Origin of the sequence: Mesorhizobium sp. (assembly GCF_004963255.1) — a bacterium.
In the GTDB taxonomy this organism is placed as follows: Bacteria; Pseudomonadota; Alphaproteobacteria; order Rhizobiales; family Rhizobiaceae; genus Mesorhizobium.
On record NZ_SUGA01000027.1, the window covers coordinates 1 to 88,572 of the forward strand.

Here is an 88,572-nt window from a genome sequence, read left to right on the forward strand (position 1 = left end):
ATCTCCCCCCTTGTGGGGGAGATGTCCGGCAGGACAGAGGGGGGCGCGAAGGAACACGGCGCTTCTCAGTCGTCCGCTGTGACAACCACTAACTCCACGATCACTTTCGCCCGGCTCAATCCAGAGACAGCGCCGCGACCTCGCCCTCGCCCATGAGCGGCACATAGATGGTCGCCTTGCCATCGGTGCCGATATCGGCGCTGCCCGGTTTGAACTGCACTACCGCTTCCGGCTTGCCGCCGGGCTTGTAGCTGTAAAGCGTGCCGGTCATGTAGGCCGTGGCGTAGATGGTGCCGCCCATGGCGATGACGCCGTCTAGATCGGCGAAGTTTTGCGCGCCGGGCAGCGGCGTGATCGTCTTCGTGGCGACGTCGACCGACAGCAACCCGCCGGGCTCGGCGGTGCTGAAATCGGCCTTGTTGATGCCCTTCCCCCAGGACGCGACGATCAGCCTGCCGCGATCCGCGAATACGCCATTGGGCGAGGCAAGCAGCGCATCCTTGACGAACAACTCCGGCTTGTCGCCGTCGATGCGGTAGATAGTGTCGGCCAGCATGTCGCTGACATAGACCTTGCCCGCGCTGTCCTCAGTCATATCGTTGAGGAAGACAGAACCCGGCACGTCGATCGTCTCGACCAGCCTGCCGCTGGCGAGATCGACGACGCGCACTTTGGTGATATCGGCGGCGTAGAGCCTGCCGCCGGAAATCGCCATGCCCTTGGGCGCGTCCATGCCGTCCACCCAGTGGCGCGCGATGACCTTGCCGTCCATCGACAGCAGCGACAAATAGCCATTGCCGTCCGCCGCGCCGGGATCGCCGACGATGTTGGAGACGACGATGCGGTCGTTGGCGGTATCGACAAGCGCGGATTCCGGCTGCTCGAAGCCGGTGGCGCGCCAGAGCTCTCCGGCCTGCGCAGCCGGAGCCGCCGCGATGCCGGCGACGGCGATGACGGTCGAAGCGATGATAGTCCTCATGGTGCTCTCCTGTGGTGACGAGGGAGAGCTAGATTTTCCGATACTTTTCGGAAAGACGGTTCGAGGCTAGTATCGAGGATAGATACGAAATCGCAAGTAAGAGGCGCATTCCATGAACAGTCCGATCTTCGAGGCGCTGAAACGGACGCTGAAGGCCAAGGGCCTGACCTACCGGACGCTGGCCGAGCGCATGGGCATTTCCGAGCCGACGGTGAAGCGGATCTTCCATGAGCGGAACTGCAAGCTCGACCGGCTGATGGAGATCTGCGCCGCGGCGGACGTCGAGCTGGAGAACGTGCTCGGCGCGATGAATCGCGGACCGGGTCCGGCCAACCGCGTTTCGCCGGAGATCGAACGCAGGCTGGCGGCGCGGCCGGCGCTGCTCTTCGTCTTCATCATGCTGTCGGAGAAATTCACGCCCGAAGCCATCATGCGCTCGCAGGGCCTGAGCGAGGCCTCGATGTTCCTCTATCTGCGCGACCTCGAGGAACTCGGGCTGGTGGCGCTGGGGCGCGGCCTGTCGGCAAGGCTGCTCGTCGACACGCCGATCCAGTGGGATTTCGAGGGACCGCTGAAGCCGCATTTCGAGATGACCAACAAGAATTTTGTCGGCTGGGCGCTCGGCCATATGGAACAGGCCGCGACCTTCATCAGCTTTTCCCGGCGCATGCGGCCGCAAACGGCCGAGATGCTGCGCCGCGAGGCCGACGAGCTCGCCGAACGCGCCCGGCTGCTTGCCCATCACGACCAGCACACCACGCCCGAGGACCAGCTCACCGGCTACAAATGGACCTTCGCCTTCGGCGCCACACCGTTTCCCGCGATCATGCCGATCGGGCCGCATCCTCGTGATGCGGGTGCCCAGGCCGCCCCTCCTGCAAAGGGACGCCGCCCCTTGCCGGCCTGACCAATCATCTTGAGCAGGATTGCATCTGGCGGTCGAGCTTGTCGCGCGCCGCTCCGTCGGCGCGGACTGCCGCCATCTTCGCCATCGCATGCGCCAGCGACGCCGACCGAGCCCGTTGGGCACATCGGGATAGAGTAGAAATCCGGCATCAACATTCATGATAGAATTCGCGCACTGATTTGCCGGACAGTGGTGGGCGGGTTTGCCGAATGCGAAATCGAAGTGATCCAATGCCGACCGCGCCAACACTCGAGCTTCGCCGCCATTCGCGTCTGCAAAAATTGCGCCAGCGCGCAGAACGGCAAGGTGCTGGATTGCAGTTCTGGGCGCGTACCGCATCGCTCGCCGTGATCTCCTGCTTTTTTTCATTGATCAGCCGCTGGGATGCCGCGCTGCTCTTCGTGCTGGCGGGCCTCGTGCTGTTCCAGCTCGTCGGCCTGATCCAGTTTCTCTTTGCGCGCCGCCCCACGGCGCCATGGTGGATCGGTTATCTCGTCGGCACGCTGGACATAATTCTTTTGACCGTTCTGCTGGTAACGCCCAACCCGTTTTCCCCCGAGGTCACGCCGGCTGCGATGCAACTGCGAGAGGGCAGCTTCAAATTCCTGCTGATTTTCGTATGCCTTGGCGCGCTGACCCTTTCGCCACGTTTGGCGCTCTATCTCGGCGCGCTCGCCGCTTTGACGTGGGCGATCGGGGTGGGATGGGTGGTTTTTCATCCGGCAACAGTCATTCCGGCGACGAACCTCTATTCGCTGCCGATGACAGAGCGACTGAACCTCTATCTCAACCCCAACTTCGTCGATACATTCGCGCAGGCAACCAACGTGCTGGTTGTGTTGATCATCGGCGCGATCATGGCGCTGGTGGTCTCTCGTTCCCGACGTCTGTCGGAAGACTATGTCAAGGCGGAGCGCGCCCGCGCCAATCTCGCCCGGCATTTTTCGCCCAACGTCGTCGACCAGCTCGCCGCGGATGACGAGCCCTTCGGCCCGGTCCGCCGGCAGGATATCGCGGTGCTGTTCGCGGACGTCGTCGGCTTCACAAACTATTCCGAGAATAATCCGGCCGAAGCAGTGTTCGAACTTCTGCGTCAGTTCCACCGCCGCATGGAGCAGGTCGTCTTCGACCACAATGGCACCGTCGACAATTATATCGGCGATTGCATCATGGCGACATTCGGGGTTCCGCAAACCAGCCATGACGACGCGACCCGGGCCATCAAGTGCGCTGAAGCGATGGTCACCGCTGTCGAAGCATGGAATGTGCAGCGTGTGTCCAGGGGATACCCGTCGCTGGACATTCGCATCGGTGCACAATATGGCGCAGTCGTCATCGGCGCGGTCGGCAGCGAGCGCAATCTGTCGTTCGCGGTGGTTGGCGACACCGTCAATGTCGCCAGCCGTTTGCAGTCGCTCTGCCGCGAGCTTCGGGCGAATATTTGCTTTGGGTCACGACTGATAGAGGCCGCAAAGGCGGAATCGCCCACGACACAGTTGAATGCGAGCGATCATGGGCCGGTGAGCGTCCGCGGCCGGGACGAACCGGTCCATGTCTGGGTCGAGCACAGAGCCGAGGACCAAGGCGCTGTTGCGGTTTCATCGTGATACAGGCGCCATGCGAAACGCCTGCGCCGGCGGCCGATCTCGGTAGGCCACGCCATAGGCATGTCCTGACCCAGGCCGAAAGCCATCACGTGCATGAGCGCCGCGATCAGGCCGCTTTTGCTTCTTCCTGCGGCGCGGCGAGGTCGTCGCGCGCCTTGCGGGCCAGTCTTTTGGCCGAGCGCTTGGGACTGTCGCCGAACAGCTCGGCGGCAGCGGCGAGGCAGGCCTTGGTCAGGCTCTTCTCGGAGCGCTTCAAGAGCTTGCGCAGAAGCTTCGTTTCGTCGGGGGGGCCGAGCGGCTCGCCCTTGGCGTCGAGCAGAGCGCGGATGACGAAAACGTCGTGCAATTCGCCGAGCTGCTCGCCGAGCCTGTCGACCGCCTTGCGGCGCGCCTTGATCGGCGTCGGCCACAGGCGGCCGAGCAGCGACAGATGCATGGAGTGCGCCTTGGCCGCCTTGCGCAGGTTGTGAAAATCCTCGTCCTCGCCGCGCGCCTCCGCCTTGTCCAGCGCCTTCTTCGCCCGCCGCAAGGTGGCGCGGGCGCCGTCGGCCAGGATATCGGCCGCCTGTTCCGGCTGGTCGGGCAGCGCCAGCCGGTCGATGCGCTCCAGTCCCTCCCGGCACGCGGCTATCGCCGCATTGATGGCGGCGTCGAGGCCGGGACCGGCATGGAGCTCGTGCTGGCGCAGCACCAGCCGTTCGCGCACGGGATCCAGGCCGCCGCCGGCCGATTGCTCCGGAAAGGCATCGGCGAGACGATCGACGGTCTCGATGAGGGCCGTCGCCTCACGCGGGCCGGCGAGCAGCGCCGAGACTTGCTTATAGCATTCGTTCTCGGTCTGGCAGAACGGTTCGTCCCCGGAACGAACCAGGCGCAGCAAGGCGCGCACGCTCTTCAGCCGCTTGCGGCATTTGTGCAGGCCCTGCTCCGGCTTCTCGCGCGCCGTCTCGAGATGGCTGATGGCCCTGCCGATCTCGTCGGCCAATATGCGCCTGACCTCGCCGGTCAGCGGCAAGCGCGGATCGATGCGGAAGCTCATGCGGCGATCTCCGGTATCCCCCCGAGGGCCAGCGACGCGTTGTAGAACCTCGACTCGCCGGTGACCTCGCGACCGAGCCAGTCGGGCAGCATTTCGTCAGATACGTCCTCCGGCGTCTCCAGCTCCGCGATCACCAAACCCGCGAGCTTGCCGCCGAAAACATCGACTTCATAGAGATAGCCACGGTGTCTAACATGGTGGCGTGTCTTCTCGATGACACGTCCGATGGCAAAGGCCATCAATTCCTCGGCCTCGGCAAGCGGGATCGAATATTCGAATTCATCGCGTTCGCGCGCCCTGACGCCGAACTTCAACGTCAGCTCGGCGGAGCGCCCGTCTGAGATGCGCACGCGCACGGTGCGGCCGGGCTGGGCGGCGACATAGAACTGGCGAATGCGGATCTCCGCCTCGACCTCGTCTCGCCAAGCGGAGCTGGAGACCAGGAACTTGCGCTCGACTTCCTTGCCCATGGCCGCGCACTAAAGCCTGTGGGGGACGGGAAGGCAAGCCGACTCCGAAGTCAAATTTGACTTTAATCAATCGATTGATTAAAAGCCGGGACATGGAAAATCAATCTAGCGCGAAAAGGCAGCAGCGCGAGGCCACCACCGCCGAGCAGACGCGTGCGGCACTGGTGCACGCGGCGCTCAAGCTGTTCGGGCGGCAGGGGTTCGACGGCACGTCGACGCGCCAGATCGCGGCGGAAGCCAAGGCCAATATAGGCTCGATCGCCTATCATTTCGGCGGCAAGGAGGGCCTGCGCGCCGCCGCTGCCGACTTCATCGTCGAAACCATCCAGGGCATCGCCGGCCAGGCGCTGGGCGGCGCCCAGGCGACCGTCACGGCAAGCCCGGAAGCCGCCCGGGCACAGCTCTTCGCCGCGCTGGAGCGGATGGTGGGCTTTGTCGTCGTCAGTCCGCAGGCGGGCGAGATCGTACAATTCGTACTTCGCGAGCTGTCGCACCCGACCGCCGCGCTCGACCGCATCTATGCCGGCGTCTTCGAGCCGACGCATCGCCGGCTGTGCCAGATCTGGGAACAGGCGACCGGCGAGCCGGCCGAGAGCGAGGCAACCCGGCTCACCGTTTTCACGTTGATCGGCCAGGTCATCTATTTCCGCATCGGCCGCGAAGCGGTGATGCGCCGGATGGGCTGGCGCGAGATCGGCGAGAAAGAGGCCGCCAAGGTGGTGGCGGTCACGACCGGCAATCTCAGGGCAATGCTGGCGGCGCGCGATGCGCCGGCCGGCAAGAAGGGCAAATCATGAGCTTTCTCTGTTCGTTGCCGCTCGCGGCCCAACTGTTCGGCGCCTGCGCGCCGGCGGCACCCCTCGCCGTCGGCTATGTCGAGGGCGAATATGTGCTGATGGCACCGATCGAAGTGGCCCAGGTGGCGACGGTGACGGTCAGGCGCGGCGACCGCGTCGAGACCGGCGCGGCAGTGGCGACGTTGGAAGACGCCGATGCCAAGATCGAGGTGGCGCAGGCCGAGGCCGCGCTTGCCCAGGCACAGGCGCAGCTTGCCGACCTGCAGGTCGGCAAGCGTTCGGAAGAGATCGCCGTGCTCAAGGCCGAGGTCGACATGGCAAAAGCCCAGGCCGCCGACGCCAAGCGCAAATATGACCGCGCCAGCGACCTCTATAAGCGCGGCACCGGCACGCAGGCCGATTACGACACCGCCTCGGCTTCGCTGGAGACGGCCAATGCCCAGGTCGGCCAGGCGGAAGCCAATCTCGCCGTCGGCAACCTGCCGGCGCGCCCCGAGACGATCAAGGCCGCCGACAACCAGGTCAAGCAGGCGCAGTCGGCCCTGCGGCAGGCTGAGTGGCGGCTGTCGAAGCGGGTGCTGACGGCGCCCTCGCCCGGACGCATCAACGACGTGATCCGCAATCCCGGCGACACGGCCGGGCCGACCGCGCCGGTGATCTCGATGCTGCCGGATGGTGCCGTGAAGCTCAGCGTCTATGTGCCCGAAAGCGCGTTCTCGTCGGTCAAGGTCGGCAGCGAGCTTAATGTCCATTGCGACGGCTGCGCGGCGGGGCTGAAGGCGCGCGTCAGCTATGTCTCGCCCGATCCGGAATTCACGCCGCCGGTGATCTACTCGCCCGAGAACCGGCAGAAGCTGGTCTATCTCGTCGAGGCGCGGCCGGAGGGCGATGCCGGGCCGCTGCAGCCCGGCCAGATCGTCGATGTCGACTTGGCGGATATCGGGACGGATCTCGGGCAATGAACGCCATCGACGTCCGCGGCCTGGTCAAGCGCTTCGGCGACAAGACCGTCGTCGACCATGTGACGATGACGGTCGCCGAAGGCGAGATCGTCGGCTTCCTCGGGCCGAACGGCTCGGGCAAGACGACGACCATCCGCATCATGTGCGGGCTTTTGACGCCGGACGAGGGCGACGGCACGGTGCTGGGCTTCGACATCCGCACCGACGCGCTCAAGATCAAGCGCGAAGTCGGCTACATGACGCAGAAATTCTCGTTCTACGAGGATCTGACGATCGGCGAGAACCTCGAATTCGTGGCGCGGCTCTACCAGCTGAAGCCGGTCGAGCACTATGTGGCCAGGACATTGGAGGAGCTCGGCCTGGCGAGCCGCCGCAACCAGCTGGCCGGCACGCTTTCCGGCGGCTGGAAGCAGCGGCTGGCGCTGGCGGCCTGCATCATGCACAAGCCGAAGCTGCTTCTGCTCGACGAGCCGACGGCCGGGGTCGATCCGAAGGCGCGGCGCGAGTTCTGGGACGAGATCCATCGCCTCGCCGGCGGCGGCCTGACGGTGCTCGTCTCCACCCATTACATGGACGAGGCCGAGCGCTGCCACCGCATCAGCTACATCTCCTACGGCAAGATGCTCGCAACCGGCACGGTCGACGAGGTGGTGAGGAATGCCGGGCTGACCACGTTCGTGCTGCATGGGCCGGGGCTCGACCACGTCGCCCAGGCGCTGCAGGGCAGGCCCGGCGTCGACCAGGTGGCACCGTTCGGCGCGACGCTGCATGTCGTCGGCTCCGACAAGGCGGCGCTGGAAAAGGCGCTCGCCGACGTCGAGAAGGAGCACAAGGACGTGACGGTGACGCCGGGCGAGACCAGCCTCGAGGATGTGTTCATTCAGTTCATGTCCGGCTCGAAGGACAATATGGCATGAACGCTGTCTTCTCCTTCGCCAGGCTGGGCGCGCTGCTCATCAAGGAGTTCATCCAGATGCGGCGCGACCGCATCACCTTCGCCATGATGCTGGGCGTGCCGCTGATGCAGCTCGTGCTGTTCGGCTTTGCGATCAACAACGACCCGAAGAGCCTGCCGGCCGCACTTGTGGCGACCAGCAGCGATCCCTACACGCGGGCGATGGTCTCGGCGCTGCAGACCACCGGCTACTACCGCTTCGACCATGTCGCGCAAAGCGCTGAGGAAGCCGAGTTCCTGATGGCGCGCGGCGACGTCTCCTTCGTCGTCACCATTCCCGCCGATTTCGCGCGCCGTGTCGAGCGCGGCGACAACCCGCAGATCCTGATCGAGGCCGACGCCACCGACCCGTCCGTCGCCAGCGGTGCCATCTCCACGCTCAGCACCGTTGCCGGCCAGGCGCTGCTGAGAGCCCAGGGCACCCAGCACGCGGCCAGGGAAGCGGCGCGCGGCCAGCTCGATGTCGTCGTGCACCGGCGCTACAATCCTGAAGGCGTCTCGCAATACAACATCGTGCCCGGCCTGCTCGGCGTCATCCTGCAGATGACCATGGTGATGATGACGGCGATGGCGCTGACCCGGGAAACCGAGCGCGGCACGATGGAAAACCTTCTGGCCATGCCCTCGAGCCCGCTGGAGATCATGCTGGGCAAGGTGCTGCCTTACCTCGTGGTCGGCGCCGTGCAGGTGGTGGTGGTGCTGGTGGCGGCGAAGCTTTTGTTCGGCATCCCCTTCGTCGGCAGCCTGACGCTGCTGCTGTCCTCGGTGCTGGTCTTCGTGCTTTCGCTGGTGTTGCTCGGCTATACGATCTCGACCATGGCCCGCTCGCAGATGCAGGCCATGCAGCTGACCTTCTTCTTTTTCCTGCCGTCGCTGCTGCTCTCCGGCTTCATGTTCCCCTATCGCGGCATGCCGGGCTGGGCGCAGAGCCTTGGCGAGATCTTTCCGCTGACGCATTTCCTGCGCATCACCCGCGCGGTCATGCTGAAGAGCGCCGAGCTGCCGGCGGTGGCGACGGAAATCGGCTGGCTGGCGGTGTTCGTGGCGCTGTTTGCCGGATTCGCGCTGGTGCGGTTCAGGCGGACTTTGGATTAGGATCGATGTGCATATAACGCACGAAAGAAACTATTCTCATATCGGTTGAATTGGACCTTGCCCCAGGCAGCGATAACAATCTCTTCGTCGGTGACGGCTCGTCTGTACTCCTTTGTTTTCCTCACGCCACCGTCCTCCAGGATCTCGTCAAGCTCGGTCAATTTCGGAGTTCCATCCGAGAAATATATGTACATATAGGCAAAGAGCGTCAGGTATCGCTTACCAATTGATTCTGTGTGACTCTCGATAAACTGAACTGCCGCTTGGACGGCTTCAAAGGATTTTGAGCGTTGTGCTCTCTCCAAGCGGACGAACAGCAGGAATAGACCCTTGTCGGTAAGGGTGAGGTTTCCATCGGGTGTATTTTTTACCCCATGGCTGATTAGTTTCTTCCTCGTGGCAAGGTAGATCGAAAGAGCCATATGTTTGCTCGAACCGCGCTGTTCGTGCTGCACAGGTTTGCGACACTCGCGCCAACCAAATACCCACGTAATCTTAGCTTTTCTAATTGGCGGGTGCTTGGTTACGCCGCCGCCATGATCTCCGCATAGGTGCTGAAATCGACATTGCCGCCGGACAGCACGACCGCCACGCATTTGCCGGCGAGGTCGATCTCGCCGGAGGACAGCGCGGCAAAGGCGACGCAGCCGCCGGGCTCGACGACCAGCTTGAGATGGGCCATGGCGTCGCGCATCGCCTGCGCCGCCGCCTTGTCGGAGACAGCAATGGCGCCGGCGAGATTTTTGCGGTTGATCTCGAAGGTGATGGCGCCGGGCTCGGCGGTGAGCAGCGCGTCGCAGATCGAGCTGTGGCCGGGAGCGTTCGCGACCCGCTCGCCCTTGGCCAGCGAGCGGCGCGTGTCGTCGAAATGCTCCGGCTCGACCGCCCAGACTTGCGTGCTCGGCGAGGCGTCCTTGACCGCGACGGAAATGCCGCTCGACAGGCCGCCGCCACCGCAAGGGATGACGACGGCGTCGAGCGCCACGCCGAGCGCCTTGGCCTGCCGCATCAATTCCAGCCCGATCGTGCCCTGGCCGGCGATGATGGCCGGATCGTCGAAGGGCGGCACCAGCGCCATGCCTTGTTCGATATAGGGACGCACGACCGTCATGCGGTCCTCCTTGAAACGGTCGAACGTCACCACCTCGGCGCCCATCCTGCGCACATTGCCGATTTTCATCGCCGGCGCGTCGGCCGGCATGGCGATCACCGCCTTGACGCCGAACAGGGCGGCCGAGGCCGCCACGCCCTGCGCATGGTTGCCGGACGAGAAGGCGACGACGCCGCGGCCGCGCTCTTCCTCGCTCAGCGTCGACAATTTGTTATAGGCGCCGCGGATCTTGAAGGAGCCGGTGCGCTGCAGCGTCTCCGGCTTGAACAGGATGCGGCCGCCATGGCGCCTGTTGATCTCCGGCGATTCGATCAGCGGCGTTTCGACGATCAGGCCGGAAAGCCGCTCGGCGGCGGCGCGGATGTCGGGGATGCCGGGCAGGGTGGTCATGGCGGGCCTCGTGATCTGAGTGCATCTATGGTGCACGCAAACCGAGGCGGCGCGCCAACGAAAAAATGTGATGGAGACAAGGTTGGTTGCCGGTTTTGGAAGTTGGCGTTCCTTCGCGCCCCCTCTGTCCTGCCGGACATCTCCCCCACGAGGGGGGAGATCAGACGTCACGCCGGCTTTCGCCTATCGCCCGGGTCGCAGACATGAGCGGGGCGCCCCAAGCTGCCAATCTCCCCCCTTGTGCGGGAGATGGCCGGCAGGCCAGAGGGGGGCGCTGTCCCGCCACATTGCGTCCTGTCGGCGCCCCGCTCACCCCAGCAGTGTCGGCGTCCGCTTCTTGCCGCCGAGCTTGCGCCAGGTGTTGAAGCGGTGGGTGGCGGCGGCGAAGGATATCTTCATCTGCTGGGAAACCGTGTAGCGCGACTTGCCTTCGTCGAACATGCGGTAGCAGCACTCGGCGCCCTCCTCGGTCAGCTTGCCGTCCGGCGTCTTGTTGTGCGGGTTGGCGGGATCGAATTTCTCGAGCTGTTCCTCGACCAGGCCCTTAAGGCGCTGCAGGTCGGCCTCGATGCTGGCGATGAGATCGAGCACCGGCTTGGCGTCGAATGCGTGCAGCGGCTTCTTCTCCGTCATGGCATTGGTCTCCTTCGATTTCGGCTGTCGCGTCTATATAGGTTAACATTCGGCAATAATGAAGGGGCCGGTCCGATCACGCTCTGGTCATCCGTTTTCGCGCGCGGCCCGTGGCGTTCGCAATTGACGTTGGACGCTTGAAACCATAGTTTAGAATCATTCTAAACTAGAGTGATCCCATCATGCTTTCCCGTGTTTTCGGCTTCGGCCGCCGTTCCTTCGATTCGCTGTCGGAGCAGGAGATCCTGGCGCTGGCGATCTCCTCCGAGGAGGATGACGGGCGCATCTACCGCGCCTATGCCGATGGCCTGGCGCAGGACTTTCCGCAATCGGCCAAGATGTTCGAGGCGATGGCCGAGGAGGAGGACGGCCATCGCGACTCGCTGATCGAGCTGCACCGCAAGCGCTTTGGCGACCGCATCCCGCTGATCCGGCGCGAGCATGTGAGGGGCTATTACGAGCGCAAGCCGGACTGGCTGGTGCGGCCGCTCGGCATCGAGCATGTGCGCCGGCAGGCCGAGGATATGGAGCGGCAGGCCTATCGCTTCTATGTCGAGGCCGCCAAGCGCACCACCGACGCCTCGACGCGCAAATTGCTCGACGATCTCGCTCTGGCCGAGCAGGGCCATGAGAACTCGGCGCACGAACTGGAACAGCAGCACGTGCCGGGCGCGGTCAAGGAGGAGGAAGCGAGCGCCGAGCAGCGCCAGTTCATCCTCACCTATGTGCAGCCGGGGCTGGCCGGACTGATGGACGGCTCGGTGTCGACGCTGGCGCCGATCTTCGCCGCCGCCTTCGCCACGCATGCGACGTTCCAGACGTTCCTCGTCGGCCTCGCCGCCTCGATCGGCGCCGGCATCTCGATGGGCTTCACCGAGGTCGCCTCCGACGACGGCAAGCTGTCGGGGCGCGGTTCGCCGCTCAAGCGCGGCCTGACCGTCGGCATCATGACGACGCTGGGCGGTCTCGGCCACGCGCTGCCTTACCTCATCCCCTATTTCTGGACGGCCACGATCGTCGCGGCGGTGGTGGTGTTCTTCGAGCTGTGGGCGATCGCCTTCATCCAGAACCGCTACATGCAGACGCCGTTCTGGCGCGCCGCCTTCCAGGTGGTGCTGGGCGGCGCGCTGGTGTTCGGGGCGGGCGTGCTGATCGGGAACGCCTAAAGCATGTCTCCCGAAAGTGAACCGGTTTCGGGATAAAGACATGCGTAAAATCAAAAACCTGAAGCGCATGGAGCGAATCTGAAAGATCGCGATGCGCCTTAGAGCAATTCCAGGAAAAGTGTGAGCGGTTTTCCGTCCGAATTGCGTAAAACAAGGAGGTAGAGCGGTTCGCCGTTTCCGTGAAACGGTGAAACGCGCTACGCCGCGCCCTACTGCGTCAGCACCGTCTCCGACGGGCGCTGGTTGTAGTCGCACTTGCCGGTGGTGGTGTAGAAGAAGTCGGCGTTGCTGACATCGGCGGGCACCGAATTGCCGCCGTCTTCCCAGGCCTGGTACCCGGTTTGGCCGCAGGGCACGGCGGTGAAGATGTTGACGGTCTGGCCGGTCGCCACCTCCGGCATTTTGGTGGCGCTGTCGCCGATATAGAGCCGGTTCGAGGTAGAGGGATCGTTCGACTTCAGCACCTTCGGATTGCCCGAGGGCACGTCCATCTCCAGATAGAGCTGATCCATCTGGCTGACGTCGATCACCGCGCCGGCGCCATTGGCGGGATAGAAGGTGTCGGCGCAAGAATAGTTGGTGCCGTATTGGTCGGTCTGGATCACCGATCCGGCGGGCAGGCTCTTCTGAAGGGACTTCAGTGTGCCGGTCGTGCACACCTGTTTTTGCACCACTGTGCTGGTGGAGCCGTTGATGGTGCTCACCGTGGTCGTGCCGTAGCCCTTCGGATCGCCATAGCCGTTATAGCTATAGCTGATCGTCATCAGCGGCTTGGCCGCCGTGTCGCCGAACTTGGTGCCGTAGAGCGTCATGGTCTTTGCCCAGTAACCCGACACCTTCGTCACCTTGAAGGTGGACTGCACGAGCGCCGGCGTCTTGCGCACCGAGGAGGCGACGCCGACCTGCACCGTGTTGATGCGGGCGATCTGCATGAAATTGGTCGGCATCGGATAGTTGGCCGTGGCGGTGAAGGTCGCCGCGCCGGAAGCGTCGACATTGACACTGGTGAGCGTCGCCGTGCCCTGGCCGCTATTGGCCGCATAGGCCTGCTGCAGCGCCGTCTGGCGGTCGGCGAGCAACGTCGTGGTCGGCAGCGTGGTGATCGAGATGATCGCGGCGTCGAGCGCGTTCTGCATGTCGCTGCGGGTCGTCACCGCCGAGGTGTAATCGACCGAAAAGCCGACTGCCGTCACCAGCGGGATCGTCAGCAGCACCATCATCGGCATCATCGAGCCGTCGCGGCGCGCGAGAAATCGCAGCGCCATTCCGGCCAGCGCGGCCGGGCTGAACTTTCGGGCAGAACTGGGCATGCTTGGGGCCTTCATCGTCACGGCATCGGAGCCGATTTAGCATCCGGGCGCAAAGGATGCCCTAAAGGAGTGGATGAATGTTTAAGCGGTTTTGAATATTCCGGGAGTGGTGTGCGGCGCCTTTCCCTTCCCCCCTTGTGGGGGAAGGTGGATCGGCGCTTTAGCGCCGAGACGGATGAGGGGTGTTCCAGCGGAGTGAGGCGCTGGCAAACTCCGGTTGGATAAGCGCCGCCGCCAAGCTGGAACACCCCTCATCCGTCGCCTTCGGCGACACCACCCGGCCCTTCGCAAGCTCAGGCGTTCGAAGCTCGAAAAGCCAAGCAGTTGGCTTTTCGTCCGCTGACGCGGACCGCTTCTCACCCCACAAGGGGAGAAGGGGGAGAGCGCTTGCCCCTCAACCCCGCCCCTGCTAAAGCGCGCCGCATGACGACGCCGCTCGACCACATCCGCAATTTCTCCATCGTCGCCCATATCGACCATGGCAAATCCACGCTTGCCGACCGGCTGATCCAGCTCACCGGCGCGCTGGAGGAGCGCGACATGAAGGAGCAGGTGCTGGACTCGATGGATATCGAGCGCGAGCGCGGCATCACCATCAAGGCCCAGACCGTGAGGCTCAACTACCGCGCCAAGAATGGCGAGGACTATGTGCTGAACCTCATCGACACGCCCGGACATGTCGACTTCGCCTATGAGGTGTCGCGTTCGCTCGCCGCCTGCGAGGGCTCGCTGCTGGTGGTGGACGCGAGCCAAGGCGTCGAGGCGCAGACGCTCGCCAATGTCTACCAGGCCATCGACAACAACCACGAGATCGTCGTGGTGCTGAACAAGGTCGACCTGCCGGCGGCCGAGCCCGAGCGCATCCGCGAGCAGGTGGAGGAGGTGATCGGCCTCGACGCCTCCAACGCCGTGATGATCTCGGCCAAGACCGGCCAGGGCGTGCCGGACGTGCTGGAGGCGATCGTCCACCAGCTGCCGCCGCCGCGCGAGGGCGACATCGCAGCACCCTTGAAGGCCATGCTGGTCGACTCCTGGTACGACGCCTATCTCGGCGTCATCGTGCTGGTGCGCATCATCGACGGCGTGATGAAGAAGGGCCAGACCATCCGCATGATGGGCACCGGCGCAAAGTATCTCGTCGAGCGCACCGGCGTGTTCAAGCCGGCCCGCGTCAATGTCGACGAGCTCGGCCCGGGCGAGTTCGGCTTCTTCACCGGCTCGATCAAGGAAGTGGCCGACACCCGCGTCGGCGACACCATCACCGAGGACCGCCGCCCGACGCAAAAGGCCCTGCCGGGCTTCAAGCCGGCGCAGCCGGTGGTGTTCTGCGGCCTGTTCCCGGTCGACGCCGCCGATTTCGAGGATCTGCGCGCCGCCGTCGGCAAGCTGCGCCTCAACGACGCCAGCTTCTCCTATGAAATGGAAACCTCAGCCGCGCTCGGCTTCGGGTTCCGCTGCGGCTTCCTCGGCCTGTTGCACCTGGAGATCATCCAGGAGCGGCTGGAGCGCGAGTTCAACCTCGACCTCATCGCCACCGCGCCCTCCGTCGTCTACCGCATGAACCTCATCGACGGCACGGTGAAGGAATTGCACAACCCGGCCGACATGCCCGACGTGGTCAAGATCGCCTCGATCGAGGAGCCGTGGATCCGCGCCACCATCCTGACGCCGGACGACTATCTCGGCGGCATCCTGAAGCTTTGCCAGGACAGGCGCGGCATCCAGGCCGATCTCTCCTATGTCGGCAAGCGCGCCATGCTGACCTACGACCTGCCGCTCAACGAGGTGGTGTTCGACTTCTACGACCGGCTGAAGTCGATCTCCAAGGGCTACGCCTCCTTCGACTATCATCTGACCGACTATCGCGAGGGCGACCTGGTGAAGATGTCGATCCTGGTCAATGACGAGCCTGTCGACGCTTTGTCCATGCTGGTGCATCGGTCAGCGGCCGAAAAGCGCGGCCGCGCCATGTGCGAGAAGCTGAAGGAGCTGATCCCGCAGCATTTGTTCAAGATCCCGATCCAGGCCGCGATCGGCGGCCGCATCATCGCCCGCGAGACCGTCTCGGCGCTGCGCAAGGACGTCACCGCCAAATGCTACGGCGGCGACGTGACCCGCAAGCGCAAGCTGCTCGACAAGCAGAAAGAGGGCAAGAAGCGGATGCGCCAGTTCGGCAAGGTGGATATTCCGCAGGAGGCGTTTATCCAGGCGCTGAAGATGGGGGATTGAAGGCTCGACTCCCCCACCTAAACTAAGATTAAAACAAACGGTTAGCCTCATATTGAGCGTCCCGAAGGGCCACTCTGAACGCTATCGCATATGATCGAATTTCTATCATCTTCGTCGGGTCAGGCGCGCGCCCCTTTACGTCAAAATCGCCACCAGATATTGAGCGCCGAAAGTTTGCATATGCAGGTCCGACACGCAGATCAGTCTTTGCACCTTTGGTCTGCAAAAAAGAGATAATTGTTGATATGTCATATATCTGGCAGATCAAATCTAGTTCTTCTACAGGTTTATCGCCTCCTCTCGCTCCCCAGACGGCATAGGACAGTTCTACGCATTTACTTATTATGCCCTCTACCTCTACGTAGAGGTCGTCAAATATCCTTCGGTTCCTGGAAAGCTTTTCTGAAATAATTGAAAAAAGATGGGAGACTATTGCAGCAGAAAGGCCCCCGATAAAAGATACCAAGAAAATGTGGGCGAATTCGCTCATTTCGCTCGTTTTTGAGATACGTCAATATAATGGTAGATATCGTCCTCGTAAATTTTGTAGGTAGGCGATGCGACGATCTTAATATGCTTAGAAAATTGTGATCGATCCCACTGCCGTTGCCTTGCGAGCCCCGCAAATGCTTCGTCAAGAAAAGACGACGGATATCCCCTGGTCCCATCTAGAACCACGGTGACAGGGGAGCCTTCGTTGAGGGCGGGAATGAGGATCCGCTCACGAAAATCTTCGCCGCTGAAAGGGCCATCGGATAAATACCGACCTCCCGGCGTAGCCGAAAATTCATCTGCTACCCGAATGGTCCGCATTGGTGGCTTCCTGTCAGACTTTGGCTATCTGCCACTGGATTAGTGTTCCGCCGAGGCTAAGGGGGCGACTGATCCGCTGGATTTTGTCCTCGCCGGTATACCTAACTTCACCATGGCCACTCAGGATACGCAAGTGGCCCTTAACGTGGTCAAAGAGACGCATCATAATTGGAAGCCCCTTCCCTCGTTCGACCAGGCCAGTGCGAGTTCGCCCCGCCTGCATGGCAGCTGCGATCATAGAGCTGTCATCATTGGCTCAAAACGTAGCCAAAATGCCTTTGATTTGCTCCCATAATCCGGAGCGGGGTAGAGTTGCAGGAATTCCGACACCCATGTCATAGACAGCTGCGGTTAGAACCTTAACCTCCTCACTATAAGCTCCGCACATCAGCCAGGTTCCCGACGCGACGCCGTGCCAACCTGAATTTTCGGGATATGCATGGTGCTTAACGTTGTTAAGAGCTTCTACCAGCCCATCGAAAATAAACTTCTCAGCTTCAATCGACCCAACGAGCGCTGACAAATGGTCAAGCAAATCACTGCAGGCGGTTGGTGTGACCCCGACCCCGCTGCGGTATTTTATGAACTTGAAGAAGGGTGACTCATTGCCGGAGGGCTCGGGATGTTGATCGGGTGTCTCCAGAAACTCGAATAGACCAAAATCCTTCAGCATTCTAGAAATTAGCGGATCCCACTCATCCTGAAACAGGGGCATTAGCTTTCGGCGGGTAAAAATCTGCCACCGATAGAGCTCAGCTGCCAGGACCAACGCTGCGCCAGGAGTTAACTTTTTGATCGACCGGAAGTCGACACCCAGATAACTCGACGACGTGGGTCGTATATTATAAATACGGTCTCTCAGGTTCTGAAAGAAACTTACTACGCCCTCGTGGTCGGTTCTCAAAGAGAAATCCGCAGGCGGGACTATGAGCTCACGGCGAGAGTTACGATTCCTGCGTATGTAAATAAATTTCGGAGGGATCGCGCTGTGCTCAGGCGGCTCTACCCGTTGAACAACGGCTCGCCTTTCAATCTGAGACGGTTTGGATAAGTCCGCTCTGATGCGCGCAAGTTTTCTTTTCTTCGATCTGGATCGGCGTGCTTCATTTCGCTGTCGAGCGTGAAGCCATCTCGATCGCTCAGGAGTATTTTTCTTCAAATTGATTCCCCCCAATTTGAAAACCCTAGCAATTTTTCCCGTCGCTGGGTACGTTCATCTCGCTAGAGTTGCTAGTGTTCTCGTCATTGCGAATCCCCTTCACCATCCGCCCGCTATGGCATAGCCTCTCTCCCCGGCTTGGGGAGACACCACATGCGCTCCACCTCGGACACCGTCGCCGCGATCGGGCTCGCCATCGGCGGCGCTTTGGGCATGGCGGGGACGTTCATTGCCAGCGATGCGCTGCGCGAGACGCTGTGGACCATCGATGGCGTCGGCATCGTCGTCGCGGCGGCTCTGTTCACCATGAAATACCAGCGGCTCCGCAATGATATCGTTGCGGCCGGCTTCCTCACATTCCTTGCCGGCGAAAGCCTTCTTCTGGCCGGCAATGCGGCTGGCTTGCAGGCGAGCGTGCCTTCCTATGCCGGCGGCATTGCGCTGTGGGCGGCGGGGCTGGTCATGGTCAGCGCGCAAGCGACCTTCGGGCTGTGGATGCGGCTCACGGGGCTCATTGCCGCCGCGCTCTTCACCGTCTCCGTCCTGATGATCCTGTGGGGCGCGCCGCTTTTGCCCACCTCGGCGCCGCTGCCGGCGCTCGGCTATCCGTTCCTGGTGCTAACCTTCATCGGCTGGATCTGGACCCTTCTGAAAGCGGGGCGCTGAGCGCGAAGGCCATGGCGGCGCCGCTCGAACTCCGCAACAGCCCCTCGGGAAAGATCTTTCCGGCGCTCGGGCCGTTCCTGATCGGCGGCGTCTTCGGCTTCGGCGCGCTGCAGGGCGTGGCTTCGGGCGCGGATGGCGGGCATGTGCTGTGGATCGCGCTGCTCGCCGCCGCTTGCCTCGCGCTCGGCGCTTTCATCGCGCGCGGCGCCTTCGACAGTTCGGTCAAGGTGACCCTTGACCAGCGCGGTTTCCGCGATAGCCGCGCCGGCGACGTGCTGGTGCCGTGGAGCAAGGTGAAAAGCGTGCGCCTCGCCGCCGGCGGCAAGGGCGCGGCGATGCTCAATTTCGAGCTCACCGGCGAGCCGCCCGACGCAATCAAATATTCCTCCGCTAACGCCTTCGGCCTGATGCCTTTCGGCCGGAACACCGTGCATATGGAGATCTCCTCGCTCGACGTGCGCGGGCAGGACCTGGTGGATGCGGTGAAGACATTCGCGCCGCATGTGGTGGTGAGGCGCTGACCTCCCCTTCTCCCCTTGTGGGAGAAGGTGGCTCGGCGCGGAGCGCCGAGACGGATGAGGGGTGCTCCAGCTTGGCGGCCTGGTCTGTCATTCGGTGCCGCATCGTGCCAGATCGCCGGCGCCTCATTCCTTCCAACACCCCTCATCCGTCCGAGCTTCGCTCGGCCACCTTCCCCCACAAGGGGGGAAGGGGAGGTCGCGCCGCTTCCCCACCCGTGCTCTACTCCCCCGGGGACCTCGCCATGATTCGCGCTCTGCTCGCTCTCCTTCTCCTCACCACGCCGGCCCTCGCCGCCGACATGTCGGTGTTCGTGCGCAACCAGCGCTCGGACGGCGTCGCGCTGGAGCTGTTCAGCCGCGACAGCAAGAAAGTCTGGCCGGGCGGCGACAAGGTGTTCCTCATCCGGCCGAAGGCGCGCAAGTCTGTGCCGATCTCCTGCGAGCCGGGCGAGCGCATCTGCTGGGGCGCCTGGGTGGACGGCGACGATTCCGTCAGCGCCGGCGTCGGCCCCGACAATGACCAGCCCTGCGACACCTGCTGCTTCATCTGCGTGGAGCATTCGACCGAGACGGTGGATTTGGCGGAGTAGCTCTTCCCCTTCTCCCCTTGTGGGGTAAGAGGCGGTCCGCGCAGCGGACGAAAAGCCAATTGCTTGGCTTTTCGAGCTTCGAACGCCCTGAGCCTGCGAAGGGCCGGGCAGTGGATCGGCGCGCAGCGCCGAGACGGATGAGGGGTGCTCCAGCGGAGTGCAACGCCGGATTTTTGAGCAATAACGAAGGCCGGCTAATCTCGCACCATGCCGCACCGACCCGTAAACCCCGCCAAACGGAATTTCGCCCGTTCTATGCGCCGTGAGCCGACAGAGGCCGAAGATCGCCTGTGGCAAGAACTGCGCGGCCGGCGACTCGACAATATCAAGTTCAAGCGGCAGGTGCCGATGGGCAGGTACGTGGCGGACTTTGTCTGTGCCGAGGCCAGGCTCATCGTCGAAATCGACGGCAGCCAGCATGCGGAATCGCGGCATGACCAGGAACGCGACGCCGAGTTGAAGGCGAGGGGCTTTCGCGTGCTGCGGTTCTGGAACGATGATGTGCTGAAAGAGCTCGACGCGGTGTGCGATACCATCATTGCTTATGTTAGGGATCAAAGTCTGCAGCCTTGGCGGTAGTGGGCACGCACGCGTTCTTGCCAAGCTGGAGCACCCCTCATCCGTCTCGGCGCTGCGCGCCGAGCCACTGCCCGGCCCTTCGCAGGCTCAGGGCGTTCGAAGCTCGAAAAGCCAAGCAATTGGCTTTTCGTCCGCTGTGCGGACCGCCTCTCACCCCACAAGGGGAGAAGGAGAGGTCGGGCCATTTCACCCAGCTATTTTCCTCCCCACCCCTTGGCATCGTCGCGCTTCATGCCATCATCCCGCATCGGCCGTGGGGGCCGATTCTGTCTCGGGGGTTCTCATGTCCATCTCTTTCGCGCGACGGGTTGCCGCCGCGCTTTCGCTTGCCGTCCTCATCGCGCCCGCCGCCCATGCCGGCGACGTCACTTTCCAGATCAGGAACAACCATCCCAACGCCATGCGTGTCGAGCTCTACAGCCAGGACCGCGACTATGTCTGGCCGGGCGACGGCAAGGATTTCTACCTCGACGACGGCGAGACCAAGCAACTACCGATCTCCTGCAACGAGGGCGAGAAGATCTGCTACGGCGCCTGGGTGGACGGCGACGAAAGCACCTATTGGGGCGTCGGGCCCAACAACCAGGAGTCCTGCGAGGATTGCTGCTACACCTGCAGCGGCGGCCAGACCGAGGAGATCGACCTGGAGGAGTAGAGACGCCGAAGCTGCTGACCTCCCCGCTTGTGGGCCGTTTACGGGGAGAAGGAAATCAGGCTTGTGCCGTCCAGAACGCGATCTCCTGCGCCTTGGTGCGGAGCTCGGTCTTCAGCCACTGGTCGTCGTCGTCCAGATAGCTCCATGGCGTCTTGCGCTCAGCGCGCATCTCGCGGATGTAGGAGCGGTAGCGGTAGTGGCTGTAGACCGACATCGCGTAGGTGGCATAGGCGGCGGCAAGCTTGCTGTGGCCGCGCACGATGACCAGGTTCTCGTCGTTCTTCTGGCTCGCCGGCGCCGAGAAATTGTGGCTGCCGGTCACCACCACGCAATCCTTCGAATGCGGGTCGGTCACCAGGATTTTCGAGTGCACGATGGCGTGGCCGATCTGCGACAGGAACTCCCGCCGGTTGACCTCGGCGATCCACGGCCCAAGCGGCGCGTCCAGGCCCTGCGGCTGCGCCACCGCGTAGCGGTCGGGCGTGAATTTGCGGTCGCTGCTCACCAGGTCGATGTCGAGGAAATTCTGCTCGGTGCCGCCCTCGTCGGCGCTCAGCGTCGAGACCACGCCGCGCACATACATGCCTTTCTCCTTGGCCCGCTCTGCGGCAAGCGTGTGCAGCCCCTGCTTGCCCGGCGTGAACATCAAGAACAGCACCGCCTGCCTGGCCGAGCCGATGACCTCGCGCAGCGCATCCATGTCGGCGCCGTTCGAGGTGCGGGTGAACCAGACGGTGGCCCTGGCGCTGCCGATCGTGAAGGTTTTCGGCGCGTCGTTGTCAGCGATCAGCGCCGGCGTGAAATTGGCCGGGTCGGTCTTCGGCGGCGAGGCATCCTTGAGCAGGTCCCAATGCTTGCGGAAATGCGCGGCGACCGCCGCGTCCTCGATCAGCAGGCCGTTGTTGACCTGCGTGCACAGGCCCGTGGTGCTCCAGTTGGTGCTGCCGGTCCACACCTTCTTCGACTCGCCGTCTTCGGAGACGACGACGAATTTGTTGTGGCCGAGCCCTTTCGATTTCAGCATCCGGTCGATGGTCGCGATGCCGTGGTCGTTGAGGTTCTTGCGCGCCGCCTTGTTGCCGTCGCCTTTTCTGTCGGAGCCGTTGGCGAGGATGAGATGCAGCCGCGGGCCGAGCCCGATCAGCGCCGTCTCCAGCGTCGCGTCGCCGAGCTCGTAGAGCGCAGCATGCAGCTCGTCGCCGGCGCCTTGTGTCAGCCCGATCATGCGCAGGCCGAGATCGCCTTCGAGGAAGGCGCGGAATTTTGCGTCGCCATTGGTCTGCAGGCTCTTCTTGAAGGCCGCCGGCGTCAGCCTGTTCTTGGCCATGTAGCGGGCGACGAACTGCGACAGCACCAGCCCGCGGTTGAAGTAGCAGGAAAAGCCGCCTCCTGCGTCGGTGGCAAGCGTCTTCCACTCCGTCCAGTCGCTGGAAACGCCCTTGGTCAGCGGCTTGCCGGGGCCCGTGCTCATCATAGCGGTGACCCGGTAGCGCACGACATTGCCGACATCGGCGGCATGGTCGGTCCAGTTGAAGCGCTGGAACGGCCAGACGTCCGACGGCCTGTGGTCGCCCGATTTCGGCTTGTCCTTGGTGAAGCCGACGCGGTTCTCGACCGGCTCGATCTTCTCGGTCGCGCCGACCTTGCGGCCGCGCTCGAGCAGGAAACCCCGGCATCCGGCGATGAAGTCGCTCGGCGCCCAGGCGACGAAGGCGTCGTCGCCATTGGTGTAGACGGAAACCTTTATCTCGACGGCCATTGTCGGTCCTCCCCGATGCAGCGCCGGCTGGTCCGGCATATCACTGCAGCCAACAAAATCCGCGCCGGAAGCAGGGGGTCCGGATCAATTGAAACAGAGCTTTCGAAAAGGTGGCGGCGATGATTATGTGGCGGCAGAAGATCGACCGTCAATGTTTTGCAGCGTCAAGTATTACTCTATGAACTGCTTCACATTGTGCTCTGTTTGCCTGCAAACGCAAAAGGCCGGGGATTGGCCAAAGCCGCTTGAACCTCGTCATTCCTGGGCGGAGCAGCCGCGAAGCGGCGTCGCGGAGACCCTGGAATCCATTCCGTGACTTTGGCCGGAGGACGCAGCGGAGCAGAATTCTGCACCGTTGCGGCGCTCGGAAATCACGGAATGGATCCTCGGGTCTGCGCGCGTCGCTTCGCTCCTTGCTCCGCCCGTGGATGACGACTTCGCGTAGCTTCGGCCGATCGCCAAGTCATCTGCCACGCAATATCCCTACGTCTGGAAACCGGCCGGCTCTCTCAGCTCTTGCTGGAGGCGAGTACCAGCACCGGCTTCTCGCTGTAGAGCTTAGGGAACAGCGACTTCAAATTTTCGATCTTCGGCAGGTCGTTGTAGACGATGTAGGGGTAGGTCGGGTTCAGCGTCAGGAAGTCCTGATGGTAATCCTCGGCCGGATAGAAGGTCTTGCCGGTTTCCAGCGTGGTGACGATCGGCTTCGGGAACACCTTGGCCTTGTCGAGCTGGGCGATGTAGCTCTCGGCGACCTTCTTCTGCTCGGCATTTTCGGCGAAGATCGTCGAGCGATACTGCGTGCCGGAATCCGGCCCCTGGTAGTTGAGCTGCGTCGGATTGTGCGCGACCGAGAAATAGACCTGTAAGAGTTGGCCGTAGGTGACCTTCGACGGGTCGTAGGTGATCTCTACCGATTCGGCGTGGCCCGTGCGGCCGGTGCCGACCACTTCATAGACGGCGTTCTCGGCGCTGCCGCCTGTATAGCCGGATACCGCCTTGCTGACGCCCTTGACGTGCTGGAACACGCCCTGCACGCCCCAGAAGCAGCCGCCGGCGAAGATCGCCTTCTCGGTGCCGCTCGCCGCCTTCTCGTCCATTGCCGGCGGCGGGATCACCACCGCGTCCTCGGCCGAGCGGGCCGGGCTCTGCCACAGGGCGGTAGCCGCAACGGCCGCAAGGCCGAGCACGGCCAGGGCGCCGCGCGCGAAAAATGGCGATCGCCGCGCGGCCTTTGTCTTTATGCCGTTCATGTCTGATCTCCTTGCTGTTGTCTCAGTATATACGAAGGAAGCCGTCGGGAGGTTCTCACTTTGCCGTGCAGCGGTGTGCAACCGCCAACGGCGCTCCCCCTCTCCGTCTCGGCTTCGCCGAGCCACCTCTCCCCCACCTTTGGCGGGGGCGAGGAACCCAGGCTTGCGAAGGCCTCTCCGTGGCTCATTGGCGTCCTCGCCCTTCGCGGTTAGCGTTTCCTCGCCCCCGCAAAGCGGGGGAGAGGTGGATCGGCGCGCAGCGCCGAGACGGAGCGGGGGCCAGCGCTGACATTCGCGATTGGCTCCGAGCCGGCTGCGCCGCAAGCCTAGCCTCACTGAGCAGTGCTATCCGCCGGCTTCATGGCATCCGCCGGCTTCATGGCGTCGGTTGCAGGCTTCATGGCATCTGTCGCCGGCTTCATGGCATCCGTGGCCGGCTTCATCGCCTCAGTACTCATCGCATCGGGCTTCATGGCATCGGCGGGCTTCATGGCGTCGGCCGGCTTCATGGCATCCGTCGCCGGCTTCATCGCATCGGTCGCCATCGCATTGGCGGGCTTCATCGCGTTGGTCGTGTCATCGGCGCGGGCGCCGGCTACGAAGACCGAAGCGGAAAGCGCGAGGGCCAGAGCCGGCAGCGTGAGGAACTTGGTCATGGTCGTACTCCTTGGGTTTTGGCGCGCGCATGCGGGCCTTGGTGAAGCGTTGCCGCTCATGCGGCCCCGCGCGAAGGAAATGAAAAATCAGTTGGCGGCGGCGGCCAGGATCGGCCCGCCGCGCGGCGCCTGCACCAGCACGGCCGTGCTCAAGCCGCCGCTGGCCGCCGGCAGCGGCAGCGTGGTCGCTTCGCCGTTCCAGCTGCCGAGCTTTGTCAGCGCATGCACGACATTGGCGTGCGGCAGCGTGCGGCCGGTGTTCTCGCCGCGCGCCACCGGCACCTCGACGACGCCTCTGTTGTAACGCACCAGCCAGATGTCGGCGCCGCCGCCCGGCGCCTTGCCGGCGCCGATGCTGACCTTGCCCTGCCCGAGCGAAAGCTCCGGGCCCTGCGGGCGGCCGCCCTTGGCGATCAGCCCCTGGATCTCGCCCGACCGAGCACCGACGCCATCCGCGCGGCCATTCACCACCACCTGTGGCGTGAATGGCCCGTCGCGGCCGAGCGACGGCTCATAGGTCACCTGGCGGTCGGTGAATTCCTTGCGGCCAAAGGTGTCCTTCCAGCCGAGATAGTCCCAATAGGTGACGTTGAACGACAGCGCCAGCACACCCGGCTGGTCCTTGACCTTGATCAGGTTGGCATTGGCTGGCGGGCAGGACGAGCAGCCCTGGCTGGTGAACAGCTCGACCACGGTCAATGGCTGGGCGGCCGCGGCACCGATCGTGGCCGCGAGCATCGCGCCGGCGAGCAGGCCTGTCTTCAATCCGGTCATGGGAAGCAATCTCCGTAGCGGGGTCATGCTCCCATTTCGCCAGCGCGGATCGCTTCGTTACAGGCTTCACCGGTTTGTGATTGCAGGCCGCTTCTTCTCCGATCGCGGAAGAAGGCTCATCCGTTCGCTGCGCGGCTATCTTGCGGCGCTTCGGCCCTTTCCGTCAGCCCGTAATCGCGCACGACCTGGGCGATCCGCAGACGGTAGCCGGCAAAGATGCCGCCGCGGCCGGCTTTTTGCGCCTGGCGGTGCTCCTCGGTGTTGCGCCAGGCTTTCACCGCTTCCTCGTCGCGCCAGAAGGACAGCGACAGCACCCGCTTCGGGTCGGTCAGGCTCTGGAAGCGCTCGACCGAGATGAAGCCGTCGATGCTTTCGAGCAGCGGCTTGAGCTCGGCGGCGATGCCGAGATAGGCATCGCGCTTTCCTTCGGCCGGTTCGACCTCGAAGATGACAGCGATCATGCCTCTATTCCTTCCTTGACGGTCACGTCGGTGCGAAAGAGCTGCCTTGGACCGTGCGGCCCCGACACCAGCTTCAGGAAGACGCGATCTTCCTTCAAGATGAACTTCTCGCGCCTGGCGAACTCGTAATTTGCCTTGCCCGCGGGGTCGGCGGCAAGCCGCGCGCGATAGGCTTCGTAGGCGGCGAGGCTCTCGATGTTGTAGGCGGCATAGGCCGTGGTGGCCGAGCCTTCATGTGGCGCGTAATAGCCGATGAGCTCGGCGCCGCAGCGCGGAATGGCCTGGCCCCAGGCGCGCGCATATTGCTCGAAGGCCGCCTTGCCGAACGGGTCGATCTCATAGCGGATGAAGCAGGTGATGGTCATGTCGGTCTCCTCGTCGGTTTGCTTGCGCACATCGATGCTTCGACCGTGATCGAAACATCGCTGGCGCCCCCTGTGCTAGGCATTCTCCTGTCAGGAGCGTTTGCCGGGGCTGCTTGAGATGGCCGCAGAATAATGCTTCCCTGACGGGAATGCTTCGATGAGGATCGAACCATGCGTGAAGGACCCGATATCGCCCGCATTGCCAGCCTGGTCGGCGACCCGGCCCGCGCCAATATGCTGAACGCGCTGATGGGCGGCACCGCGCTGACGGCGTCGGAGCTGGCGCTGGAAGCCGGCGTGTCGCTGCCCACCGCTTCCTCGCATCTGTCGAAGCTGATGGAGGGCGGGCTGCTGACCTTGGCGAGCCAGGGCCGGCACCGCTATTACGGGCTCGCCAGCGCGCAGGTGGCGGGCATGATCGAGGCGATCATCGGCGTCGCCGAGGCGGTCGGTCCGAAGCGCGTGCGGCCGGGACCGCGCGACGCGGCCATGCGGGTGGCGCGGGTCTGCTACGACCACCTCGCCGGCGAGCAGGCGGTGGCGATGCTCGACCGGCTCTTCGACAAGAAGCTTCTGCTGCGCGACAACGAGATCCGGCTCTCGTCAGCCGGCGCCTCGCATTTTTCCGCGCTCGGCATCGACATCCAGGCCAAGGCGCGGCGGCCGGTGTGCCGCGCCTGCCTCGACTGGAGCGTGCGGCGCTCGCATCTCGCCGGCACGCTCGGCGCCGCCATCCTCGACAAGATCATCGCCGAGAAATGGGCCCGCCGCGAGAAAGACAGCCGCGCCGTGGTGTTCTCGCCCGGAGGAAAGCGGGAGTTCGAGAGGGTGTTTCTGTCCTAGGCGGACAATCTCGCGATGCTGGCGGGACAGCGACGCTTGCTGCGCCAGCTAACTCCGCTTCAACGCCTTCCCCAGCTTGAAGAACTCCTTCCACGGATCGGCCTTCTTCAGTTGCGCCAGCGTCGTCTTACCCCCCAGCGGGAAGGCATTCGGCGGAAGACCCTTCTCGATCTCCGGCCAGGTCACCGGCATCGATATCGTGGCGCCCTTCTTGGCGCGCGAGGAATAGGGCGCGACGGTGGTCGAGCCGCGGCCGTTGCGCAGATAGTCGACGAAGATCTTTCCCGTGCGCGCCTTCTTCGACAGCGTCGCCGTGTAGCGGTCAGGCGCCGCCTGCTCCAGCGCGCGGGCGAAGTCGTGGGCAAAATCCTTGACCTCGTCCCATTCCGCCGAGGGCTTCAGCGGCACCAGCACATGATAGCCCTTTCCGCCGGAGGTCTTGACCAGGTTCAGCAGCGACAGCTCATCGAGTTGCTTGCGGATGTCGAGCGCCGCCTCGCGCACTTTGGAGACATCGACGCCTTCGTCCGGATCGAGGTCGAAGATGATCTGGTCCGGTTTCTCCAGAGCATCGATCGTCGAGCCCCAGATGTGGACTTCGACCACGCCATACTGGACCAGCGCCGCCAGCCCGTCGAAATCCTTGATGTAGAGGATCTCCTCGCCATCGGTCGGATCTTTCATGCGGGCGATCTTGTCGCTCATGCCGGGCGAGGCGTGTTTCTGGAAGAAGCGCTGGCCGTGGACGCCGTCCGGCGCGCGCACGAGGCTCAGCGGCCGGTTGACGACGAATTGCTCCATGCGCGGCCACACCAGCGCGTAGTGTTCGAGCAGGTCCTGTTTCGAAACCTTCTCGTCGGGCCACAGCAGCTTGTCGGGATGCGAGAGTTTAATCGATGTCTTCGCCGTTCCAGCCGAGGGCTTCGACGGCGTCTTTGCGCCCGGCTTTGCCTGGCTCTCGGCCTTTTTCGGCTTTTCTTGCACGACTTCCTCCGCCGGCTTGTCCTCGCGCAGCCCCTGGAACGAGGCGTGGCGGATTATACGGTCGGATGTCCAGCTGCGGAACTCCACCTCGCCGACAAGCTCGGGCTTGACGAAGGTGAGCCCCTTGCCCTTCGGCACGGTCGCCGAGAAGGGCGATGTCTTCGCCTCGAGGCGATCGAGCTTCTTCTTCAAATCCGCCATCACCTTGCCGGAAAAGCCGGTGCCGACACGGCCGGCGTAATTGAGCTTGCCGCCTTCGTAATAGCCGACGAGAAGCGAGCGCACGCCCCGCCCGGTCTTGTCCGAAGGCAGATAGCCGCCGATGACGAATTCCTGCCGGAGCGTGCATTTTGACTTGATCCAGGTGAGCCCCCGCCCGCTGCGATAGGGCGCGTCGGCGCGCTTCGACACCACGCCTTCGAGGCCCATGCGGCAGACATGCTGCAGCATGACCTTGCCGGGCTCGTGGAAATGGTCGCTGAAGCGCAGCGCCGAATCTTCGGGCTGCTCGCCCAGCAGTTCGGCCAGCGCCTGCTTGCGCTCGACCAGCGGCTCGCGGCGCAGATCCTCGCCGTCGAGCCGCATCAGGTCGAAGACATAATAGATGAAGCGGTCGGCGCGACGGGCCGACAGGTCCGCCTGCAGCAGGGGGAAGGACGACACGCCGCTGTCGGCCAGCACCACGACCTCGCCGTCGATGATGGCATCGCGGCATTTCAATCTGGCCACTGCGGCGGTGACCGGCCCCTCGAATTTGCCGGTCCAGTCGAGGCCGGCGCGGGTGAGCAGCCTGACCTCGCTGCCTTCGATCTGCGCCTGCATGCGATAGCCGTCGAATTTCACTTCATGCAGCCAGTCGTCGCCGGTGGGTGCTTCCTTCTCCAGCGTCGCCAGCTGCGGCTCGATGAATTCGAGGCGCCTAGCCTGCCCGGCTTTGGCCTTGCCGGCGGCCGGCCTGTTTGACTGCCAGACCTTCGGTGTCTGCCCCTTGGCCGCCTTGCCTTCGCCGACCTCCTCGATGGTCAGGCCCGATTTCACCGATTGCGGTTCTTCTTCGAGGATATCCTCGCCAGGACGGGCAGCGGCATCGTCGGATTTGATCAGCAGCCAGTTGTCGCGCTTCTCGCCGGGGCGCGGCCTCAGCCTGACCAGATGCCAGCGCCCGTTGAGCTTGTGGCCTTCGAGCTCGAAGTCGATATGGCCCTTCTTCATGCCCTGAGCGGGATCGCCATCCGGTGTCCATCTGCCCTCGTCCCAGACCAGGACCGAGCCGCCGCCATACTGGCCCTTCGGAATGGTGCCTTCGAAGGAGGCGTAGTCGATCGGGTGATCCTCGACATGCACGGCCAGCCGCTTCTCATGCGGGTCGAGGCTCGGGCCGCGCGTCACCGCCCAGCTCCACAGCACGCCGTCGTGCTCCAGCCGGAAATCGTAATGAAGCCGCGTCGCGGCATGCTTCTGGACGACGAAGATGCCGCCGCCCTGCTTGCCGCGCTTCACCTTGCCGGCCGGCTCGGCGGTTTTCTTGAAGTCGCGCTTGGCGTGATATTGTTCGAGGCTGGCCATTGCGGGCTCCTATGCGGACTTGCGCTTCGGCGCGGCCTTGGCCTTCGCTCGTTTGGTCGGCGCTTTGGAGGATGCTTTGCCGGCTTTGCCGTCGTCGGCGTTGAGGCTCTTCTTCAGCGCGTCGAACAGGTTAACGACATTGGACGGTTTCGGCGATGCCTTGGCCTTCGGCGCCTTTCTCCCGGCCTTCCTGGAGCGGACCAGCTCGAGCAGCGATTCCTCGTAGCGATCCCTGAACTTTGCAGGATCGAACTTCGCCTTCTTCTTGTCGATGATGTTCTCGGCGAGCCCGACCATCTCGCCGTCTAGCTTCGCGGACTGGATGTCGGCGAAGATCTGGGATGCCTCGCGAACCGTGTCTCCGTAGCGCAGCGTCGTCAGCAGCATGCCTTTGCCGAACGGCTCGATCATCGCCGGGCGCTCCCGCTGATAAAGCACGATGCGGGCGAGGCCGGCCATTTTCTTCTCGGCAAGCGCATCGCGAATGACGGCGAAGGCCTCCTGCGAGACCTTGTCGGCGGGGGAGACGTAATAGGGCGTGTCGAGATAGACCTGGTCGATCGAGGCCTTGTCGACGAAACCGTCGAGATCGAGCGTGTGCGAGGACTCGATCTGGACCGCCTCGATATCCTCGTCCTCGATGCGGATGAATTCGTCCTTGCCGACCTCGAAACCCCTGACCTCCTCATCCTCTTCCAGCGGCTTGCCGCTTTTCTGGTCGACATAGATGCGCCGGACCCTGTTTCCGGTCTTGCGGTTGAGGATGTGGAAGGACACCTTTTCGGCGTGGGTGACGACGTTGCTCAGTTGGATGGCGCAGGTGACCAGTGAAAGCTTGAGATAACCGCTCCAGGCGGGGCGCGGCGCCATGACGAACACTCCTTGCAACATCGGGGCAGGATCGGACAAACCGAAACGGCTGGAACGCCGCTTCGGTTCCCCGGGGAAGGAAGGCCGACGCCACGCGCCGGCCTTATCGTCAGGCTATTCGGCCGCCTGCAGGTTGATCTTGCTTTCGGCGATCTCGGTGAGCTTGCGGTCGGTCGCCTCTTCTTCCTTGAGGTTCTTGGCCAGAACATTGGCGCAATCGCTGCGGCCGAGCTGCTTGGCCCAGGCGATCAGCGTGCCGTAGCGCGTTATCTCATAGTGTTCGACGGCCTGCGCCGAGGCGATCAGCGCCGCATCGAGGACTTCCTTGTCGTCGACATCGCCGCTCACCTCGTCGGCCTCCGCGAGGATGCCGTCGATGGCCGGGCAGTTGACCGTCTTGGCCTTGACGCCATGCAGCTCGAACACCTGCTCGACCCGCTCGATGTGACCCTTGGTCTGCGTGAGATGCTTCTCGAAGCCGGCCTTCAACTGCGGATCGGTCGCCTTGTCGATCATCTTCGGCAGCGATTTCTCGATCTGCTTCTCGGCATAATAGATGTCGCGCAGCGTGTGGATGAAGAGATCGTCCAGTGTCTTGATGTCCTTCGAAAAGAAGCCCATGGCGGTTGCCTTTCCATGTTTCGCATTATCGGGAAGTTGCGCGGCGGGATAGCCGTCAACATGGCCGGGTTCATCCCGGCCCTTGCGGGATCAACGTCGTCTTCCGGGACAGGTTCCTGCTCGCCCGGTCGCGCGAAAGGAAATTTCCTGCCGCCGGGGGAAGGTGAAACGGAAGCGCGGCCAAGCGACATCGGAACGAAACATATGTGATGCAAAAGTCACACGACGCGGAAAGGCGACGAAAGGCACCGAAACACCGCGAATCAGCCGCAATCCGGCCACGATGCAACGAGTTTCGGACCAGAAATTAACATCACGTTCACCGACTATTCACGCCTCGACGCTATGCTCTCGAACAATTCGGACGGGACATCCGAAAGCGGGACAGGGACAGTTAAAATGAACTTCTGGAACCACATTACAGGCTACGCTGCCGCCATTCGCGAATTCGTCGCGCCGACCTATCGGCCGGAGCGCTATTACATGCGCGGCCCGGGGCCGGCCTGTGCGCGTCGCGGCAATTCGCTGGGCGTCAGCGCGAACTGATCATGACCCGCCAACGCGCCCACCACAGCCGCATCTGCCGGCCGGCCGCCGACCAGCGCGCCACCACCTATCGTGCCGAGCGCCTTGTGCTCGCCGCCAACTGGCGTGCGACAACGCCGCGACTTTGACGCCGCCGCCGGCTGGCTTAGTGTCTCCCTAGTTTGACGCAATTCCGGACGGAAAACCGCTCACACTTTTCCTGGAATTGCTTTTAGGGACACAAGCAGCCGGGGCCGCCATGACCGACCTGCCCGAACCGAACCGTCCCGCCTCTCCAAGCCAGGCCTATGACACCCGCCAGCCGCTGATCGTCTTCGACGGCGTCTGCGTGTTCTGCTCGGGTTTCGTCCAGCTCATCCTCAGGCTCGACCGGGAAAAGCGCTTCCGCTTCGCCACGGCGCAATCGCCGTTCGGCGAGTCGCTGTTTCGCCGGCACGATCTTCAAACCGACGATTATGACAGCAACCTCGCCATCATAGACGGCGCCCCCTTCACCAAGCTCGACAGTTTCGTCGCGGTCATGGCCGCGCTCGGCTGGCCTTGGCGCGCCGCGAAGGCGCTGCTCATCCTGCCGCGTCCGCTGCGCGACTGGCTCTACGACCGCGTCGCCAGGAACCGCTACGCGCTGTTCGGCCGCAAGGACAGTTGCGAGATTCCTTCGGCTGAGTTGCGGGAGCGGCTGATCGGCTAAAGCGCGTCGCGATCTTTCAGATTCGCTCCATGCACTTTAGGTTTTTGATTTTACGCATGTCTTTTTCCCGAAACCGGTTCCCACTTTTGGGAGACATGCTTTAAGATCGGCGGGCTGGCCGGGCTGATAGTGCGCTATCGCGGTTGGCTCGAGCCGGCGCAGGGTTCGAGCACGGTGGCTTCGCCGGCCGCCCCGCCCAGCTCCCGGCAACCCATGACCGTGCACAGCGTCCAGCCTTCCCCGGTGGCGCCGGACGCCGCGAGCACCAGACGCGGCTGGGGCCCGATCCGTGGCGCATAGATCCACCAGCCGTCCCGCAGCACCGAGCCCTCGGGCGGGTCCATGCCGGCGCCGGAGCCTTTGACCCGCGCCTCGACGACCTGCAGTCCGGCGGGCGACACTTTCCAATCCTCCCGCCAGCGCGTCCGTTCCACCGAATGCGTCCAGGACAGGGTGAAGGCGGCGGCGGCGAGCGTCACCGTCTTGCCGGCGGCGAGGATGCACAGGCTCATGCGGCGCCGGCCATGGACAGCCGGCGCGCGCGCCAGCAATGCCAGCCGATCCACGCCAGGGCGAGCGCCCAGCCGGTCTCATCGGTGAGCGGCAGCGCGACCACCAGGAGCAGGCCGGCTGCGAAAGCGACGAGACGCTCCCACAAGGCCATGCGCCGCGCGAGAAAGCTGACGGCGGCGGCGCCCCACAACACAATGCCCATGCAGGCCTTGGCGACGATATAGGCGACCTCGACGGGATAGCCGAACGAGGCCGCGATCGGGCCAGCGTCCTGCAGCATGAGGGCCGGCGTGTAGACGGCCATGAACGGCACGACGAAGCCGGCAATGGCGAGCTTTGTCGCCTGGATGCCGATCTTCAATCCGCTTTCCTTGGCCATCGGCGCGGCGGCGAAGGCGGCGAGCGCCACCGGCGGCGTCAGGTCCGCCATGATGCCGAAATAGAAGACGAACATGTGGCTGACCACCAGCGGCACGCCGAGCGACAGCAGCGCCGGGCCGGCAAGAGAGGAGGTGATGATGTAGTTGGGGATCGTCGGAATGCCCATGCCGAGCACCAGGCAGGTGAGCATGGTCAACACCAGCGACAGGAACAGATTGTTCTCGCCGATGGAGATGATCCAGCCGATGAAGGTGGAGGCGATGCCGGTGAGCGTCAGCGTGCCGATGACGATGCCGACGATAGCGCAGGCGATACCGACGGGCAGCGCGTTCTTGGCCCCTTCGGCAAGCGAATCGACGCAGATGCGCAGCGTCTCGCGCCCACCCTTGAAGGCGAGGCAGGCAATGACGAGCGCCGCGATGACGAGGCTCAGCACATTGACACCGAAGCGCATGAAGGACGCGGCGGCAAGCCCGAGGGCCAGCCAGAAGACGACGCGGAAGGCGAGCGGTCCGATTAACGCCGCCAGCGGTGTGCCGAGGATGAGCACGATGGTCAGCGCCAGGCCCATCGTGCCGGCGAAGATCGGCGTGTAGCCGGCAAACAGCAGGTAGACCAGCACGGCGAGCGGCAGCACGAGCGGCCAGTGCTTTCGCACCGCCTCCCAGGGATCGGGCAACTCGGCCTTGGCCATGCCATGCAGCCCGGCCTTGCCCGCCTCTAGATGCACCTGCCAGAAACAGGCGCCGAAATAGAGCAGCGCCGGGATGATCGCCGCCTTGACGACCTCGGCATAAGGGATGTTCAGCGTCTCGGCCATGATGAAGGCGACGGCCCCCATCACCGGCGGCATGATCTGGCCTCCCATCGAGGAGGTCGCCTCGACCGCGCCGGCAAAGGCCGAGCGGAAGCCGAAGCGCTTCATCAGCGGAATGGTGAACTGGCCGCTGGCGACGACATTGGCGACGCCCGAACCGGAGATGGTGCCCATCAGCGCGGAGGAGAGCACGCAAACCTGCGCCGGGCCGCCGCGCCATGAGCCGACGAGGCCGAGCGCGAAATCGTTGAACAGCGCGATCATGCCGGCCCGCTCGAGGAAGGCGGCAAAGACGACGAAGATGAAGATATAGGCGGCCGACACATAGACCGGCGTGCCGTATATGCCCTCGGTGCCATAGGCGAAGGTGTCGACCAGCTGCGCGAAATCATAGCCGCGATGGATGAAGGGCGGCGGCAGATGATTGCCGACGAAGCAGTAGGCGAGGAAGATGAAGGCGATGACCGCCAGCGGCAGGCCCATCAGCCGTCTGGCGGCTTCGAAGACCAGCACAACCAGCAGCGTGCCGACGACCAGGTCCGGCGTGGTGAGGAAGCCGGAGCGGCGGATGAGGTCGGCATATAAGATCCAGTTGTAGAGGCCTGTCGCGAAAGCCCAGCGCGCCGAGCGTCCAGAACGCGGCCTTCGCCGCCACGCCGGTGGCGCGCAAATTGGCGATCAGGGCGAAACCGAGCAGCAGCAGGAAGCCGACATGCATGGCCCGCACGACTTGGCTGGGCAGGCTGCCATAGGCTGCGATGTAGATCTGAAAGACGGAGAAGGCGACGGCGATGGCAAAGGCGGCCTTGCCGGCGAGGCCGTCGCCGAAGCCCGGCGGCAGGCCTTCGACCTGTTCTTCGACGGCCGGGGAAAGAACGGTCGGGGTCTCGGTCATTGGCGGGTTCCTGGCGGGCAATACCGTTCTCCGTTGAGGGGAGGGAAACCGTGTATGGCGCTCCCCCTCGCCCAGCCTCCGCTTCGCTCGGCTGATCTCTCCCCGAGGGGAGGAGATTGTCGGCGTCGCTGCCAACCTCTTCTCCTCCCCCGGGGAGAAGGTGGCCGCGAAGCGGCCCGATGAAGGGGCGGGCGCTGCGCTATGCGATAGCCATTCCTCGATGGTGAGGGCCTATTTCAGCAGGCCCTTTTCCCTGTAGTATCGTTCCGCGCCGAGATGCAACGCCACGGGCATGCCGTCCAGCGCCTTGGCCGGATCGATCGCCTTGGCGGCGGCATGAGCGGCGGTGAGCTGGTCGAGATGCTCGAACAAGAGCTTGGTCATCTGATAGGCGGTGTCGTCGGAGACGTCGGCGCGGGTGATCAGGAAGTTGCCTACCGCGGCGGTCGGGACATCTTCCGCCTGGCCTTCATAGGTGCCTTTCGGGATGACCACGGAAAGATAGGGCGCCCCGATCTTGGCAACTTCCCCGGCCGGCACGGCGACGACGTTGATCGGCACGGAAGTTGCGAGATCGCGGATGGAGGCGACGCCGAGGCCGGCCGACTGCAAGGTGGCGTCGAGCTGGCGGTTCTTGATCAACTCGACCGACTCGGCGAAGGGCAAGTATTCGACGCGCCCGAGATCCTCGTATTTCAGACCGGCGGCGGCGAAGATGGCGCGCGCGTTGAGCTCGGTGCCGGAGGCGGGCGCGCCGACCGACAGGCTCTTGCCCTTGAGGTCGGCGAGCGTCTTGATGCCGGAGTCCTGGCTGGCGACGATTTGGATGTAGTTGGGATAGATCGCGGCAATGCCGCGCAACTTGTCGAGCTTGCCCGGGAAGCCGGCTTCGGTGTTGCCCTCGGCGGCCATCTTGACCGAATCGCCGAGCGCGAACGCGATCTCGCCCTTGCCCTGCTGCAGGAGATTGAGATTCTCGACCGAAGCTTTGGTCGCCTGAACCTGCGTGCGCGAGCCCTCAATGCCCTTGCCGTAGATTTCGGACAGCGCGACGCCGAGTGGATAATAGACGCCCGACGTGCCGCCGGTGAGCACATTGATGAACTCCTGCGCCCCGGCCGACACGATGCCGAGACCCAGCGACAGCGCCAAAGCGCCGGCGGCAACAAATTTCGTCCTGAAATCGAGCATGGGTTTCTCCTCCTGAAACAGTCGCGTCGCCTCCCCGTCGCGAGGCTCGTGAGTTTAGACAGGAGGAGCCAAATGCCAACCCGCAATTCAACGCATTCTGTTTGATCAGATCCTTTCCAAAAAACCGGAGTCCACTTTTGGGATCATCATCTGGACGAACGGTTGAGTGGCGGCGAAAAATGCGCCGGCTTGCGCTTGGCTGCTTTGGGGACGAAAGATTTTTCCGGCGCCTGTCGAAAACGGTCGATGCCACACGACATAGGTCGGCACGCAACGACGCGGCCTTCAAGAAACGGGAGAAGACCATGCGATACATGCTTTTGATCTACAATGACGAAGCCGCGATGGCGAATGCTCCAAAGGAGCAGACCCAGCAGGTGCTCGCGGCCTATGGCGCCTATACCGAGGCGCTGAAGAAATCCGGCGCTTATATCGCCGGCGAGCGGCTGCGCCCGACCCAGGCGGCCACCTCGGTCCGGCTCGCCGGCGGCAAGACCAATGTGCTCGACGGCCCCTATGCCGACACCAAGGAGCAATTGGCAGGCTTTTACATGATCGAGACGGCCGACATCGACACGGCCATCGAATGGGGCGCGCGCTGTCCCGCGTCCTCCACCGGCACGGTCGAGGTGCGGCCGATCTGGGAAATGGCAGAGTACGTCGCCGCCGCGGAGTGAGCCGCGATGGATGATCGCTCGGAGATCGCGCGGGCGGCGGCGGAAGCGGCCGCCCGGCGCAGCTACGGCAAGCTGGTCGCCTGGCTGGCGGCGCGCACGCGCGACGTCGCCGGCGCCGAGGACGCGCTGGCCGACGCCTTCGCCGCCGCGCTGGAGCGCTGGCCTCGAAGCGGCGTGCCGGCGCAGCCGGAAGCCTGGCTGCTCGCGGTGGCGCGCCGGCGCGACGTCGACGCCGTGCGGCGGCGGCTGACCGGCGAGGCGGCGCGCGATCATCTGCAGCTGATCGCCGAGGAAATGGAGGCGCGCATGAGCGGCGAGGAGCTGCCCGACGACCGGTTGCGGCTGATGTTCGCCTGTGCCCATCCGGCAATCGAGGCCAGCGTGCGCGCGCCGCTGATCCTGCAGACGATCCTCGGCTTCGACGCCGCGACGATCGCCTCGGCCTTCCTGGTCTCGCCGGCGACGATGGGGCAGCGGCTGGTGCGCGCCAAGGCACGCATCCGCGAGACCGGGATTCCGTTCCGCGTGCCAGAACAGGCGGAGCTGGGCGAGCGGCTGAGCACGGTGCTCGAAGCGATCTACGCGACCTTCGCCGAAGGCTGGTCGGATGCGACCGGTACCGATGCCAGCCGGCGCAACCTCGCCGGCGAAGGCATCTGGCTTGGACGGCTGGTCGCTTCGCTGATGCCGGACGAACCGGAGGCGCTGGGACTACTGGCGCTGATGCTGTTCGCGGAGGCGCGCCGCTCGGCACGGCGCGGCCCGGATGGAGACTTCGTGCCTTTGGCCGAACAGGATATCGCGCTTTGGGACGACAGCCTGATCGACGAGGCGGAGGCCTTGCTGGCGGGCGCCGCGCAAAGGGGCATCATCGGCCGCTACCAGCTGGAGGCCGCCGTGCAGTCCGCCCACGCGGCGCGCCGGCGCGGCAGCGGCACCGACTGGCTGGCGATCCGCCAGCTTTACGACGCGCTGCAGGCCGTCGCCAGCTCGCCGGTGGTGGCGATCAACCGCGCGGTGGCGATCGCCGAGACCGAGGGCGCAACGGCAGGATTGGCGGCGCTTTACGTGCTGGGCGAGGACAAGCGGCTGCAGGACTACCAGCCCTATTGGGCCGCCCGCGCCGGGCTGTTGGCCAGACTCGGCAATACGAAGCAGGCGGCGCAGGCCTACGACCAGGCGATCGGCCTTGAGCGCGACCCGGCGCTGCGGCGTTTCCTGCAGGGTGAGAAGGCGAAGCTTGTGGGGGGTTAATGTCGGTTTGCTCAGTGAGCAGGCGTCATCACCCTTCCGGGGGATCGGCGCAAACGCTGGGGATTGGCGGAAGCCTCTCAACTTCGTCATCCCTGGGCGAAGCAGCCGCGAAGCGGCGTCGCGGAGACCCTGGGATCCATGCCGTGACCTCGATCGTAGGATGCAGCGGAGCAGAATTCTGCACCGTTGCGACGCGTCGAAGTCACGGAATGGATCCTCGGGTCTGCGCGCGTCGCTTCGCTCCTTGCTCCGCCCGTGGATGACGAGGTTGGGACATTCTGGGCCGTGGCATTCTTTGGCCACGGTCACAGAATAGATTCCAGGGGCTCCGCGACGAAGCTTCGCTCCTGCTTCGCCCTGGAATGACGACCGCGAGGGGCCGCTGAAGCCCGAGGTATATGCCGCCTACGCCCCCAGACCGTCGAACAGGATGGTCGAGAGATAGCGCTCGGCGAAGGAGGGGATGACGACGACGAGGTTCTTGCCCTTGTTCTCCGGCCGCGAGCCGACGACGATGGCCGCCTGCAACGCCGCGCCCGAGGAGATGCCGACTGGCACACCTTCAAGGCGCGCGACCAGGCGGGCATTGGCGACCGAATCCTCGTTCGAGACCCTGACGATCTCGTCATAGACGGACGTGTCGAGGATCTTCGGCGCGAAGCCGGCGCCGATGCCCTGGATCTTATGCGGACCGGGCTGGCCGCCCGACAGAACCGGGGAGGCCTCCGGCTCGACCGCCACGACATGCACCGAGGGCTTGCGCTTCTTCAGCACCTGGCCGACGCCGGTGATGGTGCCGCCGGTGCCGATGCCGGCGACGAAGATATCGACCTCGCCATTGGTGTCGTTCCAGATTTCCTCGGCCGTGGTGCGGCGGTGGATCTCGGGATTGGCGGGGTTCTCGAATTGCTGCGGGATGATGGCGTTGGGCAGCGTGGCGGCAAGCTCGTCGGCCTTGGCGATGGCGCCCTTCATGCCCTTCGGTCCTTCGGTCAGCACCAGCTCGGCGCCGAGCAGCGCCAGCATCTTGCGGCGCTCGACCGACATCGTCTCCGGCATGGTGAGGATCAGCTTGTAGCCCTTGGCGGCGGCGGCGAAGGCGAGAGCGATGCCGGTGTTGCCGGAGGTCGGCTCGATCAGCGTGGTCTTGCCGGGCGTAATCTTGCCGGCTTCCTCCAGCGCCTCGATCATGGCGACGCCGATGCGGTCCTTGACCGAAGCGATCGGGTTGAAGAATTCGAGCTTGGCCATGAGGTTGGCGACGATGCCCTTCTCCCTGGCGAACTTGTCCAGCCTGACCAGCGGCGTGTCGCCGATCGTCTCCGTGATCGAATTGAAGACGCGGCCGCGGCCGGGCACGCGCGCGGAGGTGACGGGCTTGTTCATTTGGTTCGCTCCCAGGGCAATGGCATAGGCAAAACAGAATAGGGCTTTCAGCCGCGCAAGATAGGCCGGCGACCTAAAATATCCGAGTGGGGCGGTTGCTGAAAAGCGCGCCGCAGCGGAAATGCATTTTCCGTAGTGGCCCGATTTCGGAATGACTTGGCTGAAATCCGGGACGGGTTGAGATTGGAGCCTACTGGCGGGCCGCGATCGCGGCGGCCGCGCCCATCATGAAGCCCGCGGCGGTGCGGTTGAGCACCTTCAGCGCGCGCGGCGATTTCAGGAACCAGCGCGCCTTGGCGGCCAAAGCCAGATAAGGCACCAGCACCACGAACAGCACCACCACGGTGAGCATCGCCAAAATGGCGTAGTCGGCGAGCGTGATCGTCTTCAGATCGACGATGGTCGGCGTGATGGCGAGGTAGAAGATCATCGTCTTGGGATTGCCTAGCGTCACCGTCAGCCCGGCGATGAAGCTCGACAGCAGCCCGCCCCTGGCCTTGCGCGCCTCGACGGTCTCGGGCGTGATGCCGCTGGTCCAGAAGCGCCAGGCGAGAAAGGCGAGATAGGCGACGCCGGCCCATTTGATGGCCAAGAAGACCATGCCGAAGGTCTGGGCGACGAAGGCCAGCCCAAGCACCACGGCGGTGAGATAGGTGAGGTCGCCGAGCATCAGGCCAAATGACATGGCAAGCGAGGAACGGAAGCCGGAGCCGAGCGCGCGGGCAACCAGCGCCGTGACGCCGGGGCCCGGAATGGCGGCGGCGACGCCGAGGGCGGCGCTGTAAGCGAGGAAACCGGTGAGTGTCATGATCCCGAGCCTGATTGTTGATCCCGCAATGCTAACGCCGCGCGGCACGGTGCATGAGTTCGCCATGAGTCATGCCGCAAAACCATGAGCGCGGTCGCCCCTTTGCAAGCGTCTGCTCTTATTCCTCAGTGCTTTCGTCGTGGCCCCGGTACAACGCCTCATAATCCCGGCCGCCGTAAAATACATTGACGATTTCCACGGTCTTGCCGACGCGATAAGCAATTACAGTGCTGCGCTCAAAAGGCACGGTGCGCAACCCTGCTTGAAGGTCGTCACGTCGTCGGCCGCCGTTTGGCGCATCGCCAATCTTGCGGCAGCGGGCACGTATGCGCCGAACAAAGGCCAATGCAACGTTGCGGCTTTGGCCCTGCGTGGCGATGAACCGGTAAACTTCGGCCAGGTCCGCGATGGCGTCGGGTCGGTAGGTGACCCTAAGACGCCGCACGGTCCAGGTCTTTGTCGATTCCGGCGATAGCGGCCTCAAGCGCGGCGTCGGCCTCGTCTTCGCTCAAGGACGGCCTGGGATCCTCGATGGAGCGGCGGACACGGGCTCGGATAGCCTCAAGGCGCTCGGCATCCTCGATGCGTTGCCGCTGCCATACCCGCACGGCGTCACGCATGGCTTCACTGACGGTGGCAAATTCGCCGGCTTCCACTCTCTCGCGGATAGCCTGCATTTGCTCGCGCGCCATGGTAACGCTCACTTTCTCGGCGTTGTTCACGGTTGGACTCCTTCTCGCTACCTACTAGGTAGGATAAATTCCGACCTGGCACCAGAAATTTGTGAAAAGCTGTGGCGTCGGAACCGTCAGGACCGGCCATCTCCATACGTAACGCGCCAGATGGTGCCGTTGCCGTCCTCGGTGAGGATCAGGGCGCCGTCCTTGGCCACGGCGACACCGACCGGGCGGCCCCAGACCGCGTCGTCGGATATGACGAAGCCGGTGGCGAAGTCGTCATATTCGCCGGTCGGCTTGCCGTCCTTGAACCGCAGCCGCACCACCTTGTAGCCGGTGCGGACATTGCGGTTCCACGAGCCATGCAAAGTGACGAAGGCGTCGCCCCTGTACTCAGCCGGGAAATTGCCGCCGTCATAGAAGGCGATGTTGAGCGGCGCCGAATGCGCCTGGATCAGTACGTCGGGCATCGTGACCTTGCCGGCGAGATCGGGCCGCGCGCCCTCGTGGCGCGGATCCTCATAGTCGCCGATATAATACCAGGGCCAGCCATAGAAGGCGCCGTCCTTGACGGCGGTCGCGTATTCGAAGGGGGTGTTGTCGCCAAGCTCGTCGCGCTCGTTGACGACGCACCAGAGCGCGCCAGTCGCCGGCTGCACGGTCATGCCGGAGCAGTTGCGCAGGCCGGTGGCAACGGTGCGGCGGTTGTTGCCGTCGGGGTCGAAGGCGAGCACGTCGGCGCGGCCTTCCTCCGGGCCCCAGGCCTCGCCCAGCGGCTGCGATTTCGCCCACGCCTCGACACCACCCTTCGGCTTCGCTCCCATGTCCTCGGCGATGTTGGAGCCGGAGCCGACCGACAAATAGAGGGTGTTGCCGTCGGGCGCGAAGGCGATGTCGCGCGTCCAATGATGGCTGGCGGGAATTTTCGCGACGATGGTCTCCGGCTTGGCGGAAGCTTCGAGGTCGCCGTCGCGATAGGGGAAGCGCACGACGCTGTTGCTGTTGGCCACATAGACCCATTGCGGCTTGTCGCCCGGCGGATAGAAGGCGATGCCGTAGGGTCGCGTCAGGCCCTTGGCGAAGATCGAGGTCTCGGCAGGCTTCGCGCTGTCCTCGGCCAGGCGATAGACGCGGACCTGGTTTGCCCGACTGTCGGCGACGAAGAGATCGCCGTTCGGGGCCACGCGGACCACGCGTGGACTGTCGATACCCGACGCGACCAGCTCGGCGGAGAAGCCCGGCGGAAGCTGTGGCTTCGCGCCCTCCGGGCGATCGGTGACGCCGCCGCCATTGGCGGCGGACTCCGCCACATCGGGTTCCGGTTGATCCTGCGGCTTCAGCAGCCGGCGCACGCCCGGACGATCGGCCTTCCAGTCGCTGAAGGCCTTTTCGCCGCTGAGCAAGGGGGCCTGCTGCGCAAAGGCACCGGTGGCGAGAATCAAGGCAATGCCCGCAAGGCCAGCGATCCGTATCATGCTGTTCTCCGTCGTCTGCCAATGCGCCTCGCTCGGTCAGGCGCTCCGAGCAGGACATATTGGGCAAACGACCGAAAAGAGAAGCTTGCGCACGCGGATTTGACGGAGCGCCGGAGCTTAGGTCTCTTCGGTATCCAGATCGTCGTCGAGGCGCTTTTCCAACTCGACGAGATCGGCCGGCAAGGGCAGGCCCATGGCCCGGAGTTCCCGCAATTTCTCGCGCAGCTGCTCCTGGATCTCGTGGTCGTCCTCGGGCTGGTTGATCATTTCCTGCAGCAGGAGGTCGATCTGGGCCTTGATTGCTTCCAACGCCATTTTTTTCTCCCTCTGCAGCTGCCGCGACCCTAGGTGTGGCGAGATTCAGGTCAGGCCGAGTCGAGAACGGTGGCTTCCGAGAACCGGAGCGGAGTGTACTTAAGGTACGTGAGCACCGGAAGCGCAGGAAGCCGTCGTTCGCAGGCCGGCCTCACCTGAATATCGATACACCTAGCGGAGCATGCGCGAAATCAGCTGCGCCGTATAGTCGACCATCGGCACGATGCGGGCGTAATTCAGCCGCGTCGGCCCGATGACGCCAAGCGCGCCGATGACGCGGGCGTCCTTGTCGCGGTAGGGCGCGACGACCAGCGACGAGCCGGACAGCGAGAACAGCTTGTTCTCCGAGCCGATGAAGATGCGCACGCCCGGCCCTTCCTCGGCGAGGTCGAGCAGCTGCAGCAGCCCGTCCTGCGTCTCCAGGTCCTCGAACAGATGGCGCAGCAGTTCGAGATCGGCCTGGGCGGTGACGTTTTCCAAGAGGTTGGCGCGGCCGCGCACGATGAGACGCGCCGGCAGGCCGCTTTCGGCGCCGGCCCAGACCGCCAGCCCCTTCTCGACAAGATCCTGCGACAGCGTATCGAGGGCGGATTTGGTTTCGTCCTTGATGCGGGTGATCTCGGCGCGCGCCTCGGCAAGCGTGCGGCCCCTGATATGGGCGTTGAGGAAATTGGACGCCTCGTGCAGTTGCGAGACGGTGGTGCCGGCGGGCAGGTCGACGACGCGGTTCTCGACATCGCCGTTCTGCGACACCAGCACGGCCAGCGCCTTGGTGGGCTCGAGCTGGATGAATTCGATGTGCTTCAGCGCCACCTCGTTCTTGGAGGCGAGCACGAGGCCGGCGCCGCGCGACATGCCGGACAGCATCTGGCTGGCCTCGGTCAGCATATGCTCCAGCGTCGCGCCGGAGCCTGAGGCGCGCACCTGCGCCTCGATGATGCGGCGCTCGTCGTCGGAAAGATCGCCGAGCTCCATGAAGGCATCGACGAAGAAGCGCAGGCCGGTCTGAGTCGGCAGGCGGCCGGCGGAAACATGCGGCGCGTAGATCAGCCCCAGATGCTCGAGGTCGCTCATCACGTTGCGAATGGTGGCCGGCGACAGCGAGGAGGGCAGGATGCGCGACAGGCTGCGCGAACCGACCGGCTCGCCGTCGCGCAGATAGGAATCGACGATCCGCCGGAAAATATCGCGCGAGCGCATGTCGAGTGACTGAAGCACCGGCGACTGAAGCCCGGGTGACTGCGACATCGGATCGACTGGTCTGTTCATTCCGGCGAGAAACCTCCTACCGGAAAGATATAGACTCCCGGTCGGCCCGCGCAACCCGCCCTGGCCCGCGCCCCCTTTTCCTTTGCGCGAGAGACTGCATGCGTCTACAAGCCGCCAACGAATCCGGGAAAGAACAGAAAGAGCCTCGATGCGCCCCTCCAAACGCCAAGCCGACGAAATGCGCGCCATCTCCTTCGAGCGCGGCGTGTCCAAGCATGCCGAAGGCTCGTGCCTGGTGAAGTTCGGCGACACGCATGTCCTGTGCACGGCGAGCCTTGAGGAAAAAGTGCCGGCCTGGATGCGCAATTCCGGCAAGGGCTGGGTGACGGCCGAATACGGCATGCTGCCGCGCTCGACCGGCGAGCGCATGCGGCGCGAGGCTTCCGCCGGCAAGCAGGGCGGCCGCACGCTGGAGATCCAACGGCTGATCGGCCGGAGCTTGCGCGCCGTGGTCGACCTGCAGGCGCTGGGCGAGCAGCAGATCACCGTCGACTGCGACGTCATCCAGGCCGATGGCGGCACCCGCACCGCCTCGATCACCGGCGGCTGGGTGGCGCTTTACGACTGCCTGCGCTGGATGGAAGCGCGCCAGATGGTCAGCGTCGCCAAGGTGCTGAAGGATCATGTCGCGGCGATTTCCTGCGGCATCCATGACGGCCAGCCGGTCATCGACCTCGATTACCTCGAGGATTCCTCGGCCGGCACCGACGCCAATTTCGTCATGACCGGCAAGGGCGGCATCGTCGAGATCCAGGGCACCGCCGAGGGCGAGCCTTTCTCCGAGGAGCAGTTCGCGGCGCTGATGGGGCTGGCCAAGAAGGGCATCTCGCGGCTGGTGAGCCTGCAGCAGATGGCGGTGGCGTAGGGCACTTATGAGACCTTCCGCCATCCTAGAATCGGCCCTCTACGTCATCGATCTCGCCGCCGCCGAAGCCTTCTACCGCGACATCATCGGCCTCGAAGCGCTGGGCAAGGTCGAGGGCCGCCACGTCTTTTTCCGCTGCGGCGACGGCGTGCTGCTGCTCTTCAATGCCGAGGCAACCAAAATTCCGCCGGTGCCGGACGCTCGCCTGAAAGTGCCGCCGCACGGCACGGCCGGCGAGGGGCATCTCTGTTTTGCGGCTACCGCCGACGAAATCGCCGCATGGCGCAAGCATCTCGCCGCCAACAACATCGCCATCGAAAGCGATTTCGAATGGCCGCAAGGCGGGCACTCGATCTATATCCGCGACCCTTCGGGCAATTCGATCGAGTTCGCCGAGCCAAGGATCTGGGGTTTCTGATGCATTCTTTGAACGGAAAGAAGATCGTCGTCGCCAGCCACAATGCCGGCAAGCTGCGCGAATTCGCCGACCTGATGGCGCCGTTCGGCTTCGAGGCGAAATCGGCCAAGGAATACGGCCTGCCCGAGCCGGACGAAACCGGCACGACCTTCGAGGAGAACGCCTATATCAAGGCCTTCGCCGCGGCCAAGGCGACCGGCCTGCCGGCGCTGTCTGACGATTCCGGTCTCTGCGTCGACGCGCTCGATGGCGCGCCTGGCGTCTATACCGCCAACTGGGCCGAGAAGCCGGACGGCAGCCGGGATTTCGGCATGGCCATGCAAAAGACGGAGACCGCGTTGCAGGATGCCGGCGCGACCGAGCCTTCGCAGCGCAGCGGACGCTTCGTCGCCGTCATCTGCCTGGCATTTCCGGACGGCGAGGCCGAATATTATCGGGGCGAGGCCGAGGGCACGCTGGTATGGCCGCCGCGCGGCACGCTGGGTTTCGGCTACGATCCGGTGTTCCTGCCCAACGGTTTCGACAAGACTTTTGGCGAGATGAGCGCAGAAGAAAAGCATGGCTGGAAGCCCGGCCAGGCGGAGGCGCTTTCGCACCGCGCCCGCGCCTTCCAGAAATTCGCCGAAGCGCGATTGGATTTGGCCAGATTGGATCTGGCGCGATCAGGGCCCGCATGAGCGCAGTGACCATACCGCTCGACCGCAGCCCCGGCTTCGGGGTCTATATCCACTGGCCGTTCTGCGCGGCCAAGTGCCCTTACTGCGACTTCAACAGCCATGTCCGCCACCAGCCGGTCGACCAGGAGCGCTTCGCCCGCGCCTTCGAGACCGAGCTCGCAACCATGCGCGCCCGCACCGGGCCACGCGAGGTGACCAGCATCTTTCTCGGCGGCGGCACGCCGTCGCTGATGAAGCCGGAAACGGTGGGCGCGGTGCTGGATGCGGTGGCGAGGAACTGGACGGTGCCTGAAGGCATCGAGGTGACGCTGGAGGCCAACCCGTCCTCGGTCGAGGCCGAGCGTTTCCGCGGCTACCGCGCATCAGGCGTCAACCGCGTCTCGCTCGGCGTGCAGGCGCTGAACGACAAGGATTTGCGCTTCCTCGGCCGGCTGCACAATGTCGAGGAAGCGCTTTATGCCATCGGGCTGGCGCGGGACATATTTCCCCGTCTCTCCTTCGACCTGATCTATGCCCGGCCCGGCCAGACACCGGAGGCGTGGGGGGCGGAGCTGGAACAGGCGATTGGCTATGCGGTCGACCATCTCTCGCTCTACCAGCTGACCATCGAGGAGGGCACGCCCTTCCATGCGCTTCACGCGGCGCGCAAGTTCACCCTGCCCGACAACGACCATGCCGCCGATCTCTATGCGCTGACGCAGGAGGTGACGGCGACGCATGGGCTGCCGGCCTATGAGATTTCCAACCACGCCCGGCCGGGCGCCGAAAGCCGGCACAACCTCACCTATTGGCGCTATGGCGAATATGTCGGCGTCGGTCCGGGCGCGCATGGCCGCTTCGTCGAGAACGGCCGCCGCACCGTGACGATAGCGGAACGGATGCCGGAGACCTGGGCCAACCTGGTCGAGGCCAAGGGGCATGGCGTCACCGGCGGCGAGATTCTCACGCGCTCCGAGGAAGCCGATGAATTCCTGCTGATGGGCTTGCGGCTCGCCGAAGGCATCGACCTGCAGCGCTACGAGGCGCTGTCGGGGCGAGGCCTCTCCAGCGCACGGCTTTCGGTGCTGCAGGAAGAAGGGCTGGTGGCGCCGGTCGGCAATGCAAGGCTACGCGCCACGACCGCCGGCATGATCGTGCTGGATGCGGTGGTGGCGGATCTGGCGCGGTAAGCTGTTTGAAGAACGTTCTGTTCGTCTGCAGCCAGAACCGGCTGCGCAGTCCGACCGCCGAGCAGGTGTTTTCCAAGCGCCGCGACATCGGGGTGGAATCGGCCGGCACCAATCATGACGCCGACAACCCGCTGACGCATGAACTGGTCGCGTGGGCGGACATCATCTTCGTCATGGAGAAGGCGCATCGCGCCAAGCTGCAGAAGAAATTCCGATCGAGCCTGAAGGGCGCCAGGGTGATCTGCCTCGATATCCCGGACGACTACGAGTTCATGGACCCGGAACTGGTGCGGCTGCTGGAAACGAAGGTGCCTCGGTATCTCTGAAGGCTGCGGCGATCCCCAGCGCGTTCGTCATTCTCGGGCTTGACCCAAGAATCCATGCCGTGACCTATGCGAAGGGTGCGGCGGTCCAGAATTCTGCACCGTTGGTGGCGCTTCGATGTAACGGCATGGATTCCAGGGTCTGCGCGCGTCGCTTCGCTCCTTGCTCCGCCCTGGAATGACGAAGCGCGAGATGGCGAACGTTGCTGGTTGTTCTAAGCGTCGTGCTTCTGGCGGTGCTTGCCGCGGTGCTTCTCGCCATGCGCGTCATCGGGGCGGTCAGGCTTCGCATCGGCCTTGTCGCGACGTGCGCCGCTCTGGGCGGCGATGGGGTGTGGAGGGATGCCCTCGCGGGCGGCCTTGCTTTCAAGTCGGCTGATGAAGATGTCGAAGCGACTGGGCATCGTCCGGTCCTGCCTCCTCCCGGGGAATCAGGGGTTAAATTCGCCGCTGTGGGTTTCGTTCCGCACTGTGGCAAAGGCATGGCGATTTCCTTGACCCGACCTCACGTTTTGCAACAGGCCGTCAGCCATGCCAAAGAGACTTTGTTCTTTCGCAATTCCGGACGGAAAACCGCTACGCACTTTTCCTGGAATTGCTTGGACGGAGGGTTATCCTTGACCGACGACAGAAGCAGCTACCTGATCGGACAGACCGAGATCGCGGCGCGGCCGCTCTCGCCGGCGCTCTATCTGGTGGCGACGCCGATCGGCAATCTGGCTGATATCACGCTGCGCGCGCTGGAGACGCTGGCCGCCGCCGATATCGTCGCCTGCGAGGACACGCGCGTCTCGCGCGTGCTGCTCGAACGCTACGGCATCCGCCGCCGCACCACCGCCTATCACGAGCACAATGCGCAAGAGGCCGGGCCGAAACTGATCGAGGCGCTGGCGGCCGGGCAAAGCGTGGCGCTGATCTCCGACGCCGGCACGCCGCTGGTCTCCGATCCCGGCTACCGGCTGGTCGGCGAGGCGCTGGAGCAGGGCATCCGCGTGGTGCCGATTCCAGGACCTTCGGCCGCGCTTGCCGCGCTGACGGCGTCGGGCCTGCCCTCCGACGCCTTCCTGTTCGCCGGCTTCCTGCCTGTGAAGACCGGGCAGCGGCTGGCCAAGCTGGAAACCTTCAAGGCGGTGCCGGCAACGCTGATTTTCTTCGAGTCGCCCAGACGGCTGGCCGAGACGCTTGCCGCCATGGTCGAGGCACTGGGGGGCGCGCGGAAGGCCGCGATCGGGCGCGAGCTGACCAAGGCTTTCGAAGAGATGCGCACCGGCACGCTGGCCGAGCTGGCCGGCCACTATGCCGCCGCCGACACGCCGAAGGGCGAGATCGTCATCTGCGTCGGCCCGCCTGAAGCAGCGGAAGAGCAGCCGGCCGACATCGACCGGCTGCTGTTGTCGCTGGCGGCCGAGATGCCGGCCTCGAAGGCGGCGTCGGAGGCGGCGAAGATGACCGGCGGCCAGAAACAGGCGCTCTACCGGCGGCTCTTGGAGCTCAAGAACGGACCATGATCCCAAAAAGTGGAAGCCGGTTTTTGGATAAGATCATCGTCGAGCAAAAAGGAGCCGACGGTGGCTGAGCGCACGGTCGGCCATCGCCGCAAGGCCTATCGGCGCGGTCATCGCGGCGAATGGCTGGCGGCGCTGGCGCTGATGCTGAAAGGCTACCGCATCCTTGCCCGCCGCCATCGCACAAGGCTCGGCGAGATCGACCTGATCGCCCGGCGCGGCGATCTCGTGCTGTTCGTCGAGGTCAAGGCGCGCCGCACGCTGATAGAGGCGATGGAAGCGATCGGCCATGAATCGGAGCGCCGCATCGAGGGCGCCGCGGATCTGTGGCTGTCGCGCCAGCCGGATTACGGGCGGCTTTCGCTGCGTTTCGACATGGTGGCGGTGCTGCCCTGGCGCTGGCCGGTGCATGTCGAGAACGCGTTTTATGGGAGGGATTGAGCGCCTGCTCAATGGCGATAGGCTGGCGGGACAGCGCCCCCCTCTGGCCTGCCGGCCATCTCCCCCACGAGGGGGGAGATCAGATGTCGCTCTCGCTTTCGCCAATCGCCAACGTTGCAAGAAGTGGTGCCGACGGCAGAACTACCAATCTCCCCCCTCGTGGGGGAGATGCCCGGCAGGGCAGAGGGGGGGCGCGAAGGAACTCGGCCTTATCTCAATGAGCGGTCCTGCCGCTCACCCCCAAACCATCAGCGCCGCCAGCCCCGCCACCCCGACCGCAAGCCGCCACCAGCCGAACAGCGCGTAGCCGTTCTTCGAGACGTAATCGAGCAGGAAGCGCACGACGATCAACGCGGCGGCGAAGGCGGCGATGAAGCCGACGGAAATGACCGGCAGGTCGGCCGAAGTCAGCACGTTGCGGTTCTTGAACAGGTCGAAGGCGAAGGCGCCGACCATCGTGGGCATGGCGAGGAAGAAGGAGAACTCCGCCGCCGCGCGCTTGTCGACGCCCATCAGCAGCGCGCCGACGATGGTCGAGCCGGAGCGCGAGGTGCCGGGGATCAGCGACAAGCACTGGAACAGGCCGATCTTGAGATAGACGCTCAACGGGAAGCGCTCGACGTCGTGATGCACCGGCTTGAAGTTGATGCGGTCGACGACGAGCAGCACCACGCCGCCAATGATCAGCATGCTGCAGATCAGTTTTGGCGATTCGAACAGATAGTTTTTGATGAAGTCGTGACCCACCGCGCCGATGACCGCCGCCGGCAGGAAGGCAATCAGGATGCCGATGACGAAATGCCTGGTCTGCGGGTCGCTGGGCAGCTTGACCAGCATCTGCCAGAGCTTGCCGAAATAGACACTCAAAATGGCCAGGATCGCGCCGAGCTGGATCAGGATCTCGAAGGCCTTGCCGGTGGAGTGGAAGCCGAGGAAATGGCCGGCAAGCAGGATGTGGCCGGTCGAGGACACCGGGATGAACTCGGTCAGGCCCTCCAAAAGCCCAAGCAGCAGCGCTTCGACGATGGTCTGGCTTTCCATGGCAACCTCAGGATTTCGGGGATAGCTGGGACAACGGCTTGCTTGTCACGGCGCGGAAGTCCCCCTATAGGTCGCAACACCGTGACGGCCGCATGACGGGCCGCCAAGACTTACCGGTGCAGGTATCGATTCGCCAGTGCGCCCTATCATCGCGGAACCATGCTGACGCTTTTCCATCATCCCATGTTCGCCACCTGCCGGTTCGTGCGTCTCGCCTTTGGCGAGTATGGCGAGGAGCTGGCGCTGATCGAGGAAAAGCCGTGGACGCGGCGCAAGGAGTTCCTGGCGCTGAACCCGGCCGGCACGCTGCCGATCCTGCTCGCCGAAGGCGACGTGCCGATCGTCGGCGCCATGGTGATTGCCGAATATCTCGACGAGACGCGCGGGGTGCTGAAGCGCGACAAAAGGCTGTTCGCCGAGGATCCGATGCAGCGCGCCGAAATCCGCCGGCTGACCGACTGGTATCTGGCGAAGGCCGAGAGCGAAGTCACCCGCCATCTGGTGCGCGAGCGCGTGCTGAAGCCGGTGATGCCGGAAACAGCCGGCGGCGGCTCGCCCGATTCGGCGGCGATCCGGGCCGCCCGCGCCAACATCCGCCAGCACATGAAATACACCAATTGGCTGGCCGGCACGCGCCATTGGCTGGCCGGCAACAAGGTGACCTATGCCGACCTCGCGGCGGCGGCGACGCTGTCGGTGCTCGACTATCTCGGCGAGATCGACTGGCGCGAACACAGCGCCGCGCGCGAATGGTACACGCGGGTGAAATCGCGGCCGTCGTTCCGGCCGCTGCTCTCCGACCGGGTGCGCGGCCTGTCGCCGGTATCGCATTATGCGGACCTCGACTTCTGAAACCTTACGCACGCTGATCGACGCGGAGGCGCGCCGCGCCGGCTTCGAGGCGGTCGCCGTGACGCGGCCGGACGCGATCCCGCTGGCGCCCGCACGCTTGGCCGAATTCGTCGCTGACGGTTTCCACGGCTCGATGGACTGGATCGCCGAGACGCTTCAACGCCGCGCCGAGCCATCGACGCTATGGCCGGAGGTGCGCTCGATCATCGTGCTGGCGATGAACTACGGCCCCGACCATGATCCGCGCGATATCCTCCAAAAACCCGACCGCGGCGCGATCTCGGTCTATGCGCAGAACCGCGACTATCACGACGTGATGAAGGGCCGGCTGAAGGAGATCGCCGGCAAGATCGTTGCAAAGGCCGGCGGCGACGTAAAGGTGTTCGTCGACACCGCGCCGGTCATGGAAAAACCGCTGGCGGAAGCCGCGGGGCTCGGCTGGCAGGGCAAGCACACCAACCTGGTCAGCCGCGCGCATGGCTCGTGGCTGTTCCTCGGCACGATCTTCACCACGGCTGAGCTTGAGCCGGACCAGGCCGAGATCGACCATTGCGGCTCCTGCCGCGCCTGCCTCGACGCCTGCCCGACCGATGCTTTCCCGGCCCCCTACCGGCTCGACGCGCGGCGCTGCATCTCCTACCTCACCATCGAGAACAAAGGGCCGATCCCGCGTGAATTCCGCGACAAGATCGGCAACCGCATCTATGGCTGCGACGATTGCCTGGCCGCCTGCCCATGGAACAAATTCGCCAGCGCGGCCTCGGAGGCGAAGCTTGCCGCGCGTAACGATCTGCGCGAACCCAAGCTTTCGGACCTGCTCGCGCTCGACGATGCGGCGTTCCGCGCGTTCTTCTCTGGCTCGCCGGTCAAGCGCATCGGCCGCGACCGTTTTGTGCGCAACGTACTGATCGCCGCGGGCAATTCGGGCGACGCGTCGTTAGCGCACACTGTGCGTCACCTGCTCGACGACGTCTCGCCGCTGGTGCGGGGTGCGGCAATCTGGGCCCTGTCGCGATTGCTTGCCGATCGCGAATTTGGCGAGCTTGCCGCCACGGCTTCGAGGACCGAAATCGATGCGGCGGTTCGCGAAGAATGGCTGGCGGGCTTGGCATCCGCAGAGGTTCATCGATGAGCGAAAGACGCTTCTTCATCTTTGGCGCCGGCTATTCCGGCAAGGCTTTCGCGCGGGCCTACGGGCAGCGCGCGGCGATCTGCGGCACGACCCGGGCGCCGGAAAAGTTCGAGGCGCTGCGGTCGGCCGGTATCGAGCCGCTGCAATTCGACGGCGCGCTGTCGCCCGAGCTCGGCGATGCGCTCGCCAAAACCACGCATCTCATCGTCTCCGTCGCTCCCGACGAGGCCGGCGACCCGGTGCTGAACGCCGCCGGCGATGCGCTGCGGCAAGCGATGCCGGCGCTGGAATGGGTCGGCTATTTGTCCACCGTGGGCGTCTATGGCGACCATGGCGGCGCCTGGGTGGACGAGACCAGCGACTGCCGGCCGGTGTCGAAGCGCTCGGTGATGCGGGTGGCGGCCGAACAGGAATGGCTGAGGCTTGGCCGCGAGATCGGAAAGCCAGTCGCGGTGCTGCGGCTTTCCGGAATCTACGGGCCCGGCCGCAATGCGCTGGCCAATCTCGAGGAGGGCACGGCGCGGCGGCTGGTCAAGCCGGGGCAGGTGTTCAACCGCATCCATTGCGACGACATCGCCGGCGCGCTGTGGCTGCTCGCCGGCGGCAATCTCGGCGGCATCTTCAATGTTACCGACGACGAGCCGGCGCCGCCGCAGGATGTCGTGGCCTACGCCGCCCGGCTCATGGGCGTCGCGCCGCCGCCGGAAATTCCCTTCGAGACCGCCCAACTTTCGCCCATGGCGCGGTCTTTCTATGGCGAGAACAAGCGTGTCGCCAACAAGGCGATCAAGGCGGCCGGCTATCGCTTCCGGTTCCCGAACTACCGGGTGGCGCTGGAGCGGATGTGGGCCGAGGGCAGCTGGCGGGGCGGAGAGCCGCGCAGCCCGATGAGGCGCTGAAGATCGATGCGGGACGCTGGGCGTGGTATGATTCGTTCCTGTTCGCCTCACCGTGCCGCAGACGGATAGACTGGAGAGGGATCCGGCCTGATGAATTTGCGATCGCTGCCCGACAGGAGGCCGTTCCTGACCGCCGCGCTGGCGCTGGTGACCTTGGCCGCGCTGGCGGCGGCCGCGATTTCGGCCGAACCGCGCGCCAAGGACCTGTTCGGCGCCAAGAAACTGCCGGCGGTCGTGCCCGCCCAATCCTTCGGCTTCTACTCCAAAGGCTGCTTCGCCGGCGGCGTCGCCTTGCCGATGGAAGGCCCGACCTGGGAAGTGATGCGTCCCTCGCGCAACCGGCGCTGGGGCCATCCGGCCATGATCGCGCTGATCGAGAAACTCTCGCGCGACGCGGCAGCCGATGGCTGGCCGGGGCTTCTGGTCGGCGACATCTCGCAGCCGCGCGGCGGACCGATGATGACCGGCCATGCCTCGCATCAGATCGGGCTCGACGCCGACATCTGGCTGACGCCGATGCCGAAGCGGCCGCTGACCATAGCCCAGCGCGAATCGATGAGCGCCACGCTGATGGTCGACGAGAAGACGCATCTGGTGAAGGACGCGCTGTGGACGCCGGCGCACACAAGGCTGCTCAAGCGCGCCGCGAGCTATCCGGAAGTCGAGCGCATCCTGGTCAATCCCGGCATCAAGAAGGAGCTTTGCGACACCGTCACCGGCGACCGTTCCTGGCTGCGCAAGATCCGGCCGTTCTGGGGCCATGACTATCACTTCCATATGCGCATCGGCTGCCAGCCGGGCTCGCCGGGCTGCAAGGGGCAGGAGGCGACGCCCGCGGATGACGGCTGCGGCAAGCCGCTGGCCTGGTGGTTCACCGAGGAGCCGTGGCGACCCAACAAGAATCCCGATGCGCCCAAGGCCCGCGACCTGATGACGATGGCCAATCTGCCGAAAGAGTGCCAGGCGGTGCTCGCCGCGACGGATGCGCCGTCGCTGGCCGCCGTGACCTACCAGGGCGGCAGCGCCGCCGCGGTCGCCGTAGCCGAACCGCAGCCGACCGAGCCGGTGGAGACGATTTCCAGCGGCACGCTCCCGGCCCAGGCGAGCGCTTTCGCGCCGACGCCGAAGATCGGCATTCCGCTGCCAAGGCCTAGACCGGGAAACTGACGCCGAAGCGGGCTTTCCCTTTCCGGGGTCATGCGCTAGTCAATCGATTGAACGGCGCAGTGGCGCCGCAACGAGGACGATCAAGAGCATGGCAGGCGAAGACGAGAAGGGGCTGCGGTTTCCGGTCCTGATCGGCGACATTGGCGGCACCAATGCGCGCTTCTCGATCGTGCTCGACGCCAATTCCGAGGCGACTGAGCCGCATATCGTCCAGACCGCCAACTTCAAGACCATCGACGACGCGATCCAGGCGGCGGTGCTCGACCGCTCGTCCATCCAGCCGAACTCGGCGGTGCTGGCGATCGCCGGACCGGTCGACGGCGACGAGATTCCGCTCACCAACTGCCCCTGGGTCGTGAAACCCCGGCAGATGATCGCCAATCTCGGCCTGAGCGAGGTCGTGGTGCTCAACGATTTCGAGGCGCAGGCCTTGGCGGTGGTGGCGCTCGGCGAAGAGCATATGGAAAAGATCGGCGGCGGCGCGCCGGAGCCCAATGCGAGCCGCGTCGTGCTCGGCCCCGGCACGGGCCTTGGCGTCGCCGGGCTGATCTATGCGCTCGACCACTGGATCCCGGTGCCGGGCGAGGGCGGGCATATGGATATCGGCCCGCGCACGCCGCGCGACTTCGAGGTGTTCCCGAACATCGACAAGCTCGAAGGCCGCATCTCCGGCGAGCAGATCCTGTGCGGGCGCGGGCTGGTCAATGTCTATCGCGCCGTGGCCAAGGCCGATGCCCGGACGGCGCCCTTCACCACGCCGGCCGAGATCACCGCGGCGGCGCTTGCGAAATCCGACCCGGTGGCCGAGGAGGCGCTGGAACTGTTCGTCACCTGCCTCGGGCGCACGGCTGGCGACCTGGCGCTGGTGTTCATGGGCCGGGGCGGTGTGTTCCTCACCGGCGGCATCGCGCAGAAGATCGTGCCGGCGCTGAAGGCCGGCAATTTCCGCGCCGCCTTCGAGGACAAGGCGCCGCACAGCGCGCTGATGCGCGAAATGCCGGTCTATGTCATCACCCATCCGCTGGCGGCGCTGCTCGGCCTTGCCGCCTATGCCAGGACACCGTCGCTGTTCGGCGTCAATACGGCGGGGCGGCACTGGCGGGCCTGATCCCGCCCGGATTCGGGCTGGCGATCGGCCGGCTCGACGAAGTTTCGCCATAGGCAAGCTGTAGCCAGGGCGATAAGAGGGGTGCCGGAACGCAGCCTGTCCGACGAAAACTACGAAGCGCCCCTGATTTGACCGTTCAAACTTCCCTTAAACTGAAAGTCCAGCCCACCGAGGTCAGCGCGGTGCTGCGCCGCATCCTGGCCGAAAACGGCAAGGAATATCGCTGGACCTATGTCGTTGCCGTCGCCTGCCTGCTGATTGTTTCCGGCACCACCGCCTTCACGGCGTGGATCATGGCGCCGATGATCAACCAGATCTTCTACGAACGGCGCAGCGATATGATCGTGTGGATCTGCGCCGGTTTCATGGGAGCCTCCGTGCTGCGCGGCTTCGCCGGCTACGGTCAGGCGGTGGCGTTGGCGAGGATCGGCAACAATCTGGTCGCCCGCTACCAGAAGCGCAGCTTCGACCATTTGATGAAGCTCGGCGTCGACTTTTTCAACGAGACCCGTTCCGGCCGGCTGGCGGCTCAGGTGAACGAGAATGTCGGCGGCATCCGCGATCTGCTGTCGCTGACGCTGACCTCCATCAGCCGTGACGCGGTCTCGCTCGTCGCACTCGTCGGCGTGATGATCTACCAGGATCCGGTGTTGTCGCTGAGCTCGCTGCTGATCGGACCGCCGCTGATCTGGGCCGTCGTCTACATCACCCGCCGCCTGCGCAAGATCAACCGCGAATCCGTGCTGATCAACTCGCGGCTGAACGGCTCGGTCCAGGAGGCGACGCAAGGCATCGCCATCGTCAAGGCCTTCACCCTGGAGGACGAGCTGGCGCGCCGCATCGGCATCATGGCCGACACGGCCGAGCAGCGTAACAACAAGATCGCCCGCGTCGCGGAGCGGCTGTCGCCGATTTCCGAGATCCTGGGCGGCCTCGCGGTTACCGCCGTGCTTGCCTATTCCGGCTATCGGGCGCTGGTGCTCGGGCAGCCGCCGGGCGCGGTGTTCTCCTTCATCACCGCGCTGATCCTGGCCTACGACCCGGCGCGGCGCCTGGCGCGCACGCAGGTCGGCATGGAACGTGCCCTGGTCAACGCGCGCATGATCTACGAGCTGCTCGACCTCGAGCCGAAGCAGGGCGACGCGCCCGACGCGGTCGAGGCGAAGGTCACCACCGGCGAGGTGCGCTTCAACAATGTGACCTTCGGCTACAACGCCGACATGCCGGTGCTGCGGGATCTGAGCTTCACCGCCGCGGCCGGCAAGGTGACGGCCATCGTCGGCGCCTCGGGCGCCGGCAAGTCGACACTGGTGGCGCTGCTGCAGCGCTTCTACGACGTCGACAAGGGCTCGATCGAGGTCGACGGCCAGGACATCGCCAAGGTGACCAAGCATTCGCTGCGCCAATCGATCGCCTATGTCGCGCAGGCGCCCTACCTGTTCGAGGGCACGATCCGCGACAACATCCGCTTCGGCCGGCTGTCGGCCACCGATGCCGAGATCGAGCAGGCGGCGAAACTGGCCGCCGCCGACGAGTTCATCCGCCAGCAGCCGCAAGGCTACGACACGCCGGTCGGCGAAGGCGGCTCGACGCTGTCGGGCGGCCAGCGCCAGCGCGTGTCGATTGCGCGCGCCATCGTGCGCCAAGCGCCGATCCTGCTGCTCGACGAGGCGACCTCGGCGCTCGACAACGAGGCGGAGGCGCGGGTCCAGGAGGCGCTGACCCATGTCATGGAAGGCCGCACGACGATCGTGATCGCGCACCGGCTGTCGACGGTGGTCAATGCCGACCATATCATCGTGCTGGAAGAGGGCAGGCTGGTCGAGGAAGGCACGCATGCGACGCTGATGGCCGACCCGCACGGCATCTATGCCCGTTTCCATCGAATCCAGGGCAAGAAGGGGCTGGGGCTTGTCGATGACGCCAACGCAAGCCAGACTTCGGCCCCGGCGCCGCGCAGCCGCGCCAAGAAAACCATCAGGAGAAGCGCATGAGTGAAGCCGGCGATATGGGCCTGGTCGTGGTGGGCGCCGCCGGCCGCATGGGCCAGACGCTGATCCGCGCGATCCACAGCATGCCCGGCGCGCGCGTCGCCGGCGCGGTCGAGCGGCCAGACTCCCCCCATCTCGGCAAGGATGCCGGCGAGCTAGCCGGCATCGGCATCATCAACGTGCCGATCGTCGACGATCCGCTGCCGGCCTTCGCCAAGGCCGACGGCGTGCTCGATTTCACCGCGCCGGCGGCAAGCGTCGAATTCGCCGGCTATGCCGCGCAGGCGCGCATCGTCCATGTCATCGGCACCACCGGCTGCTCGGCCGAGGACAATGCCAGGATCGCTGCCGCCGCGCGCCATGCGACGATCGTCAAATCCGGCAATATGAGCCTCGGCGTCAACCTTTTGGCGGTGCTGGTCGAGCAGGCCGCGAAGGCCCTCGACCCGGAGGATTTCGACATCGAGATCCTGGAAATGCACCACCGCCACAAGGTCGACGCGCCGTCCGGCACGGCGCTGCTGCTCGGCGATGCGGCGGCCAAGGGGCGCGGCATCGATCTCGCCGACAACAGCGTGCGGGTGCGCGACGGCCATACCGGGGTGCGCAAGGCGGGCTCGATCGGCTTCGCCACGCTGCGCGGCGGCTCCGTCGTCGGCGACCACAGCGTCATCCTTGCCGGCACCGGCGAGCGCATCACGCTCTCGCACCATGCCGAGGACCGGGCGATCTTCGCCCGCGGCGCGGTCAAGGCGGCGCTCTGGGCGCGCGGCAAGAAGCCCGGACTTTATTCCATGCGGGACGTGCTCGGCCTGAGCTGAGGCGTCTCATCCCATAAAATTCCAAAGGAGCAAACATGTCGGGAACTCTCGTGCTCGTGCGCCACGGCCAGAGCGAATGGAACCTGAAGAACCTGTTCACCGGCTGGCGTGATGTCGGCCTGACCGAGCAGGGCACCGCCGAAGCACTGGCCGCCGGCGAGAAGCTCAAGGCGCGCGGCCTGAAATTCGACATCGCCTACACCTCGGCGCTGCAGCGGGCGCAGAAGACCTGCCAGCTGATCCTCGACGTCGTCGGCCAGAGCGAGCTCAAGACCATCCGCGACCAGGCGCTGAACGAGCGCGACTATGGCGACCTCTCCGGCCTCAACAAGGACGATGCGCGCAAGAAATGGGGCGAGGAGCAGGTGCATATCTGGCGCCGCTCCTACGACATCGCGCCGCCCGGCGGCGAAAGCCTGAAGGACACCGGTGCGCGCGTGTGGCCCTATTACCTGCACGAGGTGCAGCCGCACGTGCTGCGCGGCGAGACGGTGCTGGTCGCCGCGCATGGCAACTCGCTGCGCGCGCTGATCATGGCGCTGGACGGCAAGAGCGGCGAGGAGATCGTCAAGCTCGAGCTCGGCACCGGCGTGCCGGTGATCTACAAGCTCAACGCCGATTCCACCGTGGCCAAGAAGGAAGTGCTGGAGGGGTGAGCTTCCTTCTCCCCGCACGGGGTGAAGGTGCCCGAAGGGCGGATGAGGGGCGGCGTCAACGCTGGTGAAAAAAGCGCGTTGACACACATCGTTTGCCCGCTTACATGAGCGCCCACCAGCCCAGATGGCGGAATTGGTAGACGCGCACGGTTCAGGTCCGTGTTCCGCAAGGAGTGGAGGTTCGAGTCCTCTTCTGGGCACCAAATTCTCGTTTTGAGCCTCCGTGGTTCGAGAACGCAAAGAAGAAGCCCGGTTCGTCCGGGCTTTCTTTTTGAGCCAACCTCCCCTTCCGGCCAGTCCCCCAACAAAGCGCTTCAAACCAGCCGCTCCGGACGTTACGGTCTCATCATGGCCCCTTCCGTCAGCCCGACCATTGCCGCCCGCCGCGACCAGATGTTCCCGATCCTCTCGGATGCGGATATCGAGCGCATGCGGCGCTTCGGCGAGGCGCGCTCCTATGCCGCCGGAGATCATATCGTGACGGCCGGAACGGTTTCGCCAGGCGTGATCCTCATCCTGTCGGGCAAGGTCGACATCACACAGGCCGGCGGGCTCGGCCGGCCTGAGCCGATCGTCACGCATGGCGCCGGCAATTTCATCGGCGAGCTGGCGCAGCTGTCGAACCGGCCGTCGCTGGTCAATGCCGAGGCCGTCGAGCCGGTCGAGGCCATCGTCATCCCCTCGCAGCGGCTGCGCGACCTGATGGTGCAGGAGGCCAATCTCGGCGAGCGCGTCATGCGGGCGCTGATCCTGCGCCGCGTCGGCCTGCTTGAAAGCGGCGCCAGCGGGCCGGTCGTCATCGGTCCTCCGGGCAATGGCGACGTGCTGCGGCTGCAAGGGTTTCTGCGGCGCAGCGGGCTTCCCCATCGTGCGCTCGATTCCGACACCGACCCTTGCGCCAAAACGCTGATCGAACGCTTCCATGTCGATCCGCACCATCTGCCGATCGTGCTCTGCCCGAACGGCAAGCTGATGCACAATCCGGGCGAGAACGAGCTTGCCCGCTGCGTCGGCCTGCTGCGGCCGATCGATGGCGACAAGGTCTATGACGTAGCGATCGTCGGCGCCGGGCCGGCGGGGCTGGCGGCGGCCGTCTATGCGGCTTCCGAAGGGCTGTCGACGATCGTTCTCGACTGCCGCGCCTTCGGCGGACAGGCCGGCGCCTCGGCCCGCATCGAGAACTATCTCGGCTTCCCGACCGGCATCACCGGCATGGCGCTGATGGCGCGCGCCTACAACCAGGCGCAGAAATTCGGCGTCGAGATGGTGATCCCCGACGAGGCGAAGCTGCTCGACGACGCCGGCGACGGCGCCCGCTACAGGCTTGCCATCGGCGATGGCGAGAGCGTGCGCTCACGCGCGGTGGTGATCGCCAGCGGCGCGCGCTACCGCCGCCTCGACATCGCCAATTTGGCGCAGTTCGAGGGGACGTCGGTGCATTACTGGGCCTCGCCGATCGAGGCCAGGCTTTGCCAGAGCCAGGAGGTGGCGCTGGTCGGCGCCGGCAATTCGGCCGGACAGGCGGCCGTCTATCTGGCGAGCCAGGTGCGCAAGGTGACGCTCCTGGCGCGCCGCGACAACCTCGACGCCACCATGTCTCGCTATCTGGTCGAGCGCATCAAGGCGCAGCCCAACATAGAGGTGCTGACGCAGACCGAAGTCGTGGCGCTGGAGGGCACCGAGGGCAATCTCGAGCGGCTGCGCTGGCGCAACCGGATCACCGGCGAGGAGAAGGAGCGCGCCATCCACCACCTCTTCCTGTTCATCGGCGCCGATCCGAACACCGACTGGCTGGCGAATTGCAATGTGGCGCTGGATGCGAAGGGTTTCGTGCGGACCGGACCGGACACGACGCCGGGGCACGGGCTGATGGAGACCAGCCGCAGCGGCGTCTTCGCCATTGGCGACGTGCGCTGCGGCTCGACCAAGCGCGTCGCGGCCGCCGTCGGCGAGGGCGCGCAGGTGGTCGCGGCCCTGCATGCCTATCTGGCGCGGAACGGCGCCGCCGCCAACGAATAAATCAGCCCGAACCGGCCAGGAGACCGTGATGGACGAATGCAGGCACACCAGGGACATCAAGAAGGTCACGCCGAGCGCGTTGGGCTGCGAGGAATGCCTGAAGAGCGGATCCTGGTGGGTGCATCTGAGGCTCTGCCGGACCTGCGGCCATGTCGGCTGCTGCGACGACTCGCCCAACCGCCACGCGACGAAGCATTTCCACGCCACGCAGCATCCGATTATCGAAGGCTACGACCCGCCGGAAGGCTGGGCCTGGTGCTTTGTCGACGAGGTTTTCGTCGACCTCGAGGGCGATACGACGCCGCAAAACGGCCCGATCCCGAAGTTTGTCTGAGGTTACGCCTGCTCCAACGGCCTCCTGTTCACCAATACGGTGCGTACACGTCCAAAGGCAATCCAGTAGACGAGCCCAGCCACCGCCCCGACCGCGACGGTCGACCAATCAATATGGTTGCCGCCGAAAGGGATCAGCATGTCCACCTCAGCGGCCGCTGCAACGGCCGCGCCCGCGCCGGCCAATGCGTGCGGGACCGGCCCGGTCAATCCGATAAAGCGTAAGGCGAGGATCAGGGGAACTGCCGGGATGGCCGCAAACATTCCGATCAGGAAGGAAAGGCATGGCGCGGCAAAAACGTACACAACAAGCGTAAAGAGCCAGGCAAGAACATTGGCATCGAGCCCTTTCACTTGAGACGACGTCAATATCGGGTGAACCGTAAGCAGAAAACCGGCGGCAAGGCTCGCCAGCAAATAGGCGACCAGAAAGGAATGGGCGGAAAGTCGCTGATCGTCGGACCAAACGCGTTTCAAAGCTTTGCCTTCCGAGCCTGCCTGATCCTCGTATCATATCATGTAAGCGCGAAGGGCGGTGCCCGCCAAGTCGGCTCGCTAGTCATGCTTAAACAAACGGTCCAACGGATGCGCGCCAGACGATCCGCGACGCTGGCACGTTACTCAACGTCTGCCGACAGGAATCAGCTTAGCGGACCGAACCCGTCACGGTCGGATCGACGGCATCAGGCACGGATTTGCGCTCGTTGCCGGCGAAGATGCCGATGAGGAGCAGGCTGAGCACGACCGGCACAAACAGGATGGCGACGCGGGCCTGCACGTAGAATATGGCGCGCCATTCATTTCGCTTTTCGTCGTTCATCATGCTCGCTCTGTCTGCGCCTCCCCAGGGCGGGACATAGAGACGAAGCGTTAAACATCTCCTTCCGATTCGGTTAACGGGCGGAGGAAAGCAAATGTCGTCCCTCGCTACCTGAGGCCAATCGCCCATGGCAGCGCTGGCCCCCGCTCCGTCTCGGCGCTGCGCGCCGATCCACCGTGCCGGGGCGAGCCACGGGTCTCGCCCGTCCTTCGGACCCCCACTTTGTGGGGGCGAGGAAACGCTAATCGCCGAGCGCGCCGACCTCCGCAGGCTTGGGTTCCTCGCCCCGCCAGAGGCGGGGAGAGGTGGCTCGGCAAAGCCGAGACGGAGAGGGGAGCGCCCTGTGCGACTACCCGCCGGATGCGCTTCCTATCCCTGCAAGCCAATCAAACAGCCGGCAGCGCGAACAGCCTGCCACCCGCCGGCACCACGTCGTCGATTCCGGCGAGGCGCAGGCAGTGCCAGGCCATGGCGTGGTTGGAGGAGGTGACGGGGATGCCGATGCGGCGCTCCAGATCGGCGACCGCCTCGGCGACGCGCAGGCTGGTGCAGGAGATGAAGATCGCGTCGACGCCGGGCACCTCAGCCATGCGTTCGGCCGCCGCCTCGATGGAAGCCAGCGAGATGCGGGCGGCCTCGCGGTCGTCGCGGCGGTCGAAGGTGGCGACGGCGGCGATGTCGAGCCCGCGGCCGGTGAAATAGCGCACCAGGCCCTGGTTGATCTCGGGCGCATAAGGCGTCAGCAGCCCGATGCCTTTCGCGCCGAGCGCCTTGAAGGCGGCCAGCGCGCCGGTGACCGGTGTGGTGCAGGCGACGCCCGGCCGCGCCTTCCTGATCTCGGCGAAGACGGCTTCCTCGCCAAGCGTCATGGTGGCCGAAGTGCAGCCGAAACCGACGACGTCGAGCGGAATGCTGGGCAGGATGAGATCAACGGTCGGCGCGATACGCGGGCCGATGGCGCGCAAAGTGTCCGGCGTGATGTCGTTGTCGTTGAAGAGGCGCGCTTCGTAGAAGGCGACGCCCGGAATTCGCACCAGCGCGCGGAACTCGTGCTCCAGCGTCTGGTCGGTGGCGAGGATCGCGAGGCCGATCGCCGCGCGCGAGGCGAGGCCGCCATCGATCTGCGATGGTAGTACGCCCAGATCGACCGGTCCTGACGACTGAGGGCGGGTAGCGGCGCTGACGGACATGGCGTTCCCTTTCTTGTTGTCGATCCCGTGCGGGCCGAACGTTCAGTTCAAAAGGCCTTCCATGGAAACAGAAGGCTTGCGGCCGGCGATCAGGTCGGCGGTGATGCGGGCCGAGCCATGTGACATGGTCCAGCCGATATGGCCGTGCCCGGTGTTGAGGTAGAGGTTGCCCAGGCGCCGCTGGCCGAATTCGGGCAGGTTGTTAGGCGTCATTGGCCTGAGCCCCGCCCACATCTCGGCGCGGTCGTAATCGGCGCCTTCGGGATAAAGCTCCTCGGTCACGCCCTTCATGAAGGCGAAATCGGCCGGCTTGTGGCTGGTGTCGTAGCCGGCAAATTCGGCGGTGGCGGTGACGCGCAGCCGGTCGCCGAAGCGCGAGACGGCGACCAGATTGTGCTCGTCGATCGCGGCGATGGTCGGCGGCGCCGGGCGGTTGCCGACCGGGATGGTCAGCGAGTAGCCCTTGACCGGGTAGATCGGCAGGCTGAGCCCCACAGTCTTGGCGATCAGCGGGCTGTAGGAGCCGAGCGCCAGCACATAGGCGTCGCCCTTGACCGCGCCCTTGTCGGTCATCACCTCCGCGACGCCGTCGCCAGATGTCTCGATGCCGGTGATGGTGGTGCCGGTGCGGATCTCGCCGCCGCGCTCGACCACCTTGGCGGCCAGCGCGCGGGTGAACTTCGCCGGGTCGCCGGTCTCGTCGGTCGGGCAATGGATGCCGCCGGCGATTTTATCCTTGGCCGACGCCAGCGACGGATCGAGCGCGACGATGGCGTCGCGGTCGAGCACCTTGATCAGCTGGCCGTCAGATTCCAGCAGCTTCATATGCTCGACGCCTTTGTCGAGCGCCTGCTGGCTGCGATAGAAGTAAAGGATGCCGCGATCGTTGCGGTCGTAGTCGATGGCCTCGTCGGCGACGACCTCTTGCAGCACGGATTGCGAGTAGACGGCGAGGCGATGCTTGAGCAGCGTGTTGCGCCTCGCCTTCTCGGCCGTGCATTCCATCAGGAACAGCCACGACCAGCTGTAGAGCCTCGGATCGGCCGACAGCTTGAAGCGCAGCGCCTGATCCTTCAGCACCAGTGATTTCAACAGGATCATCGGCGCCCTGGGCGAAGACCAGACGAAGGAATGTCCTGGCGCGATCATGCCGGCATTGCCCCAGCTGGTCTCGGCCGCGACCTGTTGCTGGCGCTCGAGGATGACAACCTCGTGCCCGTCCTTCTGCAGCTGGTAAGCGGTGGTGACGCCGACCACGCCGCCACCCAAGACGATCACGCGCATCACGCCTCCGGAGATCGCAAGTGAGTACACTTTAGAATCTATCGCGAGATCCGCAAGGGGCAGGCTGCGAAATGGCCGTCTTTTGAGATGCCGTCGGGATGGACGCCAAGGTTTTCCGCGAAAGCTCTTTACGCGGCGGTTTCCGGAAAAAGCCGCGCCAAGCCGCGCGCGGCCACTTCGATGGCGTGCTCAGAGCTCAGCGTGATGTGCTTTTCGAGCAGGCTCGCTCCGCCCGCGGCGTCGCGGCGGCGCAGGGCGCGAATGATCGCCTCATGCTCCCGATAGGTGCGTTCGCGACGCGATGAAGACTCCAGGTCGATGCACCTGAAGAAACGGATACGCGAGCAGAGACCTTCGAGCGCGCTTATCATCTGCGCATTCTTCGACAATCGCGTCAGGCCCATGTGGAAGCTCTCGTCGGCGACGGCGATCTTCGCCCATGAGCCCTCGTCTTCCAGGTTGCTGTGTCTTGTCCAGATCCCGGCCGCCGTCTCGATCTCCGCAGCGGTCGCCCGCTCGCAGGCAAGCACGAAGGCGGCACGCTCGATCGCCGCGCGAAGCTCGTAGAGATCGCGCACCGCTTCCGGCGTCAGCTCGCGGGCGAAAAAGCCCTTGTTCGGCACGGAGGTGACAAACCCATCGCGCTCCAGCCGATTGAGCGCGGCGCGCACCGGCGTGCGGCTGACCGCCAGCTCGGCGGCGAGCTCGACCTCGTTGATCCGCTCGCCCGGCCGGAAACGATAGTCGATCGCGAAGTCCTTGATCCGGGCATAGACACGCTCGACGCTGTCGGCCGCGCGGACGGCGCGCGTAGTCGCCGATTTTTCGCCAACGCTGCGTCCTCGTGTCATCAGTCCTATCCCGGCGCCACCGGACAATCGGCGGGCGCTTCCATGATACGTCCTGAAATCGCGAAGTGCACTCAGTTGCGCTCAGTGCCCCAGCGCCTGCTCCAGATCGGCGACCAGATCATCGCCGTCCTCGATGCCGCAGGACAGCCGCACCAGCGAATCGGTGATGCCGATGGCGCCGCGTTTCTCCGCCGGGATCGAGCCGTGCGTCATCAGCGCCGGATGCTCGATCAGGCTTTCGACGCCGCCGAGGCTTTCGGCCAGCGTGAAAAGCTGGGTGCGTTCGAGGAAGCGTTTCGTTCCCGCCAGGTCGCGGTCGAGGTCGACCGAGATCATGCCGCCGAAGGCGTGCATCTGCTGGACGGCGATGGAATGCTGCGGGTGGCTGGCGAGGCCGGGATAGATGACGCGGCGGACATCTTTTCGCGTTTCCAGCCATTGCGCTATTTTCAGGCCATTGGCCGAGTGGCGCTCCATCCTCAGCGCCAGGGTTTTTATGCCGCGCAGCGCCAGAAAACTGTCGAAGGGGCCGGAGATGGCACCGATGGCGTTCTGCAGGAATTTCAGCTGGTCGGCGAGATCCTTGTTGTCGCCGACGATCGCCACGCCGCCGACCATGTCGGAATGGCCGTTCAAATATTTCGTCGTCGAGTGCACCACGATGTCGATGCCGAGCTCCAGCGGGCGCTGGATATAGGGGCTGCAAAAAGTATTGTCGGCAACGGTAAGCAGACCCTTACGCTTGGCAAGCGCCGCGAGAGCTTCGAGATCAACGATGCGCAGCAGCGGATTGGTTGGCGTCTCGACCCAAAGCAGCTTCGTGTCCGGCCGGATCGCGGCTTCGACCGCGGCAAAGTCGGTGAAGTCGGCGAAGCTGACCTGCAGCCCGGCCGAGCGCTTGCGAACCCGCTCCATCAGCCGGAACGAGCCGCCATAGATGTCGTCGGTGGCGACGATATGGGCGCCGGCATCGAGCAACTCGAGCACCGTGCCGATCGCCGCAAGGCCGGAGGCGAAGGCGAAAGCCCTGGTGCCGCTTTCAAGATCGGCGACCGCGCGTTCGAAGGCAAAGCGCGTCGGGTTCTGGCTGCGGGCATATTCAAAGCCCTTGTGCACGCCGGGCGACTGCTGGCCATAGGTGGAGGTGGCGTAGATCGGCACCATCACCGCGCCGGTCAGCGGGTCGTGGCTCTGGCCGCCATGGATGGTGCGGGTGGAAAAGGCCAGGCGGTTCTTGCCGTTCGAAGTCATTTTGCGCGGCGCCTCAGATGGTTGATCAGGTCGATACGGGTTATCAGACCGATGAACTCCTCGCCATCGAAGACAATGGCGACTTCGTTGCGGTCGAAGACAGGCAGCAGCGCATCGAGCGTCTGGTTGGCCTGCAGCGTGTGCAGGTTCGACGTCATGGCCGTGCGCACCGGCGCGTTGAAACGGTCCCAGCGGCCGTCATAGGGGCCGTCGACCTTGGCCAGGATGTCGCTTTCGTCGACGATGCCGACCAGCTTGCCTTGATCCAGAACCGGCAATTGCGAGACGTCGGAACGGCGCATGCGGCCATAGGCATTTAGCAGGCTTTCCTCCGGGCCGACCCAGACGGTGTCGCCGGTGCGGTGCGAACGCATGACGAGGTCGCGCAGATCGCCATGCTGCTCCTGCTCGGCAAGGCCCTGCTCGGCCAGCCAGAAATCGTCGAAGACTTTCGACAGGTACTTGTTGCCGCTGTCGCAGACGAAGGTCACGACGCGCTTGGGTGCCGTCTGCTCGCGGCAATAACGAAGTGCGGCCGACAACAGTGTGCCCGAGGACGAACCGGCGAGGATGCCTTCCTTGGACAAGAGATCGCGCACCGCCAGCATGCTCTGCTTGTCGGGGATGGAATAGGCCTTCTTCACCAGCGACAGATCGGCGTTGGGCGGCACGAAATCCTCGCCGATGCCCTCGACCGTCCAGCTGCCCGCCTCCTCCATCTTGCCGGTCTTGATCAGCGGCGCCAGCACCGAGCCGACCGGATCGGCGAGCACCATCTCGGTCTTGGGCGAATGTTTCGCGAAAAAGCGGCCGAGCCCGGTGAGCGTCCCGCCGGAGCCGACGCCGACCACCACCGCGTCGACGTCGCCGTCGAGCTGCCAAAAGATTTCCGGCCCGGTCGTCGTCTCATGCGCCAGCGGATTGGCTGGATTGGCGAACTGGTTGGCATAGAAGGCGCCGGGCAGCTCGGAAGCGATCTTCTCGGCCATGTCCTGGTAATATTCGGGGTGGCCCTTGCCGACATCGGAGCGCGTCATGCGCACCTCGGCGCCGAGCGCGCGCAGATGCTGGATCTTCTCGCGCGACATCTTGTCGGGCACGACCAGGATGATGCGGTAGCCTTTCGGAATGCCCACCTGGGCGAGGCCGAGGCCGGTGTTGCCGGCGGTGGCCTCGACGATGGTGCCGCCGCGCCTCAACTTGCCCGCCTTCTCGGCGGCGGCGATCATCGACAGTGCGATGCGGTCCTTGATCGAGCCGCCGGGATTCTGGCTTTCGAGCTTGATGAACAGCCGGCATTTGCCGGTGTCGAATTTGGTCAGCTCGACGATCGGCGTCTGGCCGATCAGGTCGAGCACCGAAGCGTAAGGCGGCCGAAGCCTCGACAGGTTGGCGTCCGCGCCGCCGGGCGCTTTTGTCTGCTCGCTCATCTTGAGTGCTCCATCGAAGCAGTTCGAGGCGGATGTCGGCAATCTCGTGCGGGAGCCCGCGGAAATCCATTCCGGCTTCGCGGAGCGCGCGCCCTGTCTTTTCCAGCCCTTTTCATCCGGAAAGAAGATAGATCGTGCCAATCCGGCGGCGAGTGGAGGAATGGAATTTCACGGAGGACGCTCTATCGCCTCTCCTGTGGAAGTTGGTGGGACAGAGGGGGCGCCGTAGAGTGCCGACCTCAGCAGAAATTTCACCCCAGCAGCTGCTTGCTCAGCTTCGCGCATTGCACGCGGATGTCCGGGATGGCGTCGATCTCGAAGAAGGTGCCGCGCGTCAGCGGGCCGACGGCGAGCAGCTTCGACGACACCGTGCCGTCGGCCGCGATCAGCTCGCATTTGGCGGTGACGTCGAGACCGAGGCGCAGCGGATCGGGGCGCGCCACGCCGCGCTCGATCAACGAGCGCACCACGCCGTTCGAGGTCCTCGAAATGTCGCGGGCGATGCCCATGCAGTCATAGAGCCGGGCGACCTCCAGGGTCTCGATAGCCTGCGTGCCGCGCGGCTGGATTTTTACGGTGAAGCCGCCGTTCGCCTCGACATTCACGACCCTGCCGGCGACGAGGCGGACGCGGCCTGACCCGACCGCCTCGGTGACGCGCGCGTAGACTTCCGGCGCCATGCGGTGGCGGTGGATGTCCCACCAGGCCTTGGTGTGCTCGACGAAGCGGCGCTTGGCCGAGGACGGCCAGTTCTGCCAGATCGTCTGGTTGAAGGGCCGCAACCCATCGACCACGTCGCGCCAGTCGCCGCCGGCCTTCTGGGTCTCGCGGATCAGGTTGCGGAACCAGCCGACGAAATAGGAAAGCTCCGTGCCGAGCGGGATGTCGGCGATATCGAGCTTGATCGGGTTGCCCTTGCGATGCGGCGACGGCAGCAGGCCGCGCCGCGATACCGCGACGATCGGGCCGCGATGGCCGCGCTGTTCCAGCGACAGGAAGGCGTCGACCATGCTCAAGCCTGTGCCGAGCAGCAGGACACCGGCTTGCGGATCGAGTGCGGTGTCGGCCTCCGTGCCCATGCGGATGGCGTGGCCCTGGAAGGCGCCGGGCTGCTCGTCGTGGCCGGTGGCAAGCACGGCCAGATGGCCAACGACGCTGGTGCCGTTGGCGAGCACCACCTCGACGCCAGCCGGCGTCGGCGAGATAGACAGGCTCTCCTCGGCAACCAGCCGCAACCGGCCGGTCTCGCGCTCACGTTCCACCAGATCGTCGAGCAGCTCCTTCAGATAGCGCGCATAGAGGCTGCGCGGCGCGTAGAATGGCCCCTGGTCGGGTTTGGCGAAGCCGTGCTCCAGCACCCAGCGCGCGAAATGGGTGGGGTCGTCGGCATAGGCGCTCATCCCGGAGGCCTTTACGTTGAGCACATGCGCCGACAGGAGAGTGGAATAAGCCATGCCCTGGCCGAAATGCGGACGCTTCTCGATCAGCGTGACGCGCAGATCGGAGTTTGACGACATCAGCAGATGCGCGGCCAGCACCACGCCGCTTGCGCCGCCGCCGACAATGATGATGGAGTTGCCGCGTCCAACCATGGTTGCGAGCCGGTTTTTGTTCGAGCGATCAGCGTGCGGCGAGCGCCGCGGGCGGGCTGAGCCGCAAGCCACGAACGATCGCCGGAACGGTTTTCAGAAGGTCGCGCATCGTTCTCTCACTCCCAATGTTGATAAGATTACTATACTAAGAGGGCTGGGCACGAAATCATGGTTCCAATTCACCTGCCCTTTGAAGCATGGATTTGCCGCGACGGGGTGACAGGAGAATTTTCGTTCGCTGGGCCGATCACCCCTGGCGCTTGGCTACGCCATCCCTTTCGGTCGTCATTCCAGGGCGGAGCAAGGAGCGAAGCGACGCGCGCAGACCCTGGAATCCATGCCGTGACATCGAGGCGATGCCACGGCGCAAAACCATCTGCTGTTGTGCCCAGTCTTTATTCTGCACCGTGCTACCTATCATGGATGTAACGGCATGGATCCTAGGGCCTCCGCTTCGCTTCGCCCTAGGATGACGAAGGCGCGGCGCACCAAACCCTCTCCGCGACCGTTCCTTTGCGCCCGTTCCGCCGGTACCCGGCGACACTTTTCCAACAAAGCGCCCTTCCTTGGAAGGATTTAACTCTACAAACCTGATAGAGTTAACGGACGATAGAAAGGCAATCCAGTTTTCAGGGGTTTATGGAGCCTTTCAATGTCAATCCTTTCACGACGCATTCTGTTGCTTTCGCTGGCCGCCGCTCTTGCCGGCGCCGCCCTGCTCGGCCCGGCCAGCGCCGAGGATCTCAAGATCACCATCGGCTATCAGACGGTGGTCGAGCCTTCGAAAGTGCCGCAGGCCGACGGCGCCTATGAAAAAGCGACCAAGGCCGCGATCGACTGGCGCAAGTTCGATTCCGGCGCCGATGTCATCGCCGCGATCGCTTCCGGCTCGGTCGATATCGGCTATGTCGGCTCGAGCCCGCTGGCGGCGGCCGCCAGCCGCGATCTGCCGATCCAGACCATCTTCGTCGTCGGCCTTATCGGCCCGTCGGAAGCGCTGGTCGCCCGCAATGGCTCCGGCATCGAGAAGGTCGCCGACCTTGCCGGCAAGAAGGTCGCCGTGCCGTTCGTCTCGACCACGCATTACAGCCTGCTCGCGGCGCTGAAGCATGAGAATGTCGATCCGAAGTCCGTGCAGATCCTCAATCTGCGACCGCCGGAGATCGCCGCCGCCTTCGCGCGCGGCGACATCGACGCGGCCTATGTCTGGGACCCGGCGCTCGGCCAGGTGAAGACCACCGGCAAGGTGGTGCTGGACTCCTCGCAGGTGGCCGCCTGGGGCGCGCCGACCTTCGACGCCTGGATCGTGCGCACCGATTTCGCCGAAAAGCACCCCGAAGCCGTGCGCGACTTCGTCAAGGTGACCGGCGAGGCCTATGCCAAGTTCCTCGCCAAGCCGGAGGCCTGGTCGGTGTCCTCGCCGGAAGCCGGCAAGATCGCCAAGCTCACCGGCGCCAAGCTGGAAGAGGTGCCGGAACTGCTCAAGGGCTATGTCTTCCCGTCGCTCGAAGAACAGGCTTCGGACAAGTTCCTCGGCGGCGCGACCGTGAAGGCCGTCGCGGCGACGTCCGCATTCCTCAAGGAGCAAGGCAAGATCGACGCCGTGCTGCCCGACTATTCGAAATATGTGACGGCCAAATATGCCAGCGAGGCGCTTGCCTCGAACTGAGCCTTCTCCACGCAATCTCCGGAAGGATGACCGCCTTTCCGGGGATTGTTCGGAAGCGCGGCCTCCTTCCCTGGCCTTGCGCTTGCCTGTCCCGGAGCCGCTTACGAGGCGCGGCTTCGGGCAGGCCTTAGGATCCAACGCCTTGATGCAGCAGAGGCCAGAATGACGCATCTCACCCTCGACAAGGTCAGCGTCCATTATGACGGCCAGCCGGCCCCGGCGGTCGAGCGTGTTTCGCTCGACATTGCGAAGGGCGATTTCGTCGTGCTGGTCGGCCGATCCGGCTGCGGCAAGACCTCGCTGCTCAACGTCGCCGCCGGCCTGGTCGAGCCCGCGGGCGGCCTGGCCACGGTGGACGGCCGGCCGATCACCGGGCCCGGCTCCGATCGCGCCGTTGTCTTCCAGAACGATGCGCTGTTCCCCTGGCTGACGGCGCGGGAAAATGTCGCTTTCGCGCTCAGGCTGCGTGGCGTATCCGCCGACAAAAGGGCGCGCCGCGCCGACGAGCTGCTGTCGCTGGTCAAGCTCGGCGACGCCGGCGACAAGCGCATCTGGGAGCTTTCCGGCGGCATGCGCCAGCGCGTCGGCCTTGCCCGGGCGCTCGCCGCCGAACCCGAATTCCTTCTGCTCGACGAGCCGCTCGGCGCGCTTGACGCGCTGACGCGCGAGCGCATGCAGACGACGTTGCTCGACCTGTGGGCGGCAGCCCAGGTCGGCGTGCTGATGGTGACGCATGGCATCGAGGAGGCGCTGGTGCTCGCCACCCGCATTGTCGTGCTGGCGCCGGGACCCGGCCATGTGGTGCGGACATTCGAAACCCATTTCGGCCGCCGCTACGCCGCCGGCGAGCCGATCCGGGCGATCAAGGCGGATCCCGCCTTTGCTGCGGCCCGCGCTGAGCTGACCGATGCGATCTTCGAGGGAGAAGCGGCATGAGCGTGAGCACCTATAGCGAAAGGCCCGCCGCGAAGGCCGGCGAGACCGACGGGCTTTCCGTGCCGTGGTCCCGGCCGCGACCGAAACGTGCGGTCGTCTCGGCCAGGCTGGTCAGCGCGATCACTATCCTGGTGCTGCTTACCGCCTGGACGGCGGCGTCCTTGCTGCAGCTGGTGTCGCCGGTCTTCCTGCCCTCGCCCGCCGCGGTCTGGGCAAAGATCGTCGTCGTCGCCCGCGACGGCTTCGTCGACGCGACATTGCTCCAGCACATCGTCGCGTCCCTTTGGCGCGTATTCGCGGCGCTGGTCGCGGCAATCCTCGTCGGCGTCCCGGTCGGCCTTGCCATCGGCATCAGCCGGATCGGGCGCGGCGTGTTCGACCCGCTGCTCGAATTCCTGCGGCCGATACCGCCGCTCGCCTATCTGCCGCTGATCATCATCTGGTTCGGCATCGGCGAGCCGTCGAAGATCCTGGTGATCGCCATCGCCATGCTGGCGCCGGTGGCGCTGTCGACCGCCGCCGGCGTGCGCGGCGTTTCGCGCGAGCGCGTCGACGCGGCGCGTTCGCTCGGCGCCACGCGCGCCCAGGTCATCCGCCACGTGATCCTGCCCAGCGCCCTGCCTTCGATCCTCACCGGCTTGCGCATCGCGCTCGGCGCCGGTTGGTCGACGCTGGTCGCAGCCGAGCTGGTCGCGGCGACGCGCGGGCTCGGCTTCATGATCCAGTCGGCGGCGCAGTTCCTGGTCACCGACGTGGTGGTGATGGGCATACTGGTGATCGCGATCATCGCTTTTGCCCTGGAATTCATCATCCGCCGGATCGAGCGGGTCCTGGTGCCCTGGGCGGGGCGGGAATGAACGAAAGCGAAGGAGCAGGACTTGTGACCCATTCCACCGCGGTGCTGTTCGCGCATGTCGGTGCCTGGCTGTTGCGTCTGCCGCCGAGCGACAAACAGCGGGCAGACGAACCGAAATCGCCGACGCCGGTGCTGCTTGCCGGCGACCGCGATCGCCTACCGCCCCGCGACGAGAGCTTCTACTGGGCCTGGCAGTACTGGTCGCAATGATCGGACCGCAGGGGCGCTCCTTGTTCGAATTGGAGCGCTCTATGATTTCGAAGCCGATTTGAGAAAATGATTCCGACTTGCGCCCCGAACTCGCAAGGTCTTTTCTCTACTAGCTTTATAGATTTACCTAGCCTGACCCCATTCCAATCGGCCCGGCAGCCGGGCAATCGAAGGAGAGGGTCATGTTCAATCTGACGAGACGCGCTTTCGGCGTCGGCCTGCTGGCAGCGGCGGGTTTTGCCGCATCCTTTGGGACGACATCCGCCGCCGCGGCGGCGGATGATCTCAAGGCGTTCAACATCGGCTACCAGAAGACCGGCCTGCCGGTTATCGCCAGGCAGCAGCAGATCATCGAGAAGGCGCTGGCCGACAAGGGCGTCACGGTGAAGTGGGTCGAGTTCACCGCCGGCCCGCCGCTGGTGGAAGCCTTGAATGTCGGCGCCATCGATGTCGGCTGGACCGGCGACGCGCCGCCGATCTTCGGCCAGTCGGCCGGGGCCAACATCGTCTATGCGGCGGCGCTGCCCTCCAATGGCGAGGGCGAGGCGATCTTCGTCAAGCCGGCCTCGCCGATCCAGTCGCTGGCCGACCTCAAGGGCAAGCGCATCGGCGTCGGCAAGGGTACCAGCGCGCACAATCTCCTGGTTGCGGCGCTGGAGAAAGCCGGCATCCCCTTCGACCAGGTCACGCCCGTCTACCTCAGCCCGGCGGATGCGGCCGCCGCTTTCGCCAGCGACCAGATCGACGCCTGGGCGGTGTGGGATCCGTTCTTCGCCATCGCCGAGACCCGTTACCAGCCGCGCGTGCTTGCCCGCTCGAGCGACGTGCTCAAGGTCAACACCTATTTCCTCGCCAACAAGGATTTCGCCAAGGCGCATCCGGATTTCGTCTCGACGACGATCGCCGCGCTCGGCGACGCGGCGAAATGGGCGGACCAGAACCGCGACAAGGTGGCCGAGGCGCTGCATGAGGTGACCGGCGTGCCGCTCGACGCGCAGACGATCGCCGCCAACCGCACCAAGTTCGGCATTTATCCGATCACCGACGAGATCGTCGCCGGCCAGCAGGCGACGGCCGACCGCTTCTTCAAGCTCGGGCTGATCCCGAAAGCGGTGCGGATCTCCGACGCCGTCTGGACCGCGCCGGGCAACTGATCTCTTTCACGGCGCCGGGCGGCGAGCGCCCGGCGCCGCCGTATTTTCTCCTGTCTTCTCTCAGGGTTCAGCCATGACCGCTTCAGCCAGCCCGCTCGATTTCTTCTGGTTCATCCCGACGCATGGCGACGGCTCCTATCTCGGTACCGAGAAGCAGCAGCGGCCGCCCGAATTCGGCTACTTCAAGGAGATCGCACAGGCGGTCGACCGGCTGGGTTTCCCCGGCGTGCTGTTGCCTACCGGGCAGAATTGCGAGGATTCCTGGATCACCGCCACCGGCCTCGCGACGCTGACCGAGAGGCTGAAATTCCTCGTTGCGCTGCGACCCGGCGTGACGCTGCCGACCTTCGCGGCGCGCCAGACCGCGGCGCTCGACCGGCTGAGCAACGGCCGCCTGCTGCTCAATGTCGTGGTCGGCGGCAACCCGACCGAGCTTGCCGGCGACGGCGTGTTCCTGCCGCATGACGAGCGCTATGCGCAGGCGCAGGAATTCCTCACCATCTGGCGTGGGCTGGTGTCCGGCGAGCGGGTGAATTTCGAAGGCAGATATTATCGCGTCGAAAACGGCCGCCTCGATCTGTTGCCGCTGCAGGAGCGGCCGCCGCTCTACTTCGGCGGCTCCTCCGACGCCGGCCAGGAGCTCGCGGCCGACCTCGTCGACATGTATCTCACCTGGGGCGAGCCGCCGGCGCAGGTCGCCGGCAAGATCGCCTCGGCGCGCGAGAAGGCGGCGTGGCGCGGCCGCAAGCTGCGCTTCGGCATCAGGCTGCATTTCATCGTGCGCGAGAGCGAGGACGAGGCCTGGCGCGCCGCCGAGCGGCTGATCAGCCACGTCACCGATGCGCAGATCGAGAATGCGCAGGCGCGTTTCCTCAAGGAGATGGATTCGGTCGGGCAGCGGCGCATGGCCGAGCTGCATGGCGGCCGGCGCGACCGGCTCGTCGTCTCGCCGAACCTTTGGGCCGGCGTCGGCTTGGTGCGCGGCGGCGCAGGCACGGCGCTGGTCGGCACGCCCGAGCAGATCGTCGAGCGCATCCGCGAATACCAGGCGATCGGCATCGACACAATCATCGGCTCCGGCTACCCGCATCTCGAGGAGGCCTATCGCGTCGCCGAGCTGTTGTTCCCGCGGCTCGGCCTCGGCACGCAGCGGCAGCGGGCGCACAAGGATATCGCCAACGAATTCTCGGTCGGCTTCCACGGCGCCAGCCGCCTGCAGGCGGCGTCATGAGCCTGGCCGCTCGCCTTGCCCGCAACGGCACGGCCGGCTGGCTGCTGCCGGCGGCAATCATCGCCGGCTGGGAAGCCGCCGCACGCGCGGGCTTGATCCCGGCCAATGTGCTGCCGGCGCCGAGCCAGGTGGCCGAGGCCTTCTGGCGGCTGACACTGTCAGGCGAGCTGATCCGCAACATCGGCGTCTCCACCCTGCGCGCGCTGTCGGGCTTCGCCATAGGCGGCTCGATCGGCTTCGCGCTCGGCCTCGCCAATGGATTGTCGGCGCTCAGCCGCGGGCTGACCGACACGACGTTGCAGATGATCCGCAACATCCCGCATCTGGCGCTGATCCCGCTGGTCATCCTGTGGTTCGGCATCGACGAGGAAGCAAAACTCTTTCTGGTGGCGCTCGGCGTGTTCTTCCCGATCTATGTCAACACGCTGCTCGGCATCCAGAGCGTCGATCCGCAGCTGGTCGAGATGGGCCGGGTCTACGGGCTCGACCGGCGCGCCTTGTTCTTCCGGGTGATCCTGCCCGGCGCGCTGCCCTCGATCTTCGTCGGCCTGCGCTATGCGCTGGGCATCATGTGGCTGACCCTGATCGTCGCCGAAACGATCTCGGCCAGCTCCGGACTCGGCTACATGGCCATGCAGGCGCGCGAGTTCCTGCTGATCGACGTCGTGGTGCTGTCGATCCTGATCTACGCGCTGCTCGGCAAGCTCGCCGACAGCCTGGCCCGCCTGCTCGAGCGCCTGTCGCTCGGCTGGCATCCGGCCTTCCAGAAAGGGTGAGAACAAGATGCCAGCCGCCACCCTCACCGCAGCACGCTCCCTCGTCGCCACGCCGGCGACCGCACGCACGATCGGCTCGGTCGAAGGCCGCCGGGCCTTCGCCTTCAAGGAGGTCGGAAAGCGCTTCGGCGACAAGATCGTGCTCGACGGCATCAGCCTCGACGTGCGCGCCGGGCAGTTCCTGGCCGTCATCGGCAAGAGCGGCTGCGGCAAGAGCACGCTGCTTCGGCTGCTCGCCGGGCTTGATCGCCCAAGCGGCGGTTCACTGACCTTCGGCGCCGCCGAGGAGGGTCACAGCCGCACGCGCTTCATGTTCCAGGAGCCGCGGCTGCTGCCCTGGGCGAGCGTGGTGAAGAATGTCGAGATCGGGCTGACCGGCATCGCCGGCGGCGCCGACGCCAGGCGGCGGGCGCTTGCCATGCTGGAGGAGGTCGGCCTCGCCGACCGCGCCGACGAGTGGCCCTCGGTGCTGTCGGGCGGTCAAAAGCAGCGCGTCGCGCTTGCCCGTGCCCTGGTCGGCCAGCCGCAGATCCTGGCGCTCGACGAGCCGCTCGGCGCGCTGGACGCGCTGACCCGCATCGAGATGCAGCAGCTTCTGGAACGGATATGGCTCGACCAGAAGTTCACCGCCGTGCTGGTGACGCATGACGTCGGCGAAGCCGTCGCGCTGGCCGACCGCGTCGTGGTGATCGGCGCCGGCAGGGTCGCCCTCGATCTCGACGTGCCTGTGGCCCGGCCCCGCCGGCACGGTTCGGCGGAGCTGGCCCATATCGAGGGCACCATCCTGGATCACCTGTTCAACCGGGCCTAGAGCGTTTCACCGTTTCACGGAAACGGCGAACCGCTCTATCTCTTTATTTTTTGCAATTTCTGAACGGAAAACCGCTCACACTTTTCCTGAAATTGCTCTAAGCGCCCGCGCCGCCCGCCGACACTGCAAGTCAAACGCGCGACTGGCTCGCCCAGCGCAGTCCGACAATGCCGGCCAGCATGGTGACGAGGCCGATATAGAGCCATCGCGTCTGGCCGGTCATGAAGCTGCCGCCGACAAGGCCGAGCCCCTGCAGCGACCATAGCGCGCCCAGGCAAAGCACAATCAGCGCCAGCACAAACCTGATCAATCGCATCGGCTTGACCCTCTTCGGAAGTCGATCCTGAACGGCGACGGGGACGCAACAAAAGACGCCGAGGAATCGGAATAGTCCGGCTCCTCTGTACTTCCAATCTTGAGGACCGATCTTGTCCGGAACGTCCGGGATGGCGGTCCGATATTCATCAAGAATACGCTTTTCCGGCTCCAAGAATATCATGACAAACTGTTTCGCGGCGACTCCAAACGTGTGCCATCGCCATGGAACCGCCAGAAGGCTGCCGCATTTCCCGCCTCATTCGGCACTTAGGCGGGGCTATTCGATCAACGGAGCCACCCCCAAAGCATGAAGAAAACCAACCAGACCGCGCTTGTCGCGGTAACGATCGCGGCTGGCCTGATGGCTGGCGCCTCGTCCGCCTCCTCCGCCGCCGCGCAATGCGGCCGCGCTTCCTGGTATGCGTTGCATTCCAGAACCGCCTCAGGGGAACGCATGAACCCCTCGGCACTGACCGCCGCCCACCGCACGCTGCCTTTCGGCACCAAGCTCAGGGTCACCAACAAGAACAACGGCCGCAGCGTCGTCGTGCGCATCAACGATCGCGGTCCGTTCGTGAAGGGCCGCGTGCTCGACCTGTCCCGCGGCGCCGCCAGCCAGCTGGGCTTCATCGGGTCGGGCCACACCGCCGTCTGCATGGCGCGCGCCTAAAGAGCTCCACGGTTTTCGCCGGACCATGATCCAACGCAGCCCCACGGTTCTGGATCATGGCCGGTGTCCGGCGTGAGGGGCCGGACACATATCCTTCACATTTCGGCACCGCACCGTGAGCCGGCTCGCCCGCTCAAGCCTGATTTCCAACAGGTTGAACCAAAGAAGCATTCGTCAGACATAATGACGTATTGCATCGCAACAATATCTTGTTAACCTCGCCGGGAGACATTCAAGGCTCGGCGCTGCTCGTCGTCCCTTTGGTCGACGGACGGCAACGGGGTTCTCGATGTTCTACCAGCTCTACGAAATGAACCATGCGGCGCTGCAGCCCGCGCGCCTCTATGCCGACGCGGTGCGGCTCTTCTACTCCAACCCGCTCAACCCGATCTCCCACACCCCCTTCGGCCGCTCGGTCGCGGCGACCGCCGAACTGTTCGAGCGCACCACCCGCCGCTACGGCAAGCCGCAATTCGGCCTGGACAAGACCGTCGTCGACTGGAAGAGCGTCGCCGTGACGGAAAAGACCGTCTGGTCGAAGCCGTTCTGCAACCTGGTGCGTTTCGAGCGCGCGCTGCCCGCGGGGCGTAAGCCTGACCCGAAGCTTTTGATCGTGGCGCCGATGTCGGGCCACTACGCGACGCTGCTGCGCGGCACGGTCGAGGCGATGCTTCCGCATGCCGACGTGCATATCACCGACTGGGTCGACGCCCGTATGGTGCCGGTGGCACAAGGCAGCTTCGATCTCGACGACTATATCGACTACGTCATCGAGATGTTCCATGCGCTCGGCCCCGATACCCATGTGATGGCCGTCTGCCAGCCTTCGGTGCCGGTGCTGGCGGCGGTGGCGCTGATGGACAGGCGCGGCGATCCCTTCGTGCCCTCCACCATGACGCTGATGGGCGGGCCGGTCGACACGCGCCGCAACCCCACCGCGGTCAATCTTCTGGCCAAGGAAAAGGGCATCGACTGGTTCCGCGACAATGTCATCATGCAGGCGCCCTGGCCGGTGCCGGGCTTCGGCCGCGTGGTCTATCCGGGCTTCCTGCAGCTCTCCGGCTTCATGAGCATGAATCTCGACCGCCACATCATCGCCCACAAGGACTTCTTCATGCACCTTGTGAAGCATGACGGCGACAGCGCCGAAAAGCACCGCGACTTCTATGACGAATATCTGGCGGTGATGGATCTGACGGCGGAGTTCTACCTGCAGACGGTCGACACCGTGTTCGTGCGCCACGCTTTGCCGAAGGGCGAGATGACGCATCGCGGCGAGACGGTCGACTGCACAGCGATCCGCAACGTTGCGCTGCTCACCATCGAGGGCGAGAACGACGACATTTCGGGGCTCGGCCAGACCCAGGCCGCGCATGATCTGTGCGTCAACATTCCAGCCGACAGGCATGTCCACTACGTGCAGCCGGCCGTCGGCCACTACGGCGTCTTCAACGGCTCGCGCTTCCGCTCCGAGATCGTGCCGCGCATCGCCGACTTCATTTCCAGCTATGGCCGCCAGCAACGTGTGGCGACGAGGCCGAGACTGGTCCGTTCCGCGAAAGGCTGAACACCGCGGACCGCGCCAGAGCGGACTTCCGTTCCGCCGCCGGACGGCGGCCGCTGGTGTTGCGCCGGTGCCTCTGTTGCGAAAGTGCCGCTACGGGATCGTCCAGGTAACCATGCCGTCAAACTGGCCGCGGTCTCTAATTGACACGGACTGTAAATCGCCTTTAACGTTTCGTTAATAAAGAACAGGGCGGCGGGGGCAATGACTTCCTCAGCGATGACGCGGATTCTGCGTTTGTGTTCAGTCGCAGGGCTGGCGATTTCAGCTCACTGGGCGGTGCCCGCCTGGGCGGCGGGCGCAATGACCACGGGCGGCCTGACCTCGCAGCCGATCGGGCACTATGATTTCTGCAAAGCGCGTCCGAACGAATGCAACATCCATCCGGCCGATCTCGAGCCGGCCAGGATGACGGAGGGCCTGTGGCGCAAGCTGGTCAATGTCAGCGCCAAGGTCAACGCCGCCGTCAAGCCGTTGAGCGATCTCGACCACTACGGCAAGGATGAAGTCTGGGCCTATCCGGATGACGGCTATGGCGACTGCGAGGACTATGTGCTGGAAAAGCGCCGCCAGCTTTATCGCATGGGCATGTCGCTGGCCGATCTCCTGATCACCGTTGTGCGCAAGCCGGATGGCGAAGGCCATTCGGTGCTGACGGTGCGCACCGACAAGGGCGACTACGTGCTCGACAATCTGACTGATAAGGTGAAAGCCTGGGACGCGACCGGCTACCGCTTCCTCAAGCGCCAGGCGGTCGACAACACTGGGCGCTGGGTCTCGATCCGCGACGGCCAGGCGGTGCTGGTCGGCTCGGTGCAGTAGGAACCGGGCGCGCCACCTCGGCTTCGTCATTCCAGGGCGGAGCAAGGAGCGTAGCGACGCGGCGCAGACCCGCGTCCGCTTCGCTCCCGCTCCGCCCGTGGATGACGAAGGTGATGAGCCTCCGAAAAAATCACACAACTCCATGAACCATTCCCATTCGGCCGGCGACACACAGCCGTGAATGGCAAATCCAACCATGGAGAACTCAAATGACTTCTTTCCTGCGCAACACCCTTCTTGCCGCCGTCGCGATTTCGGCCCTGACCGGATCGGCTCTGGCGGACCAGACCTACAAAAGCTGCGCCGCGACAAACCTCAATGACCTCTGGAGCGGCCGCTGCTGCAGCGTCGGTTCCGCGAACTGCCTGGGCGGCGGCAATGGCGGCCGTGATCATCAGGGTCATGAAGGCAAGGGCGGACGGGGCAGCACCAATGGCGGCAGCGCCAACGGCGCAGGCAAGTTCTGATCTCAAGAGTTCAGATGGAGTCGAACCAGCGCCAGTGGACAATCGCGATCCGCTGGCGCCTAACGCAAGGATTATAGAGGCCGACCGAGTGCCGTGCGTATCGATGCGCTGAGGCGGCGCAATTCCGCCTCATCCAGCCTCTCGATGCTTTCGGCCAGCAGGTTGGCCAGTTCAGTGGCCGCCGGCGACAGGCCGGACGTGTCGATCCTGACTCTCGGATGCGAGCTCTCCGCAAGCCGGGCGAGGTCCTCGGCATCGTCCCAGATGATGTTGAAATAGCCGATGATCTTCTGGATCAGCGTCCAGGTCGGCGCGCCGCGGCGGCCGTGCTCGAGCGCCGACAGATAGGCGGCGCTGACGCCGATGGCCTCGGCCATCGCCTTCTGGCTGACGCCGCGTTCGGCGCGCAGCGCCCGGAGCTTCTCGCCGAACGGAGTCATGTCGACCTGCTCATCGCCGGCCCCTCATTGCCGAGCCGCTCATTGCGAGCTCCTCATGGGCGCGTCCGCCTCAGCCGCACATAGAGCGCGCCCGAGCCGCCATGGTTGCGGGCGGCGTGATCGTGGCTGGAGACGAGATGGCGGAAGGCCGGCGTCGACAGCCAGGCCGGCACGGCGCGGCGCAGGATGCCGTCGCCGCCCGAGGACGAACCCTTGCCGGTGATGATCAGAACGTAGCGGATGCCGCCGGCATGCGCCCGATGCAGGAAGGCGAGCAGCAGCGAATAGGCTTCGTCCTGCGTCATGCCGTGCAGGTCGACGCGGCCTTCGATCGGGAGCCGGCCTTTCTTCAGCTTGTGCAGCGTCTGGTCGTCGAGCGAATGCGAGACATGCGGCGTCTTCGGTTTCGCGGCGACGGCCGGGACACCGTTGACCGGAGCGGCGGCCGGCGTCGGCTTGGGCTCGATGATTTCGGGAATCTCGACAGCGGTCTTGCCTTTCAGGGGCCGGGCCGAACGCGCCACCAGGTTCCACAGGATGCGGTCGTCGTCACTGAGATGGTCGTCGCGGCGGTTCACCGGGTCGCTCCATTCAGAAGCGCACGCGGAACCAACGCATAGAAATCGGCCGCATTGCGGACCACGCCGGCGATCTCGCCGGCGGCGTCGCCCGAGCCGGCGAAAAGGTCGCCGCGCGCGGGCCCGGTGATCGCCGAGCCGGTGTCCTGCGCGATCATCAACCGCCGGAACGGTTTCTGGTCGAAGGCGGTAAGCGTCGGCGCGTCGATATAAAAGGGCGTGCCGAATGTGTGCAGCAGCCGGTCGACGGCGACCGAGCGCCCGGGCGTCAGCGGCACCTTGGCGGCGGCGATCGGCCCAAGCGCGGCATCATCGACCGCGGCTTCGCGGAAGAAGATGTAGGAGCGGTTTTGCCAGAGGGTCTCGTCGACCCGCTCCGGATGCGCCTTGAACCAGGCGCGGATCGACTGCATCGTCACCTTTTCCAGCGGGATCTCGCCGAGCTCGCTCAGGATCTTGCCCGGGCCAGTGAAGCGCTGGCCGGACTTGGCGGCATAGGTGACGCGGATGAGCCTGCCGTCGGTCATCTTCAGCCTAGCTGCGCCCTGCACATGGACGAAGAAGGCGTCAACCTTCTCGGCAAGCCAGGCGATTTCGAGATTTTGGCCTAAGAGCGTGCCGCGCTCGATTTCGCCACGGTCGAAATATTCGACGGGAGCATCATCCGTCCGACGGGCGAAGGCCAGATAAGGATCCATGCCGGCCGGCCGGTTGCTGTCGTCGATGTCGATCAGGTCGGCGGGGCGGGACAGCAACGGCACGGTGAACCGTCCCGTCCTGACCGGCGAGGCCTCGACCTCCGGCTCGTAGAAGCCGGTCACGAGATCCGAGCCGTTTTCGGCGCTCACCAGCATCGGCACGAAATGCCGCTCGAAGAAGGACCGCGCCTCGGACCGATTCGGGGTCGAAACGGCGCGGGCCTCGGCATAGGCCTCGGCAAAGGCGTTGAAATCGATGCCGAGCGAGCCGGTGCGGTAAGGTTTTATCGGCGCATGGAAGGCCGAGCGGCGAAAGGCCGCGAAGGCCGCAGCATGGTCGTCCTCGCTCCAGCCGAGCAGGTCATCAAAAGATTTTTCGCTGAATATGGGAGAGAGCGGCACGACCGAGCCCCGCCGCTTAGAGCCGGATGATTTCAGGTCTGTCCGACCTGAAATCTGAATCCGCCTCTAATTCAAAGAGATGGAGCATGATGTCATCCGAAAACCGCTCCACACTTTTCGGCATCATGCTCCAGATCAATCTTCTTCTTCGGTGGCGACGAGCTTCCAGTTCGGGTCGCGCGAGCGGGTGTCGCGGGCGAAGGTCCAGACATCCTTGACCTCGGCCACCGTCTCCGGGTCGCCGTCGATGACGGCGCCGGCCTTGTCGCGGGTCGCCGAGATCAGCTCGGAAACGACGCGCAGCGTGATATGCGCTTCCGAGCCCTTCATCTCCGCGGAGACGATGTCAGCCTTGTCGATGCCGACGAAGGAGGACTGGATTTTTTCCGATTTCGCCTCGCGCTCGCCGATGGCGGCGACGAAGCCGTCATAGACCTCGCGCGACAGGAGATTCTTCAGTGTCTTACGGTCGCCGTCGGCATAGGCCATGACGATCATCTCATAGGCCATCTTGGCGCCGTCGACGAAGGTTTTCGGTTCGAAGGACGGATCGTTGTCCTTGATCGTTCGCAGGCCCCTGTTGAGATCAGTGTCCGGCTTGGCGAAGGCGTCGATCGCGGCATAGGTCTCGGCCGAGCTTTCGCCCGGCGCGCGCTTGCGCGGCAGCGACACGACATTTTCCGGCTTCTGCGCCGCATCGGCCTCGCGCGTGCGGCTCGCCGAATAGGGATCGAAGGGCGGGCGCTCGTTGCCGGTGCGACGTCCGAGCACGTTGCGCAGCTGGAAAAAGATCACAACCGCCGCAATCAGAAAGAAAATCGTGCCGAAGTCGAAGAAACCCATATTTTCCGCCAACTCGAACCCTGTTCTTGCCGGACCTGCGTGACCCCCTCGGGGACCGCGGTCGCATAGCGTTCAACACCCAAAGCATATAGAACGGCAGGCGCAATCATTCAAATCAAAGGCAGCCATACCTATCTAAGGGCGCCAAGGCCAGCGGCGATTGTCCGCGAGCGCCCCCAAAAGAAGAAAGCGATCGGTCGAGACTTTGCGCATTTCCTTCATCCCGCTGTTCCTGCTCCTGCTGCCGCTGCTGGAGATCGCCGGCTTCGTCGTCGTCGGCCGCGAGATCGGCGCCTTGGCGACGGTCGGGCTGGTCATCCTGTCCAGCGTCGCCGGCAGCCTGCTGCTCAGGCATCAGGGTTTCGGCGTCATGACGCGGGTGCGGGCCGAGATGGATGCCGGGCATGATCCCAGCCGGCAGCTCGCCCATGGCGCGATGATCGTGCTGGCGGCGATCCTCTTGATCATCCCTGGCTTCATCACCGATATCTTCGCCATTCTCCTGCTGCTGCCGCCGGTGCGCGACTTCGCCTGGCGCCTGCTCAAGAGCCGCATCGTCATGGCGACCAGCTTCTCGAGCGGCTTTGCGGCGCGCCGGCGCGAGACCGTCATCGATCTCGACGACAGCGACTATTCGCGCGACGATTATCCGAACCGGCCGGATCACAATTCACCGTGGCGGCGGCTGAAAAACGATTAGTCCCAGGCCCTTTGCCCGATAAACCGGCAAAACTTGTTTTGTCCGGCGGGCCATGGTAGCGAACCCGCGATTTCAATCCGGTCAGCAATGCTGCCCAGGCAGAAGGACTTAAAGGCTCATGGCCAGCAATGATGACGCGGCGACCGGCGCCGCCAACGGCAACGGCACCCAGAACCAGCCCTCGCTCAATGTGCTTGCCCAGTATGTGAAGGACCTGTCCTTCGAAAGCCCCGGCGCGCCGAACTCGCTGCGCGGCCGCGACAAGGCTCCCGGCATCGCCATCAACGTCAACGTCAATGCCAACCCGCTTTCGGACAAGCAGTTCGACGTCAACCTGACCTTGAACGCCAAGGCCTCCTTCGACCAGGAAGTGCTGTTCAATGTCGAGCTGGTCTATGGCGGCGTCTTCGCCATCTCGGGCTTCCCGCAGGAGCACATGCTGCCGATCCTGTTCATCGAATGCCCGCGGCTGCTGTTCCCCTTCGCCCGCCAGATCATCTCCGACGCCACCCGCAATGGCGGCTTCCCGCCGCTGATGCTCGACCCGATCGATTTCGCGCAGATGTTCCAGCAACGCATCGCCGAGGACCAGGCCGCGAGCAAGGTCCAGGTGAGCTGAGAAGGCGCCTCATCGAGTTACGAAAAGCCCGGCCAAGTGCCGGGCTTTTTTGTTGGAGATGCTGGCGGGACAGCGCCCCCCTCTGGCCTGCCGGCCATCTCCCCCACAAGGGGGGAGATCGACGTCACGCCGGCTTTCGCCAATCACGAACGTTGCAGGATGGGCGGCGCGGCGAAGCTGCCAATCTCCCCCCTTGTGGGGGAGATGCCCGGCAGGGTAGAGGGGGGCGCGAACGATCGCTGCCCACGCGACTAGCCTGCTCAGCCCACCGCCACCTTCAGCCACAGCGCCTTTTCGCCAAGCGTCGAAACCAGCCCGGCATGCGCCGCGCGGTCCGCTTCGCTCAGCCGCGGCGGCAGGGCGATGGGCCGCGCGCCGATCGAGATGTCGATATCGGCAACCTCGCCGGCGCCGTTCATCTGCACCGACACGGTTTCCAGCACCAGCGCCGCCTGCTTGCCGCCGATGAGCTCGATATAGACCTCGGCCAGCAGCTCGGAGTCGAGCAACGCGCCGTGCTTGGTGCGGCGCGTGTTGTCGATGCCGTAGCGGCGGCAGAGCGCATCGAGCGAGTTCGGACCCATCGGATGCTTGCGCCGCGCCAGCGCCAGCGTGTCGATGATGCGGCCGGGATCGATGGCCGGATGGTCGAGCCGGCTGTATTCGAGGTTGAGGAAGCCGAGGTCGAAGGTGGCGTTGTGCGCGATCAGCTTGGCGCCGTCGGTGAAGGCCAGCCACTCATCGACGATTTCGGCGAAGGTCGGCTTCCCGGCCAGGTCCGCGGCGCTGATGCCGTGCACGGCCTGCGCCTCGGCGTGGATGGCGCGGCCCTGCGGGTTGATGAATTTGTGGAAGGTGCGGCCGGTCGGGAAACGGTTTACCAATTCGACGCCGCCGAGCTCGATGATGCGGTCTTCGCGCAAATCGAGGCCGGTGGTTTCCGTATCGAAGATGATCTCACGCATTTCGAATCAATCCGCTCCAAGGAGCAGAATCACAAACCAGAACAAAATGGCAATGGGGACTGCTGTCAGCCCCGCGCATAACCTCAGAATCGGAAACCGATTTTCAAAACAGGATCATGCGCAAAATCAAAGTGTTACAGCGTCCTTTGCGCCCTTCGGGCGCGCGGCGCTGTAATGTCAGGAACCATCCCCGCCGGACTTATCCCCCGTCAATTCGCCGATGACGGCCTCAACCGCCTTCCGCGCCGCCTCGAAGCCATTTCCGGTGTCGATGATGAAGTCGGCCTGGCGGCGCTTTTCGGCGTCGGGCACCTGCTTGGCGAGGATCGATAAGAACTTCTCCTCGCTCATGCCCGGCCTGGCGAGCACGCGCTCGCGCTGGATCTCGGGCGACGCGGTGACGACCACGACCTTGTCGACGCGGTCGCGGCCGCCGGTCTCGAACAAAAGCGGGATGTCGAGCACGGCGAGCGGCGCGCCGGCGGCGCGATGCCTCGCCAGAAACGCATCGGCATCGGCGCGCACCAGCGGATGAATGATTGACTCGAGCTTCTTCAGCGCGGCGGGATCGCCGAGCACTTGCCGGCCAAGCTTCACGCGGTCGACCACGCCCGCCTCAGTCGTGCCAGGGAAGGCCTTCTCGACCAAAGGTGCTGCCTTGCCCGCATAGAGGCGATGCACCGTCTCGTCGGAATCATGCATCGGCACGCCGGCCTCGGCGAACATTTTCGCCGTCGCCGATTTTCCCATGCCGATCGATCCGGTGAGGCCGAGCACGATCATCAGTGGCCCTCTATGTCGGCGACGATCATACGCCGCAATTCGGGCGTGACTTCGGGTTTGCGGCCGAACCAGCGCTCGAAGCCGGGCACCGCCTGATGCAGCAGCATGCCGAGCCCGTCGACCGTATTCAGGCCACGCGCCCTGGCGGCGGCAAGCAAGGGCGTCTCCAGCGGCACATAGACGATGTCGGTGACGATAGCGTGGTCCGGCAAGCCGGCCGGATCGGCGGAGAGCGTCGCATCGCCATGCATGCCGAGCGCCGTGGTGTTGATCAGCAGACCGGCATCGGCAAGCAGCTCGCCGACCGCCCCATGCGCCGAGACGCCAGGGCCAAAATGGCGGCTGAGTTCCTCGGCTCTCGCCAGCGTCCGATTGACGATGCGGATGTCCTTGATGCCACGCTCTTTCAGCGCGTGGATGACGGCGCGGGAGGCGCCGCCGGCGCCCAGCACCACGGCCGGCCCATTGACCGCCCATCCAGGCGCATACTGGTCAAGATTGGCGGCAAAACCGTAGCCGTCGGTGTTGCCGCCCCAGAGAACGCCGTCCTCGAACCACAGCGTGTTGACGGCGCCGATTTCATCGGCCGCATGGTCGCGGCGGGCGACGCCGGCGAAGGCGGCTTCCTTGTGCGGAATGGTGACATTGCCGCCGCGGTAGCCCTCCTCGCCGAGAGATTTCAGAAAATCTGCGAAATCCGTCGGCGCGACGTCGATCGCCTGGTAGCTGCCGTCGATGCCGTATTTATTGAGCCAATAGCCGTGGATCTTCGGCGAGCGCGAATGGGCGATCGGATGTCCGGTGACAAAGGCTCGTTTCTCAGCCATCAATGGCTCCCAGCGCGCGCAGCTCCTTCAGGACCGCCAGCAACGGCAGGCCGACGATGGTGAAATAGTCACCCTCGATCTTCTCGAACAGCTGGATGCCTTCGCCCTCGATCTGATAGGCGCCGACGCTCCCCAGCGCCTTGGCGCCGACGCGCGCCAGATGCCGGCCGATGAAGGCGGGGTCGAGCTTGCGCATGGTGAGGCTGGCGATGCCGACATGGCGCCACAGCACCTCGCCGTCGCGGCAAAGCACGGCGGCGCTGTTCAGCTGATGCGTCTTGCCCGAGAGCGCGAGCAGGTGGCGGCGGGCGCCTTCCATATCGGCGGGCTTGTGAAAGATCTCGTCGCCCAGCGACAGCGTCTGGTCACAGCCGAGCACCAGGGAGCCGGGCCTCCGCTCACTGACCTCGGTCGCCTTGGCCTCGGCCAGGATCGACGCGACATCCTCCGGCGAGACGCTGCTGTCTTTCAGCGGAGCCTCGAGGGCGCGCTCGTCGACATTTGCCGGCACCGCCCCGATATCGAGGCCGGCATTGACGAGCATGGTTTTTCGGAACGGGCTGCTGGAGGCAAGGATGATCTTTTCGGGCATGCTGGTTCATCCAACGGTTGCGATCCGTCCAGCACCCCTCATCCGTCTCGGCGCTATCGCGCCGATCCACTTTCTCCCACAAGGAGGGCTTTGCACGGAACTGAGTTGGTGATTCGGTAGGTCCGG

97 protein-coding genes, 1 tRNA gene and 1 pseudogene are annotated in these 88,572 nt (G+C 64.8%); 51 read left to right on the forward strand and 48 right to left on the reverse strand.

Annotated elements, in window-relative coordinates; genetic code table 11:
* Positions 1–115: 115 nt before the first annotated feature.
* Positions 116–979: an ATP/GTP-binding protein gene (locus E5X34_RS23255; RefSeq protein WP_292569439.1), complete on the reverse strand. Its 864-nt coding sequence runs from the start codon at positions 977–979 to the stop codon at positions 116–118.
* 112 nt (positions 980–1,091) lie between these two features.
* On the opposite strand from E5X34_RS23255, the gene E5X34_RS23260 reads away from it, so the two are divergent.
* Both E5X34_RS23260 and E5X34_RS23265 read left to right on the forward strand, forming a co-directional pair.
* A complete protein-coding gene (locus tag E5X34_RS23260; RefSeq protein ID WP_292569442.1) occupies positions 1,092–1,886 on the forward strand; it encodes a helix-turn-helix transcriptional regulator in 795 nt (264 codons plus the stop codon).
* Between the two features lie 230 nt (positions 1,887–2,116).
* Positions 2,117–3,493, forward strand: coding sequence for an adenylate/guanylate cyclase domain-containing protein (locus E5X34_RS23265; RefSeq protein ID WP_292569445.1), 1,377 nt, complete (start codon positions 2,117–2,119; stop codon positions 3,491–3,493).
* 106 nt (positions 3,494–3,599) lie between these two features.
* Here the strand turns inward: E5X34_RS23265 and E5X34_RS23270 are convergent, their stop codons facing one another.
* Together E5X34_RS23270 and E5X34_RS23275 are read right to left on the reverse strand one after the other, a co-directional pair.
* Positions 3,600–4,532: a CHAD domain-containing protein gene (locus tag E5X34_RS23270; RefSeq protein WP_292569448.1), complete on the reverse strand. Its 933-nt coding sequence runs from the start codon at positions 4,530–4,532 to the stop codon at positions 3,600–3,602.
* Positions 4,529–5,002, reverse strand: coding sequence for a CYTH domain-containing protein (locus E5X34_RS23275; RefSeq protein ID WP_292569451.1), 474 nt, complete (start codon positions 5,000–5,002; stop codon positions 4,529–4,531). Before E5X34_RS23275 ends, E5X34_RS23270 begins: the two co-directional genes overlap by 4 nt.
* A gap of 92 nt (positions 5,003–5,094) precedes the next feature.
* Here E5X34_RS23275 and E5X34_RS23280 point away from each other — a divergent pair, with 92 nt between their 5' ends.
* From E5X34_RS23280 to E5X34_RS23295, 4 genes are read left to right on the forward strand one after another with little or no spacing between them, the layout of a single operon-like run.
* Positions 5,095–5,799, forward strand: coding sequence for a DUF1956 domain-containing protein (locus tag E5X34_RS23280; RefSeq protein WP_292569454.1), 705 nt, complete (start codon positions 5,095–5,097; stop codon positions 5,797–5,799).
* Positions 5,796–6,761, forward strand: a complete 966-nt coding sequence (locus tag E5X34_RS23285) for an HlyD family efflux transporter periplasmic adaptor subunit (protein WP_292569457.1) — start codon at positions 5,796–5,798, stop codon at positions 6,759–6,761. The genes E5X34_RS23280 and E5X34_RS23285 overlap by 4 nt, the downstream gene beginning before the upstream one ends.
* Positions 6,758–7,678, forward strand: a complete 921-nt coding sequence (locus tag E5X34_RS23290; RefSeq protein ID WP_292569460.1) for an ABC transporter ATP-binding protein — start codon at positions 6,758–6,760, stop codon at positions 7,676–7,678. Before E5X34_RS23285 ends, E5X34_RS23290 begins: the two co-directional genes overlap by 4 nt.
* Positions 7,675–8,811 carry an ABC transporter permease gene (locus E5X34_RS23295; protein WP_292569463.1) on the forward strand — a complete coding sequence of 379 codons (1,137 nt, stop codon included), beginning with the start codon at positions 7,675–7,677 and terminating at the stop codon, positions 8,809–8,811. The genes E5X34_RS23290 and E5X34_RS23295 overlap by 4 nt, the downstream gene beginning before the upstream one ends.
* Here the strand turns inward: E5X34_RS23295 and E5X34_RS23300 are convergent.
* The 3 genes from E5X34_RS23300 to E5X34_RS23310 all read right to left on the reverse strand — a co-directional run bounded on the left by E5X34_RS23300 (position 8,808) and on the right by E5X34_RS23310 (position 10,945).
* On the reverse strand, positions 8,808–9,233 hold the full coding sequence (locus E5X34_RS23300) for a hypothetical protein (RefSeq protein ID WP_292569465.1): 426 nt from the start codon (positions 9,231–9,233) through the stop codon (positions 8,808–8,810). The genes E5X34_RS23295 and E5X34_RS23300 overlap by 4 nt on opposite strands.
* 101 nt (positions 9,234–9,334) lie before the next feature.
* Entirely contained in the window at positions 9,335–10,312 is a 978-nt protein-coding gene (locus E5X34_RS23305) for a threonine/serine dehydratase (RefSeq protein ID WP_292569467.1), read from the reverse strand.
* 309 nt (positions 10,313–10,621) lie between these two features.
* Positions 10,622–10,945 (reverse strand): hypothetical protein, encoded by a 324-nt coding sequence (locus tag E5X34_RS23310; RefSeq protein ID WP_292569470.1) that lies wholly within the window; start codon positions 10,943–10,945, stop codon positions 10,622–10,624.
* A gap of 182 nt (positions 10,946–11,127) precedes the next feature.
* Between E5X34_RS23310 and mbfA the strand changes: the two genes are divergently transcribed.
* Entirely contained in the window at positions 11,128–12,111 is a 984-nt protein-coding gene (gene mbfA, locus E5X34_RS23315) for an iron exporter MbfA (protein ID WP_292569473.1), read from the forward strand.
* Positions 12,112–12,320: 209 nt separating this feature from the next.
* Here mbfA and E5X34_RS23320 read toward each other — a convergent pair whose 3' ends face one another.
* The gene (locus E5X34_RS23320) at positions 12,321–13,376 is read right to left on the reverse strand and encodes a TadE/TadG family type IV pilus assembly protein (RefSeq protein WP_292569684.1); all 1,056 of its coding nucleotides are present in this window, start codon (positions 13,374–13,376) and stop codon (positions 12,321–12,323) included.
* A 468-nt stretch (positions 13,377–13,844) separates the two neighbouring features.
* Between E5X34_RS23320 and lepA the strand changes: the two genes are divergently transcribed.
* Complete coding sequence (gene lepA / locus E5X34_RS23325; protein WP_292569476.1) at positions 13,845–15,650, forward strand: translation elongation factor 4; 1,806 nt, start codon at positions 13,845–13,847, stop codon at positions 15,648–15,650.
* Between the two features lie 28 nt (positions 15,651–15,678).
* On the opposite strand, the gene E5X34_RS23330 is transcribed toward lepA, so the two are convergent.
* The 3 genes from E5X34_RS23330 to E5X34_RS23340 all read right to left on the reverse strand — a co-directional run bounded on the left by E5X34_RS23330 (position 15,679) and on the right by E5X34_RS23340 (position 17,367).
* Positions 15,679–16,140 carry a hypothetical protein gene (locus tag E5X34_RS23330; RefSeq protein ID WP_292569479.1) on the reverse strand — a complete coding sequence of 154 codons (462 nt, stop codon included), beginning with the start codon at positions 16,138–16,140 and terminating at the stop codon, positions 15,679–15,681.
* On the reverse strand, positions 16,137–16,463 hold the full coding sequence (locus E5X34_RS23335; protein ID WP_292569482.1) for an STAS-like domain-containing protein: 327 nt from the start codon (positions 16,461–16,463) through the stop codon (positions 16,137–16,139). Before E5X34_RS23335 ends, E5X34_RS23330 begins: the two co-directional genes overlap by 4 nt.
* A 256-nt stretch (positions 16,464–16,719) precedes the next feature.
* On the reverse strand, positions 16,720–17,367 hold the full coding sequence (locus tag E5X34_RS23340) for a hypothetical protein (protein WP_292569485.1): 648 nt from the start codon (positions 17,365–17,367) through the stop codon (positions 16,720–16,722).
* 408 nt (positions 17,368–17,775) lie between these two features.
* On the opposite strand from E5X34_RS23340, the gene E5X34_RS23345 reads away from it, so the two are divergent.
* The 5 genes from E5X34_RS23345 (at position 17,776) to E5X34_RS23365 (ending at position 20,633) form a co-directional block, all read left to right on the forward strand.
* Positions 17,776–18,288 (forward strand): hypothetical protein, encoded by a 513-nt coding sequence (locus E5X34_RS23345; protein WP_292569488.1) that lies wholly within the window; start codon positions 17,776–17,778, stop codon positions 18,286–18,288.
* Positions 18,289–18,299: 11 nt separating this feature from the next.
* Positions 18,300–18,809 carry a hypothetical protein gene (locus tag E5X34_RS23350; RefSeq protein ID WP_292569491.1) on the forward strand — a complete coding sequence of 170 codons (510 nt, stop codon included), beginning with the start codon at positions 18,300–18,302 and terminating at the stop codon, positions 18,807–18,809.
* Between the two features lie 242 nt (positions 18,810–19,051).
* Positions 19,052–19,399, forward strand: coding sequence for a hypothetical protein (locus E5X34_RS23355; RefSeq protein ID WP_292569494.1), 348 nt, complete (start codon positions 19,052–19,054; stop codon positions 19,397–19,399).
* Positions 19,400–19,606: 207 nt separating this feature from the next.
* Entirely contained in the window at positions 19,607–19,978 is a 372-nt protein-coding gene (locus tag E5X34_RS23360) for a DUF559 domain-containing protein (protein WP_292569496.1), read from the forward strand.
* Between the two features lie 283 nt (positions 19,979–20,261).
* Positions 20,262–20,633, forward strand: coding sequence for a hypothetical protein (locus E5X34_RS23365; RefSeq protein WP_292569499.1), 372 nt, complete (start codon positions 20,262–20,264; stop codon positions 20,631–20,633).
* Between the two features lie 55 nt (positions 20,634–20,688).
* Here the strand turns inward: E5X34_RS23365 and E5X34_RS23370 are convergent, their stop codons facing one another.
* The 6 genes from E5X34_RS23370 to E5X34_RS23395 all read right to left on the reverse strand — a co-directional run bounded on the left by E5X34_RS23370 (position 20,689) and on the right by E5X34_RS23395 (position 25,901).
* Positions 20,689–22,392, reverse strand: a complete 1,704-nt coding sequence (locus E5X34_RS23370; RefSeq protein WP_292569502.1) for a phospholipase D-like domain-containing protein — start codon at positions 22,390–22,392, stop codon at positions 20,689–20,691.
* Between the two features lie 509 nt (positions 22,393–22,901).
* Positions 22,902–23,645, reverse strand: a complete 744-nt coding sequence (gene msrA, locus E5X34_RS23375) for a peptide-methionine (S)-S-oxide reductase MsrA (protein WP_292569505.1) — start codon at positions 23,643–23,645, stop codon at positions 22,902–22,904.
* A 332-nt stretch (positions 23,646–23,977) separates the two neighbouring features.
* Positions 23,978–24,301 carry a hypothetical protein gene (locus E5X34_RS23380; RefSeq protein ID WP_292569508.1) on the reverse strand — a complete coding sequence of 108 codons (324 nt, stop codon included), beginning with the start codon at positions 24,299–24,301 and terminating at the stop codon, positions 23,978–23,980.
* An 87-nt stretch (positions 24,302–24,388) separates the two neighbouring features.
* Positions 24,389–25,075 carry a DUF1223 domain-containing protein gene (locus tag E5X34_RS23385; RefSeq protein ID WP_292569511.1) on the reverse strand — a complete coding sequence of 229 codons (687 nt, stop codon included), beginning with the start codon at positions 25,073–25,075 and terminating at the stop codon, positions 24,389–24,391.
* Positions 25,076–25,191: 116 nt separating this feature from the next.
* Positions 25,192–25,536: an antibiotic biosynthesis monooxygenase gene (locus E5X34_RS23390; RefSeq protein WP_292081666.1), complete on the reverse strand. Its 345-nt coding sequence runs from the start codon at positions 25,534–25,536 to the stop codon at positions 25,192–25,194.
* Entirely contained in the window at positions 25,533–25,901 is a 369-nt protein-coding gene (locus E5X34_RS23395) for an NIPSNAP family protein (protein WP_292331195.1), read from the reverse strand. The genes E5X34_RS23390 and E5X34_RS23395 overlap by 4 nt, the downstream gene beginning before the upstream one ends.
* A 171-nt stretch (positions 25,902–26,072) precedes the next feature.
* On the opposite strand from E5X34_RS23395, the gene E5X34_RS23400 reads away from it, so the two are divergent.
* Positions 26,073–26,744 carry a winged helix-turn-helix domain-containing protein gene (locus E5X34_RS23400; RefSeq protein WP_292569515.1) on the forward strand — a complete coding sequence of 224 codons (672 nt, stop codon included), beginning with the start codon at positions 26,073–26,075 and terminating at the stop codon, positions 26,742–26,744.
* A 48-nt stretch (positions 26,745–26,792) separates the two neighbouring features.
* Here the strand turns inward: E5X34_RS23400 and ligD are convergent, their stop codons facing one another.
* From ligD to E5X34_RS23415, 3 genes are all read right to left on the reverse strand, one after another.
* Positions 26,793–29,294 (reverse strand): DNA ligase D, encoded by a 2,502-nt coding sequence (gene ligD, locus E5X34_RS23405; RefSeq protein WP_292569519.1) that lies wholly within the window; start codon positions 29,292–29,294, stop codon positions 26,793–26,795.
* Between the two features lie 9 nt (positions 29,295–29,303).
* The gene (locus E5X34_RS23410; RefSeq protein ID WP_292569523.1) at positions 29,304–30,164 is read right to left on the reverse strand and encodes a Ku protein; all 861 of its coding nucleotides are present in this window, start codon (positions 30,162–30,164) and stop codon (positions 29,304–29,306) included.
* A 114-nt stretch (positions 30,165–30,278) separates the two neighbouring features.
* On the reverse strand, positions 30,279–30,785 hold the full coding sequence (locus tag E5X34_RS23415) for a ferritin-like domain-containing protein (RefSeq protein WP_126063500.1): 507 nt from the start codon (positions 30,783–30,785) through the stop codon (positions 30,279–30,281).
* A 399-nt stretch (positions 30,786–31,184) separates the two neighbouring features.
* Here E5X34_RS23415 and E5X34_RS23420 point away from each other — a divergent pair, with 399 nt between their 5' ends.
* The 3 genes from E5X34_RS23420 to E5X34_RS23430 all read left to right on the forward strand — a co-directional run bounded on the left by E5X34_RS23420 (position 31,185) and on the right by E5X34_RS23430 (position 32,022).
* On the forward strand, positions 31,185–31,331 hold the full coding sequence (locus tag E5X34_RS23420; protein WP_112128857.1) for a hypothetical protein: 147 nt from the start codon (positions 31,185–31,187) through the stop codon (positions 31,329–31,331).
* 2 nt (positions 31,332–31,333) lie between these two features.
* Entirely contained in the window at positions 31,334–31,459 is a 126-nt protein-coding gene (locus E5X34_RS23425; protein WP_292318052.1) for a hypothetical protein, read from the forward strand.
* A 110-nt stretch (positions 31,460–31,569) separates the two neighbouring features.
* Complete coding sequence (locus E5X34_RS23430; protein ID WP_292569528.1) at positions 31,570–32,022, forward strand: thiol-disulfide oxidoreductase DCC family protein; 453 nt, start codon at positions 31,570–31,572, stop codon at positions 32,020–32,022.
* A 134-nt stretch (positions 32,023–32,156) separates the two neighbouring features.
* On the opposite strand, the gene E5X34_RS23435 is transcribed toward E5X34_RS23430, so the two are convergent.
* From E5X34_RS23435 to E5X34_RS23445, 3 genes and pseudogenes are all read right to left on the reverse strand, one after another.
* Complete coding sequence (locus tag E5X34_RS23435) at positions 32,157–32,534, reverse strand: DUF1850 domain-containing protein (protein ID WP_292569531.1); 378 nt, start codon at positions 32,532–32,534, stop codon at positions 32,157–32,159.
* A pseudogene (locus E5X34_RS23440) lies at positions 32,531–34,628 on the reverse strand (TRAP transporter permease). Before E5X34_RS23440 ends, E5X34_RS23435 begins: the two are co-directional and overlap by 4 nt.
* A 231-nt stretch (positions 34,629–34,859) precedes the next feature.
* Complete coding sequence (locus E5X34_RS23445) at positions 34,860–35,819, reverse strand: TAXI family TRAP transporter solute-binding subunit (RefSeq protein ID WP_292569534.1); 960 nt, start codon at positions 35,817–35,819, stop codon at positions 34,860–34,862.
* Positions 35,820–36,124: 305 nt separating this feature from the next.
* On the opposite strand from E5X34_RS23445, the gene E5X34_RS23450 reads away from it, so the two are divergent.
* Together E5X34_RS23450 and E5X34_RS23455 are read left to right on the forward strand one after the other, a co-directional pair.
* Positions 36,125–36,496, forward strand: a complete 372-nt coding sequence (locus E5X34_RS23450) for a YciI family protein (RefSeq protein WP_292569538.1) — start codon at positions 36,125–36,127, stop codon at positions 36,494–36,496.
* A gap of 6 nt (positions 36,497–36,502) precedes the next feature.
* The gene (locus tag E5X34_RS23455) at positions 36,503–37,750 is read left to right on the forward strand and encodes a DUF6596 domain-containing protein (RefSeq protein ID WP_292569541.1); all 1,248 of its coding nucleotides are present in this window, start codon (positions 36,503–36,505) and stop codon (positions 37,748–37,750) included.
* A gap of 405 nt (positions 37,751–38,155) precedes the next feature.
* Here E5X34_RS23455 and cysK read toward each other — a convergent pair whose 3' ends face one another.
* From cysK to hrcA, 7 genes are all read right to left on the reverse strand, one after another.
* The gene (cysK, locus tag E5X34_RS23460) at positions 38,156–39,136 is read right to left on the reverse strand and encodes a cysteine synthase A (RefSeq protein ID WP_292569544.1); all 981 of its coding nucleotides are present in this window, start codon (positions 39,134–39,136) and stop codon (positions 38,156–38,158) included.
* A 190-nt stretch (positions 39,137–39,326) separates the two neighbouring features.
* Positions 39,327–39,944, reverse strand: a complete 618-nt coding sequence (locus E5X34_RS23465; RefSeq protein ID WP_292569547.1) for a LysE family translocator — start codon at positions 39,942–39,944, stop codon at positions 39,327–39,329.
* Between the two features lie 118 nt (positions 39,945–40,062).
* A complete protein-coding gene (locus tag E5X34_RS23470) occupies positions 40,063–40,389 on the reverse strand; it encodes a type II toxin-antitoxin system RelE/ParE family toxin (RefSeq protein ID WP_292569550.1) in 327 nt (108 codons plus the stop codon).
* On the reverse strand, positions 40,376–40,666 hold the full coding sequence (locus tag E5X34_RS23475) for a ribbon-helix-helix domain-containing protein (RefSeq protein ID WP_292569553.1): 291 nt from the start codon (positions 40,664–40,666) through the stop codon (positions 40,376–40,378). Before E5X34_RS23475 ends, E5X34_RS23470 begins: the two co-directional genes overlap by 14 nt.
* 86 nt (positions 40,667–40,752) lie before the next feature.
* A complete protein-coding gene (locus E5X34_RS23480; protein WP_292569556.1) occupies positions 40,753–42,096 on the reverse strand; it encodes a sorbosone dehydrogenase family protein in 1,344 nt (447 codons plus the stop codon).
* Between the two features lie 117 nt (positions 42,097–42,213).
* The gene (locus tag E5X34_RS23485; protein ID WP_292569559.1) at positions 42,214–42,411 is read right to left on the reverse strand and encodes a hypothetical protein; all 198 of its coding nucleotides are present in this window, start codon (positions 42,409–42,411) and stop codon (positions 42,214–42,216) included.
* 171 nt (positions 42,412–42,582) lie between these two features.
* Positions 42,583–43,659 (reverse strand): heat-inducible transcriptional repressor HrcA, encoded by a 1,077-nt coding sequence (hrcA, locus tag E5X34_RS23490; RefSeq protein ID WP_292569686.1) that lies wholly within the window; start codon positions 43,657–43,659, stop codon positions 42,583–42,585.
* A gap of 169 nt (positions 43,660–43,828) precedes the next feature.
* On the opposite strand from hrcA, the gene rph reads away from it, so the two are divergent.
* Genes rph through E5X34_RS23515 form a run of 5 tightly spaced genes read left to right on the forward strand, consistent with a single transcriptional unit; the run spans position 43,829 to position 47,135 of the window.
* Positions 43,829–44,545 carry a ribonuclease PH gene (rph, locus tag E5X34_RS23495; protein ID WP_027169620.1) on the forward strand — a complete coding sequence of 239 codons (717 nt, stop codon included), beginning with the start codon at positions 43,829–43,831 and terminating at the stop codon, positions 44,543–44,545.
* Positions 44,546–44,552: 7 nt separating this feature from the next.
* The gene (locus E5X34_RS23500) at positions 44,553–44,963 is read left to right on the forward strand and encodes a VOC family protein (protein WP_292569562.1); all 411 of its coding nucleotides are present in this window, start codon (positions 44,553–44,555) and stop codon (positions 44,961–44,963) included.
* The gene (gene rdgB / locus E5X34_RS23505) at positions 44,963–45,640 is read left to right on the forward strand and encodes an RdgB/HAM1 family non-canonical purine NTP pyrophosphatase (protein ID WP_292569565.1); all 678 of its coding nucleotides are present in this window, start codon (positions 44,963–44,965) and stop codon (positions 45,638–45,640) included. Before E5X34_RS23500 ends, rdgB begins: the two co-directional genes overlap by 1 nt.
* Complete coding sequence (gene hemW, locus E5X34_RS23510; RefSeq protein WP_292569568.1) at positions 45,637–46,809, forward strand: radical SAM family heme chaperone HemW; 1,173 nt, start codon at positions 45,637–45,639, stop codon at positions 46,807–46,809. Before rdgB ends, hemW begins: the two co-directional genes overlap by 4 nt.
* 5 nt (positions 46,810–46,814) lie before the next feature.
* Positions 46,815–47,135 carry a low molecular weight protein tyrosine phosphatase family protein gene (locus E5X34_RS23515; RefSeq protein WP_292569569.1) on the forward strand — a complete coding sequence of 107 codons (321 nt, stop codon included), beginning with the start codon at positions 46,815–46,817 and terminating at the stop codon, positions 47,133–47,135.
* 212 nt (positions 47,136–47,347) lie between these two features.
* Here the strand turns inward: E5X34_RS23515 and E5X34_RS23520 are convergent, their stop codons facing one another.
* The gene (locus tag E5X34_RS23520) at positions 47,348–47,536 is read right to left on the reverse strand and encodes a hypothetical protein (RefSeq protein ID WP_292569570.1); all 189 of its coding nucleotides are present in this window, start codon (positions 47,534–47,536) and stop codon (positions 47,348–47,350) included.
* A gap of 213 nt (positions 47,537–47,749) precedes the next feature.
* On the opposite strand from E5X34_RS23520, the gene rsmI reads away from it, so the two are divergent.
* Entirely contained in the window at positions 47,750–48,640 is an 891-nt protein-coding gene (gene rsmI / locus E5X34_RS23525; protein WP_292569574.1) for a 16S rRNA (cytidine(1402)-2'-O)-methyltransferase, read from the forward strand.
* Positions 48,641–48,700: 60 nt separating this feature from the next.
* The gene (locus tag E5X34_RS23530; RefSeq protein WP_292569577.1) at positions 48,701–49,078 is read left to right on the forward strand and encodes a YraN family protein; all 378 of its coding nucleotides are present in this window, start codon (positions 48,701–48,703) and stop codon (positions 49,076–49,078) included.
* A 234-nt stretch (positions 49,079–49,312) separates the two neighbouring features.
* Here the strand turns inward: E5X34_RS23530 and E5X34_RS23535 are convergent, their stop codons facing one another.
* The gene (locus E5X34_RS23535; protein WP_292569580.1) at positions 49,313–50,119 is read right to left on the reverse strand and encodes an undecaprenyl-diphosphate phosphatase; all 807 of its coding nucleotides are present in this window, start codon (positions 50,117–50,119) and stop codon (positions 49,313–49,315) included.
* Positions 50,120–50,278: 159 nt separating this feature from the next.
* On the opposite strand from E5X34_RS23535, the gene E5X34_RS23540 reads away from it, so the two are divergent.
* The 11 genes from E5X34_RS23540 (at position 50,279) to E5X34_RS23590 (ending at position 61,098) form a co-directional block, all read left to right on the forward strand.
* A complete protein-coding gene (locus E5X34_RS23540) occupies positions 50,279–50,971 on the forward strand; it encodes a glutathione S-transferase family protein (RefSeq protein ID WP_042645260.1) in 693 nt (230 codons plus the stop codon).
* Complete coding sequence (gene queG, locus E5X34_RS23545; RefSeq protein WP_292569582.1) at positions 50,952–52,103, forward strand: tRNA epoxyqueuosine(34) reductase QueG; 1,152 nt, start codon at positions 50,952–50,954, stop codon at positions 52,101–52,103. Before E5X34_RS23540 ends, queG begins: the two co-directional genes overlap by 20 nt.
* Positions 52,100–53,002: an SDR family oxidoreductase gene (locus E5X34_RS23550; protein ID WP_292569585.1), complete on the forward strand. Its 903-nt coding sequence runs from the start codon at positions 52,100–52,102 to the stop codon at positions 53,000–53,002. Before queG ends, E5X34_RS23550 begins: the two co-directional genes overlap by 4 nt.
* 90 nt (positions 53,003–53,092) lie before the next feature.
* Positions 53,093–54,169 (forward strand): penicillin-insensitive murein endopeptidase, encoded by a 1,077-nt coding sequence (mepA, locus tag E5X34_RS23555; protein WP_292569588.1) that lies wholly within the window; start codon positions 53,093–53,095, stop codon positions 54,167–54,169.
* An 88-nt stretch (positions 54,170–54,257) separates the two neighbouring features.
* On the forward strand, positions 54,258–55,277 hold the full coding sequence (locus tag E5X34_RS23560) for a glucokinase (protein ID WP_292569591.1): 1,020 nt from the start codon (positions 54,258–54,260) through the stop codon (positions 55,275–55,277).
* Positions 55,278–55,405: 128 nt separating this feature from the next.
* The gene (locus tag E5X34_RS23565) at positions 55,406–57,271 is read left to right on the forward strand and encodes an ABC transporter ATP-binding protein (RefSeq protein WP_292569593.1); all 1,866 of its coding nucleotides are present in this window, start codon (positions 55,406–55,408) and stop codon (positions 57,269–57,271) included.
* On the forward strand, positions 57,268–58,089 hold the full coding sequence (gene dapB / locus E5X34_RS23570; protein WP_292569596.1) for a 4-hydroxy-tetrahydrodipicolinate reductase: 822 nt from the start codon (positions 57,268–57,270) through the stop codon (positions 58,087–58,089). The genes E5X34_RS23565 and dapB overlap by 4 nt, the downstream gene beginning before the upstream one ends.
* 35 nt (positions 58,090–58,124) lie before the next feature.
* Positions 58,125–58,745 carry a 2,3-bisphosphoglycerate-dependent phosphoglycerate mutase gene (locus E5X34_RS23575; RefSeq protein WP_126080317.1) on the forward strand — a complete coding sequence of 207 codons (621 nt, stop codon included), beginning with the start codon at positions 58,125–58,127 and terminating at the stop codon, positions 58,743–58,745.
* Between the two features lie 118 nt (positions 58,746–58,863).
* Positions 58,864–58,948, forward strand: a tRNA-Leu gene (locus E5X34_RS23580).
* Positions 58,949–59,093: 145 nt separating this feature from the next.
* Positions 59,094–60,764 (forward strand): cyclic nucleotide-binding domain-containing thioredoxin-disulfide reductase, encoded by a 1,671-nt coding sequence (locus tag E5X34_RS23585; protein ID WP_292569599.1) that lies wholly within the window; start codon positions 59,094–59,096, stop codon positions 60,762–60,764.
* 28 nt (positions 60,765–60,792) lie between these two features.
* On the forward strand, positions 60,793–61,098 hold the full coding sequence (locus E5X34_RS23590; RefSeq protein WP_112128833.1) for a UBP-type zinc finger domain-containing protein: 306 nt from the start codon (positions 60,793–60,795) through the stop codon (positions 61,096–61,098).
* Between the two features lie 2 nt (positions 61,099–61,100).
* Here the strand turns inward: E5X34_RS23590 and E5X34_RS23595 are convergent, their stop codons facing one another.
* The 8 genes from E5X34_RS23595 to E5X34_RS23630 all read right to left on the reverse strand — a co-directional run bounded on the left by E5X34_RS23595 (position 61,101) and on the right by E5X34_RS23630 (position 69,515).
* Entirely contained in the window at positions 61,101–61,574 is a 474-nt protein-coding gene (locus E5X34_RS23595; protein ID WP_292569604.1) for a hypothetical protein, read from the reverse strand.
* Between the two features lie 169 nt (positions 61,575–61,743).
* On the reverse strand, positions 61,744–61,920 hold the full coding sequence (locus tag E5X34_RS23600) for a hypothetical protein (RefSeq protein ID WP_128257851.1): 177 nt from the start codon (positions 61,918–61,920) through the stop codon (positions 61,744–61,746).
* A 383-nt stretch (positions 61,921–62,303) separates the two neighbouring features.
* Positions 62,304–63,107: an aspartate/glutamate racemase family protein gene (locus E5X34_RS23605; protein WP_292569607.1), complete on the reverse strand. Its 804-nt coding sequence runs from the start codon at positions 63,105–63,107 to the stop codon at positions 62,304–62,306.
* A 42-nt stretch (positions 63,108–63,149) separates the two neighbouring features.
* A complete protein-coding gene (locus tag E5X34_RS23610; RefSeq protein ID WP_292569610.1) occupies positions 63,150–64,391 on the reverse strand; it encodes a D-amino acid dehydrogenase in 1,242 nt (413 codons plus the stop codon).
* 128 nt (positions 64,392–64,519) lie between these two features.
* Complete coding sequence (locus tag E5X34_RS23615; protein WP_292569613.1) at positions 64,520–65,242, reverse strand: GntR family transcriptional regulator; 723 nt, start codon at positions 65,240–65,242, stop codon at positions 64,520–64,522.
* An 81-nt stretch (positions 65,243–65,323) separates the two neighbouring features.
* A complete protein-coding gene (locus tag E5X34_RS23620; RefSeq protein WP_292569616.1) occupies positions 65,324–66,493 on the reverse strand; it encodes a PLP-dependent aspartate aminotransferase family protein in 1,170 nt (389 codons plus the stop codon).
* Positions 66,490–67,923: a pyridoxal-phosphate dependent enzyme gene (locus tag E5X34_RS23625; protein WP_292569619.1), complete on the reverse strand. Its 1,434-nt coding sequence runs from the start codon at positions 67,921–67,923 to the stop codon at positions 66,490–66,492. The genes E5X34_RS23620 and E5X34_RS23625 overlap by 4 nt, the downstream gene beginning before the upstream one ends.
* A gap of 251 nt (positions 67,924–68,174) precedes the next feature.
* Positions 68,175–69,515, reverse strand: coding sequence for an FAD/NAD(P)-binding protein (locus tag E5X34_RS23630; protein ID WP_292569622.1), 1,341 nt, complete (start codon positions 69,513–69,515; stop codon positions 68,175–68,177).
* 652 nt (positions 69,516–70,167) lie between these two features.
* On the opposite strand from E5X34_RS23630, the gene tauA reads away from it, so the two are divergent.
* The 8 genes from tauA to E5X34_RS23670 all read left to right on the forward strand — a co-directional run bounded on the left by tauA (position 70,168) and on the right by E5X34_RS23670 (position 77,158).
* Entirely contained in the window at positions 70,168–71,184 is a 1,017-nt protein-coding gene (tauA, locus tag E5X34_RS23635; RefSeq protein WP_292569625.1) for a taurine ABC transporter substrate-binding protein, read from the forward strand.
* Between the two features lie 162 nt (positions 71,185–71,346).
* Positions 71,347–72,120, forward strand: coding sequence for a taurine ABC transporter ATP-binding protein (locus tag E5X34_RS23640; RefSeq protein WP_292569628.1), 774 nt, complete (start codon positions 71,347–71,349; stop codon positions 72,118–72,120).
* Positions 72,117–72,977 (forward strand): ABC transporter permease subunit, encoded by an 861-nt coding sequence (locus E5X34_RS23645; RefSeq protein ID WP_292569630.1) that lies wholly within the window; start codon positions 72,117–72,119, stop codon positions 72,975–72,977. The genes E5X34_RS23640 and E5X34_RS23645 overlap by 4 nt, the downstream gene beginning before the upstream one ends.
* 23 nt (positions 72,978–73,000) lie before the next feature.
* Positions 73,001–73,186, forward strand: a complete 186-nt coding sequence (locus E5X34_RS23650) for a hypothetical protein (protein WP_292569633.1) — start codon at positions 73,001–73,003, stop codon at positions 73,184–73,186.
* A gap of 182 nt (positions 73,187–73,368) precedes the next feature.
* Positions 73,369–74,340, forward strand: coding sequence for a sulfonate ABC transporter substrate-binding protein (locus E5X34_RS23655; protein WP_292569636.1), 972 nt, complete (start codon positions 73,369–73,371; stop codon positions 74,338–74,340).
* 73 nt (positions 74,341–74,413) lie between these two features.
* On the forward strand, positions 74,414–75,571 hold the full coding sequence (gene ssuD, locus E5X34_RS23660) for an FMNH2-dependent alkanesulfonate monooxygenase (protein ID WP_292569639.1): 1,158 nt from the start codon (positions 74,414–74,416) through the stop codon (positions 75,569–75,571).
* Positions 75,568–76,347, forward strand: coding sequence for an ABC transporter permease subunit (locus E5X34_RS23665; RefSeq protein ID WP_292569642.1), 780 nt, complete (start codon positions 75,568–75,570; stop codon positions 76,345–76,347). The genes ssuD and E5X34_RS23665 overlap by 4 nt, the downstream gene beginning before the upstream one ends.
* A 7-nt stretch (positions 76,348–76,354) precedes the next feature.
* Positions 76,355–77,158, forward strand: coding sequence for an ATP-binding cassette domain-containing protein (locus E5X34_RS23670; RefSeq protein ID WP_292569645.1), 804 nt, complete (start codon positions 76,355–76,357; stop codon positions 77,156–77,158).
* A gap of 130 nt (positions 77,159–77,288) precedes the next feature.
* Here the strand turns inward: E5X34_RS23670 and E5X34_RS23675 are convergent, their stop codons facing one another.
* A complete protein-coding gene (locus E5X34_RS23675; protein WP_292569648.1) occupies positions 77,289–77,474 on the reverse strand; it encodes a hypothetical protein in 186 nt (61 codons plus the stop codon).
* Between the two features lie 309 nt (positions 77,475–77,783).
* On the opposite strand from E5X34_RS23675, the gene E5X34_RS23680 reads away from it, so the two are divergent.
* From E5X34_RS23680 to E5X34_RS23695, 4 genes are all read left to right on the forward strand, one after another.
* A complete protein-coding gene (locus E5X34_RS23680; RefSeq protein WP_292569651.1) occupies positions 77,784–78,146 on the forward strand; it encodes a septal ring lytic transglycosylase RlpA family protein in 363 nt (120 codons plus the stop codon).
* 289 nt (positions 78,147–78,435) lie between these two features.
* Positions 78,436–79,713, forward strand: coding sequence for a polyhydroxyalkanoate depolymerase (locus E5X34_RS23685; RefSeq protein ID WP_292569654.1), 1,278 nt, complete (start codon positions 78,436–78,438; stop codon positions 79,711–79,713).
* A gap of 201 nt (positions 79,714–79,914) precedes the next feature.
* Positions 79,915–80,532: a transglutaminase-like cysteine peptidase gene (locus tag E5X34_RS23690; RefSeq protein WP_292569657.1), complete on the forward strand. Its 618-nt coding sequence runs from the start codon at positions 79,915–79,917 to the stop codon at positions 80,530–80,532.
* A gap of 209 nt (positions 80,533–80,741) precedes the next feature.
* Positions 80,742–80,999, forward strand: coding sequence for a hypothetical protein (locus E5X34_RS23695; protein ID WP_292569660.1), 258 nt, complete (start codon positions 80,742–80,744; stop codon positions 80,997–80,999).
* A gap of 71 nt (positions 81,000–81,070) precedes the next feature.
* Here E5X34_RS23695 and E5X34_RS23700 read toward each other — a convergent pair whose 3' ends face one another.
* The 4 genes from E5X34_RS23700 to E5X34_RS23715 form a co-directional block, all read right to left on the reverse strand.
* Positions 81,071–81,439 carry a helix-turn-helix transcriptional regulator gene (locus E5X34_RS23700; RefSeq protein ID WP_292569662.1) on the reverse strand — a complete coding sequence of 123 codons (369 nt, stop codon included), beginning with the start codon at positions 81,437–81,439 and terminating at the stop codon, positions 81,071–81,073.
* Between the two features lie 53 nt (positions 81,440–81,492).
* Positions 81,493–82,017: a Smr/MutS family protein gene (locus E5X34_RS23705; RefSeq protein WP_292569665.1), complete on the reverse strand. Its 525-nt coding sequence runs from the start codon at positions 82,015–82,017 to the stop codon at positions 81,493–81,495.
* A complete protein-coding gene (locus E5X34_RS23710) occupies positions 82,014–83,117 on the reverse strand; it encodes a murein transglycosylase A (protein WP_292569667.1) in 1,104 nt (367 codons plus the stop codon). The genes E5X34_RS23705 and E5X34_RS23710 overlap by 4 nt, the downstream gene beginning before the upstream one ends.
* 135 nt (positions 83,118–83,252) lie before the next feature.
* Positions 83,253–83,960, reverse strand: a complete 708-nt coding sequence (locus tag E5X34_RS23715; protein WP_292569670.1) for a Tim44/TimA family putative adaptor protein — start codon at positions 83,958–83,960, stop codon at positions 83,253–83,255.
* 205 nt (positions 83,961–84,165) lie between these two features.
* Here E5X34_RS23715 and E5X34_RS23720 point away from each other — a divergent pair, with 205 nt between their 5' ends.
* Both E5X34_RS23720 and secB read left to right on the forward strand, forming a co-directional pair.
* Positions 84,166–84,660 carry an FxsA family protein gene (locus E5X34_RS23720; protein WP_292569673.1) on the forward strand — a complete coding sequence of 165 codons (495 nt, stop codon included), beginning with the start codon at positions 84,166–84,168 and terminating at the stop codon, positions 84,658–84,660.
* Between the two features lie 118 nt (positions 84,661–84,778).
* Positions 84,779–85,279, forward strand: a complete 501-nt coding sequence (gene secB / locus E5X34_RS23725; RefSeq protein WP_042645309.1) for a protein-export chaperone SecB — start codon at positions 84,779–84,781, stop codon at positions 85,277–85,279.
* 260 nt (positions 85,280–85,539) lie between these two features.
* On the opposite strand, the gene dnaQ is transcribed toward secB, so the two are convergent.
* From dnaQ to E5X34_RS23745, 4 genes are all read right to left on the reverse strand, one after another.
* On the reverse strand, positions 85,540–86,244 hold the full coding sequence (dnaQ, locus tag E5X34_RS23730) for a DNA polymerase III subunit epsilon (RefSeq protein ID WP_292569675.1): 705 nt from the start codon (positions 86,242–86,244) through the stop codon (positions 85,540–85,542).
* 177 nt (positions 86,245–86,421) lie between these two features.
* On the reverse strand, positions 86,422–87,027 hold the full coding sequence (coaE, locus tag E5X34_RS23735) for a dephospho-CoA kinase (RefSeq protein ID WP_292569678.1): 606 nt from the start codon (positions 87,025–87,027) through the stop codon (positions 86,422–86,424).
* Positions 87,027–87,854 carry a shikimate dehydrogenase gene (locus E5X34_RS23740; protein ID WP_292569680.1) on the reverse strand — a complete coding sequence of 276 codons (828 nt, stop codon included), beginning with the start codon at positions 87,852–87,854 and terminating at the stop codon, positions 87,027–87,029. The genes coaE and E5X34_RS23740 overlap by 1 nt, the downstream gene beginning before the upstream one ends.
* The gene (locus E5X34_RS23745) at positions 87,847–88,446 is read right to left on the reverse strand and encodes a Maf-like protein (protein WP_292569683.1); all 600 of its coding nucleotides are present in this window, start codon (positions 88,444–88,446) and stop codon (positions 87,847–87,849) included. Before E5X34_RS23745 ends, E5X34_RS23740 begins: the two co-directional genes overlap by 8 nt.
* Positions 88,447–88,572 lie beyond the last annotated feature (126 nt).

Coding starts and splice junctions, on each gene's coding strand:
- E5X34_RS23255 (WP_292569439.1), bottom strand. CDS start 979: ATGAGGACTATCATCGCTTCGACCGTCATCGCCGTCGCCGGCATCGCG.
- E5X34_RS23260 (WP_292569442.1), top strand. CDS start 1,092: ATGAACAGTCCGATCTTCGAGGCGCTGAAACGGACGCTGAAGGCCAAG.
- E5X34_RS23265 (WP_292569445.1), top strand. CDS start 2,117: ATGCCGACCGCGCCAACACTCGAGCTTCGCCGCCATTCGCGTCTGCAA.
- E5X34_RS23270 (WP_292569448.1), bottom strand. CDS start 4,532: ATGAGCTTCCGCATCGATCCGCGCTTGCCGCTGACCGGCGAGGTCAGG.
- E5X34_RS23275 (WP_292569451.1), bottom strand. CDS start 5,002: ATGGGCAAGGAAGTCGAGCGCAAGTTCCTGGTCTCCAGCTCCGCTTGG.
- E5X34_RS23280 (WP_292569454.1), top strand. CDS start 5,095: ATGGAAAATCAATCTAGCGCGAAAAGGCAGCAGCGCGAGGCCACCACC.
- E5X34_RS23285 (WP_292569457.1), top strand. CDS start 5,796: ATGAGCTTTCTCTGTTCGTTGCCGCTCGCGGCCCAACTGTTCGGCGCC.
- E5X34_RS23290 (WP_292569460.1), top strand. CDS start 6,758: ATGAACGCCATCGACGTCCGCGGCCTGGTCAAGCGCTTCGGCGACAAG.
- E5X34_RS23295 (WP_292569463.1), top strand. CDS start 7,675: ATGAACGCTGTCTTCTCCTTCGCCAGGCTGGGCGCGCTGCTCATCAAG.
- E5X34_RS23300 (WP_292569465.1), bottom strand. CDS start 9,233: ATGGCTCTTTCGATCTACCTTGCCACGAGGAAGAAACTAATCAGCCAT.
- E5X34_RS23305 (WP_292569467.1), bottom strand. CDS start 10,312: ATGACCACCCTGCCCGGCATCCCCGACATCCGCGCCGCCGCCGAGCGG.
- E5X34_RS23310 (WP_292569470.1), bottom strand. CDS start 10,945: ATGACGGAGAAGAAGCCGCTGCACGCATTCGACGCCAAGCCGGTGCTC.
- mbfA (WP_292569473.1), top strand. CDS start 11,128: ATGCTTTCCCGTGTTTTCGGCTTCGGCCGCCGTTCCTTCGATTCGCTG.
- E5X34_RS23320 (WP_292569684.1), bottom strand. CDS start 13,376: ATGGCGCTGCGATTTCTCGCGCGCCGCGACGGCTCGATGATGCCGATG.
- lepA (WP_292569476.1), top strand. CDS start 13,845: ATGACGACGCCGCTCGACCACATCCGCAATTTCTCCATCGTCGCCCAT.
- E5X34_RS23330 (WP_292569479.1), bottom strand. CDS start 16,140: ATGAGCGAATTCGCCCACATTTTCTTGGTATCTTTTATCGGGGGCCTT.
- E5X34_RS23335 (WP_292569482.1), bottom strand. CDS start 16,463: ATGCGGACCATTCGGGTAGCAGATGAATTTTCGGCTACGCCGGGAGGT.
- E5X34_RS23345 (WP_292569488.1), top strand. CDS start 17,776: ATGCGCTCCACCTCGGACACCGTCGCCGCGATCGGGCTCGCCATCGGC.
- E5X34_RS23350 (WP_292569491.1), top strand. CDS start 18,300: ATGGCGGCGCCGCTCGAACTCCGCAACAGCCCCTCGGGAAAGATCTTT.
- E5X34_RS23355 (WP_292569494.1), top strand. CDS start 19,052: ATGATTCGCGCTCTGCTCGCTCTCCTTCTCCTCACCACGCCGGCCCTC.
- E5X34_RS23360 (WP_292569496.1), top strand. CDS start 19,607: ATGCCGCACCGACCCGTAAACCCCGCCAAACGGAATTTCGCCCGTTCT.
- E5X34_RS23365 (WP_292569499.1), top strand. CDS start 20,262: ATGTCCATCTCTTTCGCGCGACGGGTTGCCGCCGCGCTTTCGCTTGCC.
- E5X34_RS23370 (WP_292569502.1), bottom strand. CDS start 22,392: ATGGCCGTCGAGATAAAGGTTTCCGTCTACACCAATGGCGACGACGCC.
- msrA (WP_292569505.1), bottom strand. CDS start 23,645: ATGAACGGCATAAAGACAAAGGCCGCGCGGCGATCGCCATTTTTCGCG.
- E5X34_RS23380 (WP_292569508.1), bottom strand. CDS start 24,301: ATGACCAAGTTCCTCACGCTGCCGGCTCTGGCCCTCGCGCTTTCCGCT.
- E5X34_RS23385 (WP_292569511.1), bottom strand. CDS start 25,075: ATGACCGGATTGAAGACAGGCCTGCTCGCCGGCGCGATGCTCGCGGCC.
- E5X34_RS23390 (WP_292081666.1), bottom strand. CDS start 25,536: ATGATCGCTGTCATCTTCGAGGTCGAACCGGCCGAAGGAAAGCGCGAT.
- E5X34_RS23395 (WP_292331195.1), bottom strand. CDS start 25,901: ATGACCATCACCTGCTTCATCCGCTATGAGATCGACCCGTTCGGCAAG.
- E5X34_RS23400 (WP_292569515.1), top strand. CDS start 26,073: ATGCGTGAAGGACCCGATATCGCCCGCATTGCCAGCCTGGTCGGCGAC.
- ligD (WP_292569519.1), bottom strand. CDS start 29,294: ATGGCCAGCCTCGAACAATATCACGCCAAGCGCGACTTCAAGAAAACC.
- E5X34_RS23410 (WP_292569523.1), bottom strand. CDS start 30,164: ATGGCGCCGCGCCCCGCCTGGAGCGGTTATCTCAAGCTTTCACTGGTC.
- E5X34_RS23415 (WP_126063500.1), bottom strand. CDS start 30,785: ATGGGCTTCTTTTCGAAGGACATCAAGACACTGGACGATCTCTTCATC.
- E5X34_RS23420 (WP_112128857.1), top strand. CDS start 31,185: ATGAACTTCTGGAACCACATTACAGGCTACGCTGCCGCCATTCGCGAA.
- E5X34_RS23425 (WP_292318052.1), top strand. CDS start 31,334: ATGACCCGCCAACGCGCCCACCACAGCCGCATCTGCCGGCCGGCCGCC.
- E5X34_RS23430 (WP_292569528.1), top strand. CDS start 31,570: ATGACCGACCTGCCCGAACCGAACCGTCCCGCCTCTCCAAGCCAGGCC.
- E5X34_RS23435 (WP_292569531.1), bottom strand. CDS start 32,534: ATGAGCCTGTGCATCCTCGCCGCCGGCAAGACGGTGACGCTCGCCGCC.
- E5X34_RS23445 (WP_292569534.1), bottom strand. CDS start 35,819: ATGCTCGATTTCAGGACGAAATTTGTTGCCGCCGGCGCTTTGGCGCTG.
- E5X34_RS23450 (WP_292569538.1), top strand. CDS start 36,125: ATGCGATACATGCTTTTGATCTACAATGACGAAGCCGCGATGGCGAAT.
- E5X34_RS23455 (WP_292569541.1), top strand. CDS start 36,503: ATGGATGATCGCTCGGAGATCGCGCGGGCGGCGGCGGAAGCGGCCGCC.
- cysK (WP_292569544.1), bottom strand. CDS start 39,136: ATGAACAAGCCCGTCACCTCCGCGCGCGTGCCCGGCCGCGGCCGCGTC.
- E5X34_RS23465 (WP_292569547.1), bottom strand. CDS start 39,944: ATGACACTCACCGGTTTCCTCGCTTACAGCGCCGCCCTCGGCGTCGCC.
- E5X34_RS23480 (WP_292569556.1), bottom strand. CDS start 42,096: ATGATACGGATCGCTGGCCTTGCGGGCATTGCCTTGATTCTCGCCACC.
- E5X34_RS23485 (WP_292569559.1), bottom strand. CDS start 42,411: ATGGCGTTGGAAGCAATCAAGGCCCAGATCGACCTCCTGCTGCAGGAA.
- hrcA (WP_292569686.1), bottom strand. CDS start 43,659: ATGTCGCAGTCACCCGGGCTTCAGTCGCCGGTGCTTCAGTCACTCGAC.
- rph (WP_027169620.1), top strand. CDS start 43,829: ATGCGCCCCTCCAAACGCCAAGCCGACGAAATGCGCGCCATCTCCTTC.
- E5X34_RS23500 (WP_292569562.1), top strand. CDS start 44,553: ATGAGACCTTCCGCCATCCTAGAATCGGCCCTCTACGTCATCGATCTC.
- rdgB (WP_292569565.1), top strand. CDS start 44,963: ATGCATTCTTTGAACGGAAAGAAGATCGTCGTCGCCAGCCACAATGCC.
- hemW (WP_292569568.1), top strand. CDS start 45,637: ATGAGCGCAGTGACCATACCGCTCGACCGCAGCCCCGGCTTCGGGGTC.
- E5X34_RS23520 (WP_292569570.1), bottom strand. CDS start 47,536: ATGCCCAGTCGCTTCGACATCTTCATCAGCCGACTTGAAAGCAAGGCC.
- E5X34_RS23535 (WP_292569580.1), bottom strand. CDS start 50,119: ATGGAAAGCCAGACCATCGTCGAAGCGCTGCTGCTTGGGCTTTTGGAG.
- E5X34_RS23540 (WP_042645260.1), top strand. CDS start 50,279: ATGCTGACGCTTTTCCATCATCCCATGTTCGCCACCTGCCGGTTCGTG.
- queG (WP_292569582.1), top strand. CDS start 50,952: ATGCGGACCTCGACTTCTGAAACCTTACGCACGCTGATCGACGCGGAG.
- E5X34_RS23550 (WP_292569585.1), top strand. CDS start 52,100: ATGAGCGAAAGACGCTTCTTCATCTTTGGCGCCGGCTATTCCGGCAAG.
- mepA (WP_292569588.1), top strand. CDS start 53,093: ATGAATTTGCGATCGCTGCCCGACAGGAGGCCGTTCCTGACCGCCGCG.
- E5X34_RS23560 (WP_292569591.1), top strand. CDS start 54,258: ATGGCAGGCGAAGACGAGAAGGGGCTGCGGTTTCCGGTCCTGATCGGC.
- dapB (WP_292569596.1), top strand. CDS start 57,268: ATGAGTGAAGCCGGCGATATGGGCCTGGTCGTGGTGGGCGCCGCCGGC.
- E5X34_RS23575 (WP_126080317.1), top strand. CDS start 58,125: ATGTCGGGAACTCTCGTGCTCGTGCGCCACGGCCAGAGCGAATGGAAC.
- E5X34_RS23585 (WP_292569599.1), top strand. CDS start 59,094: ATGGCCCCTTCCGTCAGCCCGACCATTGCCGCCCGCCGCGACCAGATG.
- E5X34_RS23590 (WP_112128833.1), top strand. CDS start 60,793: ATGGACGAATGCAGGCACACCAGGGACATCAAGAAGGTCACGCCGAGC.
- E5X34_RS23600 (WP_128257851.1), bottom strand. CDS start 61,920: ATGATGAACGACGAAAAGCGAAATGAATGGCGCGCCATATTCTACGTG.
- E5X34_RS23605 (WP_292569607.1), bottom strand. CDS start 63,107: ATGTCCGTCAGCGCCGCTACCCGCCCTCAGTCGTCAGGACCGGTCGAT.
- E5X34_RS23610 (WP_292569610.1), bottom strand. CDS start 64,391: ATGCGCGTGATCGTCTTGGGTGGCGGCGTGGTCGGCGTCACCACCGCT.
- E5X34_RS23615 (WP_292569613.1), bottom strand. CDS start 65,242: ATGACACGAGGACGCAGCGTTGGCGAAAAATCGGCGACTACGCGCGCC.
- E5X34_RS23620 (WP_292569616.1), bottom strand. CDS start 66,493: ATGACTTCGAACGGCAAGAACCGCCTGGCCTTTTCCACCCGCACCATC.
- E5X34_RS23625 (WP_292569619.1), bottom strand. CDS start 67,923: ATGAGCGAGCAGACAAAAGCGCCCGGCGGCGCGGACGCCAACCTGTCG.
- E5X34_RS23630 (WP_292569622.1), bottom strand. CDS start 69,515: ATGGTTGGACGCGGCAACTCCATCATCATTGTCGGCGGCGGCGCAAGC.
- tauA (WP_292569625.1), top strand. CDS start 70,168: ATGTCAATCCTTTCACGACGCATTCTGTTGCTTTCGCTGGCCGCCGCT.
- E5X34_RS23640 (WP_292569628.1), top strand. CDS start 71,347: ATGACGCATCTCACCCTCGACAAGGTCAGCGTCCATTATGACGGCCAG.
- E5X34_RS23645 (WP_292569630.1), top strand. CDS start 72,117: ATGAGCGTGAGCACCTATAGCGAAAGGCCCGCCGCGAAGGCCGGCGAG.
- E5X34_RS23655 (WP_292569636.1), top strand. CDS start 73,369: ATGTTCAATCTGACGAGACGCGCTTTCGGCGTCGGCCTGCTGGCAGCG.
- ssuD (WP_292569639.1), top strand. CDS start 74,414: ATGACCGCTTCAGCCAGCCCGCTCGATTTCTTCTGGTTCATCCCGACG.
- E5X34_RS23665 (WP_292569642.1), top strand. CDS start 75,568: ATGAGCCTGGCCGCTCGCCTTGCCCGCAACGGCACGGCCGGCTGGCTG.
- E5X34_RS23670 (WP_292569645.1), top strand. CDS start 76,355: ATGCCAGCCGCCACCCTCACCGCAGCACGCTCCCTCGTCGCCACGCCG.
- E5X34_RS23675 (WP_292569648.1), bottom strand. CDS start 77,474: ATGCGATTGATCAGGTTTGTGCTGGCGCTGATTGTGCTTTGCCTGGGC.
- E5X34_RS23680 (WP_292569651.1), top strand. CDS start 77,784: ATGAAGAAAACCAACCAGACCGCGCTTGTCGCGGTAACGATCGCGGCT.
- E5X34_RS23685 (WP_292569654.1), top strand. CDS start 78,436: ATGTTCTACCAGCTCTACGAAATGAACCATGCGGCGCTGCAGCCCGCG.
- E5X34_RS23690 (WP_292569657.1), top strand. CDS start 79,915: ATGACTTCCTCAGCGATGACGCGGATTCTGCGTTTGTGTTCAGTCGCA.
- E5X34_RS23695 (WP_292569660.1), top strand. CDS start 80,742: ATGACTTCTTTCCTGCGCAACACCCTTCTTGCCGCCGTCGCGATTTCG.
- E5X34_RS23700 (WP_292569662.1), bottom strand. CDS start 81,439: ATGACTCCGTTCGGCGAGAAGCTCCGGGCGCTGCGCGCCGAACGCGGC.
- E5X34_RS23715 (WP_292569670.1), bottom strand. CDS start 83,960: ATGGGTTTCTTCGACTTCGGCACGATTTTCTTTCTGATTGCGGCGGTT.
- secB (WP_042645309.1), top strand. CDS start 84,779: ATGGCCAGCAATGATGACGCGGCGACCGGCGCCGCCAACGGCAACGGC.
- dnaQ (WP_292569675.1), bottom strand. CDS start 86,244: ATGCGTGAGATCATCTTCGATACGGAAACCACCGGCCTCGATTTGCGC.
- coaE (WP_292569678.1), bottom strand. CDS start 87,027: ATGATCGTGCTCGGCCTCACCGGATCGATCGGCATGGGAAAATCGGCG.
- E5X34_RS23740 (WP_292569680.1), bottom strand. CDS start 87,854: ATGGCTGAGAAACGAGCCTTTGTCACCGGACATCCGATCGCCCATTCG.
- E5X34_RS23745 (WP_292569683.1), bottom strand. CDS start 88,446: ATGCCCGAAAAGATCATCCTTGCCTCCAGCAGCCCGTTCCGAAAAACC.